Raw genomic sequence first — 111,092 nt, 5'->3', positions numbered from 1 at the left:
GCGTCCTGGTAGCCGTTCGACGGCCGGGGGACCTCGGTGACCGTGCGGGCGTCCAGCGCGACCGGTGCGGACTTGGTGCCGAGCCGCCCGCCGGGGTGCCAGGTCCCGGTGACCGTCACCCAGGTGTCGGCGGGCAGCCGGGGACCGCCGTGGACGCGCACCTTGACCGACTGGGCGTCCGCGGCGCAGCAGTTGAGGATGATCCGGGTCAGGTCCCACTCGCCGTCCCGCGTGCCTGGCAGGGGCGTGACGAACCCGGTCATCCGGATCGTGCGCCCCTTGATGGCCTGCCCGCGGTCCTCCCGGACCCGGCTGGTGAAGTCGGAGAGGGTCATGGGCAGGGGCGAGGTGGCGGGCAGCGGATCGAAGTCGCTGTCATGGACGACGATCTTCGCCGGCTGCCGGGCAGCGGTGTAGGCGCCGAGGGCGGGCGGGGCGTAGAAGAGCAGGCTGAGGGCGGGCAGGAGCAGCAGCCAGGAGACGCGGGGCAGGCCGGAGTGGTCGTGGGGTTCTTCGGTCCGCTCCGTCCTGTCGAGGGCGGCGCTCGCGATCCCCAGCAGGAGCAGGACGGCCCCGGAGGCGACGAGCGGGAGCCGCATGCCCTCCTTGACGTAGCGCAGGCAGAGGTCGGTGAAGAGGGAGACGTGCAGCAGCCCCAGCCCGCACAGGGCGAGCAGCCCCGCCCGGAGCGACCGCTTCCCGGGTCCCTTCACAGCAGCATCCCTCCGGTCAGCGCGCTGCACGTGACGGCGACGACGACGGTCGCGGCGGAGAACCGTACCGCGAAGGCCCGCCCGAAGGTCCCCGCCTGGAGGGCGATGAGCTTCAGGTCGACCATGGGCCCCACCACCATGAACGCCAGCCGCGCGACCGGCGGGAACCCGGTCAGCGAGGCGGCCAGGAAGGCGTCGGCCTCGGAGCACACCGCGAGCAGCACGGCGAGCCCGGCCAGGAAGAGCACCGACAGCCAGGGCGCGCCGGCGAAGGTGTCGAGCACGGAACGCGGGACGGCCACGTTGAAGGTGGCCGCGGCCATGGCGCCGAGCACCAGGAACCCGCCGGCGTGCAGGAAGTCGTGCTGGAACCCGCGCCGGAACTCGTCCCACCGGCTGTGCCCGTGCTGGTGCCCGGTGTGCCGTACGACGGGCCGCAGCCACTCGGCCCGCCCGAACCGGAGCCACAGCCAGCCCATGACGACGGCGGTGGCGAGGGAGGCGAGCAGCCGGGCGAGCACCATGGCGGGGTTCCCGGGGAACGCGATGGCGGTGGCGGTGAGGACGACGGGGTTGACGGCGGGCGCGGAGAGCAGGAACGCGAAGGCGGCGGCCGGGGTGACCCCACGGCCGATGAGGCTGCTCGCCACGGGTACGGAGGCGCACTCGCACCCCGGCAGGACGACGCCCGCGACCCCGGCCACGGGTACGGCGAGCGCGGGCCGCCGGGGCAGGATCCTGTTGAACACCCCCTCCGGCACGAAGGCGTTGATCGCGCCGGACAGGGCCGTGCCGAGCAGCAGGAACGGCAGGGCCTGCACGGTGACGGCCAGGCACACGGTCCGCCACGCCTGCACGGCCGGGGCGTCGCCCCAGCGCCCGAGGAGGAAGAGCGCGCCGCCGGGGACGACGGCGGCGCCGAGGAGCAGGACCGGCCAGTACCGGGGCGGTGCGGGGGTGCCCGCCTCGTCCCCGGCGGCGGCCGGACGGCCGTCCTCGACCAGCACACCCGTGTTCTGCATGCCGACTCCGCGTGTAGATGTCGGGACAGAAGATATCCAGATCTGCGTACCGGCCGGCCGGCCCCCTGCTCGGCAGCCCTCCGCGCCTCACTTTTGTCACGTCCCGGCAGTACGGTGTCCCCCATGCGCCCCGACACGCCTGCCGAGAACGTCGACCACACCGCCGAAGCGGCACGCCTGGAGCGGACCGCCGGCCTGTACCCCGAGGACGCCGAGACCCTTCTGCTGCGGGCGGCGGCCCACCTGGAGCTGTCCGGCGACCGCCCCGCGGCGACCGCTCTCTACGACCGCCTGCTGACGTCCGCCGACGGGCTGGACAACCCCGCCCTGGTCCGCGCCCTGAAGGCGTCGAACCTGTGGGAGTACGGCCACGAGGCCGAGGCGCGGGCGATCATCGAGGGCATCCGCACGACGGCGCCCCGGGACCCGGCCCCGTGGGTGATCGTGGCGGAGGCCCTGGAGTCGCACGACGAACTGGAGGCGGCGGCGGAGACGTTCGGCGAGGCCGCGGACCTCCTGCTGCCGGACTCCTCGGAGGAACCCCCTCCCGCCACCCACCCCCTCCTCTACGGCCGTCACCGCGTCCGCCGCATGCTGGGGCTGCCGCACGACGACCGGGACACCCTCGCGGACACCCTGCACACGTCCCCGGTCTCCCTGGACGAACTCCACGACCCCAAACGCGTGTGGTCCCTGGGCTCGGACAACCCGGCGGAACTGGCGGCGGAGATCTCCCGCCTGCGCGCCGAACTGGGCGCCTACCGCGAGGCCCTTTCCCGCCCGTTCCCGGTGGCGGTCCTGCACTGGCCGGCCCCGGAACTCTCCGAGCTCCTCGCGGCGTACCCGACGCTGAGCACGGAGTACCCGTCCCACACCGAGCACCTGTCGACCATAGAGTCCTCCCTCCGCGAACTGTCCGCCTCGGGCACGCCCAACCTGGGCATCGTCACGGGCACGGTCCCGTCGTACGAGGCGTTCGCGGCCTCGGAGGGCTCGTCCCCGTCGGACCCGACCCTGCTGCCCCAGTACGCGACGACGCTGGCCGCACGGGGGCGGGCGGTGGCTTGGCCGCCGCCGAGGGGGGCTGAGTGCTGGTGCGTGGCGGGGCGGCAGTATGGGGAGTGTCACGGCGCAGCAAACTGACCACGCGCCAAGAGTGCAGGCGCAGCGCGCTTGGACCATGGCAAAATCGTGCATCAGTTCGACAACAGGTGACCAGTCTGCCGTCGGCGCTCGGATGAACCTGGCGGGAAGTGCGAGACTCTTGGTGCTGGGGAGCAGTTGCTGATCACTGCTCCCGACCTGTACATGATCATCCAGGAGGAGCTGCATGCCCCGCAGCGGCCAGAAGCGACCGAAGTTCGCCTCGCCATTGACCTCGATCGAGATCTGCGCGGGCGCCGGTGGGCAAGCCGTCGGGCTGCACAACGCCGGTTTTGACCACCGCGCGCTCGTGGAGTGGGACCCGCACGCCGTGGCCACCCTGCAGGCCAATGTGGGCGACTGGCCCGGCTGGGACCAGGAGAAGGCTGAGGCTATTCGCCCGATGGACGTCAAGGACTTCCTGGAGTCGGACGTCCTGAAGGACCTCGGCTTGAAACGCGGAGACCTTGACCTGCTCGCCGGCGGCGTGCCGTGCCCTCCGTTCTCCTTGGCGGGCCACAGGCTCGGCCCTGACGATGAACGCGACCTCTTTCCCGCAGCGCTTGACATCATCGACGCTTTGCTCCCCAAGGCGGTGATGATTGAAAATGTGCGAGGAATCCTGGAACCTCCAGAGTTCTTCATTGATTACCGGATCTCAATCCTCGAAAGACTTCGCGGCCTCGGCTATCTGGTCCCCGAGATTGATCCAGGCCTTTCTGCGACCGAGCAGGACGTGATCATGCGTTCGGTCTGGCGGCGTCTCGACGCGAGCTACTTTGGCGTTCCGCAACTGCGGCCGCGCGCAATTTTGGTGGCCATTCACAAGAGTGCAGTAAGCCCGGGTGACCAGAAGTTCACGTGGCCCACAAAGCTGAAGGGCGATCCGGTAACGGTCCAAGGGGAACTCTACGAGAGCATGAAAGCGCGCTGCGAGGAGTTCTGGGACAAGAACCGCTACGGGCAGCCCGCAGGACCTGAAGAGAAAACTGGACAGAAGATCTTCAAGAGGTGGGAAGAAGCCACTTCAGGTAAGACGGTCGCCCCTACTCTCGTAGGCGGGTCAAAGAAACATGGCGGTGCCGACCTTGGTCCCACACGAGCCAAGCGTGCTTGGCGGGACCTGGGAGTTGACGGCATGGGAATCGCAAACGACCCCGAGAATTGCGTCCCGGAACGCGACCTTTTCCGTCCCGACGGCCCCATGCTCACCGTCGCTCAGGCCGCGATCATTCAGGGCTTCCCGGAGTACTGGAAGTTCCAGGGCCGCAAGACCGCCCGCTACCGCCAGGTCGGGAACGCGTTCCCGCCCCCGGTGGCGGAAGCCGTTGGCCGGGCCATCGCGGCCGTTCTGCGTCCTGAACACCGCGAGGAACTTCTCACCGAGTACGAGATGGAACCGGCGGGAGCGCTGCCCGCCGCAGACGTCCCGCGGCAGCTTGAGATTTCAGTCTCCGCCGCCCGCGCCACCCTTGCGTCGGCTCAGGACCGTGAGGGCGATTTTGTCGGCACAAGCGTCTGATGATTCATGCTCCCAGAAGCGGAGCACGCACCAGCCGGCTGCCTTCAGTTTCTGGTCCGTATCCCTGTCCCGTGTCATGTTCCGCAGGACTTTCTCGGACCAGTAACCGGAATTCGTCCTGGGCGGCACGTAATGCTCCGGGCAGCCATGCCAGTAGCAGCCGTCTATGAAGACAGCGACTTTCGCCGGACGGAAGACCAAGTCCGCCGTCCGGCGGAGGTCCGGCAGGGGCCGGGCCGCGACGCGGTAGCGGAGACCCTTCGCGTGGACCAGCCTTCGGATGAGCCACTCGGGCTTGGTGTCACGGCTGCGGATCGCCTGCATGTTGCGGCGGCGTGCTGCGGACGAAGCCCAGGAACCTTCCGGGGCCTCCCATTCGGCATCATGGGACACACCGCAGAGGGTAGTCCCGCGCGGTCCGCAGCACGCGGCCCGTCCTAGCGGCCTCCCATGTGACTGAGCAGTGCCTCTATGTCACTCGGCGCGAGCCCGGCGGCCACCGAGGGCTCCTCCTCCAGGTCAGCGAGCTGCTGCACGGTGGGGTCGTCCAGGATGCGCCCCATGAAGTCGAGCTTCCGCTCCAGGCGCTCGGCGACCACCTCGTCGATGGAGTTCCGCACCGCCAGGACAGTCACCCGGGTCTCCGTGTCGGGAGCCAGACCGAGGCGGTGGATCCGGTCGAGGCTCTGAAGGAAGCGGCCGGCCATGAAGTCGCGGTCCACGTAGACAGCGTCGTGGCACACATGGTGCAGGCTTATCCCTTCTCCCAGAGTCGCCGGGTTCGAGATCAGCACCATGCACGCCGGGTCCTCCCGGAACCGGCGGAGCTGCTCCTCACGGTCCGCGGTGCCGCCGTAGACGACAGCCGGACTGTACTTCTCCAGCAGGCGTTCCAGCGTGGTGAGGCTCCTGACGAAGGTCGTCCAGACCAGCGTCTTACGGCCCTGGGCGGCGTTCTCCGCGATGATCGCGATGGCTTCCTGGTACTTAGGCGACAGCTCGTAGTCGGGGAGGCTCTGCATGAGGGAGTACAGCGAGCTGCCCTCGGGGACGTCCAGCGGCGGCAGTTGGTACGCGAGCGGCTCGTACCGGCTGGCTCCTTCAAGGAGCAGGGCCGGGCTCGTAGCCGCCATGAGAAGACGCAGAGCCGTCTTGCCCAGGCTGCTCAGGTCCTCGCGCGCTGCGCCGGTCTTCTCGCCGCCCACCAAGGCCGTGTAGATCTCGTCGTGCAGGGGCGGCATGTCGACGAAGCGAAGCCCCAGCTGAACCGGTGGCAGACCGAGTTCCTGCTTGGTCGTGCGCGTGAACAGCGGCCGGAGGACCGAGCTGGCGTGTGCGAGATCACCGCCGGCCACCGCCTGCACGACCGTGCGCTGACCATGCCCCGGCCACACGAAGCCCAGCAGGTTTTCCAGGTCCCGGGATCCGTTGGGGGCCGGGGTACCGGTAAGGATCAGCCGGCGTGTGGCCAGCGGGCCCAGGGCCATGCAGGCTGCCCCGTACGTCCCCCGGGCGCCCAGCTTCATCCGGTGCGCCTCGTCCAGGATGATCATTGAGGGACCCGACTTGAGCCACCCGGCCAGCATGGGCAGCGACCGGTCGAGACGCTCGTAGTTCACCACGAGCACCTCGGCCCACTCGTCCCACGAGCCGTCCAGTACGTTGATGCGCAGCGGGTGAATGAGACACTCAGCGGTCTCGTAACGCCATGACTCGTAAGCCGACTTGGGACAGACGACCAGCAGGCGGCTTACCTTGCCGGCGGCCTTCTGCGCGGCGTACACGGCGAGAGCGACACGGGTCTTGCCGGCGCCGGGCACGCTGAAGTTCGCACCGTGCTGCAGCGAAAGAAGCTTCGCGATGTCGCGGCGCTGGAATTCGCTGAGTTCGCCCTTCCAGGTGTCGCCGAGGAGGGTGAGCACGTCATCGGGGGTAACCTCGCCGGGCGCGTCCTGCCCCGCGAGCCGCTGCTGCACGGTGTGCGCGTCCTGGACCACACCGGAGACCAGCTCCCGCAGGTCATCCGCCCACTCCACGCCGGCCGGGTCGGACCAGGTGCTGAGGAGGCCGAGGTCCGCGAGCAGCTCATCCAGGGAGACCGAGGCACTCAGGGGGCCGAGCTGGCCGCCGGTGCGAAACCGGGCGGCCAGCTGCACGAGTTCCTGCTGGAACGATTCCGTGGTCCGCAGGACCACCCGGGTCCGGGTCTCATCGAACCCGAGGCGCAGCGACTTCTCGCTGACGGAACTGGTCACCGGGAGCCCTCCGCCGCGACCGCCTCCAGCAGCCAGGCCACGCCGTCTCCCGGCTGCGGCAGCCCACGGCCGGCTTGCTGCGCGAGCTTGAGGAGGCTCTCCCGCAGCTTCACCAGCCCCTCATCGAACGCCTCCTCGTCCAGGCTCCGGGAGGTCCGTGCCTGTACCAGGTCACTTACGCACTGGTCGATGCTCGCGCAGGCTTCCGCCAGCCGGGCCGGGGCAAGCTGCTTGCGCTTGCGCAGCCGGGCATTGCGGCCCGCCGCCTCAATCGCCTCGTCGAACGCCTTCTTCGTGCTGTCCCAGGCGTTCTGCGCGGCGGCCTTCCGCTCGTCCCCGAGCTCCGAGGCCCCGTTCCTCATCAGGGCGGCAGTGCGGAGTATCTCGTCGTTCATCGCCCGGGCCTCCGCGACAGCGGAGGAAGCGGCCGGCACCTCCAGGCCCAGACCGGGGATGGACACCGACTGCGGCTGCGCGGCCGCCGTACCACCCATCGGCAACTGCCGCTCCAGCCCCGCCGCCAAGAAGTCCTCGTTGATGTGCCGGACGTCCGTCTTGGAGAAGTCCAGCAGGATCGCAGCCAGGCGCAGCTCCTTCAGAACCTCGGCCTGGTCGCGGTCCACCGTTTCCAGCTTCGCGTACAGCCGGTGGAGTTCCTTGAGCCGCTCCTGTGCCCCCTCCCAGTCCACCAAGCGCAGCCCACTGCCACCGCCCGTGCGACTGCGCTCGTTCAGTTCGCGGATCGTACTGAGGATCCACCGCTCCTGGTGGTAGGTGCGTACCTGGATCCGGAAGTCCTTGGCGATCTGCTCCGGTGTCCGGCCCAGCGCCGCCTGCTCCTCCATGGCGATGAGGCGGTTGATGTAGGAGTAGTCACGCCGGTGATCCCTGCGGAGCTGCAAGGCCAGCTCGACGGCGTTGATGTCGGCCCAAGTGAACGACGCGGGCAGCACGCCCACGCGCATGGACTGCGCGCCGAGCTCGCGCAGCGCGGCAGCCCGGGTGTTGCCGTTGACCAGCACCCCTTGCCGGGTCACTAGCCCAGGGTCGTTCTGCCCGAACTGGTCAAGGCTGTCCTTCAGGACATCGAAGTCCTTGTCCCGCACGTTCGTGTTCTCGGGGTCCGCCTTGAGCAGGAAGCCGAGGTAGTCCTGGCTCTCCGCGCACCAAGGGTCCTTGTCCAGCAGCGTGTCCCGCTCCGCGTCGTGGCTGCGCTGGGCCCGGATCCGGTGGGTGCCGGGGTTGTAGTAGAGGCTGCTCAGCGGCAGATCGATCACTTCGACGTGGGCCTGCTGCCCGTTCCAGTCGACAGTCACGGTCTCCCGCGTACCGCCGGCCGCCTTGACCTCCTCGACCTTCTTGCTGATCAGTTCGCTGAACTCGGCTGCCCTCGGCGGGGCCGGAAACTCGCGCATCATCGTCGTCCCGTCCTGTCTCAGTCGTCCGTGCCGTCGAGCTTGTCGGCCATGGCCTTGCGTGTGTCCGCAGGCAGCGTCCGGTACAGCGCCCACAACTTCTCCAGCGCGCTGGGGGACCGGCGGTCGGCGGCGATCCACCCGCGGAACACCCTCCGCTCTACCAGTGCCAGCGATTCGATCTCCGCCAGGACGTCCGCCATGTGCACGGTCCGGTCCACGTTGCCCCGGCCGCACCGCTGGCACTCCGTGACGAGCTGGTACTCGACGCTGCCGTCCGGCTGAACGACCGGCCGGCGTGCCACGTTGAGCACTGCCTGCTCCAGGCCCCCGTCGCCGTACGTCTCACCGCCCGTCACGCCGCAGGTCCGGCAGAGGTAGCCGTCATCGTGGAACACCTTGGCCCGCTGCGCGTTGGTGATGCTGCTCTTGTGCACGGGCGCCTTCGACTGCCCCGGAATCCAGACGTCAGCACCCCTGGTCCGGAATCGGTGCTCCTGCTGGCGCAACGTCGGGTCCTCGCGGCTCGTCGCGATCTCCCAGCCGCGGTCACGCAGGTCACGCATGCGCCGGTCGATCTGCGCCACGTCCGGGAAGGCGGCCCGCAGGTCGCCCTTGGTGAAGGTGCCGTCCTCCTGCACCTCCTGAATGAGCCACAGCGCGACGCGCGCCATGGTTCCGAGCTTGCGGCCCTCGTAAGTCGTGTCCCGCCAAGATGGCAGCGCGGTCATCCGTTCCCTCCCATGTGGCAATTACCTGAATCTGGCCTTAAGGCGCGAACTGCCGCATAGCGGCACAAGAACCGCTGCTCCTGCACAAGCTTTCGCCTCACGACCACCCCCCGCCCCAAGAGCGGCTGACGTCCAGTGAACACGACAGATGCCGAGATTCAATCCCCTTTTGAACACTTGCCGATACAAAGCAAGCCTTGCTCATCAAAAGCAAGCACAACTCCGCCACCACTACGGCAGAATGAGTCAGCAACCCAGCAACGGGCTCACTGACAGGCCTACTTGCTGGAGAACGGGGAGGTCTCAAGAACGTGCCGTACAGCAGGAGCAGTCGCCCTCCATACGCATGGGCGAAAAAGCCCATCAGCAGTGGCCTTTCTCCAGCCAGGCGTGAACTCGCTTCCGCCCTTCAGGACCTTTGCCCTCTCCTGCTCATCACGCCGGAGGGTGCCGACGCACCTACGCACAGCCCGACTCAGAGCGAGGTCGCCAACCGGCTCAAAATGAGCGAAAGTGCACTTTCTAGGGCGCTCAGCGGGAAGGCGCTGCCGCAGCGAAGATCGGTGGAGATCCTCTTCGAGGAGGCGAGTGCTGACGCCTCGAAGCGTGGCATCAAGGTCGGCGTAACCCTGGACCACTTGTGCCTGTTGCACGCGAGGGCGCAGAACGGCGCGATCACCCCGCACCTGAGCGCGGACCTGGAGTCGGCATCCAGAGAACTAAGCGCGCTTCGTGACGAGAATGATCAGCTCAGGAGGATGATCGAGGAACTGGGCGCGGAACATGACTCGCTGCGCCAGCAAGCCTCACTGAAGGACGCCAGCTTGCGGACTCTCCAGCGGAAGTACACGGTGCTGCGACGGAAAGCCGCCTCGCTGCGGGAACGGGTCAGTCTCCTCGAAGCCGGCTCACCGGCCCTTTCGCCCGACGCTCCGGCCGCCGCTCCGCTGCCGGTACCCCGTCGGGCGGGGTACCGGCAGCGGACTGAACTTGACACGGCGGCCGCCCGGAACGTCGCGAGGCGAGCGGAAGCTCTGGGCGGCGACGGCCGGCAAGCGGATGAGGTGCTGGCGCTCCTGCGGCATACGGCGGACGCCTACAGCCCGGCAGAGACAGCGTTGCTGGTCGTCCTGCTGACCCAGGAAGGCCAGGAGGATCTCGCCAGGGACCTTCTCCATATCTATGGACGGGACAAGCCCGACCGCGAAGTGCTGCGCACCGCGCTGGAACTCCTCAGTTCCGGCGCCCCAGGTAACGCTGAAGCCCTGCTGCTGACCGCTGCGCAAACGCGCAAACCACACGGTACCGCTTAGGCCACCCCTCCCAGCTCCGCCTCGTAGTGCATCTGAACACGGTCGAGGACATCGTCTGGATCCTGGCCCCGGGCAGCGGTCCAGTGGAGCAGGTCGGCAATCAATTCGACTACTGACTCGTCGAGTGCCGCGGCGCCACTACGTCCCGCCCACGCCACAGTCCGGGCCTTCACCTGATACCACTCCAGAACGGCCACCGCACGCTCGATGCGCCGGCAGTCCTTACCGGAGTCGACCGACACCTCGCACCACACCGCCTTGCCGGCGGCCGTCGGCACTGCGCCCCAGTCCAGTGCAAGTGCCGCGATCAAGTGAAGGCCTCGGCCGCACTCCTCCTCGCAGCTGCGCGCCTGAACCGAGGGCAGTGCCGGGCTCCTGTCGTGGACTTCAAGCCGGAGACGATCGAGCCTCCACTCCAGCACCAGCGTGGCCGACGTTCCCTCACCGACGTGCTTCACCACATTCGTCGCCAGTTCGGTGACGAGGAGTTCCGCCTCCTCAACGCAGGCGGGCATTCCCCAGCGGTGCATCTGAGAGGCCGCTGCTCTACGCAGCAGCCGCACCTCTGCCGGAACCGCTTCGAACGGCAGGACACAGCGGAAACGGGGGTCGGTGGGGTCGGGGCCGGGCATGGGTACTCCTCCTCGCGAAGCCACGCACCTGCCTGCGCCGACCGCGTTCATACGGTTGCAGTGCGTAGCGGCCTGCGAGTGAGCATGGCACAGGAGAACTCTCGCTGTGCAACTTCTCACGACAATCCATCGAGTGAATCTGATGGTCTCCGCCCACCACGCTGCCTAGCCTGGCCAGGAACCTCCGGGACGCTGCCCGGCACACGGCGAAGGAGCCGCATGTCCGAACGGACCACAACACGGCGTCGGCAACTGGGTGCCATGATGCGCAAGTTGCGTGCTCGCACCGGCCTCACCCTGGAGGAGGCAGGCCAGCTTGTGGGTGTCTCCAAGGCGACCATCAGCCGCTATGAGACCAAGGCGGGACCGGTCAAATGGATCGTCGTCGACGCGTTGTGCCGCGAGTACGGGGCAACCGAGGCTGAACGGCGTGCGGTTGTCACGCTGGCCAAGGACGCCCGGCAACAGGGGTGGTGGAGTTCCTTCGCCGACTCCATCCCGGAGGAGATGAACCTCCTCCTCACCTTGGAGGACGAGGCGGTTCGGGAGAGCCACTTCTGCTGTGTCTACGTGCCCGGGCTCCTCCAGACCCGCGCCTACAGCACCGCCCTGCAGAAGGCCAACGAAGTTCCGCTGGACGCCTCGGAGATCGAGCGGCTCGTGGACATCCGCATGAAGCGGCAGGAGATTCTCGGCCGGCCGAAGCCGCCGTACCTCTGGGCCATCTTGGACGAATCCGTGATCCGCCGGGTCGTGGGGTCACCTGACATCATGCGCGAGCAGCTTGACCGGCTGCTTGAGGCGAACGAGTCACCTCACGTCACGCTGCAAGTACTGCCGTTCTCCAAGGGTGCCCATGCAGCCGCGCTCGGCAGCTTCGTCGTCTTTGGTGGCCCAGAGCCAGGGCTCGACGTGGTCTATGTCGACTTCCATACCGGGTCCCTGTTCCTTGAAAAGGATGAGGAACTAGACAGATACAGACTTGCGTTCGAGTATCTGCAGGCGCAAGCGTTGGACATGGAGGCTTCCTCCGCTCTTATCCACCGCGCCCTCAAGGAGCTGTGAGTGTCCCGCAGTCAGCAGCCCGTCGCCGAGCCCGCATGGTTCAAGTCGTCGTACAGCGGTGGCAACGCCACCGAGTGTGTGGAGGCGGCTGTCGTGCCCGCCGGCGTGCTGCTGCGCGACTCGAAGCAGCCTGGTGGTACGCGTCTGGCCGTGTCTGCCGATGCCTGGAGAGAGTTCCTGGCCGTGGTCATCAAGGGCTGAACCGGGGCCGCCAGGTCGTCCCATTCGCCCGTGTGGCCTGCCAGGCCGTGGAGGAGGACGACCAAGGCCCGGCGAGGTGGCCGGACCCTGGTCGTCGTAGGCGTATCCGTGCCCTCCGGGGCCGCCAAGTAGCGCACACGGCAGTGTTGGCCGCAACGCCCGGTCGGTGCCGGTCCGTTTGTCGGCGCACGGGACTCAGCCAGAGCCTTGGACCCCTGCTTAGTGGTGCGGCGCCAGGGCCGCCCTGCCGAACAGCAGCGCGTACCCCGGAGGGAGTTGCTCCAGGACGCGGGTGGTCAGTGACTCGCCGACGTGGGTCGACAGGACGCTCAGGACCGAGCTGACGTCCCAGCGGGCCGTGGCGGGGGTCGAGCCCTCTATGCGGGTGGCCACCGACTCCACGAACTCGCGGGCCGTCAGCGGGTGGGTCGCCGGGATCTGGGAGGCGATGACGCGGCCCGCCTCCCGGGGGAGGGCCTGGGCCAGGGCCACGCGTTCGTCGCCGGTGACGTGGCCGCCGAGGGCCGACAGGACGATGCGGGTGACGCGTTCCGCCTCCGCCCTCGTCGGGTACTGGCCCGCGTCACGCACCGCCTCGGTCAGCTCCAGCCAGTCGGCGGCCTCCGGCTCCTCCTTGACGCGCGGGCGCAGGGACGGGGTGGCGATGGTGGTTCTGGGCTGCGGGGTCGTCACGGTCATCGTGCTGGCTCCTCTTCCGGGACGCTTCGGGGCACCGGAAGCCCGGTACCCCGTAATACGGCGGGCATGGGCGGGAGTTCGGCCAATGTGCGGCATGGGCCGCTTGGGCCGCTTGGGCCGCCTTGGGCCTCATAGGTGGTTTGGGCCGCGTGGGCCGCTGGGGAGCGTGGGCCGCTCGGGCCGCGTCGGCCGCCTGGACCGCGTCGGCCTCTCGGGCCGCAGGCGCCACTTGGGCCGCAGGCGCCACTTGGGCCGCAGGCGCCACTTGGGCCGCAGGCGCCACTTGGGCCGCAGGCGCCTCTTGGGCCGCAGGCGCCGCTCGGTCCTGCCGTGCGCTTGTGTGCCCCGCCTGCCGGCCCGGCATGCGGGGCACGTGGTTGTCACGCGTCGCGAGCGGCCGCGCACCCTGTCCGGCGCACGGCCTGGGCGGCGATTTTCAGCCGCTGGTCCGGCGGTGTCAGCCGCTGATCTCCTTGCGGTCGCCGCCCCCGCCGGTGATCTGGATGCGGCGCGGCTTGGCCTGTTCGGCCACCGGGATGCGCAGGGTCAGGACGCCGGCCTCGTACGAGGCGTCGATGCGGTCGGTGTCGAGTGTCTCGCCGAGGAAGAGCTGGCGGGTGAACGTACCCGTGGGCCGTTCGGCGACCAGCATCTCCGCGTCCTCGGGAGCGGGACTGCGGCGCTCCGCGCGGACGTTGAGGACGTTGCGCTCGACGTCGAGTTCGATCGTCTCCGGGTCGATCCCGGGAAGGTCGAAGTGGACGAGGAACTCGTCCCCGGAACGGTAGGCGTCCATCGGCATCACGGAGGGGCGGGTGTTCGCGCCGAACAGCTGCTGCGTGAGCCGGTCGAAATCCCGGAACGGGTCCGTACGCATGAGCATCACAGGTCACTCCTTCCATCAGGGGCCGGGGTGCGATGCCCTACGGCTTCTTATATAACTCTCCGCCGGAAACTTGACAAGCCTCGACTCAGGTTCAGCCCGGGCTGCGGATCGGCACGGCTCCGACACGGTTCGGGCGCACCTCCGGCTCCCCGCCCCGCCCGCGCGTCGCCCTCGGCCCGGCGTTAGCCTCGGGCCAGACCCAACGGCACTGAAAACGGACACGAGGAGGCCATCATGGCCGCAGTTCCCAGCGCGGTCGTCGCCGCCACCGGGCTCGTCGGCGGTTACGGCGTCGCCCGCTGGACCCGGAAGCGTCAGCTCGGCGGGGCCGTCCTGGCCGTCGCCGGCGCGGCGGCGGCCCAGCAGTGGCGCACCCGGGCGGGCGGGAAGGCCGCGGGCGCGCTGACCGCCGCCTACGTCGCCGCGTTCGCCGGGTCCCACCCCCTGGCCAAGAAGATCGGCGCCTGGCCGTCCGTCCTCGGCGTCGCCGGCGCCGTCGCCCTCGCCTCCTGGGCCGTCGCCGACCGCAAGCCCGCCTGAGCCCCCTCCGTTCAGGACACCCCCGCCCGGAACGCCCTCCGGTACGCCTGCGGGCTGGTCCCCACCACCCTCCGGAACCGTTCCCGGAACGCCGTCGGCGAGCCGAAGCCCGTCTGGACGGCGATGCGCTCCACCGGGTACGCGGTGGTCTCCAGCAGGTACTGGGCCCGTCGCACCCGCGCCCGGTGCAGCCACTGCAGGGGCGTCGTACCGGTCTGCTCCCGGAAGCGGCGGTTGAGGGTACGGGTGCTCATGCCGGCCTTCGCCGCGATCTCGGCCAGGGTCAGGTCCTGGTCGCAGTGGTCCTCCAGCCAGGCCAGCAGGGGCTCCAGGGTGGTACCGGCCGGGGCCGGGGGCAGGTCGTGGACGATGAACTGGGCCTGCCCGCCCTCCCGTTCCAGCGGCATCACGGACAGCCGGGCCGCGTGCGCGGCGACCGCCGAGCCGAAGTCCTTGCGGATCATGTGCAGGCACATGTCGAGTGCCGCCGCGGCGCCCGCCGACGTCAGGAACTGGCCGTTGTCGACGTACAGGACGTTCGGGTCGACCGTCACCGCCGGGTGGCGCCGGGCCAGGTCCGGGGCCGCGACCCAGTGCGTCGTCGCGCGCAGTCCGTCCAGCAGGCCCGTCGCCGCGAGGAGGAACGCCCCCACGCAGATCGAGGCGATCCGGGTGCCGTTCGCCGCCGCCGCGCGCAGGGCCTCGGCGACCCCGGGCGGCAGCGTCTCCGGAGGCGGCGCCACCCCGGGCAGGATGATCGTGTCGGCCTCCGCCAGGGCCTGGAGGCCGTACGGCGCCCGGACCGTGAAGGCTCCCGCGTCCGCCTCGTCCCGCGCCGAGCAGACCCTTACCCGGTACGGCTCCCGGCCATCGGGCAGCCGTGCCCGGCCGAAGGTGTCGATGGGTACGGACAGGTCGAACGGGATGACGCCGTCCAGCGCCAGTACGGCCACGGTGTGCATGGCAGGAAGGTAGCCGTACGACGGGTTGTCGCCAACCGGGCCGGCCTGTGACGGTCCGGGACCGGCAACACCGGAGGGCGCCGGTCAAGTGGACCGGCGCCCTCTGGCGGGATCTGGCGGGAATCCGTCGGGCACCGGCAATCCCGCCACTTCTGTCGGATTGCCGCGCCCTCTAGCGTCCCCCCGTGACCAAGTTCCTGCTCTCCGTCCACGTCATCGCCGCGATCCTCGCCGTCGGTCCCGTCGCCGTCGCCGCCAGCATGTTCCCGCCCGCCGCCCGCCGCGCCCTGGCCACCGGACCCGGCGACGGCGGCCACCCCGACCCCACCGGCACCCTGCGCCTGCTCCACCGCATCTGCCGCGTCTACGCCGCGGTCGGCGTCGTCGTCCCCGTCTTCGGGTTCGCCACCGCGAGCGAGATGGGCGTCCTCGGCAGCGCCTGGCTGATCGTGTCGATCGCCCTCACCGCCCTCGCGGCCCTCGTCCTCGCGGCACTGGTGCTGCCCGCCCAGTCCGCGCTCCTCGGGGGAAGCGCGGGCGCCGGGCGGGCCGCGCGGCTCGGCATGGTCACCGGGCTGTTCAACCTGCTGTGGGCCGCGGTGACCGTCCTGATGATCGTCCGGCCGGGCTCCACGACCGGCGCCTGACACTCACCGACCCGGCTCCACGGCAGGCGCCCGACGCTCACCGACCCGGCCCCCGGCCCCTGCCTCTCACGGCCTGCTGGCCGCCGGCGGTGCCGTGGGGCCGTGGCCCTGCGAACCCGGGGTGCCCCGGGACGGCCGGGTGCCCTGGGCCGCGGCCTTGGCCCGGCCGGCCACCGCCGTCAGCGGGCGGGCGATGTCCTCCAGGGAGCGGCGCTCGGCCCGTACCGCCAGGAACGCGGCGACCAGCCCGGCCGCGCACATCAGCGCCGCGCCGATGCAGAAGGCGAGGACGGTGTCGCCGACCCGGCCCGTGCCCGTCAGGTCGGCGAACAGCAGCGGGCCGCTGATGCCGCCGGCCGCGGTGCCGAGGGCGTAGAAGAACGCGATGGACATCGCCCGCGTCTCCATCGGGAAGATCTCCGACACCGTGAGGTAGGCGCTGGAGGCGCCCGCCGAGGCGAAGAACAGCACCGCGCACCAGCAGGCGGTCAGCGTGCCCGCGCTCAGCGAGCCCCGGTCGAACAGCCAGGCCGTGGCGAACAGCAGCACACCCGACAGCAGGTACGTCGAGGAGATCATCACGCGCCGGCCGACCGTGTCGAAGAGCTTGCCCAGCAGCAGCGGGCCGCAGAAGTTGCCGACCGCGATCACCGCGAAGTAGTAGCCGGTGTGACCGGAGGGCACGTCGAAGAACTTGGTCAGAATCGCGCCGAAGCCGAAGGTGATCGCGTTGTACAGGAACGCCTGGCCGATGAAGAGGGAGAAGCCGAGCACCGCCCGCCTGCGGTAACGGCCGAAGACCGTGCGGGCGATCTCCATGAAGGACACGCTCTTGCGCTGGTGGATCTCCAGCTCGCCCTCGGCCGCGGGGAGCGGCTCGCCCCGCTCCTCCTCCACCCGGCGTTCGATGCCGGAGACGATCTCCTCCGCCTCCCGGTCCCTGCCGTGGATCAGCAGCCACCGCGGGCTCTCCGGGACGTGCCGCCGTACGAGCAGGATGACCAGGGCGAGGACGGCACCGAGCGCGAACGTCAGACGCCAGCCGACGTCCTTCGCCAGCAGCCCCGTGTCGAGCGCGACGATCGACAGCAGGGAACCGCCGACCGCGCCCAGCCAGAAGCTGCCGTTGATGATCAGGTCGACCCGGCCGCGGTAGTTCGCCGGGATCAGCTCGTCGATCGCGGAGTTGATGGCCGCGTACTCACCGCCGATACCGAAACCGGTCAGGAAGCGGAAGAGGAAGAACCACCAGGCCTCCCACGAGACGGCCGTGAGCGCCGTCGCCGCCAGGTACACCGCCAGGGTGATCATGAAGAGGTTCTTGCGGCCGAACCGGTCGGTCAGCCGGCCCCAGAACAGGGCCCCCACGCAGGCACCCGCCACGTACAGCGCGGCGGCGACACCGGTGACCTGACCGGAACTGATCGCCAGGCCGCTGCCGGGCTCCGACAGCCGGCTGGCGATGTTGCCGACGACCGTGACCTCAAGGCCGTCCAGGATCCACACGGTTCCCAGGCCGATGACGATCGTCCAGTGCCAGCGGGACCAGGGCAGGCGGTCGAGTCTGGCGGGGATGTCGGTGGTGAGGGTCCGGCCGGTGCCGGCCTCGGCTGTGCTCATGGGCGCTACCTCCGCGTCGAAGGACGGGATACCGGGTGCCCTGGCCGCGGCCGAACACTCCGGTCAGGCCCCCAGCCAGCGCGAGAGGGTGTAGATGAGCAACCCGGCCAGGGAACCCACCACCGTGCCGTTGATCCGGATGAACTGCAGGTCCCGCCCGATGTGCGCCTCGATCTTGCGGGTCGTGTGCTCGGGGTCCCAGCCCGCCACCGTGTCCGTGATCAACGAGGTGATCTCCCCGCGGTACGTCGTCACGACGTGCACCGCGGCGCCCTCGACCCAGCTGTCGACCTTGTCCTGCACCTTCGGCTCGGTCGCCATCCGCGCGCCCAGCGACAGCAGCGCCGCCCGCACCCGCGTCCGCAGCTCGCTGCGCTCGTCCTCCGCCGCCGCCACGATCATCGACCGCACGGCCGTCCACACCGACGCGATCAGATCCTGCACCTCGCCCCGGCCCAGCACCTCGCCCTTGAGCCGCTCGACCCGCGCCCGGGTGTCCGTGTCGGACTGGAGGTCGGAGGCGAAGTCGGTGAGGAAACGGTCCAGCGCGCCACGCGCCGGATGCGAGGGCATGTCCCGCATCTCCGTCACGAACCGCAACAGCTCCTTGTAGACCCGCTCACCCACCTTCCGGTCCACGAACCGCGGCGTCCAGCCCGGCGCACCCCCCTCCACCGCCACCATCACGTCGTCCCGGTGCAGCACCAGCCAGTCGTGCGCCCGGACCACCACCAGGTCCACCACCCGCCGGTGCCCGCCGTCGGCGACGATCCGCTCCAGCGTCTTGCCGATGCCCGGCGCGATCTCCTGCGCGTTGGCCCGCCGGGTGATCGCCTCACCCACCACCGCCTGCACATCGGAGTCCCGCAGCACCGTCAGCGCGCCCCGCAACGCCGTCGCCAGCTCCGCCGTCACCCGGTCCGCGTGCTCCGGCTCGGCCAGCCAGGCCCCCAGCCGGCTGCCGATGCCCACCGCGCGCAGCCGCTGGCGCACCACGTCCCCGGAGAGGAAGTTCTCACCGACGAACTCCCCCAGCGACACGCCCAGCTGGTCCTTCTTCGTGGGGATGATCGCGGTGTGCGGGATGGGCAGCCCCAGCGGGTGCCGGAAGAGAGCCGTCACCGCGAACCAGTCGGCGAGCGCACCGACCATGCCCGCCTCGGCCGCCGCCGCCACGTAGTCCGTCCACGCACCGGCACCCGCGTTCCCGGCCGCCTTCGCCAGCACGTAGACCACCGCGACGAACAGCAGCATGCCCGTCGCCGTCGCCTTCATCCGGCGCACCCCGCGCCGCCGCTCCTCGTCGGCCGGGGTGAACGCCGTCATCGTCTTGTACGACGCGACCGGCCCCGGTGTTCCCGTCTCGGTAGGTTCCATCAGCTCCACCCGTTCGGTGATCCCGCACACAATTGTCCCTTCCTGACCGACTCCCGGAACGAAACAGGAGTTCCCGGCGTCTGTCTGAAGGGTTGTCGTGGCAGGGTCCTGTCACATCACCCCGGCCCATGACCCATCATGGGTGAGCGAGATCGGAGCCCCGGCTCCCATCTGTCGAGGAGAACAACACAAGCGTGACCAAGCGTCATGGTTATGCCGTCCTGAGCGCGCTCGTCGCGCTGGTCGTGGCCCTGTCCGCCGCCATATACGTCACCGTCGCCGCCGACGACGGCACCCCCCGCACCACCCTCGGCGACAACCGCCCGCACCGCGACTCCCACGCCGCCCCCGCCTCCACCGGCACCTGGGTCGGCGCCTGGGCCACCGCCCCCGTCGGCGGCGAACCCGGCACCGAGACGGCCGGCCTCGCGGGCCGCTCCGTCCGCAACGTCGTGCACACCAGCGCCGGCGGTACGAGCGCCCGCGTCACGCTGTCCAACCTGTACGGCCAGTCCGCCCTCACCATCAGCCACGCCTCCCTCGCCCTCTCCCCGGGCGACGGCAGCGCGGCCGCCACCGCGGAAACGATGCGGCGCCTCACCTTCAACGGCGCCCCCGGCGTCGTCATACCCGCAGGCGCACAGGCCGTCAGCGACGCCGTGCACCTCACCCTCCCGCACGACACCGACGTCCTGGTCACCACCTACTCCCCCACCCCCTCAGGACCGGTCACCTACCACCCGCGCGCCCGGCAGATCTCCTACGTCGCCACCGGCGACCGCACCGAGGACACCACCGGCACCCCCTACACCGGACGGACCCCGTACTGGCGGTACGTGACGGCCCTCGACGTCCTCAGCAACGAGGCCACCGGCACCGTCGTCGTCTTCGGCGACTCCATCACCGACGGCGTCACCTCCACCACCGGCGCCAACCACCGCTGGCCCGACATCCTCTCCGGCCGGCTGCGCACCGCCCTGCGCAACGGACGCGATCTCCCCCGCTACAGCGTCGTCAACGAAGGCATCAGCGGCAACCGGGTCCTCGCCGACGGCCTCGGCCGGCCCGCCGAGAACCAGAGCGGCCTCGCCCGCTTCGGCCGCGACGCCCTCGACCGCCCCAACGTCAAGGTCGTCGTCATCGACCTCGGCATCAACGACATCCTGCGCAACCCCCGGCTCGCCGACCCCGACCGCATCGTCACCGGCCTGCGCACCCTCGTCCGCCAGGCCCACGCCCGCGGCCTGAAGGTCATCGGCGCCACCCTCATGCCGTTCCAGGGCCACCACGGCTACACCCCCGCCCGGGAAGCCGTACGCCAACAGGTCAACGCGCGGATCCGCGCCGGCGGGGTCTACGACGCGGTCGTCGACTTCGACAAGACCCTCCGCGACCCCTACGACCCGCGCCGGCTGCGCCCCGAGTACGACTCCGGCGACCACCTGCACCCCAGCGACCTGGGCTACCGCACCATGGCCGAGGTCTTCGACCTCGGCACCCTGAAGGGCGCGGGGCAGGCGGAGCTGTGACCGGGCGGCGAGGAATACTGGCGGACATGACCCGCTTGATCCTCGCCACCCGCAACGCCGGAAAGATCACCGAACTGAGGGCGATCCTCGCCGAAGCCGGACTCTCCCACGAACTCGTCGGCGCGGACGCCTTCCCGGACGTCCCCGACGTCAAGGAGACCGGCGTCACCTTCGCCGCGAACGCCCTGCTCAAGGCGCACGCCCTCGCCCAGGCCACCGGCCTGCCCGCCGTCGCCGACGACTCCGGCCTGTGCGTCGACGTCCTGGGCGGCGCCCCCGGCATCTTCTCCGCCCGCTGGGCCGGCCGCCACGGCGACGACAGGGCCAACCTCGACCTGCTGCTGGCCCAGCTCTCGGACATCGCCGACGAGCACCGGGGCGCCTACTTCGCCTGCGCGGCGGCGCTCGCCCTGCCGGACGGCACGGAGCGGGTGGTGGAGGGACAGCTCCCCGGCATCCTGCGGCATGTCCCGGCCGGCACGAACGGCTTCGGCTACGACCCGGTCCTCCAGCCGGAGGGCGAGACGCGCACGTGCGCCGAGCTGAGCCCGGAGGAGAAGAACGCGATCAGCCACCGGGGGAAGGCGTTCCGGGCGCTGGTGCCGGTGGTGCGGGAGCTGTTGGGCTGAGAGAGAACGAGGGGCCGCCCGGGTGGACGGCCCCTCACCTGTGCGGCCGGTGGGACTCGAACCCACACGGGATTTCTCCCACGGGCACCTAAAACCCGCGCGTATCGCCTATTTCGCCACGGCCGCCCCAAAACGGACTATTTGTTTACAGGCCGTTTTGCCTCGCTCAGTGTACGGGGCCGCACATCTCGCCGTGCGCCCCCTCGGCACCAGGTGCCCGTGGCCGCGTGGCAGTTGGGACAGAGCAGCCGGAGATTCCCACGCCGATCGTCGCTCCAGTCACAGCCGTTCCTTCGTGTATGCGCCGGCCCCCATCGAGCCCCCTCCGTTCCGGGCGCGCGTTCGCTGCCCGTACGGAGTAACGAAGCGGTTATCGGACAGTCACGCCCGGGGGCACGGGAAACGGCCCGCGCCGGGGTTCCCCGGGGCGGGCCGTTCGCGCGGTGGGCCGGTCAGATGCCCAGGTCTTTGATGATCTTCGCCACGTGGCCGGTGGCGCGGACGTTGTACAGGGCCCGTTCGACCTTGCCCTCCTCGTCCACGACGACCGTGGAGCGGATGACGCCCAGGTAGGTCTTGCCGTAGTTCTTCTTCTCGCCGTAGGCGCCGTACGCCTCGGTGACCTTCTTGTCCGGGTCGGCGAGCAGGGTGACCCTCAGGGACTCCTTCTCGCGGAACTTCGCCAGCTTCTCCGGGCTGTCGGGGCTGATGCCGATGACGTCGTAGCCGGCGCCGGCCAGCAGCTCCAGGTTGTCCGTGAAGTCACAGGCCTGCTTGGTGCAGCCTGGGGTCAGCGCGGCCGGGTAGAAGTAGACGATGACCTTGCGGCCCTTGCGGTCCGAGAGGGACACCTCGGTGCCGTCGGCGTCGGGGAGGGTGAAGGCGGGGGCCACGTCCCCCGGCTGGAGTCGCTCGCTCATCGGGCCAGCCTAACCGGGGGGCCTTGCGGTGCGGCGCCACCCAGAGCTGACAAACTGTTCGGAACAGCATCAGCAGACTTCGGAGGCCGTACGGTGGCGGACACGTCGGACACCAGAACCCCGGCGCAGATCGAGGCGGACATCAAGCGCCGCCGTGAAGTGCTGGCCGAGACGCTCGACGAGATCGGGGTGCGGGTGCATCCGAAGACCATCGTCGGCGATGCGAAGGCCAAGGCCGTCGCCCATGTCGACCACACGGTCGGACGGGCGTACGTGCAGGTCAACCGGGTCGTGACTGAGGTACGGGCACAGTTCGTGAACGATCAGGGGGCGCCGCGCCTGGAGCGGGTGGTGCCCGTCGCGCTCGTCGTCGTGGGGGTCGTGGGGCTGCTCGCCCTCGGGGCCCGGCGGCGCAGTAACTGACCGGGACAGGTAGGTTCGAGCCGTGAGCGCCAACAGAAACCAGCACAGCACTCCCCACCACGACAAGCTGCCCATCCGGATGCTGCACGACCGGGTTCTCGTGCGGCAGGAGACCGGTGAGGGCGAGCGGCGGTCGGGGGGCGGCATTCTGATTCCCGCCACCGCGGCGGTGGGCCGGCGGCTGGCCTGGGCCGAGGTCGTCGCCGTCGGTCAGAACGTACGGACGGTGGAGCCCGGGGACCGTGTCCTGTTCGACCCGGAGGACCGGGCGGAGGTGGAGGTGCGGGGCGTGGCGTACGTCCTGATGCGCGAGCGTGACCTGCACGCCGTCGCCGCCGACCGGTTCGAGGGGTCGGAGGACTCCACGGGGCTGTACCTGTAGAGCGGGCCGTACCTGCGGAACGAGGTGCGAGAGGGCCGGTGACCATCGTCACCGGCCCTCTTTGCCGTGTCTTTGCTATGTTCGGAAGGAGCCCGACGAGACGCGCCGTACCGGGTCGAAGGCAAAGACGACGCACCCGGAGTGACCCGTAGGAAAGTCGCCGCGTCCCGGAGGTGCCGTCATGGCCTGGGTTCTGCTCGTCGTCGCCGGTCTGCTGGAAGTGGGCTGGTCGATCGGGATGAAGTACAGCGAGGGGTTCACCCGGCTGGTCCCGAGTCTGTTCACCGGCGCCGGCATCGTCGCGAGCATGGTCCTGCTGTCGTACGCCGCGAAGTCCCTGCCCATCGGTACGGCGTACGGGGTGTGGGTGGGCATCGGCGCGGCCGGTGCGGCGGTGCTCGGCATGGTGGTGCTGGGTGAGCCGGTCACCGCCGCCCGGATCTTCTTCGTGTGCCTGCTGCTGGTCGCCGTGGTGGGGCTGAAGGCGACCAGCGGTCACTGAGGCGTCAGGGGTTACGACGTCAGGCGTCAGGTGCCGGTGAAGCCTCCCGGGCCCCCGTCCGTCCCGGTGGTGCCGCCGCCCGGTGTGCCGCCCGCGGCAGTCCCGCCGCCGGTGGGCGTGCCTCCGCCGGTCGGGTCCCCGCCGCCGGTGGTGGCGCCGCCGTCCGTGGTGGTTCCGCCGCCGGTCGGGGTGCCGCCGCCGGTGGTGGCGCCGCCGTCCGTGGTGGTTCCGCCGTCGGTCGGGGTGCCGCCGCCGGTGGTGCCGCCGTTCGTCGGGGTGCCGCCGCCCGTGGTGCCGCCGTTCGTCGGGGTGGCCGCGCCGGTGGTACCGCCGTCCGTCGGCGTGGCCGTGGCGCCGCCGTCGTTCCCGCCGCCGTCGGTGCCGGGCTGGGCGGTGCTGGTGGCGGGGGGCTCCTGGACCTGGTCGGCGCCCTGCTGGAGCTCCAGGTCGAACTTGCCCACCGGCTTGCCCTTCAGCGCGTCGCGCGTGTACTGCGCCCAGATCTGGGTGGGCGGGCCGCCGCCGTTCATGCGCTGCTGGCCGAGCGCCCCGTACAGCGGCTGGTGCTTGGCCGTCACCGGGTCCTGGCCCATGACGGAGACCACCGTGGCCAGGTCCGGGGTGTAGCCGGCGAACCAGGCGGCGGTGTCCCTCTCGGCGGTACCGGTCTTGCCGGCCGCCGGACGGCCCGCGGCCTGGGCGGCCGTGGCGGTGCCGTTCTCGACCACGCTCTGCAGGACCGAGGTCGTGGTGTCGGCGGCCTCGCGGCTGACGGCCTGCTTGGCCGGCCGCTCGGGCAGCTTGACCTCGTCGGTGCCGTCCTTGGTGATCTTCTCGACCAGGGTGTACGTGCCGTGCTTGCCGTGGTTGGCGAGCGTGGCGTAGGCCTCCGCCATGTCCAGGACGCTGGCGGTGGCGGTGCCGAGGGCGATGGAGGGGTACGGCTGGAGGTCCGGGGTGTCGGAGGGGATGCCCAGGTCGACGGCGGTCTGCTTGACCTTGGCGGGGCCGACGTCGACGGCCATCTGCGCGTACACCGAGTTCACCGACGCGTCGGTGGCCTTGCGGACGGTGATCGGGCCGTACGACTTCTGGTCCTCGTTCTCGGGGGCGTAGGCGCCGCCGTTCCAGCCCTGGACGGGGCGCTGGTTGGTGCCGTCGTAGACGGTGTTCGGGGTGATGGCGCGGCCGTCCTGGGTGGTGGACCCGTTCTCCACGGCGGAGGTGAACACGAACGGCTTGAACGTGGAGCCGACCTGGAAGTCGCCGCGGGTGGCGCCGTTGGTGTACTGCTTCACGTAGTCGATGCCGCCGTACATCGCGACGACCTTGCCCGTCTTGGGGTCGACGGAGGCGCCGCCGGCCCGGACGAAGGTGTCCGCCTTGCGGTTCTTCTTGTCCAGCTTGGACATCAGCTGGTCGTCGACCGCCTTGACGAAGGCGTCCTGCCGGTCCTTCTGGATGGTGGTGGTGATGCGGTAGCCGCCGGCCGTGAGGTGGTCGGAGTCGATGATGTTGTTCGCGGTGAGGTACTGCTTGACCGCCTCGACGAGGTAGCCGCGCTGGCCGGACATGCCGGTGGAGACCGTCTGCTCCTTCGGCATGGGGAACTTCATGCCGGCGCGCTTGGACTCGCTGAGCCAGCCCTTGGTGACCATGCCGTCCAGGACGTAGTTCCAGCGGGCGACGGCCGCCTTGCGGTTCTCGGGGTGAGCGACGACGTCGTACTCGCTGGGCGCGTTGACGAGCGCGGCGAGGTAGGCGGCGCGGGCCGGGTCGAGGTCGGCGGCGTCGCGGCCGTAGTAGGCCTGGGACGCGGCCTGGATGCCGTAGGCGTTGCGGCCGAAGTAGCTGGTGTTGAGGTAGCCCTCCAGGATCTCGTCCTTGGACTTGTTCTGGTCGAGCTTGATCGCGATGAAGAACTCCTTGGCCTTGCGGGTGACCGTCTGTTCCTGGGCCAGGTAGTAGTTCTTCACGTACTGCTGGGTGATCGTCGAGCCGGACTGCTTTCCCTTGCCGGTCGCGGTGTTCCAGCCGGCGCGGAGCATCGCCTTGGGGTCGACGGCGGACTCGGTGTAGAAGTCCCGGTCCTCGGCGGCCAGTACGGCGTGCTGGGCGTCCTTGGAGACCTGGGCGAGGGTGACGTTCTCGCGGTTGACCTCGCCGTCGCGGGCCAGCTGTGAGCCGTCGGCGTACAGGAAGACGTTGCTCTGCTTGGTCGCGAACGCGTTGGCCGGGGGGATCTTCACCAGGGAGTACCCGACGAAGAAGAGCCCGACGAGCAGCAGCACGCCGACGAAGAAGGTGCCGAGCACCATGCGCCAGGTGGGGATGATCCGCCGCCAGCCGGTCCGCTTGGGCCGCTTGCCCTTCTTGTCCTTGCCCTTGCCCTTGCCGCCGGGGGTGTCACCGTCGGTGGCGGGGAGGGTGGTGGTGAGGGCGCCGGTGGCGTTCCGGGAATCGGTGCCGGGGCCGGCGGCCGAGGCGGCTGCGGCGCCGGTCGCCGACGCGGCGGCGGCCTTGGCGGCCTGGGCACCGGCTCCCGCCCCGGCACCGGCTCCCGCTGCGGCGGTGCCGGCCGCGCGGGCGGCGCGGGCGGCCCGGGCGGCGGCCGGGGAGGAGGGGGCGGCGGCACCGGGTGCCTGGGCGGCGCGGTTCTCCCCGCCGGGTCTGGGCACGGTGGGGGGAGGGGTACGGCGGGTGGGGTCCGGCTCACCGGCGCTCTCGCCGGAGCGGGGCGCGTTGACCCGCCGCAGCACCTGTGTGGTCTCGGGCGCGGCGGCGGAGCCGTCCTCCTGCCGGGCACCGGAACGCGGCCCGCGGGGCGGGGTGACACGGCGGAGCACCTGGGTGCTCTCGGCGGGCGGCTCCTGTCCGGAGCCGCCCGGCTTCCCGCCTCCACCGGGCGCACCGGCACGCGAGCCGTCCTTGGCGGCGGAGGCAGCGCTGTCACCGTCGGCAGCCGCGGCCCCGCCGGGCACCGGCCCGTCACCGGACGCCGATGCGCCACCGGACTCCGCGCGCCGGCCGGGCACCGAACCACGGCCGGACTCCGAACCGCGGCCGGATGCCGCGCCTGCACCACCTGCCGACGCTCCACCGGGCACCGGGCCACGGCCGGACTCCGAGCCGTCCCCGGACCCCGGGCCACGCTCGGCGGCCGGGCCGCCGGCGGCTTCCCGCCCACGTGCGGACGCCGCACCACGACCGGCGGCCGGGCCGCGGCCGGGCACCTGGGTGCCGCCGGAGGCCGTGTTTCCCGCGGTTCCCGCTGCCGCCGTCCCTTCCGTGCGGGCGCGGGCCGCCTGGCGGGCTCGCGCGATGGAAGCCGTCCGGTCCCGGTCCTGTTCGGCTGCGTCCCCGGGGCGGGGGCCGTCCTGGGCGGACGTGCCCGTCGAGCCGGGGCGGGACGGGGCGTCCGCCGGGCCGTCGCCGGTCCCGGCCGTCCGGCCCGTGCCACGTCCGGCCGCCTCCGGGACGCTCGCACCGGCGCCAGGGGTGCCGTCGGCCCCGCGCTCGCCGCGCCGCGGCTCCCCCGCGGTCCCGGTCCGGCCGGCACGCGGGAACCCCTCGGCACCGTCGGCGCGCCCGGCACCGCCACGGCTGCCGGTGCCCCCGGCGCCGCTCGACGCACCCTCGGCCCGCGGGCCACCCTCACCGTCGCGGGCGCCCCCGGCGCGCCGGCCACCGTCGCCCCTCCCGGCGCTCTCGGCACGGTCGCCGTCGCCGCGCCTCAGGGGACCCCCGGCGCGTGCGCTGGTGTCGTTCGTGGTGCCCCCTGCGGGATTCGGTGGTGCGCTGCTCGGTTGGCGGCGTCCCGGGTTTCCGGGCCCTTCAGCCGGCAGCGGCTTCTCAGGTGCCACGCCTTCGTTCGGCTGCTGCGGCTGCGGCTCGTCGCTCATGTCGTGCACGGACTCCTGTTTCGCGTCGTACGTTCCCGTACGCCTCGTACGCTTCTGCGCTCCCCCTGTTTGAAGACTCTCGCACCTGGCGTTCCGTTCCCGGATTCCGGCACGCTTCCGACCGGAAATCGCGTGGCCGGCCGCCGGGCCTCCGGACTAGGCTCCTGCGCTTCGGTGTCGAGCGGTCCGAGGAGGTCGACTGGCGTGGGCGCGGGACGGTTGTACGCGGCCGTGGCGACAGGGGGATTCAGACGGTACGCGACCTACCGGGCCGCCACTGCGGCAGGGGTGTTCACGAACACCGTCTTCGGTCTCATCCTCGTCTACACGTACCGGGCCCTGTGGGACGCGAGGCCGCATCTGGGCGGGTACGACCAGCCGCAGGCCGTGACGTACGTCTGGCTGGGGCAGGCGTTCCTGTCGACCCTGGCGATCGGGGGCGGCGGCGTCGAGGACGAGCTGATGGAACGCATCCGTACGGGGGACGTGGCGATCGACCTGTACCGGCCCGCCGACCTCCAGCTGTGGTGGCTGGCGGCGGACCTCGGCCGGGCGTTCTTCCAGCTGCTGGGCCGGGGCCTGGTCCCGTTCGTGTTCGGCGCGCTGTGCTTCCCGGTGTACCTGCCGGCCGACGCCGGCACCTGGGTGGCGTTCCTCGTCGCGGTGGTCCTGGCCATGCTGGTCGGTTTCGGCATCCGCTACCTGGTGGCGCTGAGCGCGTTCTGGCTGCTGGACGGCGCCGGTGTGGCGCAGATGGCGTGGCTGCTGGGCGTCTTCTGCTCGGGCATGCTGCTGCCGCTGAACGTGTTCCCGGGGGCGCTCGGTGACGTCGTGCGGGTGCTGCCCTGGTCGTCGCTGCTGCAGGGCCCGGCGGACATCCTGCTGGGGCACGCGGACCCGCTGCCCACCTATCTCTTCCAGGCCGCGTGGGCGGTGGCCCTGCTGGGGGCGGGGCGGCTGGTGCAGTCGGCGGCCACGCGCCGGGTGGTGGTGCAGGGTGGCTGAGATCCGGGTCCCCCGCCAGGACCGCGGCCGGGTGTCCGGTTCGGTCCGCCGGCTGGCCGAGGGCGTGCGGGCGTACCGGCTGATCGCGGGGATGTGGGTGCGCTCGACGATGGCCTACCGGGCGTCCTTCGCCATGACCACGTTCGGGAACTTCGCGGCGACCTTCCTCGACTTCGTCGCGATCATGCTGATGTTCTCCCGGGTGGACGCCCTGGGTGGCTACCCGCTGCCCGAAGTGGCGTTCCTGTACGGCCTGTCCGCGACCTCCTTCGGGCTGGCGGACCTGGTGATCGGGTCGATGGACCGGCTGGGCCGGCGGGTCAGGGACGGCACGCTGGACACCCTGCTGGTGCGCCCGGCGCCGGTGCTGGCGCAGGTGGCGGCCGACCGGTTCGCGCTCCGGCGGCTGGGCCGGGTGACGCAGGGGGCGCTGGTGCTGGGCTGGTCGCTGACGCGGGTGGACATCGACTGGACGGTGGACAGGCTGCTGCTGATGCCGGTGATGGTGGTGAGCGGCTGCGGCATCTTCTGCGCGGTGTTCGTGGCGGGCGCGGCGTTCCAGTTCGTGGCGCAGGACGCCTCGGAGGTGCAGAACGCCTTCACCTACGGCGGTACGACGCTGCTGCAGTACCCGCCGACCGTGTTCGCGAAGGAGCTGGTGCGCGGGGTGACCTTCGTGCTGCCGCTGGCCTTCGTCAACTGGCTGCCCGCGACCCATGTGCTCGGGCGGCCGTACCCGCTGGGCCTGCCGGAGTGGACCGCGTTCACGCCCCCGCTGGTGGCGGTCGCCTGCGGTGTGCTCGCGGGGCTGGCCTGGCGGGCGGGACTTCGTTCGTACCGCAGCACAGGGAGCTAGCGTGAGTGACGTGATCACAGGGGACGACGGCGTCGCGCGGGACGGCGTCCCGGGGGACGGCTTCATCGCGGTGGAGCGGGTCGAGAAGGTCTTCGAGGTGCGCCGCAGGACCGGGTTCCTGCGGCGGGAGCGGCACGAGGTGCGGGCCGTGGACTCGCTCTCGTTCACCGTGGGGCGCGGCGAGATGGTCGGGTACATCGGGCCGAACGGCGCCGGGAAGTCGACCACGATCAAGATGCTGACCGGGATCCTGACGCCGAGTGCCGGGCGGCTGCGGGTGGCGGGCATCGATCCGGCGCGGGAGCGGTCGCGGCTCGCGCACCGGATCGGGGTGGTGTTCGGTCAGCGGACCACGCTGTGGTGGGACCTGCCGCTGATCGACTCGTACCGGCTGGCGCACCGCATGTACCGCATCCCGGACGCCCGTTACCGCGAGAACCTGGACCGGCTGGTGGAACTGCTGGACCTGGGCGCCCTGTTGGACGTACCGGTGCGGCAGCTGTCCCTGGGGCAGCGGATGCGCGGTGACATCGCGGCGGCGCTGCTGCACGACCCGGACGTGCTGTACCTGGACGAGCCGACGATCGGTCTGGACGTCGTGTCGAAGGCCAGGGTGCGGGAGTTCCTGCGGGAGGTGAACGCCGAGCGCGGCACGACGGTGCTGCTCACCACGCACGACCTCCAGGACATCGAGCAGTTGTGCTCGCGGGTGATGGTGATCGACCACGGGCGGCTGGTGTACGACGGCGCGCTCGCGGGGCTGCACGAGGCCGGCGAGAGCGAGCGGACGCTGGTGGTGGACCTGGAACGGGAGCTGCCGCCGGTCCAGGTGCCGTCGGCCCGGGTGGTGCGGGTGGAGGGTCCACGGCAGTGGCTGGCGTTCCCGGCGGGGCAGTCGGCGGCGCCGGTCGTGGCGCATCTGGCCGCCCGGTACCCGCTGGTGGACCTGTCGGTGCGGGAGCCGGACATCGAGGCCGTCATCGCCAGGATGTACGCGGAGAAGGCGGTCTCGTAGGCTGCCGGCATGAGCGACGACGCAGTCCCGGACCTCCGAGCGTCCGACGCCGACCGCGACCGGGTCGCCGAGGTCCTGCGGGACGCCCTGGCCGAGGGCCGGCTCGACATGGCGGAGTTCGACGAGCGGCTGGAGGCGGCCTACCGGGCGCGGACGTACGGCGAGCTGGCGCCGCTGACCCGCGATCTGCCGGTGGCCGGCGCCGCCGCACCGGTCCTGCCCGTCTCCTTCGTCAAGGCCCCGGTGGCGGGCGGTGGCCGGGCGGGCCGGATCACCGGCGCGGAGGGCTCCTCGCGGGGCGCGGTGGCGGTCCTGTCGGGGTTCGAGCGCAAGGGCCGCTGGACGGTGCCGAGGCGGTACTCCTGCCTCACGTTCATGGGCGGTGGCGAACTCGACCTGCGGGAGGCCGACTTCGCCGCCGGTGAGGTCGAGATCCACTGCGTGGTGATCATGGGCGGGGTCCAGGTGATCGTGCCGCCGGGTGTCGAGGTCGTCGTGCGCGGTATCGGTGTGATGGGCGCCTTCGAGCACCCGAGGGACGACGGCCCGCCCGAGCCGGGCGCGCCCCGCGTGATCATCGGCGGGGTCGCTTTCTGGGGCGGGGTGGGCGTGGAGCGCAGGCTTCCGCGCGGGGAGCGCAAACGCCTGAAGAAGCCGCGCTGAGCGCGGCCCGCCGGGGCTGCGCCTACGACGTGCAGACCTTGGTCAGCTCCCCGGCCGCGTCCGTCACGGGGCTGACGTCGGGGGTCGCGTCCCCGTTCCTGATGGCCGTGCGTACGTTGCCGACCGCCTTCTGCAGGTCGTCCACGGCCTTGTTGACGTCGGCGTCGTCCGTCTGGTCGCCGATCTTCCGCAGGCTCTTGTCGATGGAGTCGAGCGACGCGTCGGCCTGGGAGGGGTCGTTCGCCGCGTTCTCCACGGCCTGCTGGAGTCCGGTGACGTTGTCGGCGATGGCGTCGGCGGTCTGCACGCAGTCCAGCGCCTTGTCCACGGCGTCGCAGCCGGTGGTGAGGCCGGCGGCGAGCGCGGCGGTCGCTACGGCGGCGACAACGGTGAGTCGGCGTCGGCTGGCGGCCATGGTGGTGTCCCTCCCCTGGTACGGCTGGCCGGGCGCACGCCGGTGAGCGGTGCGCCCGTACCCACAGGGACGTCACGGGGGTCCGCCGGGTTGCCCCGCGGACTTGGGGACTTCTTTACGCGCGCGTGGCCGTCAGTGCCGCCTGCTGGATGGCGGTGAGTTCCCGGCAGCCGGTGACGGCGAGGCCGAGCAGGGCGTCGAGTTCCTCGCGGGCGAACGGCGCGGCCTCGGCGGTGCCCTGGACCTCGACGAAGCGGCCGTCGCCGGTGCAGACGACGTTCATGTCGGTGTCGGCGCGCACGTCCTCCTCGTAGCAGAGGTCGAGCAGCGGGACCCCGCCGACGATGCCCACGGAGACGGCGCTCACGGTGCCGGTGAGCGGCTGCCGGCCGGCCTTGACCAGCTTCTTGCCCTGGGCCCAGGCGACGGCGTCGGCGAGCGCGACGTACGCGCCGGTGATGGCGGCCGTGCGCGTGCCGCCGTCGGCCTGGAGGACGTCGCAGTCGAGGACGACGGTGTTCTCGCCGAGCGCCTTGTAGTCGATGACGGCGCGCAGGGAGCGGCCGATGAGCCGGGAGATCTCGTGGGTGCGGCCGCCGATCCTGCCCTTGACGGACTCGCGGTCGCCGCGGGTGTTGGTGGCGCGGGGCAGCATGGCGTACTCCGCGGTGACCCAGCCCTCGCCGCTGCCCTTGCGCCAGCGCGGGACGCCCTCGGTGACGGAGGCGGTGCAGAAGACCTTGGTGTCGCCGAAGGAGACGAGGACGGAGCCCTCGGCGTGCTTGCTCCATCCGCGTTCGATGGTGACCGGGCGGAGCTGTTCGGGGGTACGACCGTCGATGCGAGACATGGCGACGAGCCTAGCCGTACACGGGGAAGGGGCTCCTCCGGTGGGGGGAAGAGCCCCTTCGGGGTGAGCCGGGAGGGCTCACATCATGTCTTCGATCTCCGCGGCGATCGGGTCGGCGTCGGTGCCGATGACGACCTGGATGGCCGTGCCCATCTTGACGACTCCGTGGGCGCCGGCGGCCTTCAGGGCGGCCTCGTCGACCAGAGCGGGGTCGGACACCTCGGTGCGCAGCCGGGTGATGCAGCCCTCGATCTCCTCGATGTTGTCGATGCCACCGAGTCCGGCGACGATCTTCTCAGCCTTGCTGGCCATGTTCCTTCTCCCTGCTCCGAACCGCTTTGTCGCAGTAACCCACAGTTGGCCCATCTTCGCGAGCGGTCTTGCCGTCCGTGCCGGATGATGGCGATCACGACAGCGGAACCGTCCGTCGACTGGTCTACACCACCGTGGGGAAGGTCGCCAAACCCATGAGTGCACCGAGTACGGCGGGTCCCGCCCGGGCCCGTCGGCACCGCGCCTTCCAGGGCCTGCAGAAGATGGGCCGCAGCCTGCAGCTCCCCATCGCGGTGCTGCCGGCGGCGGGCATCCTCAACCGGCTCGGCCAGCCCGACGTGTTCGGGGCCGGCGGTCTGGGCTGGACGGGCGTCTCGAAGGTGATGAGGGGCGCGGGCGGCGCGCTCCTCGACGGCTCGCTCGGCCTGCCCCTGCTGTTCTGCGTGGGGGTCGCGATCGGGATGGCGAGGAAGGCGGACGGCTCGACGGCGCTGGCGGCGGTGACCGGCTTCCTCGTCTACTACAGCGTGCTGCACCAGTTCCCGCAGCGGTGCCCGGGCGGCTCCACCGCGGTGCCGGACGTGGGCTGCCAGGTGAGTTCCGGCGCGGGGGTGGGGGCGGTGACGCCGTTCACGTTCCAGAATCCGGGGGTGTTCGGCGGCATCGTGATGGGGCTGCTGGCGGCCTTCTTCTGGGCGCGGTACCACCGCACGCGGCTGGTGGACTGGCTGGGCTTCTTCAACGGCCGCCGGCTGGTGCCGATCATCATGGCGTTCGTGGCCATCGTGTTCGCGGCGCTGTGCCTGTGGGTCTGGCCGCCGGTCGGCGACGCGCTGGAGAGCCTCGGCCGCTGGCTGCGGGACGCGGGCGCCTGGGGGGCCGGCGTCTTCGGTGTCGCCAACCGCGCGCTCCTCGTGATCGGCCTGCACCAGTTCCTGAACGTGCCCGTCTGGTTCCAGTTCGGCACGTACACGCCGCCGGGCGGCAGGCCCGTGCACGGCGACATCAACATGTTCCTCGCCGGGGACCCGCACGCCGGCCAGTTCACCTCGGGCTTCTTCCCGATCATGATGTTCGCGCTGCCGGCCGCCGCGCTGGCCATCACGCACTGCGCGCGGCCGGAGCGCCGCAAGGAGGTCGGCGGCCTGATGCTGTCGGTCGCGCTGACGTCGTTCGTGACCGGCATCACCGAGCCGCTGGAGTACTCGTTCCTGTTCGTCGCGCCCGCCCTGTACGCCGTGCACGCGGTGCTCACCGGAGTGTCGATGGCGGTGACCTGGGCGCTCGGGGTGCACGACGGTTTCAGCTTCTCGGCCGGCCTGATCGACTACGTGATCAACTGGAACCTGGCGACGAGACCGTGGGCGATCATCCCGATCGGCCTGTGCTTCGCGGCCGTGTACTACCTGGTGTTCCGCGTCGCGATCACGCGGTTCGACCTCAGGACGCCGGGGCGGGAGCCGGCGGAGCAGGTCGAGGACGTCACCAAGGCCTGACGGCGCACAGCGCGTAGTGCCGCGGTAGCGGATTCGCGGGTTCCTTACGCCGCCTTCATCGTGCTACAACAGGTCTACACCACAGGTGGTGTAGACCAGAGACGCTGCCGTCCCCTTCCATGGTTCCCGGGCGGCGCCTTGCCCGATGGAGGAACTTGTGACCACGGCCAGCACCGCACCCGCGGCCGAGAAGAAGAAGGGCGCCGGAGCGATGGCAGTGCTCCAGCGCATCGGCCGCAGCCTGATGCTGCCGGTCGCCGTGCTGCCCGCCGCCGCCCTCCTGGTGCGCCTCGGCAACACCGACATGCTGGGCCGCGCGTCCTTCCCGGCCTTCCTGACCAAGATAGCGTCGTTCATGGCGGCCGGCGGCAACGCCATCCTCGACAACATGGCGCTGCTGTTCGCCGTCGGCATCGCGATCGGCTTCGCGAAGAAGTCGGACGGCTCCACCGCACTCGCCGCCGTCGTCGGCTACCTGGTCTTCAAGAACGTGCTCGCCACGTTCACCGACAAGAACCTGCCGAAGGTGGCCGCCGTCGTCGACGGCAAGGTCGTCATGCAGAACGCCCCGGTGGACGCCAAGGTCCTCGGCGGCGTGGTGATGGGCATCGTGGTGGCCCTGCTGTACCAGCGCTTCTACCGCACCAAGCTGCCCGACTGGGCGGGCTTCTTCGGCGGCCGCCGGCTCGTACCGATCCTGTCGGCCTTCGCGGGCCTCGTCATCGGCATCGTCTTCGGCTACATCTGGCCAGTCCTCGGTACGGGCCTGCACAACTTCGGCGAGTGGCTGGTGAAGTCGGGCGCGGTCGGCGCGGGCATCTTCGGTGTCGCCAACCGTGCGCTGATCCCCATCGGCATGCACCACCTGCTGAACTCGTTCCCGTGGTTCCAGGCGGGCGAGTACCACGGCAAGAGCGGTGACATCGCGCGCTTCCTGGCCGGCGACCCGCACGCGGGCCAGTTCATGACCGGCTTCTTCCCGATCATGATGTTCGCCCTGCCGGCCGCGTGCCTGGCGATCGTCCACTGCGCCCGGCCGGAGCGCCGCAAGGTCGTCGGCGGCATGATGTTCTCGCTGGCGCTGACGTCCTTCGTCACCGGCGTCACCGAGCCCATCGAGTTCACCTTCATGTTCATCGCGCCGGTCCTGTACGCGATCCACGCGGTCCTCACCGGTGTCTCGATGGCGCTGACCTGGTCGCTGGGCATGAAGGACGGCTTCGGCTTCTCGGCGGGCGCGGTCGACTTCGGCCTCAACCTGGGCATCGCGAGCAATCCGTGGGGCCTGGTCCTGGTCGGCCTGTGCTTCGCGGTGGTCTACTACGTGATCTTCCGCTTCGCGATCACCAAGTTCGACCTGCCGACCCCGGGCCGCGAGTCGGACGAGGAACTGGCGGAACTGCAGAAGGCAGAGGCCAAGTAACCACGCGAACGGAAGGCCCCGGAACCTCCTCGGTTCCGGGGCCTTCCGTCTGCGCAGAACGTCAGATCTCGTACGTCTGTCTCGGCGCAGCCAGATGCACCGGGCCGTCGAACACCTCACGGGCGTCCCGCAGGTTCACCTCGGGGTCGGTCCACGGCGGGATGTGGGTGAGGACGAGCCGCCGCGCGCCCGCGCGGGCCGCCGTCTCCCCCGCCTCGCGGCCGTTGAGGTGCAGGTCGGGAATGCTCTCCTTGCCGTGCGTGAACGCGGCCTCGCACAGGAACAGATCGGTGTCCCGGGCCAGCTCGTCCAGCACCGCGGTGACGCCGGTGTCGCCGGAGTACGTCAGGGACCTGCCGCCGTGCTCGATCCGGATGGCGTAGGCCTCCACGGGGTGGCGGACCCGCTCGGTGTGCACGGTGAACGGGCCGATCTCGAACGTGGACGGCTTGACCGTGTGGAAGTCGAAGACCTCGCTCATCGAGGAGGCGGAGGGGGTGTCCGCGTAGGCCGTGGTCAGGCGGTGCTCGGTGCCTTCGGGACCGTGGACCGGGAGGGGGTCGCACCGGCCGCCCTCATGGCGGTAGTAGCGCGCCACGAAGTACGCGCACATGTCGATGCAGTGATCGGCGTGCAGATGGCTGAGGAAGATCGCGTCGAGGTCGTAGAGACCGCAGTGGCGCTGCAGCTCGCCGAGGGCGCCGTTGCCCATGTCGAGGAGCAGCCGGAAGCCGTCGGCCTCGACGAGATAGCTCGAACAGGCCGATTCCGCGGACGGGAACGACCCCGAGCAGCCGACGACGGTGAGCTTCATGAAGCAGAAACCTCCGTAGGCGGGTAACCGGTGGGCGGGACGTAAACCCCGTGCGGGGCGGGGGCTGTCGGGGGTCGTGCGGTGCGTCGAGCGTAAGGCGCGAAAGCGCGGGTCGCTCCTCCGCCAGGGGCCGTTGTGGGCGAACTCACCTGTGCTGTCACCGGTTCGGCTGGAAGCGGGGCGCACCAGGATCGGAAGAGGGCGCGCGATGTCCGGCGCGCGCCGGTAACGTCGTCGTATGGACACGTCCTGGTGGCTGGCGCTCGCGGCGGTGGTACTGCTCGCGCTGGTCGCCACGCTCGTCGACGGCTGGGGCCGCGGTCACCGGCCCCGTGGCCGGCGCCTGCGGACCCCGGGGCGCCCGGCCCGGGGGACGGCACACGACGTGCGGCCCTGCCCCGGGGACATCTGGTGGGCGGAGGTCCCCTACGAGGACCGGGCCGGGGCGAAGGACCGGCCCTGTCTGGTACTGGCCGTGCGCGGCGACCGGGCCACCGTCGCGAAGATCACCAGCAAGTACCACGACGAGCGCTGCGGGGTGATCCCGCTGCCGCCCGGCGCGGTCGGCGACACCCAGGGGCGGCCCAGCTTCCTGCGGACCGACGAGCTGCGCGAGGTCCCGGTGGACGGCTTCCGCCGCCGGGTGGGCGTGGTCGACCCGGTCCTGTGGGACCAGGTACGGCACCTGGCCGGTTAGCTCCGCGGGCTCGCCCCCCGAGGGCTCCGCCTCACCTCACGCGCACGGTGACCGTCCAGTCCTCGATGCCCTTGCAGGAGACCTGGCCCGGTGCGGTCGGCTCGGCGCACAGCGGGCGGGACGACGTCAGCTCCACCGTGCCGGCGGCCACCGCCCGGTACGCGGCCGTGGCGTCACCCGGCTGGAGTACGAAGCCCGCGTTGACGGCCTCCAGTCCCGCTCCGCGCGCGGCCACCGGCCGCCAGGGGCGGGCCCTGGTGCCGTCCAGGGTCAGCCGGACCTCGCCGCCCTCGGTCACGCAGACGGTACGGCCGTGATCGGCGGCCGTCAGCTCGACGTGACCGGTGCAGTCGCGGGCGGACGGGGCGGGCGACGGCGTGCCCGTGCGGGCCGGCGCCGACACCTTGTCACTGCTCCCGGTGTCCTGCTGGGAGCCGCAGCCCGCGAGGAGCAGCGCTGCCGCCGCGGGGGCGAGGAGCGTCGTACGGCGCATGGGGTCCGCCTTTCTGCCGGTGTCCTGGTACGGATGTGACGTACCACCGGAGCGAGCGGATCCGCCGCCGGGGCCTTCCGTTCGGACCAGGCCGGATCAGGCACCCCGCGAGCCCGGCGTGGTCCGGACGGAGGACCCTAGGCCCAGAGCTGGCCGTGGAGGGTCGCGATGGCCTCTTCCGTGGTGGCCGCGGTGTAGACGCCGGTGGAGAGGTACTTCCAGCCGCCGTCGGCCACGATGAAGACGATGTCGGCGTTCTCGCCCGCCTTGACGGCCTTCCGGCCGACGCCGATCGCCGCGTGCAGGGCGGCGCCGGTGGAGACGCCCGCGAAGATGCCCTCCTGCTGGAGGAGTTCACGGGTGCGGGTGACCGCGTCGGCCGAGCCGACCGAGAACCGGGTGGTCAGGACGGACGCGTCGTACAGCTCGGGGACGAAGCCCTCGTCGAGGTTGCGCAGGCCGTAGACCAGGTCGTCGTAGCGCGGCTCGGCGGCGACGATCCGGACGTCCGGCTTGTGCTCGCGCAGGTAGCGGCCGACGCCCATGAGGGTGCCGGTGGTGCCGAGGCCCGCCACGAAGTGGGTGACCGAGGGCAGGTCGGCGAGGATCTCGGGGCCGGTCGTGGCGTAGTGGGCGCCCGCGTTGTCCGGGTTGCCGTACTGGTAGAGCATCACCCAGTCGGGGTGCTCGGCGGCCAGTTCCTTGGCGACGCGCACGGCGGTGTTGGAGCCGCCGGCGGCCGGGGAGGAGATGATCTCGGCGCCCCACATGCCGAGCAGGTCACGGCGCTCCTGCGAGGTGTTCTCGGGCATCACGCACACCATCCGGTAGCCCTTGAGCTTGGCCGCCATGGCGAGGGAGATGCCGGTGTTGCCCGAGGTGGGTTCGAGGATCGTGCAGCCCGGGGTCAGCCGGCCGTCCTTCTCCGCCTGCTCGATCATGTGCAGGGCGGGGCGGTCCTTGACCGAGCCGGTGGGGTTGCGGTCCTCCAGCTTGGCCCAGATCCGCACGTCCGGGGACGGCGACAGCCGCGGCAGGCGCACCAGGGGGGTGTTGCCCACCGCGGCCAGCGGGGAGTCGTAGCGCATCGCTGCTCGGTGACCGATCAGCGCATGCCGCCGGCGACGGCCGGCAGGATCGTGACGTTGTCGCCGTCGGACAGCTTGGTGTTGATGCCGTCCAGGAAGCGGACGTCCTCGTCGTTGAGGTACACGTTGACGAAGCGGCGCAGCTGGTCGCCGTCCACGATGCGGGCCTGGATGCCCGCGTGCCGCGACTCCAGGTCGGCGAACAGCTCGGCGAGGGTGCTCCCGTTGCCCTCCACCGCCTTCTGACCGTCGGTGTACTGGCGGAGGATGGTGGGGATGCGGACCTCGATGGCCATGGTTGCGGGCTCCTGTCGGGAAGTGTCGGAAGGTGTGGGCACGCGGCGGGGCACGCCGCGGCTCACGGCCGTACGGCGGCGGGGAACGTCAACAGATGGCGCTGTTCAGCCTGCACAGGTCGACGTGCAGCCGCGCCACGAGCAGCGTGCCCGGCGCCTTCTCGCTCACGTCGTTCAGAACCATGGGCTCATCGTATCGATTCCCGGTCCGGGTTCCGGAGTGTGATTCCACATCCCGGACTTCAACCGACCGCGTACTGAGATCAGTACGCCTCGACGACCTTGACCTCCTCCTCGGTGACCTCCCCTTCCAGGATGCGGAAGGAGCGGAACTGGAACTCTCCGGCGCCGTCGGTGTCGGCGGTGGACACCAGGACGTAGTGCGCGCCGGGCTCGTTGGCGTAGCTGATGTCCGTCCGGGAGGGGTACGCCTCGGTCGCGGTGTGGGAGTGGTAGATGATCACCGGCTCCTCGTCGCGGTCGTCCAGCTCGCGGTAGAGCTTGAGCAGGTCCTGGGAGTCGAACTCGTAGAAGGTGGGCGAGCGGGCCGCGTTGAGCATCGGGACGAAACGCTCGGGGCGGCCGGAGCCCACCGGTCCGGCGACCACCCCGCACGCCTCGTCGGGGTGGTCCGCGCGCGCGTGGGCGACGATCTGGTCGTGGAGCGCCTGGGTGATGGTCAGCATGGGGGTCAGGATAAGCAAAGGGGCCGTCCCGTACCGAGGGGTGGTACGGGACGGCCCACATGGCGGACGTCCTGAGCGGCGGCCGCCGGGGGCGCCACGAGAGCTCCCGACGACCGGACGTCCTTTCCGGAGGGTCTTGCGGGGGTCCGCCCCGGGGTTTGCGGGGGTTTCCCCTGGTTCCTTCCGGGGGTCAGCCCACCTGCTCGAACTCCGGCTCGCGGCGGTCCGCGATGGACGGCGTCCGGGACTTCAGGACCAGCCAGCCGATACCGAGGGCGACCGCCCAGACCGCCATGACGTACAGGCAGACGCGGGAGTCGGCGTCGTAGGCGATGAGGCCGGTGACGAAGAGGAGGAAGGCGATGGCGATGTACGAGCACACCGCGCCGCCGGGCGCCGGGAAGGAGCTGGTGGGCAGCCGGCCCGCGTCGACCGCGCGGCGGTACAGGACGTGGCTGATCAGGATCATCAGCCAGGTCCAGATGCCGGCCGCGGTGGCGACGGAGGTGACGTAGCCGAAGGCCTTCTCCGGGACGACGTAGTTCAGGACGACGCCGATGCCCATGAACAGCACCGAGACGGTGATGCCGAGCGCGGGGGTCTTGGTGGCCGACAGCTTCGAGAAGACCCGCGGGGCCTCGCCGTTGTCGGCGAGGGTGCGCAGCATGCGGCCGGTGGAGTACATGCCGGAGTTGCAGGACGACAGGGCGGCGGTGAGCACCACGAAGTTGACGATGCCGGCGCCGGCCGGGATGCCGATGACCGCGAACGCCTTCACGAAGGGGCTGACGCCCGGCGCGAACTCGGTCCACTTCACCACGCACAGGATGACGGTGAGGGCACCGACGTAGAAGAGCGCGATGCGCCAGGGCAGGGTGTTGATGGCCTTCGGAAGGGTCTTCTCCGGGTTCTCGGACTCGCCGGCGGTGACGCCGACCAGCTCGACCGCGAGGTAGGCGAACATCACGCCCTGGAGGGTCATCAGCGAGGAGCCGATGCCCTTGGGGAAGAAGCCGTCGAACTGCCACAGGTTGGCCACGTGCGCGGTGTCGCCCGCGGCGCTGAAGCCGAAGGTGAGCACGCCGAGGCCGATCACGATCATGCCGATCAGGGCCGTGACCTTGACCATGGAGAACCAGAACTCGATCTCGCCGAACAGCTTCACCGAGATCAGGTTGGCCACGAACAGGACCACGAGGAAGACCAGTGCCGTCACCCACTGCGGGATGCCGGGGAACCAGTAGTGGACGTAGATCGCGGCGGCCGTCAGCTCGGCCATGCCGGTCACGACCCACATCAGCCAGTACGTCCAGCCGGTGAAGTAGCCGAAGAACGGGCCGAGGAACTCGCGGGAGTACTCGGCGAAGGAGCCGGAGACCGGGCGGTAGAGCAGCAGTTCGCCCAGGGCCCGCATGATGAAGAAGATGATCACGCCGGCGAGGGCGTACATGAGAATGAGGCTGGGACCGGCCTTGGCGATGTTCGCGCCGGCTCCCAGGAAGAGCCCGACGCCGATCGCGCCGCCGATCGCGATCATCTGGACCTGGCGGCTGCCGAGCCCTCGCTCGTACCCCTCCTCAGGGGTGGTGGTGACCTTCTCAGAGGTCATGTGTGGTGCGCCTTTCTCCATGCCGACCCGGGCCTTTCGTCGGCCTCGGATCGGGTCTCGATCCCCCCGGATGATGGAGTTGTCTGCCTGGCCGACGGTCGTCGGCTCGGTGGCGCACCCGGCCGGACATGGGTGGTGTCGGCCGGGCGGTCGTGAAGATTTATCACGGCCGCAATACTGATCACAGGGGTGCGGTGTGGCGCATCACACAGGGAAAAGCGGACAAAGAGCGCCCGAATGCGGCAAAACCGGCTGCGAAGGTGACGGGATCGTTATCCGGATTTGAGCGTCCTCTGAGCGAACGCGCCCGAGGGGGCGAAACCGTACGAACTACGGCATCAAGGTCGTCACCAGGGTCTCCTGAAGCCCGCCGAGCCACAGGTACGCCATGACCATCGGCTTGCGCGGGTCCTCGTCCGGAAGCCGGTAGAGCAGATCGGTGTCGTCCTCGTCGGTGATCTCCAGCCGGGAGCCGATCGCCAGCCGCAGGTCGTTGAGGGCGCCGAGCCACTGCCGGGACTCGCCGGGCGACAGCTTGAGCACCGCCCCGCCCTCGTCCACCGGGGCGAGCGCGTCGAGGCTGCGGATCACCCCGAGGGCGTTCTCCCGCTTGCCGGCGCGCAGGTCGTTCTCCGTGAAGCGGCGGAACTCGGCGGAGTGCGCCCGCCGCTCCTCGGCCTCGGCCGACGACGCCGGGGCCTCCTCCGGGTCGCTGTAGGCGTCCGGGAAGAGCCTGCGCAGCACCGGGTCGGCGGGGGGCTCGCTCGGCCCCTGCGCGAACAGCTCGGCGAGCGGGTCGTCCGGGGCGTCGGCGCCGGGTCCGGGACCGACGAGCTCCAGGAGCTGGACGGCCAGCGACCGGATGATGGAGATCTCGACGTCGTCGAGGGCGACGGCCGCGCCGCCGCCGGGGAGCGGTTCGAAGTGTCCGGGCATCTGGGTGCGTTTACTTCCGGTCCTGCTGGAGGGTGGCCCACAGACCGTAACCGTGCATCGCCTGCACGTCGCGTTCCATCTCCTCGCGGGTCCCGCTGGAGACGACCGCCCGGCCCTTGTGGTGGACGTCGAGCATGAGCTTGGTGGCCTTGTCCTTGGTGTACCCGAAGTACGTCTGGAAGACGTAGGTCACATAGCTCATGAGGTTGACCGGGTCGTTGTGCACGATGGTGACCCAGGGGACGTCGGGCTCGGGTACGGCGAAGACCTCCTCCGCCGACTCGGTGCGTTCGATCTCTACGGGCGCGGGTGACGTCACACAGCCCATGCTGCCACGGCCCGCATAAATCGTCACACCGACGAAAAGGGAGTACGATTCCTCGTCATGAACACAGCGGACCTTGGGCTGCCGGTGGACGTCCCCTCGACAGCGCTCTTCACGGACCAGTACGAGCTGACGATGCTGCGCGCCGCCCTGAAGGCCGGTACGGCCGAACGACGGAGCGTGTTCGAGGTCTTCACCCGGCGGCTGCCGGACGGGCGGCGGTACGGAGTGGTGGCCGGCACCGGCCGTGTCCTGGACGCGGTGGAGAACTTCCGCTTCGACTCCGGCGTCCTCCACTTCCTGCGCGAGCGGGACATCGTCGACGAGGAGACCCTGCGCTGGCTCGCCGACTACCGCTTCAGCGGGGACATCTGGGGCTACCCGGAGGGCGAGGTCTACTTCCCCGGCTCGCCGGTCATGCGCGTCGAGGGCAGCTTCGCCGAGTGCGTGCTGCTGGAGACCGTGATCCTGTCCATCCTCAACCACGACTCCGCCATCGCCGCCGCCGCCTCCCGGATGGCCTCCGCCGCCGGCGGCCGCCCGCTGATCGAGATGGGCGCCCGCCGCACCCACGAGCTGGCCGCGGTGGCCGCCGCCCGCGCCGCCTACGTCGGCGGCTTCGCGACCACCTCCGACCTGGCCGCCGGCTTCCGCTACGGCATCCCGACCGTCGGCACCTCCGCCCACGCCTTCACCCTGCTGCACGACCGCGAGCGCGACGCCTTCCAGGCCCAGGTCGACACCCTCGGCCGGGGCACGACCCTCCTGGTGGACACCTACGACGTCGCCGAGGCCGTCCGTACGGCGGTCGAGGTGGCCGGCCCCGAGCTGGGCGCGGTCCGCATCGACTCCGGCGACCTGCTGCTGGTGGCCCACCGGGTGCGGCAGCAGCTGGACGAGCTGGGCGCCACCGGCACGAAGATCGTCGTGACCTCCGACCTGGACGAGTACGCCATCGCCTCGCTGGCCGCCGCGCCGGTGGACGCGTACGGCGTCGGCACCCAGCTGGTGACCGGCTCCGGGCACCCGACCTCCTCCATGGTCTACAAGCTGGTCGCCCGCGCCGGGTCCGCCGACCCGAAGGCGCCGCTGCTGCCGGTCGCGAAGAAGTCCAGCGGCGGCAAGACGTCCATCGGGGGCCGCAAGTGGGCGGCGCGGCGGCTGGACGCGGAAGGGGTCGCGGAGGCCGAGGTCGTCGGCACCGGGGCGGTCCCGGCCGAGCTGGCCGACCGGCAGCTGCTGGTGGAGCTGGTCAAGGGCGGCGAGGTGGTCGCCCGGGAGCCGCTGGACGTGGCCCGGGACCGGCACATCGCGGCCCGAGCGAACCTGCCGCTCTCCGCCATCCAGCTGTCCAGGGGGGAACCCGTCATTCCGACGGAGTACGTCCAAGGGCGCTCGGGTAGCTAGAGCGGGACCCCCTTCCGCCCCTCGACGCCCCCTCCCGCAGGAGCCCGGAATTCTCTAGGCTCAGTTACTTCACTCTCAGTCGAAGGACACCCACCATGCGCCGCGCCTTGATCGTCGTAGACGTGCAGAACGACTTCTGCGAGGGGGGCAGCCTCGCGGTGTCCGGCGGTGCCGACGTGGCCGCCGCCATCACCGAGCTGATCGGCCAGGCGGCGGGTACCGGATACCGGCACGTCGTGGCCACCCGCGACCACCACATCGCGCCCGGGGGGCACTTCGCGGACAACCCCGACTACGTCCGCTCCTGGCCCGCGCACTGCGTCGCGGGCACGGAGGGGGTGGGCTTCCACCCGAACTTCGCCCCGGCCGTCGCCTCCGGCGCGGTGGACGCCGTGTTCGACAAGGGCGCCTACGCGGCCGCGTACAGCGGCTTCGAGGGCAGGGACGAGAACGGCGTCCCCCTGGCCGACTGGCTGCGTGCCCGGGAGATCACGGAGGTGGACGTGGTGGGCATCGCCACGGACCACTGCGTACGGGCCACCGCCCTGGACGCCGCGCGGGAGGGCTTCCGCACGCAGGTCCTGCTGGACCTGACGGCCGGGGTGGCGGGCGAGACCACCGAGCGGGCCCTGGAGCAGCTGCGGGAAGCGGGCGTGGAGCTCACCGGCAAGCCCGTGGTGAGCGGCTAGGACAGCGCCCGGGGCTCACCGCGCCACCGCCGGCCCGCGCAGCAGCGCCCGGATCGGATGCCACAGCTCCGTGACCATGACACCGTTGTCGGCCGGGGCCGTGCGCCATATCAGGCCGTCGGGGTGGTGCAGGACCGCCGTGATCTCGTCCGGTGTCGGAGGCTCGGCGTTCCCCCGCAGGTAGATCGCCCGCAGGCCCAGGTTCCGGAGCCTGGTCAGAGCTCGGGCCCGGTTCTGTGCGTGCACGAGAACCCGCACCCCGGCGGAGCCGTACGGCAGGTTCAGCGCCACCACCACCGTGCCGTTCGGCAGCTTGCAGAAGCCTCCAGCGGCCATGCGGTCACATCCCCGTTCCGGTCGGTGTCAATAAGCGGTCCACAGGACGCACCTAAACACGACCGGCGGCAACCCGCCAAGGGGTTGCCGCCGATACGCCTGTGACCTGCGGTGATGCGGACTACTTCACCGCGGGGCCGACCTTGAGCTGGATCGTGGAGCCGTCCTTGGCCTCCTTGACGATCGTGATCTTGGTGTTGGTGTCAGTGACCTTCACCCCGCCCGTCGGGTTCGACGGGTCGTAGTAGGTGCTGGTGTGGTCGTTGAAGACCCGGACACCCTTCGAACCCTTGATCTTCAGCGCGACGTCGGCCTTGTGCAGCGTGATGCCGTCCGTGGCGTAGAGGCTGAACGGCGAGTCGTAGGCCTGGATGCGGTTGCGCAGCAGCGTGCCGTCGGTCCACTTCAGCGCCTTGGGGTGCGAGTCGACCGGCAGGATCAGACCGGAGCCCGGGTGGCCGTTCGCGGCGTTCGTGTTGTTGTCCGCCTGGGAGGTGTCCCACTTCCAGATCAGCAGGCCGTTCTGGTACGGGTAGTGCTCCACCCAGTCCGGGCGCGACGCGAAGCCGAAGTTGTACGGGCCGGTCTTCAGCGTCTTGTCGTACGACACGTACTGCCGGTTCTCGGCGATGTAGTACTGCTTGTAGTCCTGGGTGAAGGACGCGCCGATGCGGGAGAAACCGTCCGCGGTCCAGCCGGCGTCCGCGCTCTCGGCGTCGTCCGAGAACAGCGGGGTGCCGTCGGCGGTCACGGCGATCTCGTCGGCCGTGAAGCCGTTCTCCGCGACACCGCCGTCGGTGGCGTAGCGGAAGCGCAGGTCGATCTTCTTGCCCGCGTAGGCGTCGAGCGGGAACACCAGCTTCTTGTGCGTCTGCGAGAAGCCGCTGAGCGCCGGCTTGCCGCTGGCGTCGACCGGCAGCGCCTGGCCGTCGGCCGTGCCGTCCAGGGCGGTCCAGTTGGCGCCGCCGTCGGTCGAGACCTCGGTGTAGACGTAGTCGTAGCCGGCCTCGGTGGCCCACCAGCCGTCCAGGGTGAGGCTCGCCGAGGACTTGCCGGTCAGGTCCACGGAACGGGTCAGCGTGTTCTTCAGGTTGTTGCCGCTGCCGCTCCACCACTGGGTGGCGCCCTGCGCCGGCTCGGTGATGGTGGTGGTGACCGCCTTGTCCGGCAGGGTCACCACGAGGGCCTGCTTGTCCCAGGTGTTGTATTCGGCGACGCCCAGCTTGTGCGTGGACTGCTTGCCGGCCTTGGCGGTGTCGTAGTTCAGCCAGCCCAGCTGGAGCTTGTCCCAGGCGTTCATGTCGCCCGGCAGGTCGCCGATGGACTCCTTGCCGGTGCCGAGCCAGGAACCGGAGGACATCAGCGTCCAGAAGCCGGTGGAGTTGTCGCCGCCGGCGGTGTCGTACTCGTCCGGCAGACCGAGGTCGTGGCCGTACTCGTGGGCGAAGACACCGAGGCCGCCGTTCTCCGGCTGGATGGTGTAGTCGCCGACCCAGACGCCGGTGTCGCCGACCTGCGCGCCGCCGAGCTTGTTGTTCTCGGGGCCGGTGGCGCCGGCGTCGGTGCCGAAGGCGTACCAGCGGTGGGCCCAGATCGCGTCCGTGCCCTGGGCGCCGCCGCCCGCGGACTCGTCCTCGCCGGCGTGCACGATCTGGAAGTGGTCGACGTAGCCGTCCGGCTCGTTGAAGTTGCCGTCGCCGTCGTAGTCGTACCGGTCCCACTGGTCGTACTGGGCGAGGTCCTTCTTGATGTCGGCGTCGGTGCGGCCGGCCTTCTTCTGCTGGGCGACCCAGGCGTTCAGGCCGTCGCTGACGACGTTCCACACGCTCGGGCAGTTGGTGGAACCGCAGGCGTTGTTGCCGTAACGGGCCTCGTTGTAGGGGACCTTGACCCAGTCGGAGACCTCGCCGGAGACCGAGTAGCGGCCCGAGGACTGCTTCTCGTAGTACTTCTTCAGCGACTCGGTCTTCTTGCCGGTGCCGAAGTAGAGATCCTGGAAGTGCTTCTGGTTGTAGTCCTTCTGCCAGGCCGTCGAGTTGTCCTTCTTGCGGTCCGGCGCGGCGATCGTGTTGTGCAGCGGGCCCGCGGTGCCGCCGAACTTGGGGTCGGTCTTGTCACCGAACTCCACCAGGATCGTGAAGATCTTGTCGGTCTTCTCGCGGCCCAGTTCGACGTACTTGCTCCGGCCCTTGCGGCTCTTGAGCTCGACGACCTTGGAGCCGTTGCGCTCCTTCGCGGTGGCCTTGCCCGATATGAGCTGGTTCAGAGCCTCCTTGCGCTGCGCCTCCTGGGTCTTGCTCAGGGGGCCGTCCAAATCGTGCGTGCGCTGCTTCACCGGAGCCGGGTCGTGCCGGTTGGCGACGGCGCTCCGGGCCTGGGTGCTCGCCTCCGCGACGGCGAAGGTGGCGAACGTGGCGGAGGCCGCCGCGAGCGTCACACCGATGGCCGCCGCTCTGAACGTCCAGGATCTGCTGGTCACTTGAGTTCCTCCCCCGCGCCGCGCACACGGACAGAGGGTTCCGGGTTATGGAGGAATCCGTGCGCGCACGATCAACGCGTGTAGTCAAGTGACGACATTTGACTAGAGGTTTAGCTGAAAAAACAGACCTTGACTTGAGCAGGACAAGTGCACTATGCGGAGGTGGCGTTCGCTTTACGGACGCGTGTCGCCGACGCCAACGGGCGCGGACGAACGCCCGTTTGGCCGGGACGGTGACTCCGTGCGCCCCCTGTGCACCGGTACCGTGGGTTAGGTCACGCTTACCAGGCGTCCCGCTCGGGCATGCAGGCCAACAGAGTGGCACCCCCGACTTCCGATGACTGCCGAGGACACGATTGCCATGCCTCGTCCGACCGCCGCACAGCTCGCCTACGGTTCCTGCACCGTGATCTTCTCGACGCTCGCCATGCTGCTGCTGTCCCAGACGAGTTCGGGTGTCGGGGTCGCCGTCATCGCCCTCGCGGCACTCGCGCTGGGCCTGCTGGTCGCCCTGACGGTCCCCGCCCCCGGGGTGCGCGCGGAGCGGGCGTCCGCCGAGCCCGTCGCGGAGGAGGAACGCGTGCCCACGACGCTGTGACGGCTCCCGGCAGGCGGCTCAACCGGTGCTGACCACCACCGTCTTGGCCGCCTTGTCGTGCAGGCCCTGTTTGTACGGCTTGTCGAAGAAGCTCCAGCCTCCCGAGATGGCCGTCCAGACGCAGGCGCAGCAGAAGGCGAACGGCACCCACAGCACCAGGGAGCGGATCAGCATGGTCTGCACGGAGGGGGTGGCGCCGTTGTCCAGGTTGGCCACCCGCAGGCCGAGCCACTTCTTGCCGAGGGTCTGCCCCGACCTGGCCATCATGAAGGTGTCGTACGCGATGTAGAGCACGGCCGCGATGACGGACTGGGCGAGGGACCTGCCGACCTCCGCGCGCTCGCTGTCGATGGTGTACGCGCTCACCCCGAACGCCCAGGTGAGCAGCAGCACGACGATGCCGACCAGGATCATGTCGATGATGCGCGCGAGGGTCCGCTTGCCGCTGTCGGCCAGTGGGGGCATGCCGGCCAGCGGGTCGGCCGGGTAGCCGCCGGGACCGTAGGGGCCGCCGCCCGGACCGCCGCCGTAAGGACCGCCCGGACCACCGCCGTAGGGGCCGCCGCCGTAAGGACCGCCCGCGCCGCCGCCGGGCGGAGGGGGCTGGGCGCCGCCGTACGGGGCGCCGTACGGCGAGCCGGAGCCCTGGTCCGAGGGGGGCCGCTTCCTGAAGGGGTCGTCCTCGGGGGGCTGCTCTCCGGAGCCGGGGGGCGGTTCACTGCTCATGGCCCGAGTGGAACCCGAAGATCGCCGCCGCGCATCCGGCAGACGGCCGGACGGAGTACGCGCGCTCAGCCGGCCACGAAGGTGTGGGCCGCCTTGTCGTGCCAGCACTGGTGCCAGGGCCGGTCGAACAGGCACCACAGCACGCCCACGATGCCGACGGCCAGCAGGCCCGGCACGCTGAAGACCAGCCAGCGGCGTAGTGCCGCGCCGAACGCCGGGGGCTCGTGCCCCTCGATGTCGCGGACCTCGAGCCCGCACAGCTTCTTGCCGAGGGTGCGGCCCCACCTGGCCGTGGGGAGCACCTCGTACAGGACACCGGCGAGGAGCAGTACGGCGAGGACGATGCCGAGGCTGGTACCGGTCGTGCCGTCCACCAGCCAGACCGTGACCTCGTGGCCGGAGAGCCGGGCCGCGTCGATCTTCCGCTGGACGTGGTCCACGGCCCGGACGCCGAGCGGGACCGCGGCGGCGGCCGTCACGGCACCGATGACGACCAGGTCGATCAGGCGTGCGGCGAACCGCTTGCCGAGTCCGGCGGGGCGGGCGGCGGCCTGCCGGCGCGCGGCGGCCTGGAAGAGGTCCTCCACCGGCGGCTTCCACGGCGCCACGGGCTGGTCGTCCCCGCCCCCGGCCAGCCGGTGCACCTGCTGCGCCCAGGAGGTCTGCCCGCCACCGGGTCCGCTGGTCAGCGGGGTGGCGGGGGCACCGGCCTGACCCGGACCCGCCTGATGCGGCACCGACGGCGCCGCGGGGGCCGGGGCGGGCGGGGGGACGGCCGGGGAGGGCTGGGGCGCGGCGGCCGGCTGCGGGATCGACGGCGCCTGCGGGCCCTGGGCCGCCGGGGGTGTCTGTGCGGCGGCGGCGCGGGCCGCGGCGGCCTTTCCGGCGCCGAAGCCGGAGTGCGCGGGCGCGCCGGCCGGGCCCTGCGCGCCGGAGCCGGCCGGGCCGCTGTCGGTGCCGGACGGGCCCGGCGGGGCGGGCGGGACCGGGCGGAAGGTCATCGTGCCGTCGTCGGTGCGGTCGGCTGCCGCCGGGCCGGGAATCGGGCGGCGGAAGATGAAGGTGCCGGGGTCGTGGGGGTCGTCCCGCGCGGGCGGAATGGCCGCGGTGCCGTCGGTCCGGGCGGTGGCACGGCCGTCGGAGGACTCGGCCGGCAGCCGCGGGTCGACGCCCCGGGGTTCACCGGGCCGGCCCCACTGCGCGCCCGGCGCGCCCTGCGCACCCTGGACGGGCCGACCGCCCTGCCGGTCCGGCGCGCCGCCCGGCTGCTCCCCGTCCGGCGGGTCCTCGTCGAAGAAGTGAGGGCCCGTCTCCTCCACGGAAGGGGGCGCCGGGCGGGCGCCGGGGGGCGGGGTGAGCGGCTCACCGTTCTCCGGCGCCGGGCGGCTCGTGCCGGGCACCCAGGAGGCGCCGTTCCAGTACCGGACGTAGCCGGGGATGGACGGGTCCGGGTAGTAGCCCTCGCGGGGCCGGTCGTCGCCTGGGGCCGGGGTTGGGGCGCTCATGTCCGTCGTCCCGTATCTGCTCGTGGGATGGGGGCCTCCACATCTATCAGACCCGGGCATCCGCCACCGCCAGTCCCGCCGGACCCACCCCTTTGTGGGCAACGCCGTACGAGGCTTCCCGGGGGCCGCCGGAAAGAATTTCCCCCGACCCGCGTAATGCTCCGGCCCCTGCCCCCTCTCCCCCGGTACGGGCCCGTCCTGGCGGCCCCGACACGAAAGGAGACGCCGGTCATGCAGCACACCGTGGTGGAGCGCGAACTGGAGCTGAGGCTCGTCCTGTCGCCGGAGCGGAGCGTCCCGGTGCCGGCCCGGCTCGGCTACCGCTCCGACGACCCCTACGCCGTCCACATCGCCTTCCACATCGACTCCGCGCACCCCGTCGACTGGACGTTCGCCCGTGACCTGCTGGTGGAGGGGGTGTTCAGGCCGTGCGGGCACGGGGACGTGCGGGTGTGGCCGACGAAGGCGGACGGGCGCAGTGTCGTGCTGCTGGCGCTGAGTTCACCGGACGGCGAGGCGCTGCTTCAGGCGCCGGCCCCACAGGTGTCGGCCTGGCTGGAGCGGACGCTCCTGGCGGTGCCGCCGGGCGCGGAGGGCGGGCGGCTGGGCATCGACGACGCGCTCGACCACCTGCTCGCCCGGTGAACGGCGCCGGGAGGTCAGAAGAGCTTGCCCGGGTTGAGGATGCCCAGCGGGTCGAAGACCTGCTTCACCGCCCGCTGCATCTCCACCCCGACCGGGCCGATCTCCCGGGCCAGCCACTCCTTCTTCAGCACGCCGACGCCGTGTTCGCCGGTGATGGTGCCGCCCAGCTCCAGGCCGAGGGCCATGATCTCGTCGAAGGACTCGCGGGCCCGGCGCGACTCCTCGGGGTCGCGGGCGTCGAAGCAGACGGTGGGGTGCGTGTTGCCGTCGCCGGCGTGGGCGCAGACCCCGATCGTGAGGCCGTACGCGGCGGCGATGCGCTCCACGCCCTCCAGCATGGCGCCGAGCCGTGAGCGGGGCACGCACACGTCGTCGATCATCGTCGTGCCCTTCACCGCCTCCAGCGCGGTCAGCGAGAGCCGCCGGGCCTGCAACAGCATCTCGGACTCGGCGGCGTCCTCGGCCGGGACGACCTGTGTGGCGCCGGCCGCCTCGCACACGGCGGCGACGGCGGCCAGGTCGGCGGCCGGGTCCGGGGTGTCGAACGCGGCCAGCAGCAGCGCCTCGGTGGTCTCGGGCAGCCCCATGTGGGCGAGGTCGTTGACCGCCTTGACCGTCGTACGGTCCATCAGTTCGAGGAGGGACGGCACGTGTCCGCCCTCCATGATCCGGCAGACGGCGTCGCAGGCGTCCGCCGCGGAGGCGAACTCGGCGGCGAGCACGAGCTGCCGGGGCGGCTTGGGCCTCAGCGCGAGGACCGCCCGGACGACGATGCCGAGGGAGCCCTCGGAGCCGACGAAGAGCCGGGTCAGGTCGTAGCCCGCGACGCCCTTCGCGGTGCGCCGGCCGGTGGACAGCAGACGGCCGTCGGCGAGGACGACGTCGAGGCCGAGGACGTACTCGGCGGTCACGCCGTACTTGACGCAGCACAGGCCGCCGGAGGCCGTGCCGATGTTGCCGCCGATGGTGCACATCTCCCAGCTGGAGGGGTCCGGCGGGTAATACAGGCCGTGTTCCTCGACCGCGCGGGACAGGGTCGCGTTGACCACGCCCGGTTCGACCACGGCGATCCGGTCGACGGGGCTGATCTCCAGGATGCGGTCCATCCGGGTGAGGGACAGCACGACACAGCCCTCGGTGGCGTTGGCGCCGCCGGACAGGCCGGTGCGGGCGCCCTGCGGGACGACGGGGACGCGCAGTTCGGTGGCCGTGCGCAGGACGTGCTGGACCTGCTCGACGGTGCGCGGCAGGACGACGACGGCGGGGCTGCCCGCCGGGCAGAAGCTCGCCATGTCGTGGGCGTAGGAGGCCGTGACGTCGGGGTCGGTGAGGACGGCCTCGGGCGGCAGGCCGGCCAGGAGCCGGTCGGTGAGGTTACCGGTGTGCTCGTCGCGGGGTGCTTCGATACGGCTCATGATCACAGCGTGTCACTCGCGGCCATCGGTGTGAACCCCGCCCGTGCCGCTCCGGGGCCACACCGGTGTGCTCGTCGTATTGACGCACAGTGAACGCCATGGACAACCGACAGTGGGTGGGTACGTCCCCGGTCCCGGCACCGCCGGCACCGCGCCGGCGGGCGCTGCGGCGGGCGCTGGTCGCCTCGCTGGCGGGCGGTGTCCTGGCGGGCACGGTCCTGATGCTGCTGCCGCACGAACGGCGGCACGGGCCGGCCGCGCCGCCCGCCGCCGGTCCGCAGGCGCGGTCACGGGCGCAGGCGGCGCTGACGACGGTCACCTACGGGGTGCCGGCCGCGCTGCCCGGGCTGACGGCGCTCATCGGGCGGCAGGAGCGGCTGGTGCGGGCGCAGCCGGGGGACGCCCGGGCGTGGGCGGTGCTGGGGTCGGCGTACGTGGAGCGGGGGCGGCGGGCCGGGGACGCGGCGGACTATCCGAAGGCCGAGCGGGCGCTGCGGTCCTCGCTGGAGGTGCGGGGCGGCCGGAACACCGAGGCGCTGGACGGCCTGGCCGCGCTGGCGCTGGCCCGCCGGGACTTCCCGGCGGCGAAGGACTACGGCGAGCAGGCGCTGAAGGCGGCGCCGAAGCGGTGGCAGGCGTATCCGCCGCTGATCGACGCGTACACCGGGCTCGGCGACTACGAGAAGGCCCGCTCCAGCCTCGACAAGCTGCTGGCGCTGCGCACCGACGCGGCGGCACGGCCGGCCGTGATGGCCCGGGCCTCGGCGGTGTACCGGGACCGGGGCTGGCGCGAGGACGCGGTGGCCCAGCTGACCGACGCGGCGGCGGCCGCCCGCACCCCGGCGGAGCAGGCCGCGTGGCTGACCGGGCTGGGACAGCTGGCGTGGGAGCGCGGGGACCTCGCGGACGCGCTGCGGCACTTCGAGGCCGCGCTGCGGCTCGATCCCGACCAGCGGGCGGCATCGGTCGGGCGGGCGCGGACCCTGGCGGCGCTGGGGCGCACGCCGCAGGCGCTGGCCGCGTACCGGGCCGCCGTCGCCAGGCAGCCGGACCCGGCGGACCTGCTGGAGCTGGGCGAGCTGTACGAGTCGCTGGGGCAGCCGGGAGTCGCCGAGGAGCAGTACACGCGGATGAAGGCGGCGGTGCGGCGGGCCGTGTCCGGCGGGGTGGACGAGGATCTGCTGATCGGGCGGTACGAGGCGGACCACGGGGACCCGCGCGACGGTGTGGAGCGGTTGCGGGAGGAGTGGCGGCGGCAGCCGGGGATCGAGGTGGCCGACGCGCTGGGCTGGGCGCTGCACCGGGCCGGCGAGGACGAGGAGGCGCTGGCCTACGCGACCACCGCGACGGACAAGGCGAAGGGCGGCGGGGTGCGCAGCGCGCTGTACGCGTTCCACCGGGGCGTGATCGAGGCGGAGCTGGAGCGGTACGGCCCCGCGCGGCGGCACCTGGAGGAGGCGCTGCGCATCAACCCGTACTTCTCGCCGCTGAAGGCGCCGATGGCACGGGAGGCACTGCGGGAGCTGGGCGACGTACCCGACGAGCCGCCGCCCAGCGAGTAGGGCCCGCCGTTACAGGTTGCCCCGCTTCTCCTGCTCACGTTCGATCGCTTCGAACAGTGCCTTGAAGTTGCCCTTGCCGAAGCCCATGGAGCCGTGCCGCTCGATGAGCTCGAAGAACACGGTCGGACGGTCCTGGACCGGCTTGGTGAAGATCTGCAGCAGGTAGCCGTCCTCGTCGCGGTCGGCCAGGATCTTCAGTTCGCGCAGGGTCTCGACCGGCACCCGGGTGTCGCCGACCCACTCGCCGAGGGTGTCGTAGTAGGAGTCGGGGGTGTCGAGGAACTCCACGCCGGCCGCCCGCATGGTGCGCACGGTCTGCACGATGTCGTTGGTGTTGAGCGCGATGTGCTGGACGCCCGCGCCGCCGTAGAACTCCAGGTACTCGTCGATCTGGGACTTCTTCTTGGCGATGGCGGGCTCGTTGATCGGGAACTTGACCTTGAGGGTGCCGTCCGCGACCACCTTCGACATCAGCGCGCTGTACTCGGTGGCGATGTCGTCGCCCACGAACTCCTTCATGTTCGTGAAGCCCATGACCTTGTTGTAGAAGGCCACCCACTCGTTCATCCGGCCGAGTTCGACGTTGCCGACGCAGTGGTCGACGGCCTGGAAGACGCGCTGGGCGGGCGGCTCGACGATCGGCTGGGCGGCGGTGTAGCCGGGCAGGTAGGGGCCGTCGTAGCCGGTGCGCTCGACCAGGGTGTGCCGGGTCTCGCCGTAGGTGGCGATGGCGGCGAGGACGACCGTGCCGTGCTCGTCCTTCAGCTCGTACGGCTCGACGACGCTCCTCGCGCCCTGCTCGACGGCGTACGCGTACGCGGCGCGCGCGTCCGGGACCTCGATGGCCAGGTCGACGACGCCGTCGCCGTGCGCGGCCACGTGCTCGGCGAGGAAGCGGCCCCAGGCGCTGCTCGGCTTGATCACGGAGGTGAACACGAAGCGGGCGGAGCCGCTCTCCAGCACGTAACTGGCGGTCTCACGGCTGCCGTTCTCCGGTCCGGAGTAGGCGACCAGCCGCATGCCGAAGGCGGTGGAGTAGTAGTGCGCCGCCTGCTTGGCGTTGCCCACGGCGAAGACGACCGCGTCCATTCCCTTGACCGGGAAGGGATCGTCCTGCCGGGCGGCCGTACCGGGAGTGAGGTCTGTGGTCTGCGTCATAGCCGAAGGGTGGCTCCGCTCTGCAAGGTGCGCAATAGTTCGCACAATCGCTGGGCAGCCTGACCAGTGGTACGGCCGTCTCGGCGGTCTTTCTGTACAGGATGACCATCTCTGGGGGTCCCGTGGCGATCGATCATCTGGACGGCCGCATCATCGTGCTGCTGGCCCGGGAGCCGCGCATCGGGGTGCTGGAGATGTCCCGGCGGCTGGGCGTGGCGCGCGGGACCGTGCAGGCGCGGCTGGACCGCCTCCAGTCGAACGGGGTCATCCGGGGTTTCGGACCCCAGGTGGATCCGGCGGCCCTCGGCTACCCGGTCACCGCGTTCGCCACCCTGCAGATCCGGCAGGGCCAGGGCGCCGACGTGCGGGCGTACCTGGCGACCGTGCCGGAGGTGCTGGAGCTGCTGACCACCACCGGCAGCGGGGACATGCTGTGCCGGCTGGTGGCCCGCTCTAACGCCGATCTCCAGCGGGTGATCGACCGGGTCGTCGGCTTCGACGGCATCGTCCGGGCCTCCACGGCGATCGTCATGGAGAACCCCGTTCCGCTGCGGATCATCCCGCTGGTGGAGCAGGCGGCCGGCGTCGAACGGTCGTAGGCGGTCCCGCACCCGTGGATCAGCAGCTGGGGACCCGGCCCTTGCCCTTCTCCAGCGCCACCAGGGAGTCCACCGCGCCCCCCAGCGTGGTCACCGGGACCAGTCGCAGCCCCTTCGGCAGCTCCGCCCTGGCGTCGGCGCACTCCGCCTTCGGCACCAGGAAGACGGTGGCCCCGTCGCGTCGCGCGGCCTGGGTCTTCAGGGCCACCCCGCCGACCGCGCCGACCCTGCCGGCCGCGTCGATCGTGCCCGTGCCGGCGATGACGCGGCCCCCCGTGAGGTCGCCGCCGCTGCCGTCGCCGTCCAGCTTGTCGACGATCCCCAGGGAGAACAGCAGCCCCGCGCTGGGGCCGCCCACGTCGGCGAGCTTCAGCGTGACCTTGACCTGGCCGGCGCGCAGACCGAGGTACTTCAGTGCCGCCTGGGTCGCCGCGTCCTGGGACTGCCGCATCTGGGCCTCGTTGTGCCGCTCGATCTCCTTGACGGTGTCGCCGCTCGGGTAGACCGAGTCGCGCGGCAGCACCGCGCGGTCGGTGCGGAACCAGCTGTCGACCACGTCGCCGAGCCCGACCCGGGCGTCCGGGCCGGTCGCCTCGATCGTGGTCATCCGCAGCTGCCCGCTGGTCCTGCGGGTCTCCGCCCCGGACACCGTGATCACCGGGGTGCCCTGGTTCCGCCCGAGCACGTTCGCCGTCATGCCGGGCTGCGCCACCGAGAACGGCAGCGGCGCGAACGCGGCCGTGGCGAACAGGGCCACGACGGGCAGCGCGCAGACGGCGAGGGCCTGGGGGCGTGTGAGACGTGAGAGCACGAGCTCAATCTAACGCGACGACCAGGTACGCCTTCCGCCGCGTACGGGTCTCCTCCGGGCCGGGCGCGGGTTCCGGCGGGCCCGGCGGGAGCCGGCCCCGTCCGCGTGGGGCCCCGTGCGTACAAGCGCCCACCCGCGGGGGGGTCGGTCACGAAAGCTACCGGCCCCGCCGTGCCACGGGCCCGTCCCTCCGGGGCGCCCGCCGGCCTCCGCGTCGCGTGCGGAGCCGTCAGCGCGTGGGGCCGTTCAGGCTCGGTAGAGGTCCCGGCGGGCTCGCGTGAAGCGGCGCAGGGCGTCCGGGAGGGGGGTGACGCCGATGCCGGGGCCGTCCGGGACGGGCAGGTGGCCGTCCGCGTCCAGGACGAACGGCTCGGTGATGTCCTCCGCGAAGTAGCGGCTGGACGCCGAGGTGTCACCGGGCAGGGTGAAGCCGGGCAGCGCGGCCAGGGCGAGGTTGGGCGCGCGGCCGATGCCGGTCTCGAGCATGCCGCCGCACCACGCCGGGACCCCGTGCGCGTGGGCCACGTCGTGGACCCGGCGGGCCTCCAGGTAGCCGCCGACCCGGGCGGGCTTGACGTTGACCACCCGGCAGGCGTCCAGGGCGATGGCGGACGCGGTGTCCCGGGCGTGGTGCAGGGACTCGTCGAGGCAGACCGGGGTGCGCAGCCGCTGCTGGAGCCGCGCGTGGGCGTACAGGTTGTCCTCCTCCAGCGGCTCCTCGATGAGCAGCAGCCCGAACGCGTCGAGCCGCCGCAGGTGCTCGGCGTCGGCGAGCGTGTAGGCGGTGTTGGCGTCGACCTGGAGGGGGAGGTCGTCGCCGAAGCGCTCGCGGACCGCCCGCACCGGCTCCACGTCCCAGCCGGGCTCGATCTTCAGCTTGATGCGGACGTACCCCTCGGCGAGGTAGCGCTCGACGTCGTCCAGCAGTTCGGGCACCGAGTCCTTGATCCCGACGGAGACCCCGGCGGGCACCCGGTCGCGCACCGCGCCCAGGTAGGTGGCGAGCGGCATGCCGTGACCGCGCAGCTCGGCGTCGAGGACGGCCGTCTCCAGGGCCGCCTTCGCCAGCTCGTGGCCCTTGGTCCTCGCCAGGGCGGGGGCCAGCGCGGCCGTGGTGAGCCGCGGGAGCGCGGCCGCGCGGGGCAGCAGGAAGTCGCGCAGCACGATCTCGGCGCCGGCGACGAACTCCGAGCAGTACAGCGGCTCGGGGTCGGCGGCGAACTCCGACCAGCCCTCGGCCGTGTCGGTGACCACGCGCAGCAGGAAGGTGTCCTTCGCCGTCATGGTCCCGAAGGAGGTACGGAACGGGGTGACCAGCGGGATCGCCACATGGACGATCTCCACGCGCTCCAGCTTCACGCGGCCTCCCGGGTCCCGGTCAGCGTGTACCAGCCGTCGCGGGACATCCCGGTGGCCCGGAACCCCTCCACGAAGGCCTCCAGGAACACCTCGCGCACGGCGTGCCGCCAGCGCAGCGCCAGGGCGGGGTCGGCCGCGCGCAGCGTGACGACGTCCCGCGGGACCCGGCACCAGACGTGCCGTCCGGCGCGCCGGACGAGCGGCCCGCCGTCGGGGGCGGTGCGCAGGACGGGTCCGTGCGGCTCGGTGTCGTACGGCGTTTCCCGCGCCGTCAGGTCCCAGGTGACCGTCAGCCGGTCGCTCTCGTCGCCGTCGTTCACGCCGTCGGACATGGGGCCGTAGAAGTCGACGAGGTACTCGGTGCCGACGGCACCGAGCTTGACCAGGTTGAAGCGGGCGTTGCGCCCGACCAGCGGATCGAAGGTCCAGCGCATGGTGCGGGCGCCGGTGGCGAGCGCCCAGTCACGCTGGGCCAGCTTCAGGCGGTGCCCGAGACCGCGCTCGGCGGCGGCCACCAGCGAGTAGGTGCTCCGGTCCGGGCCGGGCACGGCGACGGACGCCCCGGCGAGCCGCGGCCCGTCGTGGGCGGCGTGCACGGCGCCGCCGGCGTGCACCAGGCTGTGCAGGACCTCGGCCGGGTAGGGCGGGGCGGTGCGGGGCGTCCGCCACACGTCGCTGAAGTGGGCGGCGACGGCCGCGAGCCCGGCGACGTCGTGGACGGTGCGGATGGTGGCTCCTGCGGTCATGGGACGAGTCTCGAGGGCACCGGCGGCGCACGGGTTGTACGGGCGGCCAAGACGTGCGTACGTTCGTTGCACCATCCGCCAACCGGCAAGCTGAGGACGCCATGGACGCCTGCACCCTCGGCGACCTCCTGGACGTCGTCGGCACCGCCGCGCTGCGGCTGCACACCGCCCCCGCGGGTCTGACCGCACCGGTCACCGAGACGGTGCTGTACGACGGCCGGACCCCGCTGCCGCGGCTGCCCGGCGGGCTGCTGCTGGCGGTCGGGGTGCCGGCGGCGGACGCGGGGCCGCTGCTGCGGGCGGCGGCTCGGGCCGGGCTGACCGGTGTGGTGGTGCGCGGCGCGGACGGGCCGGTCGGCGCGGCGCGGGAGCACGGCGTGGCCCTGCTGTCGGTCGCCGAGGACGCGGCCTGGCACCGGGTCCACCTGCTGCTGGCGTCGGCCGTCGCCGCCCGGCCCGCCGCCCTCGCCGCCGACGCGGGGGCCGGCGACAGCGGGCTCGGCGATCTGTTCGCGCTGGCCGACGCCATCGCCACGGCGACCGGCGGGGCCACCGCCATCGAGGACCCGCGCCAGCGGATCCTCGCCTACTCCACGGTCCCCGGCCAGCCCGTGGACGAGGACCGCCGGCAGGGCATCCTCGGCCGGCAGGTGCCGGCCAGCGCCGAGAACACCGAGCAGTACCGGCGGCTGTTCGCCGCCGACCGGCCGGTGCGGCTGCCCGCGCTGACCGGTGCCGGCCTGCCCCGGCTGGCGATGCCGGTACGGGCCGGCGGGGAGACCCTCGGCTCGGTGTGGGTGGTCGACGGAGGCTCGCTCGCCCCGGACGCCGAGGACACCCTCGCCCAGGGCGCGTCCACCGCCGCACTGCTCCTGCTGCGCGCCCGGGCGGCCCGGGAGCTGGCCCTGCACCGGGGCGGTGACCTGCTGCGCCGGCTGCTGGACGGCACGGCGGACGACCCGGCGACGGCCGCCGCCCGCCTCGGCGTCGACGGCCCGGCCCGGGTGGCGGCCTTCGTCCTGGACTCGGCCGCGAGCGTCCCGGACGCCGAACGCACCGCGCTGCGCCTGCTGGACGTCGTGCGCCTGCAGTGCGAGGCCCGCTACGGCCGGCACGCGTGCGTGCTGCTGGACGGGGTGGTGTACGCGGTGCTGCCCGGGCCGGGCGAACGGCACCGGGGGCTCGCCGAGGACATCGTGGCGCGGGCCGGTCGGGCGCTGCGGGTGCCGGTGCGGGCGGCGCTCGGCGAGCTGGTGCCGGACGCGGACGGGCTGACGGACTCGCGGGCGGACGCCGACCTGGTGCTGCGGGTGCTGGACGCGGACCTGCCGGTGGCCGTGGTGGACGAGGTCCGGGCCCGGGTGACGCTGCTGCGGCTGGCCGAAGTGATGGAGGAGCGCCGCGAGTTGAGCGCGGGCGCGTGGCGGCGGGTGCTGGCCTACGACGCCGGGCACGGCACCGCGTACGCGCGCACGCTCGTCTGCTGGTTCGACGCGGGCTGCGACATGGCCGGCGCGGCCAGGCTGCTGGCCGTGCACCCCAACACCTGCCGCTACCGCCTCAGACAGCTCCAGCAGCACGCCGGGATCGACCTGGACGACCCCGACGAACGACTGGTGCTGTGGCTCCAGTTGCGCACGCTGGCCGGGCTCAGCGCAGCCACGCCCTGAGCCGGGCCTCGCAGCGCTCCAGGTGCGCCACGGGGACGTACTCCCCCGCCGTGTGCGCGAGCGAGGGGTCGCCGGGGCCGTAGTTGAGCGCGGGCACCCCGAGCGCGGCGAACCGGGCGACGTCGGTCCACCCCAGCTTGGCCCGGGGCTCGGCCCCGAGGGCGGCCACCAGCGGACCCACCCGGTCCAGGTGCGGCAGCGCCCCGCCGACGGCCTCGGTGACCCGCACCTCGTACTCCGGGAAGAGCCCCCGCACGTACGCCTCCGCCTCCTCGGGCGAACGGCTCGGAGCGAAACGGTAGTTGACGGTCACGACGCACTCGTCGGGCACCACGTTCCCGGCGACCCCGGCGCGTACGGCGACCGCGCTGAGCCCCTCCCGGTACTCCAGCCCGTCGATCACGACCCGCTGCGGGACGTGGGCGTCGAGCCGCTGGAGCACCTGCCCGGCCTTGTGCGCGGCGTTGGTGCCCTGCCAGGCGCGTGCGGTGTGCGCGCGGACGCCCTCGACCACGATGTCCGCGGTCAGGATGCCCTGGCAGCCGGCCTCGACACCGGCGTCGGAGGGTTCCATGAGGATCGCGAGGCCGGCCTCCTCCAGCAGCCCCGGCCGGGCGGCGGCGATCCGGCCGAGCCCGTTGCGCTCCCCTTCGACCTCCTCGCACTCGTAGAAGACGTAGGTGAGGTCGCGGGCGGGCTCCGGCACGGTGGCCGCGAGCCGCAGCGCCACGGCCACCCCGCCCTTCATGTCGCAGGCGCCGAGCCCGTGGACCCGCCCGCCGACGAGCCGGGAGGGCAGGTTCCCGGCGGCCGGCACGGTGTCCAGGTGCCCCGCGACCAGGGCGCGTTCACCGCGTCCGAGGCCGGTACGGGCGACGACGGAGTTGCCCACCCGGTCCACGGTGAGGTGCGGCAGGCCGCGCAGGGCCTGTTCGACGGCGTCCGCGATCCGCTCCTCCTCCCCGCTCTCGGAGGGCAGGTCGACCAGGGCGCGGGTGAGGGTGACGACGTCGGCGGCGGGGTCGAGCGCGGTCATGCGGGGCGTTCCTGGGTGCGGGCGAGCCCGGAGTGCCGGGTGCCGTGGACGCCGAGCCCGATCGCCGTACGTCCTGTGCGCCGGCCTGGTGCGGCGACCGTCCCCACTGTGTCCACCGTGCCGTTTCCCTCCGCCTCGGGGTTGCCTGACCCTGATGATGCGCAGGGGCGGGCGCCGGGGGGTGTGCGGATCGGCCAAAGGTCGGGGAACGGGCTTGGAGGGACGGCCAAGGGGCCCTCACGCCCGCACTCGGTCGGGCTCAGCGCAACGCTTCCGCGACCTCCCGCGCGGCCTCCATCACGCGTGCGCCCACCCGTTCCGGCACGGCGTCCGCGAGCATCACCACGCCGACACTGCCCTCGACGCCGGTCACCCCGACCAGGGGCGCCGCCGCCCCGCTCGCCCCCGCCTCCAGCTCCCCGTGCGTGAGCGTGTACCCGGGATCGGAGGACGGCGACTGCCGTGCGGAGAGGATCGCCTTGCCGGCCGCGCCCCGGTCCAGCGGATGCCGGAACCCGGCCCGGTAGGCCACGTGGTAGTCCGTCCAGGTGGGCTCCACCACCGCGACGGCCAGCGCCTCGGACCCGTCCACGAGCGTGAGGTGCGCCGTCGCCCCGATGTCCTCGGCGAGCGACCGCAACGCGGGCAGGGCGGCCTCCCGTACGAGCGGGTGCACCTGCCGTCCGAGCCGCAGCACGCCGAGTCCGACCCGGGCTCGCCCGCCCAGGTCACGTCGTACGAGCGCGTGCTGCTCCAGCGTCGCGAGCAACCGGTACACCACGGTCCGGTTCACGCCCAGTTTGGTGGACAACTCGGTGACGGTCAGCCCGTGGTCGGTGTCGGCCAGCAGCTTGAGGACGCGCAGTCCCCGGTCGAGCGTCTGAGAGGTCTCCGCGGTCACGACGCCCACTCCTTCGGCGGTGAGGTCGGCGGCCCTTGTTCGGCGGATGCGTCACCGAGTCCCGTCGGCGACGCGCTTCAGAGGCCGCCGATCGGCAGGACGGCCCGGCGGCTCCCGGACCTAGTCGCTTCACGGCTGCGCTCCGCGGCGGCGCTGCCACGGGGCGTGTGCGTAGCGGGACAGTAGCGAAGCCGGTTCGCTGAGCGGAAGTCTTCGTCCAGAATCCGGGCAAGCCCAGATCCGGCCTGCCTGCATTCGTCCGGATACGCACACACGAAGATCCGCGCGACACCCTCTCGACGAACCGAGCCACCCACCCACCCCGGGGTCCGGGGCGAAGCCCCCGGACGGCACCCTCTCGGCGAACCGAGCCACCCACCCACCCGGAGTCCGGAGCGAAGCCCCTGGACGGCACCCCCTCACCGCCCCGAGCCACCCACCCGGGATCGGAACCGACCCCCCCGGACGGCACCCTCTCGGCGAACCGAGTCACCCACCCACCCGTGGTCCGGGGCGGAGCCCCTGGGCGGTGCCTTCTCGGCGGACCGAGTCGGGTGGGCGGGTGGGCGAATCCCCCCAAGCCCAGCGCAGCGTCACCGCATGCGCGTAGCCCACTCCCGCACCTTCTCGATCCGCTGCCGCAACTGCCCCGCCGTGGCCTCCGCGCTCGGCGGCCCCCCGCACACCCGCCGCAGTTCGGTGTGGATCACCCCGTGCGGCTTCCCGCTCTGGTGGACGTACGCGCCGACCAGCGTGTTCAGCTGCTTGCGCAGCTCCATCAGCTCCTTGTGCGTGACCACCGGCCGCCGCTCGGCCGGCAGCTCCAGCAGGTCGGCCTCGGTGTCCGGCTTCTTGCGGCTGTGCGCGATCTGCCGGGCCTGCCGCTTCTGCAGCAGCAACTGCACCTGCTCGGGCTCCAGCAGCCCCGGAATCCCCAGGTAGTCCTGCTCCTCCTCGCTGCCGGGATGCGCCTGCATGCCGAACTCGGCGCCGTCGTACAGCACCCGGTCGAACACGGCGTCGGACTCCAGCGCCTCGAAGGGCAGCATGTCCTGTTCGCCGGTGTCCTCGTCCTGCTGCTTGTTCGCCTCCTCCATCTCCTTCTCGGATTCGGCGTACGGGTCCTCCTCGCCCTCCTTCCTCGGCTTGTCGAGGGCGTGGTCCCGCTCCTTCTCCATCTCGTTGGCGAAGGTCAGCAGGTCGGGCACGGTCGGCAGGAACACGGACGCGGTCTCGCCGCGCCGCCGGGACCGTACGAAGCGCCCGACGGCCTGCGCGAAGAACAACGGCGTCGAAATGGTCGTCGCGTACACGCCCACCGCGAGCCGCGGTACGTCGACCCCCTCGGACACCATCCGCACGGCGACCATCCACCGCTCGTCGCTCGCGCTGAACTCGTCGATCCGCTTCGAGGCGCCGGCGTCGTCCGAGAGGACGAGCGTCGCCTTCGTCCCGGTGATCTCCCGGATGAGCTTGGCGTACGCGCGCGCGGAGTCCTGGTCGGAGGCGATGACGAGGGCGCCCGCGTCCGGGATGGCCTTGCGGACCTCGGTCAGCCGCTGGTCGGCGGCGCGCAGCACGCTCGGCATCCAGTCGCCGCGCGGGTCGAGGGCCGTACGCCAGGCCTGGCTGATCGCGTCCTTGGTCATCGGCTCGCCGAGCCGCGCGGCGACCTCGTCGCCGGCCTTGGTCCGCCAGCGCATGTTGCCGCTGTAGGAGAGGAAGATCACCGGCCGGACGACCCCGTCCGAGAGCGCCGAACCGTAGCCGTACGTGTAGTCGGCGGCGGACCGCCGGATGCCGTCCGCCCCCTCCTCGTAGGTCACGAAGGGGATGGGGTTAGTGTCGGACCGGAACGGCGTACCGGTCAGCGCGAGGCGCCGCGTGGCCGGTTCGAACGCCTCCAGACAGGCCTCGCCCCAGGACTTGGAGTCGCCGGCGTGGTGGATCTCGTCCAGGATCACCAGGGTCTTGCGCTGTTCGACCCGGTTGCGGTGCAGCATCGGGCGCACTCCGACACCGGCGTACGTCACGGCCACGCCGTCGTACTCCCTGCCGAGCGGGCCCGCGCTGTACTCGGGGTCGAGCTTGATCCCTATCCGGCCCGCGGCCTCGGCCCACTGCTTCTTCAGGTGCTCGGTCGGCGCGACCACGGTCACCTGCTGTACGACGTGGTGGTGCAGCAGCCAGGAGGCGAGCGTCAGCGCGAAGGTCGTCTTGCCGGCGCCGGGCGTGGCGACGGCGAGGAAGTCACGCGGCTGCTCCTGGACGTACTTCTCCATCGCCCCCTGCTGCCAGGCGCGCAGCTTGCTGGCGGTACCCCAGGGGGCCCGGCCCGGGAAGGCGGGCGAGAGGTGGTGGGAGGAAGCGGACGAGGCGGCGGTGGTAGTCACGGTCTCCGAGCGGGGTAGGGCGGCTACGTATGACAACCGGGCCACCCTACCGGCGCCGCCCCGCGCTCGACGCGCGGACGACCCCGCCTCGCCCGCGGGTGGGAGCGACGTCACAGCAGTCCCGTCGGCCCCACGCCCGCGCCCCACCGCGGTCACCGCGGGCCGCCGCGCTCACCCTCCGGCACTCGCCCGATCGGCGCTCCACCCGCCGCGCTCACCGCCCACCACCGTCCCCCCACCACGATCCCCCGCCTCCGTCACCGCGTCGGCGCCGGCCGCTCCCGCAGCCGCGTGGTCACCCAGGCTCCCGCCACCGCCACCGCCGCCATCGGCAGGAAGACGGCGGCGAAGGCGGCGGGATGCCCGCCACCGGACCCCGTGGTGGCCGCGGTGCTCCCGCCGCCCAGGGCCGCGAAGGCCGCGCCGGTGGCGGCCAGGAGGACGACGTTGGACAGGGCGTCGGAGATCTGGAGCGCGGCGGAGTTCGCGCCGGCCTCCTCCGGGGCGGACAGCTGGAGCAGCAGCACGCTGGTGGAGGAGATCACCAGGCCCATCCCGAAGCAGCCGATCCCCCAGGCGACGGCCACGGTCCACACGGGCACGGAGTGCAGGAGCACGCTCGGCGCGGTGACGATCGCGACGGCGACCAGCACCATGCCGACGGTCATCAGCCGCTCCCGGTACGGCGCCAGACGCGGCCGGGACTGCACGAACGAGCCCAGCGCCCACGTCCCGCCGCCGGCCGCCAGCGAGAACCCGGCGAGCGTCGGGGACAGCCCGCGCTGGGTGACCAGCATCAGCGGCACGAAGGACTCGGCGGCGATGAAGGACCCCGCGGCCAGCCCGCGCAGCAGCACGACGCAGGGCAGGCCGCGGGCGGCCCGGTAGGTGCCGTGGGGCAGCAGCCCGAGCACGGCTGGCACCAGCAGGGCCGCTCCGGCCAGTCCCGGGAGCAGGGCGAGGGGCCGCAGGTCCTGGGCGGCGTACTGGAGGAGCCCGGCGCCCAGGGAGATCCCGAACGCGAGCCGGATCCGCCGCCGGTCGAAGGAGCCGGCGCCGGCCTCCGCGTCCACCGGGCCGGCCGCCCGCCGCCGTATCTGGGGCAGGGCGAGGGCGAGCGGGAACACGACGAGGACCGGGATGCCGAGGAAGACCCAGCGCCAGCCGAGGTGCTCGGTGACGGCACCGGAGGCGAGGGGGCCGACGATCGAGGGGACGACCCAGCCGGCGGCGAAGGAGGCCATGATCGCGGGCCGCAGCCGCTCCGGATAGGCGCGTCCCACGACGACGTACAACGCGACAATGACCAGCCCGCCGCCGAGCCCCTGCACGGCCCGTCCCAGGATGAAGATCCACATGACCTGCGCGGTCCCGGCGACGACGAGCCCCACCGCGAAGGCCGCGATGCCGGTCGTCAGCGCCCCCAGCGGACCGCGCCGGTCGGACCACTGTCCCGCGAGCACCATTCCGAACAGGCTGGTGGTGAAGTACCCGGAGAAGGCGAACGCGTACAGCGCCAGTCCGTCCAGCTCCCGCGCGGCGACCGGCATGGCGGTCCCCACGGCCGTCGCCTCGAACGCGATGAGCACCACGACGGACACGATCCCGACACTCAGCGCCCGGTACGCCCTGCTCAGCACACCGCCGTCCTGTTCGGCGGGGGGATCGAGGACATCGGACTCACGGGATCCAAGGGCACTCATGTGCGACAGAGTAAGGCCCACAACCGAGTTTGGCCCCTGTCAGGAGACCGACCGGCGGTAGGCCCTTGGTCGTACGTCCCGCCCCGCTTCGTGAACGGCACATGGCAGTCCCGTTGCAGCGCCCCCGCCGCCCTTGAGCCCCTCACGGCCCGCCCCGTACGTTCTTCTCACGAACACGGCCGTGTGCCCGAGTGGTTCAGGGACTCGCCCGCGCTGCATCCGTCAGCGAGCTCCGCTCGCGGGGAGTCACGCGGGTCCGATTCCCACCACGGCCGAGTACGACAACAGAACACGGCCGTGTGCCCGAGTGGTTCAGGGACTCGCCTGCAAAGCGAGTTACGCGGGTTCGATTCCCGCCACGGCCTCTGATGCCTTGGCCAGTCCGGAGGGGCGGCACTCTGACGGGTGCCGCCCCTCCGGACGTGCTTTCGGCTCGTGCCGTCGGTCGGCCGTCGCCGCTTTCCGATGCGGTCCGTCTGCCCGACCTGGAACCGGAACGAGATCGATCATTTCGAACATCTCCGGCCACGTGCGCCGCCGGTTCCCTACGCTGTGGCCCACTCAGTCGTCTGCGTGCCCCGGCACGAGCTTCGAGGGGGGTCCATGGAACTCGACACGTTCATGCAACTGGCCGGCCCGACCATCGGCGCCGCGATGTCCGCCTACGGCGTGGCGGTACTGACTCAGGCCGAGGACGCGGCGGCGGGGGCGACCGTGAACCTGGGGAGGCGCATCCTCCAGCGTGTGTGGCAGCGGCGCGACGAGCGGCAGCGTGCGGCGCTGGAGGCGGACGTCCGCGAGGCGGCCGAGGAGAGCGAGGACGCCGACGCCCAGGCCGCTCTGCGGCAAGCCGTCAAGCGCACCCTGCGGCAGCACCCGGAGCTGCTGGCGGAGCTGGCAGAGCTGCTGCCTCGGCCGGAGCCGCGGCCGGCCCACTTCACGGTGTCGGGCCCGGGCTCCGTGGTCAACCCAGGCATCAACTACGGATCGATGACCTCCACCACGACGATCCACGGCGGCAACTCCCAGTGACATCGGCGCCGCTCGATCTCAGCGGTACCGGGCAGGTCCTCAACTTCGGCATCAACACCGGCGTGATGAGCAGCACGGTCACGACGGTCGTGCTGTCGGCCGAGGCGCTGCGATCGGCTTCCGACGCTCGGGCCGAAGGGGTCGTCCACCTGGACCAGCCGCCGAGCCACCGCTTCACCGGACGACAGCACGAACTCGCCTCGATCCGCGACATGCTGACCGCCGAGCGCGCCGGTCCGGGTGTGTCTGCCGTGGTCGTCCACGGGCTGGGCGGGGTCGGCAAGAGCACACTGGCGCGGCAGTACGTCCACACCTTCCGGGAGACGTACGACCTGGTCTGGTGGATCGACGCCTCCTCCCCGGGGAAGATCGAGGAGGCTCTGGCCGGCATCGCCCGGCTCCTGAGCCCCGTCTGGGCCGGAACGGCGCAACAGCCCGAGCTCACCTCATGGGCCCTCGCCTGGCTCCAGTGCCACACCTCCTGGCTGCTGGTGTACGACAACGTCGAGGATCCCGCGCTCCTCGGACCCTTCCTGGGCAGTCTCGGCAGCGGACACCACCTGATCACCAGCAGGCTGGCCGACGATTGGGACGACCTCGGCGCCGTCGGCAGCGCACTGCTCCCGCTCGGCGTTCTCCCACAGGGCGAGGCGGCGGACCTCCTGTGGTCCTGGGTGTCCGAAGTGGACCCGTCCGACGCGTCGCGGTGGCAGACCGGGCAGCTGGCCCGGGAGCTCGACGGCCTCCCGCTCGCCTTGGACCAGGCCGGCGCCTATGTGAAGCGGACCCGCACCACGGTCGCGGCCTACCGGCTCCGCCTCGGACTCCACGTCTCCAGAACCCCTGCGCGCAGGGACCCGCGACAGACCGTCGCCCGGATCTGGCAGGTGACCTTGGCGGCGATCGCCGACGACGACCCGTCGGCGGTCGACCTCCTCTACGCCGTGGCCTGGCTGGACCCCGACGAGTGCCCACGCGACCTGGTCACCCGACTGGCGCCGGACGAGATCGCGGCCGACGACGCCCTGGGTGTCCTGCACGCCTACAGCATGATCACCTTCACCGGGCGGGACGTAGCCGTCCACCGCCTGGTGCAGAGCGTGCTGCGCACCGACGCCGTCACCGCGGCACAGCGCGCGCACCCGGGCGAGTCCGCGCCCGGCCGGCCCCGCGGGCGGCACGAGGCCGAGCAGGCAGTGCTGCAGATGGTCCACCCGAGGGGAGTGGACCAAGCGCATGACGCCCAGGAACTCGCGCGCCTCGCCGGACAGGTGTGCGCGCTGGCGGCGACCGACCCGAAGGACTGCTACAGCACGCCGGTGTCCGCGCTCTACGTGAACACCGCCGTGCATCTGGAGGAGCGGGGCCAGAGCGTCCGGGCGCTGCCGTTGTACGAGGCGTACAGCGCTCAGACCGAGCGCGGATTCGGCCACGACCATCCGTACGCGCTGGTGGCCCGCTGCGCTGTGGGGCGGGTGTACGAGACGGCGGGTCGCCCGCAGGACGCCGTCGAGGTCCTGGAGCCGACCCTTGAGCAGAGCCTGCGGCTCCACGGCCCCGGACATCTCACCACGCTGAATCTCCGCCACGGCCTCGCTTCCGCCCACAGGTCGGCCGGTCGAGTGGACCGGGCGATCGACGAGTACGAGACGGCGACGGCCGCGAGCAGGGAGGCCCTCGGCCCCGACCACCTCAGAACCCTGACCCTGCAAGGTGATCTGGCGGGTGCCTACGAGTCGGCCGGCCGTGTCGAGCAGGCGATCGCGCTCTACGAGGACATCGTCCAGCGGGATGCCGACGCGTCCGACCGCTACGAGGACCTGGTGCCCTCGCTGAGACTCAACGGGTTGCGGCTGCGCAACAACCTCGCCGGGGCGTACGAGAGCGCCGGCCGCCTCCCAGAGGCGATCGCCCTGTACAAGGAGGTCCTGGCCGGCCTGGAGGATGTCTGCGGCTCCGACCACCCGGACACCCTCAGCTGCCTGGGCAATCTCGGATACGCCTACGAGTCGGCCGGAGACCTGGGCCGGGCGCGTGAGGTGTACCAGGAGGTCCTGAGACGACGCGAGCAGGCTCTCGGCGAGGAACACCCCGACACCCTGCTGAGCCGCAGCAACCTCGCCTACCTCTGCCTGACGACGGGTGACGTCCCGACCGGGCTCGACCTGTGCCGGACGACCCTGGCGCAGCGCAGGGGCGTCCTCGGCCCGGAACACCCCGACACCCTGATCAGCCTCAGCATGCTCGCCTCGGCCCACTCCGCGGCCGGGGAGCCGGAGCACGCGGTCCCCCTCTTCGAGGAAACCCTCCGCCTGCGCCGGAAGGTGCTCGGCGATGCTCACCCCGACACGTTGCGCAGCCTGATGAACCTCGCCACCTACTTCAACAAGCTGGGGGACGCCGCCCGTGCCGTCCCCCTCCTCGAAACCGTGCTGGCCGAACAGGAACGGCTGCTCGGAGCAGAGAGCCGGGACGCCCTGCTCAGCCGCAACAACCTCGCGGCAGCCTGCCGGGCGGTAGGTGACCTGGATCGGGCACGAGCGCTGTTCACCACCGTCCTGGAGCAGCGCACACGGATTCTGGGCCCGGACCACCTGGACACCCTCAGCAGCCGCGCCGGCCTGGCCCGGGTGTACGAGGCGTCAGGCGAACTCGACCGAGCGGTCCCGCTGTACGAATCCGCACTCACCCGTCTCACCGAGCTGGTCGGCGCGGACCATCCCGTCACCAGTCTGGTGGCAGGCCTCCTGACGGAGGCGTTGCGCAAGAGGGAGCAGGCCTCTGATGCCTGACCCAGGCGGTACGAGAGGGCGGCACCCCGTGCGGGGTGCCGCCCTCTCCTTCTGTCGCCTCAGCCGCGGGACGCGTACGAGACGAAGTCCGTCCAAGCGTCCGACGCGACAGCGAACTGCGGACCACCAAGGGACTTCGAGTCACGGACGTGCACCCTGGGGGGAGTGACGGCCACCTCGACGCAGGACTCGCCGTTGGTGCCGCCGCTGTAGCTGCTCTTGAACCATGCCAGTTCGGAGGGGTGCCCGGCGGAGGCCTTGCGCATCATGTCTCTCCCAGCAGTTTCTGGATGAAGGCGAGCGACTCCCGCGGTGGGAGGGCCTGCGCCCGAATGGTGCCGTACTGCAACTCCAGGATGCGGAGCTGCTTCGGGTCGGAGACGGGCCGGCCGTTGAACAGGCCGTCGGATCGGCCCACCGCCTTGCCGTCCGAGAACTTCAGCAGCTCGATCCTGCCGTCCAGCCCCGGGTGGGCGTCGGTGTTCGTCGGCATGACCTGGAGCGAGACACTGTTCAACTGTCCCACCTCCAGCAGATGTTCGAGCTGCCGACGCCACACCATTGTGCCTCCGACTTGCCGGCGCAGCGGCGCTTCCTCCAGCACGAAGTGGATCGATGGGGCCGGTACACGTTCGAAGACCGACCTCCGGGCCAAGCGGGCGGCCACCATGCGTTCCACGTCATCCGGCGAGTACGGTGGCTGCGCTGCCCCGATCACGGCTCGTGCGTGCTCGGCCGTCTGCAGAAGTCCGGCGATGATGTTGCACTCGTACAGGCCGATCTCCACCGCCTTGGCCTCCATCTCCGCCAGGGCGCACACCTTCTTCGGGTACCGGACCTTCTGCACGTCCTCCTTCATCGCCGAGAGCAGGCCGCCGGCTCCCAGGACGTCATCGGCCTTGTCCAGGTACTCGGGCCGGGGAATCCGCTTTCCGCTCTCGATCTTGTAGACCATGTCCTCGCCGTAGCCGACGGCCTTGGCGAAGTCACCGGCCCTCATGCCCACCGCTTCCCGGCGCAGCTTCAACTGCCGTCCGACGGTGGTGATGACAGCGATGCCCCACTCGTCGTCCGGGTCGACCTGCCAACCCTGCCCACTCATCTCGCCCTTGAGTGTCTCCGCAGCCGCGTCGACCGCCATGCACACCCCTACATCACCGTGTGTGTCCGCATCGTCACGGACCACGGTAGGGATGTGCAACCACGCCAAGTGACCGGAACCGGGAAAATCGCTGCGGTCGGATGTCAGAACACCCCGCCCGCCTCGTCCTGGAACACGTTCGTCCAGTAGTGCCAGGCCGTGTCCGGGGCGGTGCCCGTCGGGTCGACCGAGTGCAGGGTGCGGATCATGAGGGCGACCAGGTGGTCGTAGGCCCGCGTGGACAGTTCGTGGCCCAGGTGGGCGTCGATCGTGCGCTCGTGATGGATGAGCCACAGGGTGCAGGCCAGGGTGGAGACGTCGCTGTTGAGGGGGTGGAGGGCCGCCTCGGGCTCGCTGAAGGTGAGGACCGCGCCCGTTCGGCCGTCGACCACCAGGCTGGTGTCCTCCAGGAGGTGGCCGAGGCGGATCAGGTGGTCGCAGTGGGCCGGGAGCTCGGCGAGGGGGTACTCGGGGCGTTCCTGGGTGAAGTACTCGCGGAGCGTGGGGAGCGGGACGTCCGTGTCGGCGTGGAAGAGGACCGCCTCCTCGGGCAGGCCCGTCTCGCGCAGGAAACGGCGGGTCGGCTCGTGGGTGAGCGTCTTCGGGAAGTCGACCTCCTCGAAGCGGGCCACCCTGCCGTGCCCGAACTGCTGGTCCAGGACGCGTGCCGGGACGTCCAGGGTGAGGCCCGATGCCGTGCCGGGGCCGGCGATGAGGGAGAGCGGGCGGATCAGCGCCGCCGCCTTCCAGTACGGCGGGACCTCGCCGCCCGTGCCCTCCTCGAAGAGGGTGAGCAGACGGCGGGAGGCCTCGGTCACGGTCCTGGGGCCGTACTGGCCCGCCAGCGAGGCGAACCGGCCACGCAGGCCCGCCAGTTCCTCGGTGACCGCGGCGAAGCGCAGCAGCGTGTTCAGGGAGGGCGCGAAGGGGCTCGGGTGGGACGGGTCGAAGAGGTAGGCCGTCGTCAGCTCGCCGGTGGTGCCGTCGAGCAGGATCGACTGGCGTTCCATGCCGGCCGGGGTGAGCAGTTCGCCTATGACCAGGCGGCCGCGCAGCTCCTCCGCCAGGTGGAAGGGGCCGTCGGCGGCGTCGGCGAGGGTGCGCAGGCCGTGCGTGCGCAGCGGGGAGAAGGTCAGCAGGGCGGTCTCCGCGGGCAGTCCGGCGCCCGTGAGGAGGCCGCGCGTCGGCGCATGGGTCACGTAGCGGTCCAGTTCCGCCTCGGTCAGCGTGATCGCCGGAACTCCGGCGTCCGTCGTGCTCATCGCTCCCCCGCGATCTCCCGGTGCGTGGCAGGTCCGCGTACCCCGTCGTACGCCGCCCGCGGGCAGGTGCCCCCCACTGCCGAGCACACTACGCCGCCCCACTGACAACGGCCCTCACGAGGGAGGACGCCTGACGGCCCGGGACCGTTGCGCGTCCGCGGGAAACGAGCGGGAGGACTCCGCTCGCCGGCCTGGTGTCTCAGGTGAAGTAGACGCCGCCCAGGACAACGGCCAGTGCCGCGAGCGCGAACAGCAGGATCCACAGGAACAACTTGCCCACGCCGGGCGCGGGTTCGTAGCGCGGCTCCTCGGGCGGCGGTGTGCTCACCGGTCCGTCACCACCGCCGCCTGCGGGCGGATCGGGAGGCGGTTGACCGGGCGGCCGGTGGCGGCGCGGACGGCGGAGGCGATGGCCGCCGGGGCCGCCACCACCGGAACCGCGCTGACGGACTTGGCGCCGAAGGGGGCCACCACGTCCCGTTCCTCCACCAGTTTCACGATCCGGATGTCGGGGGCGTCCAGGGCGGTCGGCAGGGCGTAACCGGTCAGGTCGGGATGGCGGACGAGGCCACGGGGCGTGCGGAGGTTCTCGGTGAGGGCGATGCCCACGCCCTGGGTGACGCCCGCCTCGATGCGCGCGGCCAGCTGCGCCGGGTTGAGCACCCGGCCCACGTCCTGGGCAACCGCCAGCTCCACGACCCGGACCGAGCCCAGCTCGACGTCGACGTCCACCACCGCGCGGATCGCGCAGAAGGCGAGGCCGACGAAGGCGTCGCCCTGGCCGGAGGCGTTCAGGGGTTCGGTCGGATGCGGGCGGCACTGGGCGGTGGCCCACAGCTCCTTGCCCTCCATCGCCTCCGCGACGGTGGTCGACAGCACGCCGTCGTACGAGGTGATCTTGCCGTCCGTGATCTGGAGCAGTTCGGTGGACATGCCGAACTTGTGCGCCAGGGGCTGGAGGAGTTGCGCGCGGACCATCTTCGCCGCCCGCTCCACCGCGCCGCCGGACACCCAGGTGTGCCGGCCCCGGCAGCCCGCGCCGGCCGGCGGCTGGTCGGTGTCGACGGGGGCGACGTGGACCTCCTCCACGCCGAGGGTCTCCTGGACGATCTGCCGGGCCAGGGTGGTGAAGCCCTGGCCGGTCTCCACGGCCGCGCACAGCACGGTCGCGATGCCGTCGTGGACCTTGACCGTCGCGGTCGACACCTCGTCGGCGCCCTCCGCGCCGAGCATGTGCACCATGCCCAGGCCGTAGCCGACGCCCCGGCGCACCGCGCCGGGCTCGCCCGCGCCCTCGGGACCGCCGGGCAGCAGCCACTCCTCCTCGGGGGTGTCCTTGGGCAGCGCCGGGAGCGGGAAGTCCCGGACCGCCTGGAGGAGTTCGGCGACCGGGGCCGGGCAGGTCACGGTCTGGCCGATCGGGAGGACGTCACCGGTGGCGAGGACGTTGCGCAGGCGCAGTTCGGCCGGGTCCAGGCCCAGCTTCTTCGCCAGCTTGTCCATCTGCGCCTCGTAGGCGGCGCACACCTGCATGGCGCCCTCGCCGCGCACGTGGCCGGAGGGCGGGTTGTTGGTGCGCACGGCCCAGCCCTCGATGAAGGCGTTGGGGACGACGTACGGGCCGCACGCGAAGGACACGGCGGCGGCCAGGGCGTCGGAGGACGTGTCGGCGTACGCGCCCGCGTCCAGCAGGATCTGCGCCTCGACCTTCACCAGCCTGCCCTCGGCGTCGGCGTGGTGGCGGTAGCGCAGCAGCGTCGGGTGCCGGTGGGCGTGGCCGAGGAAGGACTCCTCGCGGGTCGCCGTCAGCTTCACCGGGCAGCCGGTCTTCAGGGCGAGCAGGCCGAGCGGGAGCTGGAAGCCCTGGTCCTCGCGGTCGGCCGTGGCACCGGGCACCCCGGTGACGACGATCTTCACCCGGTCGGGGGACAGGCCGTAGCAGGCGGCGGCGGCGTTGCGGTCGGTGTGCGGGTCGGTGGAGGCCAGGTACAGCTCCACCCCGCCGTCCGGACGCGGTACGGCGAGACCGGCCTCGGCGCCGATCGGGGCCGGGTCCTGGCGGCCGATGCGGTACAGGCCCTCGACGACCACCTCGCCGGCCGCCTCCGGGTCGCCGTGGTGCAGCGGGATGTGCCGGATCAGGTTGCCGTCGGGGTGCAACGGCTCGGCCTCGAAGGCCTGTTCCGGGTCGGTGACCGGGTCCAGCACCTCGTACTCGACGATGACGGCGGCCGCGGCCATCCGTGCGGTGTCCGGGTGGTCGGCGGCCACGGCGGCGATGGGCTCGCCGTGGTGGCGCACGATCTCGGAGGCGAACACCGGCCGGTCGGGCGTGCCCCGGCCGTGGCGCGGGGTGCCGGGCACGTCCTCGTGGGTGACGACCGCGCGGACGCCGGGCATCTCGCGCGCGTGGGTGGTGTCGATGGAGACGATGCGCGCGTGCGCGTGCGGGGAGCGCAGCACGGCCGCCCACAGCAGGCCCTCGGCCCACAGGTCGGCCGCGTACGGGAAGGTGCCCTCGGTCTTGGCGCGGGCGTCGGCGTGCGGCAGGGAGGCGCCGAGGCCGTGCGACGGCTCCTCGGCCACGGGGGCGGGTTCCGCGGCGGTGGTCGCGGTGCCGGCTTCGTTGCTCACGCCTGGCCTCCGTCCTGGCCGTAGTGCTGGTCGTGCGGTCCCGGCGGCGTGCCGTACGGGTCGGGTGCGTCGTACCGGTCCGCTCCGCCGTACGCGTCGGGCGTGTCGTACGGGACGGGCGTCCCGTGCGTGTCCTGCCGGCGCGGGGGGTCGAACGCGCCGGGCGCCTCGAAGGCCGACGGGTGGACGCCGCCGGAGCCGGGGCCCGCCTGGTGCGGGATGCGGGCCTCGTCCGTGTCCGTCGCGGGGCCGGCGTGGGCCGCCTCCCGCTCGGCGACGACCTCCTTGACGGCCTCCAGGACGCCCCGGTAGCCCGAGCACCGGCACAGGTTGCCGCACAGGGCCTGCCGGGTCTCCAGCTCGGTCGGCGCGGGGTTGCCCTCCAGCAGGTCGTGCACGGTCATCGCCATGCCGGGCACGCAGAAACCGCACTGGACGGCTCCGCAGCGGGCGAGCGCGCGCTGTACGTCGGAGGGCCGGCCGTCCTCGGCCAGGCCCTCGACCGTGCGCACCTCGCTGCCGGCCGCGGTGACCGCCGGGACCAGGCAGGAGGCCACCAGGCGGCCGTCGACCTGCACGTTGCAGGCGCCGCACTCGCCCTGCGAGCAGCCGTCCTTGGCGCCCGCGAGGCCGAGCCGCTCGCGCAGCACGTACAGCAGGGACTCGCCGATCCAGGCGTCGGTGACCGGGCGGTCGGTGCCGTTGACGCGCAGGACGTAGGAGGCGAGCGGGTGGTCGTCGTTCGGCGGGAGCGGTACGGCGGCCCCCTCGGAGTCCTCCGCGGCCGCGGCGCCTTCGCCGGGGGTGTCCGGCGCGGGCGCGTCGACGGCATCCTCGGGTCCGGCCGCCGGCGGGGAGCCGGGGATGCCGGGGTCCGCGGAGCCGGCCGGCTCCGCCGGGTCCTCCGGGTCGCCCGTGTCCGGCGCCGTGGCGGGCTCGGCCGCGGTCGGCGGGCCCGCGGGGCCCTCTGGGTCCGCCGGGGCGTCAGCGGGGCGTTCAGGGGCCTCGGCGGCGCCCTGGGCGTCGTCTTCCGGCGCGGTGGCGTGCTCGGCCGGCTCGTGCGCCGACGAAGCCGGTTCGGCGGGCGCAGGGGCGGCGTCCGTGGCGCCGGGCGTGCCGGCGTCGTGGGCACCGGCGTGACCGGCGTCCGGGTGACCGGCTCCCTCGTGGCCGCCCTCGTCGTGACCGGCGTGCACGTGACCGGCGTCCGGGTGACCGGCTCCGTCGTGGCCGCCCTCGTCGTGACCGGCTCCGGCCTCGCCGCCCCGCGCCTGACCGCCGGGACCGTGCCCGTACCCGTCCTGCGGAACGTACGCCTCGGCGGCGCCGTACCCGTTCCGCGAGCCGTACGCGCCCCCGGTGCCGTACGCCTGTTCCGTCCCGTGTCCGTCGTCCACGCCGTACGCGTCCGGCGCGCCCGCTGGCTCGCCCCCGGAGGGGTACGCGTGGCCCGTGCCGTCCGTCGCCCAGGGCGCCGGCGCGCCGCCGGGCAGCGTGGCGGGCGGTGCGGCGCCCCACTGCTCGACCAGCGAGGACGTGGTGAACTCGCCCGACTCGTCGGGGAGTTCACCCCCGGCGACGGGGATGGACCACTGCCCGGTGACGTCGTGCCCCGGGGCGGCCGGTGCCGCGGGCTCCTCGAAGGTCCAGTGCTGGGTGGCGGCGGGCTGGTAGGTGAACCGGTCGTCCGCGGCGTGCGGCGGGGCCGGGGTGGCGTTCGGGTCGGGCCACGGGCCGCCGCCGTCCGGCGCGGGCCAGGTGCCCGGGGCGCCGTCGGTGTGCGTGCCGTCGGTGTGCGTGGCGGTGATCCGCGGCGGCACGTAGCCGTGTCCGGGCGCGGCCAGCGGGCTGTCGCCGGACAGCAGGGCGTCGATGCCGCCCTCGGGGAGTTTGACGAAGGCGGTGGCGCCGTCGTCGTAGTCGCCCTGGGGCAGCGGGTCCCAGCGTCCGCCGCCCTGGGGCGTGCCCTCTCCGTGCTGGTCGTCGGTCACGACAGCGCCCTCCCCAGTGCTCGTCGGGCCAGTGCGGCGACGGTGCGCCGCAGGTGCAGTACGGCGGGCGGAAGCGGGGTCACCGAGCCGTCGGGCTCGGGGGCCGGGTCCGGGATGCAGGCCGCGGCGACGTACTCGCCGAAGGCGTGCAGGGCCTCCGGTACGAGCGCGCGGTCGTTGTCCCAGTCGATCAGCTGGGCGACCCACTGCTCGGCCTCCAGCGGCCGGAGCGGCATCGGCGCTATGGCTCCGACGGCGCAGCGCACACCGCGCCGGGCCGGGTCGAGGACGAGCGCCACGGAGGCGAGCGCGCGGCCCGGGCCGGTGCGTCCGGTCGCCTTCAGGAAGACCTGCGGGGCGTGCAGCAGCGGTACGCGCACGTAGCCGATGAGTTCACCGCCGCGCAGCATCTCCACGCCGGCCAGCAGGTGCGACACCGGGATCTCCCGGCGGGCTCCGCCCGGGCCCGCGATGATCAGGGTCGCTTCCAGGGCGGCCAGCACCGGCAGCGCGTCCCCGGTGGGGGCGGCGGAGGCGATGTTGCCGCCCAGGGTGCCCGCGTTGCGGATGTGCGGCGGGCCCGCGGCGCGCGCGGCGGCGGCGAGCGCCGGGATCAGGGCCGCGAAGTCGGGGCGGCCCATGCGCGCGTGCGTGAGGCCCGTGCCGAGCAGCGCGTGGCCGTCCTGGTACTGCCAGCCGCGGATCTCGCTGATCCGGCCGAGGCCCACCAGCGCGGCGGGCCTGAGCTGGCCGGAGTTGACGGCGGCCATCAGGTCGGTGCCGCCCGCCACGGGGACGGCGGTGGGCATGGCGGCCAGGGCCGCCACGGCCTCGTCCAGTGTCGTGGGCAAGGTGACGGCCTGCGCCGCCTGCGGTGCGTGCGTGGTCAAACCGGCTGCCCCTTCCCGCTGCCCCACCTGGTCCCGCCTGTGTTGCCGTACGGTACGTGCTGACAAGGCGGACGACGCAACTCTGGCACATCTTCGCGACGCCCGGACGCAGGGGTCCGCTAGGAGGCATTCGCCCACCCCACCAGGGAGGTGGCCGTTTTCGCACGGCATCACCGGTGTGTACGGATTGCCACTCTTCGGTGATGCTGCCGGGGTTTTTCCGTTGCCCGTCCGGGGCCGGGCCGGCCCCGCGCTGTCACCTGTTCGGGGGCGGCCCCTCGATCGGGCGGCCGGGCACGCCGGGGCGCTTCTGCCACGGGCGGGGTCCGGCCGGCGGGCGGTAGGCGACGCCGAGGGCGTCAAGTCGCCGGTAGTGGGCGGCCATCCGGCGTTCGAAGCCGGCGTAGTCCCGGTCCGCGGGGGCCGGCAGCGGGCTCCAGGCGACCTCGGCGAAGGCGGCGAGCCGGGGGAAGGCCTGGTAGTCCACGCGCGCGGTGTCCTCCAGCACCTCGGTCCAGACGTTGGCCTGGGTGCCCAGCACGTGCCGGGCCTCCTCGCCGGTGAGCCCGTCCGGCACGGGCTCGAAGCGGTAGACGTCCTCCAGGGTGCGCACGAAGCCGATCGGCACGGGCTCGTCCTCGCCCGGGGCCTGACGGTGGTCCAGGTACACGTACTGCTCGGGGCACATGACCACGTCGTGGCCGGCCCGCGCGGCGGCGACACCGCCGCCGTAGCCGCGCCAGGAGGAGACGGCGGCGCCGGGCGCGAGGCCGCCCTCCAGGATCTCGTCCCAGCCGATGAGGCGGCGCCCGCGCGCGGCGAGCCAGGCGTCGAAGTGCCCGATGAACCAGGACTGCAACTCGTTCTCGTCGGCCAGGCCGAGGTCCGTGATCCGCGTCTTGGCGGTGACGGACTCGGTCCACTGCTCCTTGCGGCACTCGTCGCCGCCGACGTGGACGAACTCCGAGAACGCGGCCGCGTCCGCCGGGAACAGCTCCAGGACCTCCTCGAACACCCCCTCGTAGAACCGCAGGGTGGCGTCGGTCGGGGCCAGGACGTTGGACGAGATGCCCCAGTTGTCCCAGACGGTGAGGGCGGTGGTGTCGACGACGTCGGTGTTGCCGAGTTCGGGGTACGCGGCGATGGCGGCCTGCGAGTGGCCCGGCACGTCGATCTCGGGGACGACGGCGATGTGCCGCTCGGCGGCGTAGGCGACGATCTCGCGGATGTCGTCCTGGGTGTAGTAGCCGCCGTGGGGCTTCTCCTCCCACAGCGGTGAGGCCCGGTGGCCGAACTTCGTCCGCGTGCGCCAGGAGGCGATCTCGGTCAGCCGCGGGTAGCGCTCGATCTCGATGCGCCAGCCCTGGTCGTCCGTCAGGTGCAGGTGCAGGACGTTGAGTTTGTGCGCGGCCATCAGGTCCAGGTAGCGCAGCACGCCGTCCTTGGGCATGAAGTGCCGGGCGACGTCGAGGAGCAGCCCGCGCCAGCGGAACCGGGGGGCGTCCTCGATGACCTGGTACGGGACAGCGGGGGCGGTGTCCGGGCGCACCGGGGCGCGCCGGAAGGCGTCGGGGCCGAGCAGCTGGCGCAGGGTCTGGGCGCCCCAGAACACGCCGGCGGGCCCGCCGCCGCGGATCTCCACGCCCCCGTCGGCGGCGGTGAGCCGGTACGCCTCCGGTTCCAGCGTGTCGTCCACCAGCAGCCGTACGCCGTCGCGGGCGTCCCGGGGCCCGGGGCGCAGCGGCAGGCCCAGGGCCGCGCCGAGGGTGGCGCGCAGCCAGCGTTCGGTGCGTTCGGTGCCCTCGCCGGCCCACAGCGTGGTGCCGGGCCCGAAGGGTACGGCGGGCCCCTGCCGCTCCTGGATCGCGCGCGGCGCCGGAATCAGTTCCACGACATCAGCCCCTCCCGGCGTCGCGCCTCACGCAACGCTCCCGCCGCCCCGCTCCACGCTTACGCCCGTCGCCCCGAAGGCTAGGCACTGCGCGAGGAGCCCACAAGAGGTCTGGACCAGTTGACGGCCCGGGAACGCGAAGATCCCCGGGACGCGCCGCACGCGCGCCCCGGGGATCTCACCGTCCGCGGGCGGGAAGGGGCGCGACCTACTTGTCGCCGCCCTTGCCCTCGTCGCCGCCGCTGCCCATGGACTCGTAGATCTCCTTGCACATGGGACAGACGGGGTACTTCTTCGGGTCGCGGCCCGGCACCCAGACCTTGCCGCACAGCGCCACGACGGGGGTGCCGTCGAGGGCGCTCGCCATGATCTTGTCCTTCTGGACGTAGTGGGCGAAGCGCTCGTGGTCGCCGTCGCCGTGGGACACCTGTGGCGTCGGCTCTACGAGGGTCCCCGTACCAGTCCCGCGCTCGGGCTCAAGAGTGCTCATACCAGCAAGGGTACTGAAACCGGCGGGCATCAGTTGAGCGACGGGTCGTCCGGGTACGTGGCCACCATCGCCAGCTCGTTGCGCTGGCGGCGCAGCACTTCACGCCAGAGTCTCTCGGGGGCCGGGGAGGACACGTCGCCCGGCTCGGACTCCACGACGTACCAGGCGCCCTCCACCAGCTCGTCCTCCAGCTGGCCCGGGCCCCAGCCGGCGTACCCGGCGAAGATCCGCAGGGAGCCGACGGCGGAGGCGAGCAGCTCCGGCGGTGCCTCCAGGTCGACCAGTCCGATCGCGCCGTGCACCCGCCGCCAGCCGAGTGGCGCGCCGTCCCCGTCCGCGCCGCCGGGGATCACGGCGACGCCGAGCGCGGAGTCCAGCGAGACGGGGCCGCCCTGGAAGACGACGCCGGGTTCACCGGCGAGGTCGGCCCAGTCCTCCAGGATGTCGCCGACGCCCACCGGGGTGGGCCGGTTGAGGACGACACCGAGGGAGCCCTCCTCGTCGTGGTCGAGGAGGAGCACCACCGCGCGGTCGAAGTTCGGGTCCGCCAGGGCGGGGGTGGCCACGAGCAGCCGCCCTGTGAGCGAGGACACCTCGGTCATGCCAGACATGATCCCGCATCTTCCCCCGGTGTGGGGAGCCAATCGGGGGCACGGGAGTGAAGGCAGCTCAGGGCGTACGGGAGCGACCCCGGCGCACGTCCCCGCGGCGGTGACCCCATGTGCCCGGCAGGGAACGGTTCGTGTTGTGACACAGCTATGACGCCTCTGGGCGGTCCGTGGACTTACGGACGGGGGGTGATCGGCGATTACCCTGTCTTCCCGGCCCGTGCGCACAGTGATCGGCCGGCCCCTGACCAACTCATCGGAACGCGAGATTCATGACCGTCAACGACGATGTCCTGCTTGTCCACGGCGGAACCCCGCTGGAGGGCGAGATCCGTGTCCGCGGTGCGAAGAACCTCGTGCCGAAGGCCATGGTCGCCGCCCTGCTGGGCAGCGAACCGAGCAGACTGCGCAACGTTCCGGACATCCGTGACGTGCGGGTCGTCCGCGGCCTGCTCCAGCTGCACGGGGTGACGGTCCGCCCGGGCGAGGAGCCCGGCGAGCTGGTGCTCGACCCGACGCGGGTCGAGAGCGCCAACGTGGCTGACATCGATGCCCACGCGGGTTCCAGCCGCATCCCGATCCTCTTCTGCGGCCCGCTGCTGCACCGCCTCGGCCACGCCTTCATCCCGGGCCTCGGCGGCTGTGACATCGGCGGCCGGCCCATCGACTTCCACTTCGACGTGCTGCGGCAGTTCGGCGCGACCATCGAGAAGCGGGCCGACGGGCAGTACCTGGAGGCTCCGCAGCGGCTGCGCGGCACGAAGATCCGGCTGCCGTACCCGTCCGTGGGCGCCACCGAGCAGGTGCTGCTGACGGCCGTACTGGCCGAAGGCGTCACGGAGTTGTCCAACGCGGCCGTCGAGCCGGAGATCGAGGACCTCATCTGCGTGCTGCAGAAGATGGGCGCGATCATCGCGATGGACACCGACCGCACGATCCGCATCACCGGTGTGGACAAGCTCGGCGGGTACACCCACCGCGCCCTCCCGGACCGCCTCGAGGCCGCGTCCTGGGCCTCCGCGGCGCTCGCGACCAACGGCAACATCTACGTGCGCGGCGCCCAGCAGCGCTCGATGATGACGTTCCTGAACACCTACCGGAAGGTGGGCGGTGCCTTCGAGATCGACGACGAGGGCATCCGGTTCTGGCACCCGGGCGGCCAGTTGAAGTCCATCGCGCTGGAGACGGACGTGCACCCCGGCTTCCAGACCGACTGGCAGCAGCCGCTGGTGGTGGCCCTGACCCAGGCCACGGGCCTGTCCATCATCCACGAGACGGTCTACGAGTCCCGCCTCGGCTTCACCTCCGCGCTGAACCAGATGGGCGCCCACATCCAGCTCTACCGCGAGTGCCTGGGCGGCTCCGCCTGCCGCTTCGGCGCGCGCAACTTCCTGCACTCCGCCGTCGTCTCGGGTCCCACCAAGCTGCAGGGCGCCGACCTGGTCATCCCCGACCTGCGCGGCGGCTTCTCGTACCTCATCGCGGCGCTGGCGGCCGAGGGCACGTCCCGCGTCCACGGCATCGACCTGATCAACCGCGGCTACGAGAACTTCATGGAGAAGCTCATGGAACTCGGCGCGAAGGTCGAGCTGCCGGGCAAGGCGCTCGGCTAGGCGCACGCACGCCGAAGGGCGGCCCCCCGGCCGGGGGGCCGCCCTTTGACGTCTGCGGCGTCGCGCCCCCGGTAAGGGGCGCGGGGAACTGCGTGGCCGGCCACAGCGGGCCCGCAGTCACCCACGGCGCTCCGTGCCACGGCGCTCCAGTGGACCGGCGCCGAAGCGGGGCGCTTACTTGCCCTTGGCGGCTTCCTTGAGCTTGGAGCCCGCGGTGACCTTCACGCTGAAGCCGGCCGGGATGTTGATGGGCTCGCCGGTCTGCGGGTTGCGCGCGGTGCGAGCGGCACGGTGGGTGCGCTCGAAGGTCAGGAAGCCGGGGATGGTGACCTTCTCGTCGCCCTTGGCGACGATCTCGCCGACGGTCTCGGCGAACGCGGCCAGCACGGCGTCGGCGTCCTTGCGGGTCACCTCGGCACGGTCGGCCAGCGCGGCCACCAGCTCACTGCGGTTCATGTTGTTACTCCCGTATTTTTCTTGCCGTTGGGGTGTGCCACGCGGCGGAGCCGCCCGAGGCACTGCGATGCCGATGCGCTCGCGCCCTTGGGGGTGCCCCCTGGGACTAAGTCCCTGGGGGAGCATCCTGCCCCTACCTGCGGCGGGAAAGCCAATCCGGCACCCGTAGGAGTCGTGAGAACACCCTGGGGAGTCGCACGAAAAGCGCCTGCTCGGCCGTCACCCTAGAGCGCAGCCGGCATCGCGGGGTTCCACGACGCGCCGGTGCGGGGGGCCGCCGTGGTGATGCTCACAGCCCCCTGCACATTACGGCACGCCCTGATCAGACGGTCGCCCCGGCCGCCTTGGCGGCCTCGCGGACCGCCCCGGCCACGGCGCCCGCGACCTTGTCGTTGAAGACGCTCGGGATGATGTAGTTCGGGTTCAGCTCGTCCTCGGTCACCACGTCGGCGAGGGCCTTCGCGGCGGCGAGCATCATCTCGGTGTTGACCGTGCGGGACTGGGCGTCCAGCAGGCCGCGGAAGACGCCCGGGAAGACGAGGACGTTGTTGATCTGGTTCGGGAAGTCGGAGCGGCCGGTGGCCACGACGGCCGCGGTCTGCCGGGCGACCGCCGGGTCGACCTCGGGGTCCGGGTTCGCGAGCGCGAACACGATGGCACCCTCGGCCATGGCGGCCACGTCGGCGCCGTCCAGGAGGTTCGGGGCGGAGACGCCGATGAAGACGTCGGCGTCGCGCACGGCCTCCTTCAGGGTGCCGGTGAGGCCCTCGGGGTTGGTGTTGTCGGCGATCCAGCGCAGCGGCGAGTCGGCCGGGGCGTTCACCAGGTCCTCGCGGCCGGCGTGCACGACCCCGTGGATGTCGGCGACGACGGCGTTCTTCACACCGGCGGCGATCAGCAGCTTGAGGATGGCCGTGCCGGCCGCGCCGGCGCCGGACATGACGACCCGGATGTTCTCGATCGCCTTGCTGGTGACACGCAGGGCGTTGGTGAGCGCGGCGAGCACGACGATGGCGGTGCCGTGCTGGTCGTCGTGGAAGACGGGGATGTCGAGGGCCTCGCGCAGCCGGGCCTCGATCTCGAAGCAGCGCGGCGCGGAGATGTCCTCCAGGTTGATGCCGGCGAAGCCGGGGGCGATCGCCTTGACGATCTCCACGATGGCGTCGGTGTCCTGGGTGTCCAGGCAGATCGGCCAGGCGTCGATGCCGGCGAAGCGCTTGAACAGGGCCGCCTTGCCCTCCATGACCGGCAGCGCGGCCTTGGGGCCGATGTTGCCGAGGCCGAGCACGGCGGAGCCGTCCGTCACGACCGCAACGGAGTTGCGCTTGATGGTGAGGCGGCGGGCGTCCTCGGGGTTCTCGGCGATGGCCATGCAGACCCGGGCCACGCCGGGCGTGTAGACCATGGAGAGGTCGTCACGGTTGCGGATGGGGTGCTTCGACGCCATCTCGATCTTGCCGCCGAGGTGCATGAGGAACGTACGGTCCGAGACCTTGCCCAGCGTGACGCCCTCGATGCCGCGCAGCTTCTCGACGATCTCCTCGGCGTGGGCCGTCGAGGTGGCCGCGATGGTGACGTCGATGCGGAGCTTCTCGTGGCCGGACGCGGTGACGTCGAGGCCGGTCACCGAGCCTCCGGAGGACTCCACGGCGGTGGTGAGCTGCGAGACGGCGGTTCCGCTCGCGGGCACCTCCAGCCGGATCGTCATCGAGTAGGAGACGCTGGGCGCCGTTGCCATGGCCGACTTCCTCTGCTTTCACCGTGTAGCGAGTTGTGCCGTCCGATCGTCGCACCTACCGCCGAGTACGTGGTACTCGCCCCGGGTTGCGGACGTTGTGTTCACGCGGGGTTCGCCGGCGGGCGCTGTTTTCGGAAAACGACTTCCACCATACGAGAATCGATCAGCCGGGGAAAGAGGCGCGCGAGGCAAAGAAAGAGACCCACGTCACTGTGGTGACGTGGGTCTCTCACACGCTATGACACCGACCCGCCATGCTCGCCTCGCGGCAAGTGGTCCCTCTGAGGGACGAAGGTTGGGCCCGGGGGCTTGGATCGGGCCGGTGCCACACCAAGGCTAACAAACGGATGCCGCAAGGCCATTCCCGGACCGCGGGTTCAGTCCCTGAGCAGATCCGGGACGCCCGCCGCGTCCGGCACGTCCCGCTCCCCCGACACCACCGTCAGCTGCTGGGTGGCCCGGGTCAGCGCCACGTAGAGCACGCGCAGGCCGGCCGGCGACTCGTCGGCGATCTCCGCGGGCGAGACGACGACCGTCGCGTCGTACTCCAGGCCCTTGGCCTCCAGGCTGCCGAGGGCCACCACCCGGTCGCCGAGCCCGGCCAGCCAGCGCCGGGCCTCCTCGCGCCGGTTCATCGCGACGACCACGCCGACCGTGCCGTCCACGAGGGCGAGCAGCCGCTCCGCCTCCGCGCGCGCGGTCTTCTCCAGCGAGTCGCGCACGACCGTGAAGCGCGGCTCGACGCCGGTGGACCGGACGGCCGACGGGGCCTCGGAGCCGGGCATGGCGAGCGCCAGCACCTTGGCGGCCAGCTCGGCGATCTCGGCCGGGTTGCGGTAGTTCACGGTGAGCTGGAAGCGGCGCCGGGGCCGGGTGCCGAGGGCCTCGTCACGGGCCTCGGCCGCCTCGTCCGGGTCGGACCAGGAGGACTGCGCCGGGTCGCCGACGACCGTCCAGGTGGCGTGCCGGCCGCGACGGCCGACCATGCGCCACTGCATCGGCGTGAGGTCCTGCGCCTCGTCCACGATGACGTGCGCGTACTCGGTGCGCTCCTGCGCCAGCCGCTCGGCCCGCTCCCGCTGCGACTCCTCGCGCACCGGCATCAGCTCCTCCAGGCCGGTGAGCTGGTCCAGCGGGTCCAGCTCCCGCTTCCTGCGCGGCCGGGCCGGGGCGCCGAGGACCGCCTGGAGCTCGTCGAGCATGGCGATGTCGTGCACCGAGTACCCGTCCCGCCTGAGCGAACGGGCGACCTTGCGGACCTCCCCGGGGTTCAGGATCCGCCGGGCCCAGCGGCCGAGCCGCTTCTCGTCGGCCATGGCGGCGAGCACGGCCCTCGGGGTCAGCTCGGGCCACCAGGCGTCGAGGAACGCGATGAAGGAGTCCTCGCCGGTGACGTCCTCGTCGAAGGAGGAGCGCAGTTCGGCGGCCAGCTCGGGGTCGGTGTGGCGGGTGGCGGCGCCGGAGCGCTCCCACAGGGCGTCCAGGAGCAGTTTGCGGGCGCGTGGGCGGAGCAGGTTGACGGGCGCGGTGCCGCCGAGGGCGGTACGGCGGACGCGTCCCAGCTCGTCGGCCTCCAGTTCGAGCCGGCGCCCGAAGGCGACGACCCGGAGCCGGGCGGGCGGGCCGGTGACGGTGTCGCCCTCCGCGGCGGCCGGCCCCAGTTCCAGCGCGCCCCGGGCGGCCTTCCGCAGCACCTTCAGCATCCGGTACGAGCCCTTGGCGCGGGCCACGGCCGGGGAGTCGTACAGCGTGGCCTCCGCGCCGTCGACCAGCGAGCCGATCGCGCGGATCGCGACCTGGCCCTCCTCGCCGAGCGAGGGCAGCACGCCCTCGGTGTAGGCGACGAGCAGCGGGGTCGGGGAGACGATGAGGATGCCGCCGGCGTAGCGTCTGCGGTCCTGGTAGAGCAGGTAGGCCGCGCGGTGCAGGGCGACGGCGGTCTTGCCGGTGCCCGGGCCGCCCTCCACGTAGGTGACGGAGGCGGCGGGGGCCCGGATGACCATGTCCTGCTCGGCCTGGATGGACGAGACGATGTCCCGCATGGTGTGGCCGCGGGCCTGGCCGAGCGCGGCCATCAGGGCGCCGTCGCCGATGACGGGCAGCGCGTCGCCGTCGAGGAAGGCCGTCAGCTCGGGCCGCATCAGGTCGTCTTCCACGCCGAGGACCCGGCGGCCCTTGGAGCGGATGACCCGGCGCCGCACCACCCGTCCCGGCTCCACGGGGGTGGCCCGGTAGAAGGGGGCGGCGGCGGGGGCGCGCCAGTCGATGACCAGCGGCGAGTAGTCCTCGTCCAGGACGCCGATACGGCCGATGTGCAGCGTCTCGGCGATGTCGGCGGTGTTGTCCGGCCGCACGGCCCCCTCGGCCGGCTCGACCGCGGTGTAGGCCCCGTCGGGCCCCTTCTTGCCGTCCTTGCCGGGCAGCAGGTCGATGCGTCCGAAGAGGAAGTCCTCGAACTCGTTGTTGAGCCGGTTGAGGTGGATGCCGGCCCTGAAGACCTGGGCGTCCCGTTCGGCGAGCGCGCCCGGGGTGCCCACCTGGCCGCGTTGGGCCGCGTCGTGCATCAGGAACTCGGCCTCGTGGATCTTCTCCTCCAGGCGCTGGTACACCCGGTCCAGGTGTTCCTGCTCGACGCTGATCTCCCGGTCGCGGACGGAATCGGGTGCGTCCTGTACCGAGCCGACCGCGGACTGCTGAACCTGAGCGGCCACCGGGCCCCCTTCTGACGTGCTGGGCAGCCGTCAACCGTACGCGAAGGGGGCCCGTCGAAGCTACGTCGGCTACGCGTCCACCTGGACGAGCTTCTTGCCCTCGAACGTGACCACCTCGAAGTGGTCGATCTCGTTGGGCTGGAAGGCCGCGGCCCCGCCGATGTACAGCGGTTGCTTCGACTGCTCGGTCTTGGCGCCCGGAACGCCGTACCCCCAGTCGGGCACGGACCACGACGACATGGTCACGCGCTGCCCGTTCTTGGCGACGAGCACCAGGGAGCACTTCAGCGGGCCCTTGACGTTCTTCAGCTCCAGCACCGCCTGGGTGCCCCAGTCCTTCCCCGCCATGGCGACGGTGGCGCTGACGTGGGTCGACGCGTCCGTCGCGGACTTCTTGTCGGACAGGGTCCGGAAGGTCGCCTGGGCCGGCGTGGCGGTGACCTGCCCGCCGTTGTCCGAGCCGCCGTCGACCGCCACCGCCGCCAGCGGCCCGGCGATGATCAGCGCCGCCGCCGCAGCGATCATGTAGAAGCCGCGCCGGCGCTTCTGGGCGCGCTTCTCGGCGACCTCGTCGACCAGCTTCTCCACCAGCCGCGGGCTGGGTTTCGCGGACAGCGACTCGCCGATCGCGGGCGTGCTGCCGGAGCCCGGCAGGTCCGCGAGCGCGGCCAGCATCGGCTCCATCCCGGCCAGCTCGTCAAGCTGCTGGGCGCACCACTCGCAGCCGGCGAGATGCGCCTCGAAAGCGGTTGCCTCGGCGTCGTCGAGGATGCCGAGGGCGTAGGCGCCGACGGTCTCGTGCTCGCTCGGCACCGAAGATCCCTGACTGGGGCTCATGGGCCCAGACATACCCGGACCACCCGGTCCGAATCCCTGCATCCCCCCGTACCCGCTGCTCATCACGCCGTCACCCCCCGCTCCTCCAGTGCCAGCTTCATCGACCGCAGGGCGTAGAACACCCGGGAACGGACCGTTCCGCTCGGTATGCCCAGTGTTTCGGCCGCCTCATTGACGGTACGCCCCTTGAAGTACGTCTCGACGAGCACCTCCCGGTGGGCCGGGGTCAGGTCGTCGAGCGCGTCCGACAGCGTCATCAGCCACAGCGCCTTGTCGATCTCGTCCTCCGCGGGGATGACCTCCAGCGGCGACGGATCGACCTCCTGCGGCCGGGCCTGCCGGCTGCGGTGGCCGTCGATGACGATGCGGCGCGCGACCGTCACCAGCCAGGGGCGTACCGAACCGGTCGCCCGATTGAGCTGACCGGCGTTCTTCCAGGCACGGATGAGCGTTTCCTGTACGACGTCCTCGGCGCGCTGCCGGTCACCGGCGACCAGCCGCAGGACGTACGCGAGCAGGGGTCCGGCGTGCTCCCGGTACAGCGCACGCATCAGCTCCTCATCCGGCTCCGAGGGCTGTGAGGACATGCGATGTCGGGCCCTCGCTCCACGTTCATTGGCCACGGCCGCATCCTTGCGCACGCCCACCTCCGGTGTCCGGGGGTTCCCCCAGTCGGTCGCTCGCCCACCCGTACGGACGGGGGCGGCCCGGTGTTCAAACCGGAGTGACAGATTTCTTGAGGTCGACGTGACGAGCGGGACATGCGCGCACATTCCCACCGCTCGATCTTCACATCTCCGACACGTGGACGGGGTCGCCGGAAGATCCCCGTGTACGGGGCACCCGAACCCGGTGTAGCGGAAATCACTCCGCCCTCAGGCCCGCGTCGGCGCCGCCCGCCGCCGGTGCCGGGCGACCCGCTCCCGGTTCCCGCACACCTCGCTGGAACACCAGCGCCGGCGCCGGCCCCGGGAGGTGTCCAGGTACAGCAGGGGGCAGTCGTCCCCCTCGCACTCACGGACGGCGGCCCGCGCGACGGGGTCGGTGAGCAACTCGACGGCGTCCCGGGCGACGAGCGCGAGCAGTGCGGCGGAGCCGGGCGGCCCGGCCAGCTCCCGCACCAGCCCGCCCCCTTGCGCGGGTACGGCGACGGGCGCGGGGGTCGCGCCGCGGGCGAGCTCGTTCACGCGCCCGAGCGCCCGCCCGTACGACGCCCCGCTCCCGGCTCCCGGCCCGCGCACCAGCACCCGTACGCAGCCGCGCAGTTCCCGGAACCCGGTCAGCCAGGAGGCGTCGGCGTGACCGAGCGCCGTACCGTCGGGCACGAGCCCGGCGCCCCCGATCCACGCGCACAACGCGCCGACGCCGTCCAGCCGTTCGCCCGGATGCGTGGTGGCGAGGAGATCCAGGCACACCCGCCCGGCGTCGAACCGCGGCGCGGACGCGGAGGGGGCGCTACCGAGTGCCATGGGCCAGTCACCGCCTGGGCAGAACCGTGCGGGGTCTCCCCCACAGTGCCCGCGCGGAGGGGACACCGGAACCCCCCGCGCCACGCTCGCGGTGGGCTCTTCGGGACACCCCGGGCCGGAGTCGTGCCTCACCGGCTCCTCCCCCGCCGAGTGAGAGCAACGTTCCCTCGCGGTGACCCACAGCCACAGGCCGGAAACGCGTCCTGCCTACCTTCGGGCTGAGTCAGCGGTCGGCAGACCGAGCAGCCGGAGCACCGTGGAGGCGTGATGACAGGCCCAGCCCCAACCCGTCGCAGTGGCCGCTGGATCGAGCGCTGGGATCCGGAGGACGAGGCGTTCTGGCGGGCGACCGGCGAGCGGATCGCCCGCCGCAACCTGTGGTTCTCCGTCCTGTCCGAGCACATCGGCTTCTCCGTGTGGACCCTGTGGTCGGTCCTGGTCCTGTTCATGGGCCCGGAGTACGGCCTCACGCCCGCCGACAAGTTCCTGCTGACGTCGGTGGTCACGCTGGTCGGCGCGGTCGTCCGGGTGCCGTACACCTTCGCCGTGGCCGTCTTCGGCGGCCGCAACTGGACGATCATCTCGGCGAGCCTGCTGCTGATCCCGACCGTCGCCGCGTTCGTGGTGATGGAGCCGGGGACGTCGTACTCCGCCTTCCTCCTGGTGGGTCTGCTGGCCGGCATCGGCGGCGGCAACTTCGCCTCCTCCATGACCAACATCAACGCCTTCTTCCCGCTCCGGAAGAAGGGCTGGGCGCTCGGTCTCAACGCGGGCGGCGGCAACATCGGCGTCCCCGTCATCCAGCTCGTCGCCCTCGCGATCATCGGCGCGAGCGGCGGCCCGCGCGTACTGCTCGGCATCTACATCCCGCTGATCGTCGTGGCCGCCGTGCTCGCCGCGCTGTTCATGGACAACCTGGCCTCGGTGAGGAACGACACCGGCGCGGCCAGGGACGCCGCCCGGGACCCCCACACCTGGATCATGTCCGTGCTCTACATCGGCACCTTCGGCTCCTTCATCGGCTACAGCTTCGCCTTCGGCCAGGTGCTGACGAACGGCTTCGGCCGCACGCCCCTCCAGGCCGCGTACCTCACCTTCATCGGCCCGCTGCTCGGCTCCCTGGTCCGCCCCCTCGGCGGCCGGCTCGCCGACCGCTACGGCGGCGCCCGCATCACCCTGTGGAACTACGTCGGCATGGCCGCCGCCACCGCCGTCCTCATCGTGGCCGGCATGCAGAAGTCGCTGCCGCTGTTCGTGTCCGTCTTCGTCGTCCTGTTCGTGCTCAGCGGGCTCGGCAACGGCTCGACGTTCAAGATGATCCCCGGCATCTTCCAGGCCAAGGCGCTGGCCGAGGGCCTGGAGGGCGAGGCGGCCGTCGCCCACGCCCGGCGGCTGTCCGGCGCGTCCATGGGCCTGATCGGCGCGGTCGGCGCGCTCGGCGGCGTCGGCATCAACCTGGCCTTCCGCCAGTCCTTCCTCTCCTACGGCTCCGGCACGGGCGCCTTCGTCGCCTTCCTCGCCTACTACGGCGTCTGCTTCGTGGTCACCTGGGCCGTATACCTTCGTCGTACGGCGGCGCGGGTCCCGGCCACGACCACCGCGTCGGAGGCGGAGGCCCGGCTCAGCTACGCCGAGGTGTGACGTAACACCGGTGACATCGGGCCGAACCGAGCCTGTCACGCATCGTTGACAGGCTCGATCGGCGCGCCGGTCAGCTAGGAGAGCCCATGTACGACGAAGAGCAGCACCCCGAGCACGGCCCCCTCGCCGGGTTCACCGTGGGCGTGACCGCCGCGCGCCGGGCCGAGGAACTGGGCGCCCTGCTCCAGCGGCGCGGCGCCACCGTCGTGCACGCCCCCGCCCTGCGGATCGTGCCGCTCGCGGACGACGGCGAACTGCTCGCCGCCACGAAGGAGATCATCGACCAGGCGCCGGACGTCGTGGTCGCCACCACGGCGATCGGCTTCCGGGGCTGGATCGAGGCCGCGGACGGCTGGGGCCTCGGCGAACAGCTGCTGGGCCGGCTGCGCGGGGTCCGCCTGCTGGCCCGCGGCCCCAAGGTGAAGGGCGCGATCCGCGCGGCGGGTCTCACCGAGGAATGGTCGCCGTCCTCGGAGTCCCTGGCCGAGGTGCTGGACCGCCTCCTGGAGGACGGCGTCGACGGCGACCGTGTCGCCGTACAGCTCCACGGCGAGCCCCTCCCCGGCTTCGTGGAGTCGCTGCGGGCGGCCGGGGCGGACGTGGTGCCCGTCCCGGTGTACCGGTGGATGCCGCCCGAGGACCTCAGCCCGCTCGACCGCCTCCTGGACGCGGCCGTCACCCGTGGCGTGGACGCCCTCACCTTCACCAGCGCCCCCGCCGCGGCCTCCCTCCTCTCCCGCGCGGAGGACCGCGGTCTGCTGGACGACCTGCTGTCCGCGCTGGCCCACGACGTCCTCCCGGCCTGCGTCGGCCCGGTCACCGCGATCCCCCTCCAGGCCCGCGGGGTGGACACGGTCCAGCCGGAACGCTTCCGCCTCGGCCCCCTGGTCCAGCTCCTGTGCCAGGAACTCCCGGCCCGCGCCCGGTCCCTGCCCGTCGCCGGGCACCGGGTGGAGATCCGCGGCCACGCGGTCCTCGTGGACGGCGACCTCAGGCCGGTCCCCCCGGCCGGCATGTCCCTGTTGCGCGCCCTGGCCCGCCGCCCCGGCTGGGTCGTCCCCCGCGCCGACCTCCTGCGCGCCCTTCCCGGCGCGGGCCGCGACGAACACGCCGTCGAGACGGCGATGGCCCGCCTCCGCACGGCCCTCGGCGCGCCGAAGCTGATCCAGACGGTGGTGAAGCGGGGCTACCGCCTGGCCCTGGACCCGGCGGCGGACGCGAAGTACGCGGACGCGTGAGCCGACGTCCGGGCCCTGTTCACAAGTAGGTGGCCTGGTGGACGTAGAGGCACTCGTGCCGCGGCACGATCAAATAGAGGAAGAACCCGCCGGGCACATGCGACACGTTCCCTTTCGGGCCCGCCTCCTGGTACGAGGTGCCGTCGAGGTAGAACGCGGCTGCCGCGCGGACCAGCTCGTCGGCCTGCTTCTCGACCTCGGCCACGAAGGCGGGTGGAGCGCCGCCGATGACGTACGCCTCGTCCGGGTCGTACTCCCACCGCCACGTCACGCGGACACCGCCTGCCGGGCCTCGGTCTCGATGGTGCGGAGCTCTGCCATCGCCGTGCGGAACCCGGGGTCCTCCCGGCTGCCGGCGTTGTGCACGGCGACAAGGGCGGCCTGGTAGCGGGAACGCAGGTCGGGTCGCCGCTCGATCTCCACCTGTGCCTGCCAGTAGCTGAGCCAGTACTGGAGGTGGCCGATCTTGCCATCCTGGAGGGCGGCCCCCAGAGCCTGCTCCTTGTGCTGCTCCATTTCGCCCAGGCGATGCGGGGCAATGCGCGCCAGCGCGATGCGAACCGCCGCCGGGGTGCCCTCGGGGCGCGGGATCAGCTCGTGACTGTGGTCCGGTTGTGTGGTCACACCGCGGCTCCTCCGTGCGCACGTGCTCGGCTTCCTGCACCCCACCGTACTGGGCATCACGGACAGCGACGTGGCATCCGGCGCGGCGGCGCCCCGCCCACCTCGAACCACAGCGGCTTCCCGGCGCCCTGGTCCAGCGGGCTGTCCGCCAGGACAGCCCGCCCCAGGAGTCGGCGTACTCCTGCACGAGGTGCAGCCCGCGCCCCGCTTCGGCGTCCACCGAAGCGGCCGTGACACGGTCCCAGGGCGGATCCCCGAACGGCGCCGGGACACGCGGGTGGCTGTCCCGGACGCCGACCCGCAGCCGGCCGTCCGCGAGAGCGGTGAGCCGGAGGGAGGCGGGGCCAGTGGTGTGCCGGTAGGCGTTGCCGACCAGCTCGGACGTCAGCAGTTCGACCGCGTCGAGGACTTCGCGTCTGCCGTGCCCGTTCAGCACGGCCCGTACGGTCATACGTGCGACGCGTGCCGCGCGGGGATCATGCGGCACACTCGTGTGAGGGAGGGCAACGCCGCGTCGCGGCCGGGAAGGGGACGTCGTGCCGCCCACCAACAGCCCTACGCTGCGGCAGCGAAGGCTGGGTGCGGAGCTGCGAAAACTTCGGGAGCGGGCGGGACTCACCGCCACTGGTGCCGCCGAACTGCTCGGCGTCAACCAGTCGCGTGTCAGCATGATCGAGACCGGCCGCACGCCCATCAGCGCGGACCGGCTGCGCTCCATGGCGCACGTCTACGACTGCTCGGACGAAGCGCTCATCGACGCCCTTGCCGCGATGACCGGACGACGCGCCCGTGGCTGGTGGGAGGGGTACCGCGAACACCTCCCGGCCGCGCTGGTCGACCTCGCGGAACTGGAGCACTACGCGACCGGCTTGCGAGTCACCCTCGCCCTGCGCATCCCGGCACTGCTGCAGACCACCGACCACGCGCGAGCCCTGTTCCAAGCGGTGGTGCCGTCGATGCGGCAGTACGAGATCGAGCACCGCCTCACGCACCGGATCAAGCGGCAGGGCATCCTGCACCGGGAGCAGCCGCCTCGGTACGCGGCGATCATCCACGAGTCGGCACTGCGGATGCGCTTCGGCGGCCCCGACGTCAGACGCGGCCGGCTCCAGCACCTGCTCGACATGAGCGAACTCCCCCACGTCAGCGTGCGGGTGATCCCCTTCGACACGGAGTCCTACCCGAGCACCGGGCAGTCCTTCGACTACGTCGAGGGCCAGGTGCCGCAGCTCGACACCGTCCAGTTGGACACTCAACCGCAGTACGACGACGGTCGGCCTCACCCTCGCTTCCTCGACCTGGGCGGACTTCCTTCTGTACGCGGCGCGAGCCGACTCCTCGGCCGCTTCGCGTTGACGGTTGCCGGGATCGGCAGCCACGGACGCTCACCGAACGCGTCACGCCGCGGGGAGGACCAGTCCGGACAGCCGGAAGGCCGTCTGTGACCACGTCACCCAGCCGTTCGTCGGCGGATTCCCGTCCGCTGACGGACTACCTCCGATACCAACTGCAACAACCCGATCCTTGACGCGCCAGACGGAGGACCCTCCTGGCAGACAGGTCGATCTCGGTCGACAACCCATCTGCCAGGAGCATCACTCCTTCCCGAACACCACCCCCGACGTCGCTAGCCCGTCGCTCCGTGTTTTGTCCGAACGTCGCGGCTGAAGGAGCAGACCCACTTCTGCCGACGGCTGTCCCACTCCATGCTGATGGACACCACGGTCGCGTCGCAGTCCTTCAGCCTCTCGATGGCCGCAGGCAGCGCCCGCAGTGCCTCATCGGGCAAATTGAGTTCGCACACGAGACTCAGCTTGCCGTCTCCCGACCGCAGTACGACGACGGTCGGCCTTGCACCCCTCCTCCCCCTTTTACGTTGCGGCATTACGAAGGAACCGAGCCATGCGCGGACCGTTTGGTATGCCCCGTCCGCAGCTTTGGAGGCCATCGACTGAATGAACGGCGCCAAGGCCCACGTGGCGGCCGTGGCACTCACGGTCACAAACACCTCGCCCGCGTCCGACTTCCTTCGAGCCATGCTTTCCGCTCGTGGGATGGGATCGCATTCCGGATCTTCGGTGCACGGATTCGCCTTACCCTGCCGCATTTGCACCTTTTGCACTCCCAGTGCTCCTCAGGGCTACGCCAGCAGAATGTTCCATACCCCCGGCAGGGTGTTATGAACTGCCTGACGGTGCGTCCGTCTGTGCGCCGTTCAGCAGGTGCGAGCCGACTGCGCTCCGGACATGGATCACCGCGTCCCGTGCGGGGCCGAGATGCGAGCTAGGCGTGTCATCACCCTGGTCGCTTCCGCCGATCTACTGGAGCGCCCCTCCTCCCTGTCGCCGGCCGTCGTGACCTGTTTCCCGGACCTCGGTCTCGGCCGCCTCCTCTGCCCCGCGTCGCCGGGAGCGGCTCAAGGCTCTGGAACTGCTCAAGTGGTTTGATGACGGCGGCCCGTGGCCTTCACCCTGGTCGTATGAAGGGATTCGCGGGGTTCGGCAGGAAGCAGGATCTGGTGCTGGTGATCCGGGACTCGGACCTGGTCGGGGCGGCGCTGCGGGAGGCGTTGGACGGGGCCCCGGAGGAGGAGCGCGCGGGGCTGGAGCGGGCCGTCGCGCTCGTCGGGGCCACCGCCGGCACCAGCGAGGCACGACTCCGAGCCGACTGGGTCCGCGCCCGGCTGGCCGACGTCGGCTTCACCGGGGACATCGCCTCCGTCGCCGCCGTCAAGGCGCTGCGCCAGGCCGAGCCGGGCCTGAGCCTGCTGGCGGCGGTGCAGTTGCAGAAGGACGCCGTGACCCATCGGGAGTAGGGAGCCGCGGCTTCAGCCGACCGGTGTCGCCTCCGGCACCGGCGGGCGCTCCGTCGGCGGCGCCGCCACCCCGCCCGTGCGGCGGAGTTTCTGCCAGCGCAGCCGGCCGCCGGTGAGGGCGGTGATCCAGGACTGGAGCAGGACGACGTACATCAGCTGGCGGTACAGGAGCTGCTGGAGGGGGAGGGAGAGGAGCGGGGTGAGGCGCTCGCGGTCCAGGTGGAAGGCGTACCCCGCGCAGAGCGCCTGGACGGCCAGGACCGCGCACCAGGCCAGGACCGTCCTGGCCGTCGGGCCGAAGACCAGGCCGTAGACCAGGAAGAGGTCGATCAGGGGGGCCAGGAGCGGGGCCACGACCATGAAGAGGGAGACGAGGGGCAGGCCCACCCGGCCGAAGCGGCCCGACGGGCCCCGGTCGAACAGCGCGCGGCGGTGCTTCCAGATGGCCTGCATGGTGCCGTACGACCAGCGGTAGCGCTGTGACCACAGCTGCTGGACCGACTCGGGCGCCTCCGTCCAGGCGCGGGCCTTCTCGGCGTACACCACGCGCCAGCCGTCGCGGTGCAGGGCCATCGTGACGTCGGTGTCCTCGGCGAGCGTGTCGTCGCTCATGCCGCCGACCCGTTGCAGGGCCGAGCGGCGGAACGCCCCGACCGCACCCGGGATCGTCGGCATGCAGCGCAGGACGTCGTACATGCGGCGGTCGAGGTTGAAGCCCATCACGTACTCGATGTGCTGCCACGCGCCGATCAGCCGGTTCTTGTTGCCGACCTTGGCGTTGCCGGCGACGGCGCCGACGCGCGGGTCGGCGAAGGGCTGGACGAGTTCGCGGACGGTCGCCGGTTCGAAGACGGTGTCGCCGTCCATCATCACGACCAGCTCGTGACGGGCGTGCGCCAGGCCCCGGTTGAGCGCGGCCGGCTTGCCCGCGTTGGCCTGGCGGATCACCCGTACGTCCGGCAGGTCCAGCGCCTCGACGATGTCGGCCGTGCCGTCCGCCGAACCGTCGTCGATGACCAGCACCTCGATGGGGTGTTCGCTGCGCATGAGCGAACGGACCGTGTTCTCGATGCACTTGGCCTCGTTGTACGCCGGCACCAGCACCGACACCGGCTCGGTGACCGGCTCCTCGCCCCAGCGGAAACCGGGGCGCCGGGTGCGGCGGGCGTGCGCGCCGGACAGCAGCAGCATCAGGCCGAAGCGGGCGAGGACGAGGCAGCCGACGAGGGCGAGACCGGCGACGAGGACCGTGGTGATGCCGTCGGACGCCTTCACCAGGAGGATCCAGGCCTTCCCCTTCCACAGCCCGAGGCCGGTGACCGGGGTGTCGGCGCTCGGGGCCCGCAGCGCTCCGGTGAGGGTCTGGAAGGTGTACCCCTGGTGCTGGAGCCGGGGCAGGAGCCGGTCGAGCGCCTGGACGGTCTGGTGCCGGTCGCCGCCCGAGTCGTGCATGAGGACGACCGCGCCCCGGCCGCCGTGGGGCGTGGCGTTGCGGATGATCCGCTCGACGCCCGGCTTGCGCCAGTCCTCGCTGTCGGTGTCGTCCACGACCGTGAGGTAGCCGCGGCTGCCGATGTACCGCGTCACCGGCCAGGACCGGTTGTCGATCGCGTTCGCGGAGGAGGAGTACGGCGGCCGGAACAGCGAGCTGCGGATCCCGGCCGCGCCGGCGAGCGCCAGCTGGTTCTGCGACAGCTCCCAGTCGATGCGCTTGGTGGAGTGGTACGACAGGTCGGGGTGGCCGAAGGTGTGCAGGCCGACCTCGTGGCCCTCGGCGACCATGCGCCGGACCAGCTCGGGGTGGCGGGAGGTCATGGTGCCGGTGACGAAGAAGACCGCGTGCGCGTGGTGCTTCTTCAGCACGTCGAGCACCTTCGGGGTCCAGGTCGGGTCGGGGCCGTCGTCGAAGGTGAGGACGATGCGGTGGTCGGGTATGCGCAGGCTGTCGCTGCGGCCGTCGCGCGTGTCGATGACCGGGCCGCCCTCCAGGACGCGCCGCGGGACCTTGTCGTTCGCCGCGGCGGGCCGGACGCGGTGGTCGGCGAGGATCTCGTTGTGCACGTAGCCGCGCAGCATGAGCATCGCCAGGGTCGCCGCCAGGACCAGGAGGGGAAGCAGGTAGCGCAGCGGCAGCCGGGTACGGCGGCGGGGGTGTGAGGCCATCGGTGGGTGTTCCGCCCGGTCGTCAGAGGGAGAGCTTGGGGTGCGGGCGCCGGGTGTGACCGGGCGGGGTGTGGGTCCGGCCCGGCGGGGTCGGCGTGGCCGCCGGAGCGGTGGCCGTGGCGGTGGCTGTGGCGGTGGCGGACGGTGCCGGGGACGCGTCGGTGGCCGGGGCCGACGGAGCCGGGGAACCGGTGGTCCCGGCGTCGGCGGCGGGCGCGGAGGCGGTGGAACCGTCCGGACCGGTGGACGCGGAGGCGCGGGCGCCGGCGGGCGCTCCGCCGGCCGGTACGGCGGTGCCGCCCGCCCCGGCGCCGACGACGGGTGCGGTCACCGCGCCGGCTCCCGGCGCGGTCGGGGTCGTGGAGACGCTGGGCAGCGGTGAGGTGTCCGCCTTGCCGGCCGGCTTGTCCGCGTGCTGGCCCGGTACCGGCAGCCAGGGCGCGGCGGAGTCGCCGGACAGCAGGGTGGCGACGATGACGGCGGCGTAACCGGCACAGGCGACGGCCACGGCCACGCCGAGCCGGCGGAAACGACGGCTGCGACGGCCCGACTCGTCCACGAAGACGGGCCCGTCCGAGCCACGGGAGTCCCGCGCGGCCGACTCCGCACCCGCGGCGCCGAGTTGCACGTCGCCCAGCCGGACGGTCTGGTCCAGCGGGGTGGAAGCGGGGGCGGGAGCGGGGGTGGGGCTGGGGGCAGGGCCAGATGCCGGGGCCTCGGCGGTGCCGGTCGCGGCCCCGGGGGGCGCCTGTTCGCCGGGGTCGACGCGCTCGCCGGGCTCGGCGGCCACCGCGGGCTCGGCAGACTCGGCGGGCATGCTCGGCTCGCCGGGACCAGTGGACGCGGCGGGCTCGCCGGGTTCGGCGGGTTCGCCGGGTTCGCCGGGCTCGGCGGCCACCGGGGGCTCGCCGGTCTCAACGGCAGCCGCGGGCCCGGCCGATGCACCGGGCCGCTCCGACGCGGCGGACGCCCCGGACGCACCCTGCGCCTCAGCTCCGGCCGGCTGCGGGGAGTCGCCCGGCTCACCCGGACCAGGGGACCCGGCTGCGGTCCCCGCCACCCGCGATGTCTCACGCGTATCGGCCTCGGAGTCGCCGAAGGCCCCCGCGCCGACACCGGAGTCCGCGACCCGCGTGACCCGCGCGTCCGATTTCATCCCCTCGTCGCCCCCGCCCACCGCTTCACCACGCCCTTCGGACGCCATCTCTCGCCCCTCGGGTTGGGCGCCTTCAGGACACTTTTCCACGCGCGTTCATCCCCCCACGGGACAGTTGCGGGCGCGCTCACGATCCCGGGCGCCCGTCGACCGGACCGGACACCCACCCGGCCCGAGCGGCCGACTACCACCCTGGGCCCGGGCCAAGAATGTAACGCACGCGGAGGAGTGCCATGCGCCGGGCGGGGTAGGAGCGGAGGCCCGGCCTCCGGGTCACCCGCCGTTCATGACGTCCTCGTCCATGGCCGGAATCCATCCGTCGACGGGCCGCCGCAGCCACCCCTCCACCCGAGCGATCTCGGCCACCGCGTTCCGCAGCGCGGTCAGTCCGGGATGTACCAACCCCTTCCGCCAGACCAGGGAGACCGGCGACAGCGGGACGGGGTCGACCAGGGGCCGTCGTACCGTCCCGGGCAGGGGCGGGAAGTCCACGACGGCCAGCACCGGATTGCGGGTCTTCGCCATGATGCGGCCGAACTCCTCGTCACCGACGGCCAGCGGGAGCGGCGGGGCGAGCCGGACGGCGTGGTCCTGGAAGAGGCGCAGGGCCAGGTCTGTCCACTCCCGGGTGCGCGGGTTGCCGGCACCGGCGTACACCGTCTCGCCGGCCAGCGCGGACAGCGGCACCCGCGCCGACGCGGCCAGCGGGTGGTCGTCGGGCAGCACGACGGCCATCGGCTCGTACCGCACCGGCTCCTGCTCCAGGCCGGAGCGGAGCGCCGGGTCCAGTCCGGCGAACCGGCCGAAGGAGACGTCCAGACGGCCGGCGAGCACCTCGGCGGCGGCTCCGGTGAGGCCGCTCTCGTAGCGGGCCATCAGCTCGCAGTCGGGGGCGAGTTCGCGGGCCCGGTGCAGTACGCGGCGACCGGTGGCCAGGCCCGGTGAGTTGAGGTCGACCAGCAGCGGACGGGCCTGGCCGGCGGCGAACGCGGCGAGCAGGTCGTCCTGGGCGGCGAGGACCCGGCGCGCGTGCGGCAGCAGACGTTCGCCGTCCGGGGTCAGCGTGACCTGCCGGGTGGTCCGGACGAACAGCTCGGCACCCAGCTCCCGTTCCAGCCGCCGTACGTCCCGGCTGAGCGCCTGCTGGGCGACGTACAGCCGGGCCGCCGCCCGCGTGAAGTGCAGTTCCTCGGCGACGGCGACGAAGGAACGCAGCAGGCGGGGGTCTATGTGGGCGGGGGCGGACATGGCGGCGAATTTACAACGCGGGCGCGTGGATCGGGGCGCAGAAGGTGTTGGACCCGGTGATCCGCCGCGGGCGACTGTGGGGCCATGCCCCAGGAGACCACCCAAGACGTCCGAGAGAGCCGAACAGACGGCAGGAGCGGCCAGGCCGGCGGGTACCGCGGCCTGTTCCGTCTCCCCGGCGCCCGCGCCTTCACCACCGGCAACCTCCTCGCCCGTCTGCCGATGGGCATGTTCAGCGTGAGCGCGGTCGTGATGATCGCCGGTGCCCGTGGCTCGTACGCCCTCGCCGGTGCCGTCACCGCCACGGGGCTCGCGGCGACCGCGCTCGCCGGGCCCTGGCTCGCCCGGCTGGTCGACCGGCACGGGCAGGCCCGGGTCGCCCTGCCGGCCACGGTCGTGTCCGTGCTGGCCAGCCTCGCGCTGCTGCTCTGCGTCCGCCACGACACCCCGGACTGGGCCCTGTTCGCCGCCTACGCCGGCACCGCCGCCACCCCCAACATCGGCGGCCTGTCCCGCGCCCGCTGGGCCCATCTGCTGCGGGACGAGCCCGGCGCGCTGCACACGGCGAACGCGTTCGAGCAGGCCGCGGACGAACTGTGCTTCATGCTCGGGCCGGTGCTCGCGTCCTTCCTGACCGGCACGTTCTTCCCGGAGGCGGGGACCCTCACCGGGGCGGTGTTGCTGCTCGCCGGCATGCTGCTGTTCCTCGCGCAGCGGACGACCGAGCCGCCGCCGTCGCCCCGCTCACAGGGGCCCTCGCCGCTGCGCAGCCCGGGCATCCCGTCCCTGCTGGCCTGCTTCACGGCGACCGGCGCGGTGTTCGGCTCCATGGAGGTCGTCACGATCGCCTACGCCGACGCGCAGGGGCACCGCGCGGCGGCCGGGGCCGTGCTCGCGCTCCAGGCGGCGGGCTCGTGCGCGGCGGGGCTGGTGTACGGGGCGCGGAAGCCGGCCGGGGCGCGCCTGTCCTGGTGTCTGGCGGCGATGGCCGGCCTCATGACCCTGCCCTGGCTCGCGGCCGGCACCCGGTCCCTGCCGGTGCTGGCGGGTGCGCTGCTGGTGGCGGGGATGGCGACGGCGCCGACGATGGTGACGGCGATGACGCTGGTACAGCGGCGGACCCCGGCCGACCGGCTCAACGAGGGGATGAGTCTGATGGTGACGGGCCTGCTCACCGGCATCGCGTGCGGTTCGGCGACGGGCGGCTGGGCGGCGGAGCACCTCTCCCCCACCACCGCGTACACCACACCGGTGGCCGCCGCCGCCCTCGCCCTCGCCCTGGCCGCGCTCACCGGCGCAGGCCGGGCGCGGAAGAGCTGCGAAGGGGCGCGGAGAGCTGCGCGACCAGCCACGACGCACCCGCAGCCGGGAGCGGACCCGCACCCCCAGGGCACCACCCCATGACACAGGCCCCGCCGCTGGAAGCGACGGGGCCTGTGCCCACATGGGGTCGGCCCCCGGAGGGGCCTCGTGGAGATGGCGGGAATCGAACCCGCGTCCAACGGTGCGGAATCAGGGCTTCTCCGTGTGCAGTCCGCTGCGATTTTCTCGGCCCCGGAGATCACGCGGACAAGTCTCCGACGGGCTCAGTCACTGTTTGGTTTCCCTCTACACCCCGTGACCGGGTCTAGAGGTTTAGTTCCCTAGCTGATGCCAGGATCCGGGTCGGGAACAGCCCCGGGCTGACACTTCGCAAGTCGCTACTTAGGCAGCGAGGGCGAAGGAATCGCGCTTGGTGTTGGCGATTATTTTTTGCGACATATGGTTTACGAGATCATTGCCGCTTCCTCGACACGCTTCCCCTGCTTCGACATCCGCTGTCGAAACCGATCATCCCCATGTTGATTTTTCAATCCCTCCGAGGAGGGTGAGCGCACCCTCTGTGGAGTGCACCGCCATCGTACGTGACCAACGCCCGACGATGCCAGCCTATTCCCGTCGGCCCGTCGGCCCGTCGGCCGGCTAGAGGCCGCGCTGCCTGCGCTTCGCCGCCGCGATCGCCCGGTCCGCCTCCCGCCGGTCCTGCTGCTCCCGCAGGGTCTGCCGCTTGTCGTACTCCTTCTTGCCCCGTGCGAGGGCGATCTCGGCCTTCGCCCGGCCGTCCTTGAAGTAGATGGCGAGGGGCACGATCGTGTGTCCCGTCTCCTGCGCCTTCGACTCCAGCTTGGCGATCTCCTCGCGGTGCAGGAGCAGCTTGCGCTTGCGGCGCGCGGAGTGGTTGGTCCAGCTGCCCTGGTGGTACTCGGGGATGTGGGCGTTGTACAGCCACGCCTCGCCCCGGTCGATCTGGACGAAGCCGTCGGTCAGCGAGGTCCGCCCCTCGCGCAGCGACTTGACCTCCGTGCCCATGAGCACGAGCCCGGCCTCGTAGGTGTCGATGATCGCGTAGTCGTGCCGGGCCTTCTTGTTCTGGGCGACGATCTTGCGCTTGCCGCCCTTCTCGCCGTCCCTGGCCTTGGCGGCCCCGCCGCCCTGCTTGGGCTGGGACTCCTTCGGTACGTACATTCCCTTGCTCATAGTGCCCACCATTTTCGCACCACACAGGGGGTGTGCGTACAGCCGATTACGCGTGGCTACGACGGGTCGCCCAGCCCGGTGAGGACCGTCTCGGCCCGTGGCAGCGCCTGCTCGGGCCCCGCGTCCAGGTCGGGGGTGATGCCCCTGCCGTCCACGGTGCGGCCGGAAGGGGTGCGGTAGTGGCCGACGGTCAGCTCGGCCACCGAGCCGTCGGGCAGCTCGGTCGGCATCTGGATCGAGCCCTTGCCGAAGGTGCGGGAGCCGATCACCACCGCGCGGCCCCGGTCCTGGAGGGCCCCGGTGAGCAGCTCGGCCGCGCTCATGGTGCCGCCGTCGACCAGGACGACCAGGGGGCGGGTGGTGTCACCGCCGGAGGCGGCGTGCAGGGCGCGCTGGGCGCCGTCGACGTCGTAGGTGGCGACCAGGCCGCCGTCCAGGAAGGCGGAGGCGGTGGCCACGGCCTCGGTGACCAGGCCGCCGGAGTTGCCCCGCAGGTCCAGGACGGTGCGGCCGTCGGCGGGGGCGGCGCGCAGCGCCTCGCGGACCGCGTCGGCGGAGCCCTTGGTGAACGCGCCGACCTTGAGCACGGTGACGCCGTCGGGCAGCCGGCGCACGGTCACGGAGTCGGTGGACAGCCGGGCCCGGTGCAGGGTCTCGGCCCACGCGCGCGTGCCGCGCGCCAGGCCGAGGGTGACCGTCGTACCGGCCGGGGCGTCATCGCCGTCCCCGCGCAGGGCGTCACCGCGGAGCAGGGCGACCACCTCGGTGACCGGGCGCCCGTCGACCTTCCTGCCGTCGATGCTGCGCAACCGGTCGCCCGCCCGGATCCCGGCGTCGGCGGCGGGCGAGCCGGACTGCACCCGGGTCACCTCGATCCCGCCGTCCGCCTCCTGCCGCGCCCACAGGCCGACACCGGTGTACCGGCCGTCGAGCGCGTCCTGGAACTCCTCGTACTCGCCCTCGGAGTAGACCGCGGCCCAGCGGTCCCCGCTGCGGCTGACGGCCCTTTCCGCCGCCTCCATCGGGGACTTGCCGTCGGCCATCGCCTCCGCGGCGGCCCTCTCGACGGCCTCGTGCCGCGCGGCCGGGTCCGCGGGGCCGGCGGCGGACTTGCCTGCCGGTACGTCGGATTCCGGGAAGGAACCGGTGGCGGCGCCGGCGATCAGCACACCGGCGAAGACCAATGTCAGGGTGGCCCCGCGGCGGACGCGGCGGGGCTGACAGAACAGGTCACGGCCTGACATGGCGGCGAGTCTAGGGCAACGCGAAGGGGCCGTACGGCCGGAAGCCCGTACGACCCCGTTGGCATGCGTCACACCTTCAGATACTTGCGCAACGCGAAGAACGCGGCGAGCGACGGCATCAGGACGCTGGTGGCGAGAATCAGCGGCAGCTTGGTCAACACCGCGTCCCAGCCGACGAAGTTGATGAGCGTGAGCTTGTGGGACAGCTCCATGCCGTGGTCGATGGTGAAGTACCGGCCGACCACGAGCGCGATGCAGGCGAGGCCGCCGCCGATGAGTCCGGCGACCGCGGCCTCGGCGATGAACGGCGCCTGGATGTAGAAGCCCGAGGCACCGACCAGGCGCATGATCCCGGTTTCCCGCCGTCGGCTGAACGCCGAGACGCGCACGGTGTTGACGATCAGCAGAAGCGCGACGATCAGCATCATCGCCATCACGCCGAGCGCGCCCCGGTTCATCAGGTTCAGCAACTGGAAGAGGTTGTCCAGGATGCCCTTCTGGTCCTGCACCGACTGCACGCCGTCCCGCCCGTTGAACGCGGACGCGATCACCTGGTACTTCTGCGGGTCCTTGAGCTTGATCCGGTACGACTCCTGCATCTGGTCCGGCGTCAGCGATCCGGCCAGCGGCGAGTTGCCGAACTGCTCCTTGTAGTGCTTGTACGCCTCGTCCTGCGACTCGTAGGTCACCTTCTCGACGACCGGCATCTTGTCGAGGTCCGCGAGGATCTGCTTCTTCTGGTCCTCGGTGACCGCGCCCTTGGCGCAGTGGACGTCGTTCTCCGCGTCGTGCTTGTTGCACAGGAAGATCGAGACGTTGACCTTGTCGTACCAGTAGCCCTTCATGGTGCTCACCTGGTCGCTCATCAGCAGCGAGCCGCCGAACAGGGCCAGGGACAGGGCGACGGAGACGATGACGGCGAAGGTCATCGTCAGATTGCGGCGGAGACCGACACCGATCTCCGACAGGACGAACTGGGCGCGCATGGCGGGTTCTTCAGGCCTTTCCGGAACTGGGTTCTGGTGCGGTCAGTGCTGGTAGCCGTAGACGCCGCGGGCCTGGTCGCGGACGAGGCGGCCCTTCTCCAGCTCGATGACGCGCTTGCGCATCTGGTCCACGATGTTCTGGTCGTGCGTCGCCATGATGACGGTGGTGCCCGTCCGGTTGATGCGGTCGAGCAGCTTCATGATGCCGACGGAGGTCTGCGGGTCGAGGTTGCCGGTGGGCTCGTCGGCGATGAGCAGCTTCGGCCGGTTGACGAACGCGCGGGCGATGGCGACGCGCTGCTGCTCACCACCGGACAGCTCGCCGGGCCTGCGGTCCTCCTTGCCGCCGAGCCCGACGAGGTCGAGCACCTGCGGCACGGACTTGCGGATCTCGCCGCGGGACTTGCCGATGACCTCCTGGGCGAAGGCCACGTTCTCCGCGACCGTCTTGTTCGGCAGCAGCCGGAAGTCCTGGAAGACCGTGCCCAGCTGGCGGCGCATCTGCGGCACCTTCCAGTTGGACAGCCGCGCGAGGTCCTTGCCCAGCACGTGCACCTGGCCGTGGCTGCACCGCTCCTCGCGGAGGATGAGCCGCAGGAAGGTGGACTTTCCGGAGCCGGAGGACCCCACGAGGAAGACGAACTCGCCCTTTTCCACCTCCAGGGAGACATCCCTGAGTGCGGGGCGGGTCTGCTTGGGGTAGACCTTGGAGACATTGTCGAATCGGATCACGGATGCACCACGGGTCGCCGGGGGTAGATGAGCGTGACCATACGCGAACCGGGCGTGCGAGCGCAGTCGCGGGTTGAGGTTGGGCAAGACTTGTACGTTTTTGTACCGGCCGCTTCCCGCGCCCCGTTCCCCAAGGCCCCGCGCACGCGCCACGGGAACCTGGCACAGTGGAAGGGAAACGAAGGACGACGGGAACGCGGGGGAACGTTCTCGTCCCCGTGAGCGTTGTGCATGTGATGGCCGGTGCAAGGAGGGCGAGCGCATGACGTACGACCGGTTGGTGTGCGCGAACTGCGCGGCGCCCGTGAGCGAGGGCCGGTGCCCGGTGTGCCGTGCCAACCGCGAGCGACTGCAGCAGGAGGGCTTCTTCTCAGGCCTGGGCGGGTTGAACCCGATGGCGCTGATCGCGCTGCTGGCGGTGCTGATCGCCGCGGTGGCGCTGCTGGCGCACCAGACGGCCTGACGGAAGCGTCACAAGGGCCCGGAGCCGAGGCTCCGGGCCCTTACGCGTGTGCCGTGCGTGACCTCGTGGTCACGGTCAGGCGGCGGCGCCTCGGCCGCTCACCAGGCGCGGCAGGACGCGGAAGCCGATGCCGCCGGCGATCATCGTCGCGGCGCCGACGAGCAGGAACGCGGTCTGGCCGGCACCGGTCTCGGCGAGCTGCTTGTCGCCGCCCTGGGCCGAGGTGTCGGAGCCGGTGTCGGTCAGCGCCGAGGAGCCCTCGTCCTGCGGGACGTTGTTGTTGCCGCCGTCGGGGCCGGTGTGGTTGCCGCCGGTGGTGGAACCGCCGCCCGTGGAACCGCTGGTGCCGCTGTCGCCACCGGAGGTGCCGTTGCCACCGCTGGTGCCGTTGCCACCCGAGTTGCCGTTGCCGCCGTCGGTGCCGTTACCGCCACCGTTGCCATTGCCACCCGAGTTGCCGTTACCGCCGTCGGCGCTGTTGCCGCCACCGTTGCCATTGCCACCCGAGTTGCCATTGCCACCCGAGTTGCCATTGCCGCCGGAGTTGCCGTTGTCGCCGCCGATGGAAGCGTCACCGCCGTTGCCGTTGCCGCCGGAGGTGCTGTCGCCACCACCGATGGAAGCGTCACCACCAATGGAGGCGTCACCGCCGATGGAAGCGTCACCGCCGATGGAAGCGTCACCGCCGATCGAGGCGTCGCCACCGATCGAGGCGTCGCCACCGATGGAAGCGTCACCGCCCGAGGCCGCGTCACCACCCGTGGAGGCGTCACCACCGCTGGCAGCCGCGCCGCCCGAGCCGTCGGTGCCGGCCGAGCCGGTGGTGGTGCCGCCGTCGGTGCAGATGCCGACCGGGCAGCCGCCACCGTCCGTGTTGCCGCCGTCGGCGCCGACACCGCTCACGCCGAGGCTGATCGGCCCCGCCTGGACACCGAGGTCCAGGGCGGAGGCCGCGCCGGCCGCCGTCAGCGACGCACCGGCCGCGATCACGGCGCCGGCGGCTATCCGCGCGACCCGGATCCGCGTCTTCTTCGTCATATGGTTGCTACCCCCAGTAGCTGTTCGTCAATGAGGCGGCGCGTGGGGCGTGCCGTGATCGACGGAGGCAGCTGGTGACGAAGTGGCGTCAACTCGATCCCCCGGTTCACATGCGCCCCAAGAGTACGCATGCCGCGCTTCACCCTTCCGAGTTTTCACAGCAACGTCAAGGGCGTTGCGGGCGCAATGTCCGGTGGGGTGGCCTTTGCGGGGAGTCGAAGCCTGTAAGTGTGACGTGAAACCCAGGAAAAAGAACAACTGCCGCCTGCGGGGCGGCAGTTGTCATGTCGACAAAGTTACTTCTCCTGCTGCTTGCGCCAGCGAATTCCGGCCTCCAGGAACCCGTCGATCTCGCCGTTGAACACGGCCTCGGGGTTGCCCACCTCGTGCTCGGTGCGCAGGTCCTTGACCATCTGGTACGGGTGCAGCACGTACGAACGCATCTGGTTGCCCCAGGAGTTGCCGCCGTCGCCCTTGAGGGCGTCCATCTTGGCCTGCTCCTCCTGCCGGCGCCGCTCCAGCAGCTTGGCCTGGAGGACGTTCATCGCGGTGGCCTTGTTCTGGATCTGCGACCGCTCGTTCTGGCAGGAGACCACGATGCCGGTGGGCAGGTGCGTGATGCGGACCGCGGAGTCGGTCGTGTTGACGCCCTGGCCGCCGGGGCCGGAGGACCGGTAGACGTCGATGCGCAGCTCGGACTCGTCGATCTCGACGTGGTCGGACTGCTCGACCACGGGCAGCACCTCGACACCGGCGAAGGAGGTCTGCCGGCGCCCCTGGTTGTCGAAGGGCGAGATGCGCACGAGGCGGTGCGTGCCCTGCTCGACGGAGAGGGTGCCGTAGGCGTACGGCGAGTGCACGGCGAAGGTGGTCGACTTGATGCCGGCCTCTTCGGCGTACGACGTCTCGATCAGCTCCGTCTTGTAGCCGTGCTGCTCGGCCCAGCGCAGGTACATGCGCTGGAGCTTCTCGGCGAAGTCGGCGGCGTCCACGCCACCGGCCTCGGCGCGGATGTTGACGAGCGCCTCACGGGCGTCGTACTCGCCGGACAGGAGGGTGCGGACCTCCATCTCGTCCAGCGCCTTCTTCACCGAGACCAGCTCGGACTCGGCCTCGGCGCGGGTGTCCGGGTCGTCCTCCTCCTCGGCCATCTCGAAGAGGACCGCGAGGTCGTCGATCCGGCCGCGCAGCGCCTCGGCCTTCCTGACCTCGGCCTGGAGGTGGGAGAGCTTGCTGGTGATCTTCTGCGCCTCGTCCGGGTTGTCCCACAGGGACGGGGCCGCCGCCTGCTCCTCAAGCACGGCGATATCTGCCCTCATCTTGTCGAGGTCCAGGACGGCCTCGATCGACTCCATGGTCGAGGAGAGGGACTTCAGCTCTTCGGATACATCGACGACTGCCACGCCTTCCAGCGTAACGGCTGTGGCAAGCGACCCTGCCCGCCTCCCGGCCGACGGGGTCGGGCGGGAGGCGGGCAGGGTCCGGGTCAGGGGGCCGACGTGCTGTGGGTGGCCGGGCCCGGCTGGTCGTCGTCCCCGCCGGAGGAGGCGAGCCAGGCGCCGGCGGCCACGACGGCGGCCACCACCACCCCGGCCACCGAGAGAGTCACCCGGCGCCGCCGCACCGCGGCCCGGTGGCGGGCCGAGCCCGGCCGGGGCGCGCCGGCGGGCCGGGGCACGCGAGCGGTCCCGTGCGCGCCCCCCGCCAGCTCGTCCGGCCCCGGCACCCGCATCGAGGTGTGCGTGTCGCGGTTGGAGTCGGGCTTGGCCCCGGGGACCAGGGACACCGCCCCCCGCCGCCGTACCGGCTCGCCCTGCGGGGCCGACGGCACGGACTCCTCCGCGGTGTCCTCGGAGGGGTCGGGCTCGTCCACGTCCAGCGGCGGCATCCCGGCCAGCGTGGGCAGCTGCTCACGCAGCCGCGCCGCGAGCTCGGAGGCGCGCAGCCGGGAGGCCGGGGCCTTGGCCAGGCACTGCACCAGCAGCTGCCACAGCTCCTCGGGGATGCCGGGCAGCGGTACGACGGTCTCGGTGACGTGCCGCCGCAGGACCGCGCCCGGATGGCCGCCGCCGAAGGGCGTGAAGCCGGCCAGCAGCTCGTACAGGACCGTGGCGAGCGCGTAGATGTCCACGGCGGCCCGGGGCGGCAGGCCCTCGACGATCTCCGGTGCCAGGTAGTCGGGCGTGCCGATGATCTTGGTGGCGCGGGTCCGCCGGGGCGAGTCGATCAGCTTGGCGACGCCGAAGTCGGTGAGCAGGGCGGGGTGGGAGCCGCCCGGCCCGATGGGGCCCCGCATGTCGAGCAGGACGTTCTCGGGCTTGACGTCCCGGTGGACGACCCCGGCCGCGTGGGCCGCCGCCAGGGCGTCGGCGACGTCGGCGACGATCGCCACGGCCGCCTCGGGGGCGAGCCGCCGCTCCCGCTCCAGCCGGGTGCGCAGGTCGGTGCCGCGCACGAGGTCCATGACCAGGGCCAGGTCGTTGCCGTCGACCACGAGGTCGCGCACGGTGACGATGTGCGGGTGCTCCAGACCGAGCAGCGCGGTGCGCTCCTGCACGAAGCGCCCGACGAGCTCCTGGTCGGAGGCGAGGTCCTCGCGCAGCAGCTTGATGGCGACGGGGCCGTCCGGCCCCTCGCCGAGCCACACCGTGCCGGCGCTCCCCCGCCCCAGGATCTGGTTCGCGGTGTACCGGCTGCCGATCTTCCGTGCCAAGACTGCTCCTACAGACGCGTGTTGTCGCCAAAACTACGCGTCCGACGAACCAACCTTCACCGCGGAGACGGAAATCACCCGGCAGATGTCGACAAATCTCCGAACCAGCGGTCTACTGGCCGCTGCCGGAACCGCCGAGGTCCTTGATCCAGCCGCCGGCCTTGCCGATCCAGTCGGACATCTGGTCCCAGTAGCCCTTGCCGGTGCCGATCCAGTCCTGCAGCGGGGTCAGCTCCCAGATCAGCCAGCTCGCCACGATCAGGATGACGATCGTGAACAGGCAGCCCTTCAGGCAGCCGAGCCCGGGGATCTTCATCCGGTTGGCACTGCGCTGCCGGGGTTCTCGGGGCTCGCGCGCGGGGCGCTGCGGCGCCGGCGGGGCGGGGGGCGCGTACCGCTGCGGCTGCTGGGCCTGCCGGGGCTGCTGGGGCGGGGCGTACTGCTGGGGCTGCTGCTGGGGATAGCCGTACCCGGCGCCCTGCTGCCGGCCGCGCGGCTGCGGCTGCTGCGGACGGCCCTGCGGGGCCGGGCGCGGCTGCTGCTGGGGGCGGGCGACCTGCCGCTGGGGGCGGCGGCGCAGCGGGTCCTCGTCCGGGTCCAGGTACTGGATCTGCGTCTGCTCGTTGCGGTCGCGGGCGGCCCGCAGCTGGGTCTGCCAGGGATGCGGCTGCTCGCCCTGCCCCTGCTGCCCCTGCTGGCCGTACTGCCCCTGCTGGCCCTGCTGGCCGTACTGCCCCTGCGGAACGGGCGGCAGGACCGCCGTCGGGTCCGCCGCGCCCGTGTTCGGGAGTACGGCGGTGGGGTCGGCGGCGCCGGCCGGGCCGCCGGTGTGCGGCAGCACGCTGGTGGCGGCGTTCGGGTCGTACGCCCCCTGCGGCGCGTTCGTCGGCAGGACCTGGGTGGGGTCGGCGGCACCGGGCACGCCCGGGACGGCGGCGGGGGCCGGGTCGGGGGCGAGCAGCGCGCCGACACCCTCGGCGGCGGCGATCTGCGCGGCGTTCGCGTGCACCCCGACGCCCTCGGCGACGACCCGCAGCCCGCGCGCGAGGTTCTCCGCGCTCGGCCGCTCCTCCGGGTTCTTGCGCAAGCAGCGCTCTATGACCGTCCACAGCGGCTCGGGGACGGTGGAGGGGCGTCGCGGTTCGGCGCTCAGGTGCTGGTGCAGGACCTCGAGGGCGGAGCCGCCGGAGAACGGCGGACGGCCGGTGACCAGCTCGTACAGCAGGATGCCGGCGCCGTAGACGTCGACGG

General features: G+C 71.9%; 103 protein-coding genes, 3 tRNA genes, 1 other RNA gene, 2 pseudogenes and 1 riboswitch (2 of these 110 cut by a window edge). Of the genes and pseudogenes, 37 read left to right on the top strand and 72 right to left on the bottom strand.

Going from position 1 to position 111,092, the window contains the following annotated elements; all coding sequences use genetic code 11:
• Both LG395_RS16990 and LG395_RS16985 read right to left on the bottom strand, forming a co-directional pair.
• On the bottom strand, positions 1 to 713 hold the 5' portion of the coding sequence (locus tag LG395_RS16990) for a TIGR03943 family putative permease subunit (RefSeq protein ID WP_225810316.1). Its footprint begins 16 nt before the window's first position; the window shows 713 of its 729 coding nt (coding positions 1-713); it begins with the start codon at positions 711 to 713; the stop codon falls past the left edge of the window.
• Entirely contained in the window at positions 710 to 1,735 is a 1,026-nt protein-coding gene (locus LG395_RS16985; RefSeq protein ID WP_225810315.1) for a permease, read from the bottom strand. Before LG395_RS16985 ends, LG395_RS16990 begins: the two co-directional genes overlap by 4 nt.
• Positions 1,736 to 1,858: 123 nt before the next feature.
• On the opposite strand from LG395_RS16985, the gene LG395_RS16980 reads away from it, so the two are divergent.
• Complete coding sequence (locus tag LG395_RS16980; protein WP_225810314.1) at positions 1,859 to 2,878, top strand: tetratricopeptide repeat protein; 1,020 nt, start codon at positions 1,859 to 1,861, stop codon at positions 2,876 to 2,878.
• A gap of 187 nt (positions 2,879 to 3,065) precedes the next feature.
• A complete protein-coding gene (locus LG395_RS16975; RefSeq protein ID WP_225810313.1) occupies positions 3,066 to 4,400 on the top strand; it encodes a DNA cytosine methyltransferase in 1,335 nt (444 codons plus the stop codon).
• Here LG395_RS16975 and LG395_RS16970 read toward each other — a convergent pair.
• The 4 genes from LG395_RS16970 to LG395_RS16955 are packed head-to-tail and all read right to left on the bottom strand — an operon-like array spanning position 4,326 to position 8,801.
• A complete protein-coding gene (locus tag LG395_RS16970) occupies positions 4,326 to 4,793 on the bottom strand; it encodes a very short patch repair endonuclease (RefSeq protein ID WP_171155861.1) in 468 nt (155 codons plus the stop codon). The genes LG395_RS16975 and LG395_RS16970 overlap by 75 nt on opposite strands.
• 44 nt (positions 4,794 to 4,837) lie before the next feature.
• A complete protein-coding gene (locus tag LG395_RS16965) occupies positions 4,838 to 6,655 on the bottom strand; it encodes a DEAD/DEAH box helicase (protein WP_225810312.1) in 1,818 nt (605 codons plus the stop codon).
• Positions 6,652 to 8,073: a ParB N-terminal domain-containing protein gene (locus LG395_RS16960; RefSeq protein WP_171155857.1), complete on the bottom strand. Its 1,422-nt coding sequence runs from the start codon at positions 8,071 to 8,073 to the stop codon at positions 6,652 to 6,654. Before LG395_RS16960 ends, LG395_RS16965 begins: the two co-directional genes overlap by 4 nt.
• 17 nt (positions 8,074 to 8,090) lie before the next feature.
• Entirely contained in the window at positions 8,091 to 8,801 is a 711-nt protein-coding gene (locus LG395_RS16955; protein ID WP_171155855.1) for a KpnI family restriction enzyme N-terminal domain-containing protein, read from the bottom strand.
• 503 nt (positions 8,802 to 9,304) lie between these two features.
• On the opposite strand from LG395_RS16955, the gene LG395_RS16950 reads away from it, so the two are divergent.
• Entirely contained in the window at positions 9,305 to 10,114 is an 810-nt protein-coding gene (locus tag LG395_RS16950; protein WP_225810311.1) for a hypothetical protein, read from the top strand.
• On the opposite strand, the gene LG395_RS16945 is transcribed toward LG395_RS16950, so the two are convergent.
• Positions 10,111 to 10,746, bottom strand: coding sequence for an ATP-binding protein (locus LG395_RS16945; RefSeq protein ID WP_171155851.1), 636 nt, complete (start codon positions 10,744 to 10,746; stop codon positions 10,111 to 10,113). The genes LG395_RS16950 and LG395_RS16945 overlap by 4 nt on opposite strands.
• Positions 10,747 to 10,965: 219 nt before the next feature.
• Between LG395_RS16945 and LG395_RS16940 the strand changes: the two genes are divergently transcribed.
• A complete protein-coding gene (locus tag LG395_RS16940; RefSeq protein ID WP_225810310.1) occupies positions 10,966 to 11,811 on the top strand; it encodes a helix-turn-helix domain-containing protein in 846 nt (281 codons plus the stop codon).
• Entirely contained in the window at positions 11,812 to 12,012 is a 201-nt protein-coding gene (locus tag LG395_RS16935; protein WP_225810309.1) for a DUF397 domain-containing protein, read from the top strand.
• A 219-nt stretch (positions 12,013 to 12,231) separates the two neighbouring features.
• Here LG395_RS16935 and LG395_RS16930 read toward each other — a convergent pair whose 3' ends face one another.
• Both LG395_RS16930 and LG395_RS16925 read right to left on the bottom strand, forming a co-directional pair.
• A complete protein-coding gene (locus LG395_RS16930; protein ID WP_171155845.1) occupies positions 12,232 to 12,711 on the bottom strand; it encodes a DUF2267 domain-containing protein in 480 nt (159 codons plus the stop codon).
• 457 nt (positions 12,712 to 13,168) lie between these two features.
• The gene (locus LG395_RS16925; protein ID WP_171155844.1) at positions 13,169 to 13,594 is read right to left on the bottom strand and encodes an Hsp20/alpha crystallin family protein; all 426 of its coding nucleotides are present in this window, start codon (positions 13,592 to 13,594) and stop codon (positions 13,169 to 13,171) included.
• A gap of 237 nt (positions 13,595 to 13,831) precedes the next feature.
• On the opposite strand from LG395_RS16925, the gene LG395_RS16920 reads away from it, so the two are divergent.
• Positions 13,832 to 14,137: a hypothetical protein gene (locus LG395_RS16920; protein ID WP_225810308.1), complete on the top strand. Its 306-nt coding sequence runs from the start codon at positions 13,832 to 13,834 to the stop codon at positions 14,135 to 14,137.
• Between the two features lie 11 nt (positions 14,138 to 14,148).
• Here LG395_RS16920 and LG395_RS16915 read toward each other — a convergent pair whose 3' ends face one another.
• Positions 14,149 to 15,099, bottom strand: a complete 951-nt coding sequence (locus LG395_RS16915) for a GlxA family transcriptional regulator (RefSeq protein ID WP_225810307.1) — start codon at positions 15,097 to 15,099, stop codon at positions 14,149 to 14,151.
• 185 nt (positions 15,100 to 15,284) lie between these two features.
• Here LG395_RS16915 and LG395_RS16910 point away from each other — a divergent pair, with 185 nt between their 5' ends.
• Entirely contained in the window at positions 15,285 to 15,746 is a 462-nt protein-coding gene (locus LG395_RS16910) for a hypothetical protein (protein ID WP_225810306.1), read from the top strand.
• A 66-nt stretch (positions 15,747 to 15,812) separates the two neighbouring features.
• Here LG395_RS16910 and LG395_RS16905 read toward each other — a convergent pair whose 3' ends face one another.
• Both LG395_RS16905 and LG395_RS16900 read right to left on the bottom strand, forming a co-directional pair.
• Entirely contained in the window at positions 15,813 to 17,366 is a 1,554-nt protein-coding gene (locus LG395_RS16905) for an MFS transporter (protein ID WP_171155836.1), read from the bottom strand.
• A 63-nt stretch (positions 17,367 to 17,429) separates the two neighbouring features.
• Positions 17,430 to 18,743 (bottom strand): DUF445 domain-containing protein, encoded by a 1,314-nt coding sequence (locus LG395_RS16900; protein ID WP_225810305.1) that lies wholly within the window; start codon positions 18,741 to 18,743, stop codon positions 17,430 to 17,432.
• Between the two features lie 194 nt (positions 18,744 to 18,937).
• Here LG395_RS16900 and LG395_RS16895 point away from each other — a divergent pair, with 194 nt between their 5' ends.
• Positions 18,938 to 20,272, top strand: coding sequence for an SGNH/GDSL hydrolase family protein (locus tag LG395_RS16895; RefSeq protein ID WP_225810304.1), 1,335 nt, complete (start codon positions 18,938 to 18,940; stop codon positions 20,270 to 20,272).
• A 26-nt stretch (positions 20,273 to 20,298) separates the two neighbouring features.
• Positions 20,299 to 20,901 (top strand): RdgB/HAM1 family non-canonical purine NTP pyrophosphatase, encoded by a 603-nt coding sequence (gene rdgB / locus LG395_RS16890; RefSeq protein WP_225810303.1) that lies wholly within the window; start codon positions 20,299 to 20,301, stop codon positions 20,899 to 20,901.
• Positions 20,902 to 20,942: 41 nt separating this feature from the next.
• Here the strand turns inward: rdgB and LG395_RS16885 are convergent.
• The 3 genes and pseudogenes from LG395_RS16885 to bcp form a co-directional block, all read right to left on the bottom strand.
• Positions 20,943 to 21,027 (bottom strand) — tRNA-Leu (locus tag LG395_RS16885).
• An 11-nt stretch (positions 21,028 to 21,038) separates the two neighbouring features.
• Positions 21,039 to 21,182 (bottom strand): annotated as a pseudogene (locus tag LG395_RS41895) (zinc finger domain-containing protein); the annotation flags it as partial.
• A gap of 171 nt (positions 21,183 to 21,353) precedes the next feature.
• Positions 21,354 to 21,821 carry a thioredoxin-dependent thiol peroxidase gene (gene bcp, locus LG395_RS16880; protein WP_171155830.1) on the bottom strand — a complete coding sequence of 156 codons (468 nt, stop codon included), beginning with the start codon at positions 21,819 to 21,821 and terminating at the stop codon, positions 21,354 to 21,356.
• A 93-nt stretch (positions 21,822 to 21,914) separates the two neighbouring features.
• Between bcp and LG395_RS16875 the strand changes: the two genes are divergently transcribed.
• The 3 genes from LG395_RS16875 (at position 21,915) to LG395_RS16865 (ending at position 23,128) form a co-directional block, all read left to right on the top strand.
• The gene (locus LG395_RS16875) at positions 21,915 to 22,244 is read left to right on the top strand and encodes a DUF3618 domain-containing protein (RefSeq protein ID WP_225810302.1); all 330 of its coding nucleotides are present in this window, start codon (positions 21,915 to 21,917) and stop codon (positions 22,242 to 22,244) included.
• A 22-nt stretch (positions 22,245 to 22,266) separates the two neighbouring features.
• The gene (locus LG395_RS16870) at positions 22,267 to 22,626 is read left to right on the top strand and encodes a GroES family chaperonin (RefSeq protein WP_171155827.1); all 360 of its coding nucleotides are present in this window, start codon (positions 22,267 to 22,269) and stop codon (positions 22,624 to 22,626) included.
• Between the two features lie 69 nt (positions 22,627 to 22,695).
• Positions 22,696 to 22,763, top strand: a riboswitch (guanidine-III (ykkC-III) riboswitch).
• A gap of 44 nt (positions 22,764 to 22,807) precedes the next feature.
• Positions 22,808 to 23,128 carry a DMT family transporter gene (locus LG395_RS16865; protein WP_225810301.1) on the top strand — a complete coding sequence of 107 codons (321 nt, stop codon included), beginning with the start codon at positions 22,808 to 22,810 and terminating at the stop codon, positions 23,126 to 23,128.
• Positions 23,129 to 23,154: 26 nt separating this feature from the next.
• Here the strand turns inward: LG395_RS16865 and LG395_RS16860 are convergent, their stop codons facing one another.
• Positions 23,155 to 25,974, bottom strand: coding sequence for a transglycosylase domain-containing protein (locus LG395_RS16860; RefSeq protein ID WP_225810431.1), 2,820 nt, complete (start codon positions 25,972 to 25,974; stop codon positions 23,155 to 23,157).
• Between the two features lie 1,260 nt (positions 25,975 to 27,234).
• Here LG395_RS16860 and LG395_RS16855 point away from each other — a divergent pair.
• From LG395_RS16855 to LG395_RS16840, 4 genes are read left to right on the top strand one after another with little or no spacing between them, the layout of a single operon-like run.
• Positions 27,235 to 28,035 carry an ABC transporter permease gene (locus tag LG395_RS16855; RefSeq protein WP_171155823.1) on the top strand — a complete coding sequence of 267 codons (801 nt, stop codon included), beginning with the start codon at positions 27,235 to 27,237 and terminating at the stop codon, positions 28,033 to 28,035.
• Between the two features lies 1 nt (position 28,036).
• Positions 28,037 to 28,891: an ABC transporter permease gene (locus LG395_RS16850; RefSeq protein WP_225810430.1), complete on the top strand. Its 855-nt coding sequence runs from the start codon at positions 28,037 to 28,039 to the stop codon at positions 28,889 to 28,891.
• Between the two features lie 10 nt (positions 28,892 to 28,901).
• The gene (locus LG395_RS16845) at positions 28,902 to 29,906 is read left to right on the top strand and encodes an ABC transporter ATP-binding protein (RefSeq protein WP_372463378.1); all 1,005 of its coding nucleotides are present in this window, start codon (positions 28,902 to 28,904) and stop codon (positions 29,904 to 29,906) included.
• A gap of 9 nt (positions 29,907 to 29,915) precedes the next feature.
• Complete coding sequence (locus LG395_RS16840; RefSeq protein ID WP_225810300.1) at positions 29,916 to 30,569, top strand: DUF1707 SHOCT-like domain-containing protein; 654 nt, start codon at positions 29,916 to 29,918, stop codon at positions 30,567 to 30,569.
• A gap of 22 nt (positions 30,570 to 30,591) precedes the next feature.
• Here LG395_RS16840 and LG395_RS16835 read toward each other — a convergent pair whose 3' ends face one another.
• From LG395_RS16835 to LG395_RS16825, 3 genes are all read right to left on the bottom strand, one after another.
• Positions 30,592 to 30,984, bottom strand: coding sequence for a DUF8711 family protein (locus tag LG395_RS16835; RefSeq protein ID WP_171155816.1), 393 nt, complete (start codon positions 30,982 to 30,984; stop codon positions 30,592 to 30,594).
• 115 nt (positions 30,985 to 31,099) lie between these two features.
• Positions 31,100 to 31,834 (bottom strand): ribonuclease PH, encoded by a 735-nt coding sequence (gene rph / locus LG395_RS16830; protein ID WP_225810299.1) that lies wholly within the window; start codon positions 31,832 to 31,834, stop codon positions 31,100 to 31,102.
• A gap of 78 nt (positions 31,835 to 31,912) precedes the next feature.
• Positions 31,913 to 32,146 (bottom strand): PTS sugar transporter subunit IIB, encoded by a 234-nt coding sequence (locus tag LG395_RS16825; RefSeq protein WP_014672981.1) that lies wholly within the window; start codon positions 32,144 to 32,146, stop codon positions 31,913 to 31,915.
• A 155-nt stretch (positions 32,147 to 32,301) separates the two neighbouring features.
• Between LG395_RS16825 and LG395_RS16820 the strand changes: the two genes are divergently transcribed.
• Complete coding sequence (locus LG395_RS16820; RefSeq protein WP_225810298.1) at positions 32,302 to 33,603, top strand: PTS transporter subunit EIIC; 1,302 nt, start codon at positions 32,302 to 32,304, stop codon at positions 33,601 to 33,603.
• A 157-nt stretch (positions 33,604 to 33,760) separates the two neighbouring features.
• Positions 33,761 to 35,026, top strand: coding sequence for a PTS transporter subunit EIIC (locus tag LG395_RS16815; RefSeq protein ID WP_171155811.1), 1,266 nt, complete (start codon positions 33,761 to 33,763; stop codon positions 35,024 to 35,026).
• Positions 35,027 to 35,087: 61 nt separating this feature from the next.
• Here LG395_RS16815 and LG395_RS16810 read toward each other — a convergent pair whose 3' ends face one another.
• The gene (locus tag LG395_RS16810) at positions 35,088 to 35,840 is read right to left on the bottom strand and encodes an MBL fold metallo-hydrolase (RefSeq protein ID WP_171155810.1); all 753 of its coding nucleotides are present in this window, start codon (positions 35,838 to 35,840) and stop codon (positions 35,088 to 35,090) included.
• Between the two features lie 238 nt (positions 35,841 to 36,078).
• Here LG395_RS16810 and LG395_RS16805 point away from each other — a divergent pair, with 238 nt between their 5' ends.
• On the top strand, positions 36,079 to 36,537 hold the full coding sequence (locus LG395_RS16805; RefSeq protein ID WP_171155808.1) for a type II toxin-antitoxin system PemK/MazF family toxin: 459 nt from the start codon (positions 36,079 to 36,081) through the stop codon (positions 36,535 to 36,537).
• A 31-nt stretch (positions 36,538 to 36,568) separates the two neighbouring features.
• On the opposite strand, the gene LG395_RS16800 is transcribed toward LG395_RS16805, so the two are convergent.
• The 8 genes from LG395_RS16800 to clpS all read right to left on the bottom strand — a co-directional run bounded on the left by LG395_RS16800 (position 36,569) and on the right by clpS (position 41,973).
• On the bottom strand, positions 36,569 to 37,030 hold the full coding sequence (locus LG395_RS16800) for a hypothetical protein (RefSeq protein ID WP_171155806.1): 462 nt from the start codon (positions 37,028 to 37,030) through the stop codon (positions 36,569 to 36,571).
• A gap of 137 nt (positions 37,031 to 37,167) precedes the next feature.
• Positions 37,168 to 38,118, bottom strand: coding sequence for a PLP-dependent cysteine synthase family protein (locus LG395_RS16795; RefSeq protein ID WP_171155804.1), 951 nt, complete (start codon positions 38,116 to 38,118; stop codon positions 37,168 to 37,170).
• Between the two features lie 17 nt (positions 38,119 to 38,135).
• Positions 38,136 to 38,414: a MoaD/ThiS family protein gene (locus LG395_RS16790; RefSeq protein WP_014672988.1), complete on the bottom strand. Its 279-nt coding sequence runs from the start codon at positions 38,412 to 38,414 to the stop codon at positions 38,136 to 38,138.
• Positions 38,415 to 38,502: 88 nt separating this feature from the next.
• On the bottom strand, positions 38,503 to 38,598 hold the full coding sequence (locus tag LG395_RS41675; protein ID WP_309550412.1) for a putative leader peptide: 96 nt from the start codon (positions 38,596 to 38,598) through the stop codon (positions 38,503 to 38,505).
• 79 nt (positions 38,599 to 38,677) lie between these two features.
• Positions 38,678 to 39,100 (bottom strand): M67 family metallopeptidase, encoded by a 423-nt coding sequence (locus LG395_RS16785; protein WP_171155802.1) that lies wholly within the window; start codon positions 39,098 to 39,100, stop codon positions 38,678 to 38,680.
• Between the two features lie 190 nt (positions 39,101 to 39,290).
• Positions 39,291 to 40,709, bottom strand: coding sequence for an amino acid permease (locus LG395_RS16780; RefSeq protein WP_225810297.1), 1,419 nt, complete (start codon positions 40,707 to 40,709; stop codon positions 39,291 to 39,293).
• A gap of 330 nt (positions 40,710 to 41,039) precedes the next feature.
• Complete coding sequence (locus LG395_RS16775) at positions 41,040 to 41,645, bottom strand: DUF2017 domain-containing protein (protein WP_225810296.1); 606 nt, start codon at positions 41,643 to 41,645, stop codon at positions 41,040 to 41,042.
• 10 nt (positions 41,646 to 41,655) lie between these two features.
• The gene (gene clpS, locus LG395_RS16770; protein WP_171155799.1) at positions 41,656 to 41,973 is read right to left on the bottom strand and encodes an ATP-dependent Clp protease adapter ClpS; all 318 of its coding nucleotides are present in this window, start codon (positions 41,971 to 41,973) and stop codon (positions 41,656 to 41,658) included.
• A 57-nt stretch (positions 41,974 to 42,030) separates the two neighbouring features.
• On the opposite strand from clpS, the gene LG395_RS16765 reads away from it, so the two are divergent.
• Both LG395_RS16765 and LG395_RS16760 read left to right on the top strand, forming a co-directional pair.
• A complete protein-coding gene (locus tag LG395_RS16765; protein ID WP_171155798.1) occupies positions 42,031 to 43,377 on the top strand; it encodes a nicotinate phosphoribosyltransferase in 1,347 nt (448 codons plus the stop codon).
• Positions 43,378 to 43,472: 95 nt separating this feature from the next.
• Complete coding sequence (locus tag LG395_RS16760; RefSeq protein WP_171155797.1) at positions 43,473 to 44,066, top strand: nicotinamidase; 594 nt, start codon at positions 43,473 to 43,475, stop codon at positions 44,064 to 44,066.
• A 15-nt stretch (positions 44,067 to 44,081) separates the two neighbouring features.
• On the opposite strand, the gene LG395_RS16755 is transcribed toward LG395_RS16760, so the two are convergent.
• Entirely contained in the window at positions 44,082 to 44,402 is a 321-nt protein-coding gene (locus LG395_RS16755) for a hypothetical protein (RefSeq protein ID WP_171155796.1), read from the bottom strand.
• 121 nt (positions 44,403 to 44,523) lie between these two features.
• Complete coding sequence (locus LG395_RS16750; RefSeq protein ID WP_225810295.1) at positions 44,524 to 46,881, bottom strand: immune inhibitor A domain-containing protein; 2,358 nt, start codon at positions 46,879 to 46,881, stop codon at positions 44,524 to 44,526.
• A gap of 361 nt (positions 46,882 to 47,242) precedes the next feature.
• On the opposite strand from LG395_RS16750, the gene LG395_RS16745 reads away from it, so the two are divergent.
• The gene (locus LG395_RS16745; RefSeq protein ID WP_171155794.1) at positions 47,243 to 47,479 is read left to right on the top strand and encodes a hypothetical protein; all 237 of its coding nucleotides are present in this window, start codon (positions 47,243 to 47,245) and stop codon (positions 47,477 to 47,479) included.
• Positions 47,480 to 47,497: 18 nt separating this feature from the next.
• Here LG395_RS16745 and LG395_RS16740 read toward each other — a convergent pair whose 3' ends face one another.
• Positions 47,498 to 48,205, bottom strand: coding sequence for an RDD family protein (locus LG395_RS16740; RefSeq protein ID WP_171155792.1), 708 nt, complete (start codon positions 48,203 to 48,205; stop codon positions 47,498 to 47,500).
• 65 nt (positions 48,206 to 48,270) lie between these two features.
• On the bottom strand, positions 48,271 to 49,710 hold the full coding sequence (locus LG395_RS16735; RefSeq protein WP_225810294.1) for an RDD family protein: 1,440 nt from the start codon (positions 49,708 to 49,710) through the stop codon (positions 48,271 to 48,273).
• Between the two features lie 231 nt (positions 49,711 to 49,941).
• On the opposite strand from LG395_RS16735, the gene LG395_RS16730 reads away from it, so the two are divergent.
• Positions 49,942 to 50,355, top strand: coding sequence for an SsgA family sporulation/cell division regulator (locus LG395_RS16730; RefSeq protein ID WP_225810293.1), 414 nt, complete (start codon positions 49,942 to 49,944; stop codon positions 50,353 to 50,355).
• Between the two features lie 14 nt (positions 50,356 to 50,369).
• Here the strand turns inward: LG395_RS16730 and LG395_RS16725 are convergent, their stop codons facing one another.
• A complete protein-coding gene (locus LG395_RS16725; RefSeq protein WP_171155788.1) occupies positions 50,370 to 51,776 on the bottom strand; it encodes an FAD-binding oxidoreductase in 1,407 nt (468 codons plus the stop codon).
• A gap of 92 nt (positions 51,777 to 51,868) precedes the next feature.
• Here LG395_RS16725 and LG395_RS16720 point away from each other — a divergent pair, with 92 nt between their 5' ends.
• Positions 51,869 to 53,332, top strand: coding sequence for a tetratricopeptide repeat protein (locus LG395_RS16720; RefSeq protein WP_225810292.1), 1,464 nt, complete (start codon positions 51,869 to 51,871; stop codon positions 53,330 to 53,332).
• Positions 53,333 to 53,341: 9 nt separating this feature from the next.
• On the opposite strand, the gene hppD is transcribed toward LG395_RS16720, so the two are convergent.
• Positions 53,342 to 54,490 (bottom strand): 4-hydroxyphenylpyruvate dioxygenase, encoded by a 1,149-nt coding sequence (hppD, locus tag LG395_RS16715; RefSeq protein ID WP_171155786.1) that lies wholly within the window; start codon positions 54,488 to 54,490, stop codon positions 53,342 to 53,344.
• A 122-nt stretch (positions 54,491 to 54,612) separates the two neighbouring features.
• Here hppD and LG395_RS16710 point away from each other — a divergent pair, with 122 nt between their 5' ends.
• The gene (locus LG395_RS16710; protein WP_171155785.1) at positions 54,613 to 55,089 is read left to right on the top strand and encodes an Lrp/AsnC family transcriptional regulator; all 477 of its coding nucleotides are present in this window, start codon (positions 54,613 to 54,615) and stop codon (positions 55,087 to 55,089) included.
• A gap of 19 nt (positions 55,090 to 55,108) precedes the next feature.
• Here the strand turns inward: LG395_RS16710 and LG395_RS16705 are convergent, their stop codons facing one another.
• The 3 genes from LG395_RS16705 to LG395_RS16695 all read right to left on the bottom strand — a co-directional run bounded on the left by LG395_RS16705 (position 55,109) and on the right by LG395_RS16695 (position 58,005).
• Positions 55,109 to 55,900 (bottom strand): S16 family serine protease, encoded by a 792-nt coding sequence (locus tag LG395_RS16705; protein WP_225810291.1) that lies wholly within the window; start codon positions 55,898 to 55,900, stop codon positions 55,109 to 55,111.
• Positions 55,901 to 56,146: 246 nt separating this feature from the next.
• Positions 56,147 to 57,259: an o-succinylbenzoate synthase gene (menC, locus tag LG395_RS16700; protein WP_225810290.1), complete on the bottom strand. Its 1,113-nt coding sequence runs from the start codon at positions 57,257 to 57,259 to the stop codon at positions 56,147 to 56,149.
• Positions 57,256 to 58,005, bottom strand: a complete 750-nt coding sequence (locus LG395_RS16695) for a chorismate synthase (protein WP_171155781.1) — start codon at positions 58,003 to 58,005, stop codon at positions 57,256 to 57,258. Before LG395_RS16695 ends, menC begins: the two co-directional genes overlap by 4 nt.
• A gap of 101 nt (positions 58,006 to 58,106) precedes the next feature.
• Between LG395_RS16695 and LG395_RS16690 the strand changes: the two genes are divergently transcribed.
• Positions 58,107 to 59,675 carry a PucR family transcriptional regulator gene (locus LG395_RS16690; RefSeq protein ID WP_225810289.1) on the top strand — a complete coding sequence of 523 codons (1,569 nt, stop codon included), beginning with the start codon at positions 58,107 to 58,109 and terminating at the stop codon, positions 59,673 to 59,675.
• Here LG395_RS16690 and dapE read toward each other — a convergent pair.
• The 4 genes from dapE to LG395_RS16670 all read right to left on the bottom strand — a co-directional run bounded on the left by dapE (position 59,656) and on the right by LG395_RS16670 (position 65,708).
• Entirely contained in the window at positions 59,656 to 60,711 is a 1,056-nt protein-coding gene (gene dapE / locus LG395_RS16685; RefSeq protein ID WP_225810288.1) for a succinyl-diaminopimelate desuccinylase, read from the bottom strand. The two genes, LG395_RS16690 and dapE, sit on opposite strands and share 20 nt — an antisense overlap.
• A 259-nt stretch (positions 60,712 to 60,970) precedes the next feature.
• Entirely contained in the window at positions 60,971 to 61,612 is a 642-nt protein-coding gene (locus tag LG395_RS16680; RefSeq protein WP_171155776.1) for an IclR family transcriptional regulator, read from the bottom strand.
• Positions 61,613 to 62,205: 593 nt separating this feature from the next.
• Entirely contained in the window at positions 62,206 to 64,005 is a 1,800-nt protein-coding gene (locus LG395_RS16675) for a DEAD/DEAH box helicase (RefSeq protein ID WP_225810287.1), read from the bottom strand.
• Positions 64,006 to 64,262: 257 nt separating this feature from the next.
• Positions 64,263 to 65,708 (bottom strand): MFS transporter, encoded by a 1,446-nt coding sequence (locus tag LG395_RS16670; RefSeq protein WP_225810286.1) that lies wholly within the window; start codon positions 65,706 to 65,708, stop codon positions 64,263 to 64,265.
• Between the two features lie 177 nt (positions 65,709 to 65,885).
• Here LG395_RS16670 and LG395_RS16665 point away from each other — a divergent pair.
• The 4 genes from LG395_RS16665 to LG395_RS16650 all read left to right on the top strand — a co-directional run bounded on the left by LG395_RS16665 (position 65,886) and on the right by LG395_RS16650 (position 69,532).
• Positions 65,886 to 65,983: transfer RNA gene (locus tag LG395_RS16665), tRNA-OTHER, on the top strand.
• 18 nt (positions 65,984 to 66,001) lie between these two features.
• A tRNA-Cys gene (locus LG395_RS16660) sits at positions 66,002 to 66,073 on the top strand.
• 238 nt (positions 66,074 to 66,311) lie between these two features.
• Positions 66,312 to 66,740: a hypothetical protein gene (locus LG395_RS16655; protein WP_171155772.1), complete on the top strand. Its 429-nt coding sequence runs from the start codon at positions 66,312 to 66,314 to the stop codon at positions 66,738 to 66,740.
• Positions 66,737 to 69,532 (top strand): tetratricopeptide repeat protein, encoded by a 2,796-nt coding sequence (locus LG395_RS16650; RefSeq protein ID WP_225810285.1) that lies wholly within the window; start codon positions 66,737 to 66,739, stop codon positions 69,530 to 69,532. Before LG395_RS16655 ends, LG395_RS16650 begins: the two co-directional genes overlap by 4 nt.
• Before the next feature lie 59 nt (positions 69,533 to 69,591).
• On the opposite strand, the gene LG395_RS16645 is transcribed toward LG395_RS16650, so the two are convergent.
• The 10 genes from LG395_RS16645 to LG395_RS16605 form a co-directional block, all read right to left on the bottom strand.
• Positions 69,592 to 69,801 carry a DUF397 domain-containing protein gene (locus LG395_RS16645; RefSeq protein ID WP_225810284.1) on the bottom strand — a complete coding sequence of 70 codons (210 nt, stop codon included), beginning with the start codon at positions 69,799 to 69,801 and terminating at the stop codon, positions 69,592 to 69,594.
• Positions 69,798 to 70,673 (bottom strand): helix-turn-helix domain-containing protein, encoded by an 876-nt coding sequence (locus tag LG395_RS16640; protein WP_225810283.1) that lies wholly within the window; start codon positions 70,671 to 70,673, stop codon positions 69,798 to 69,800. Before LG395_RS16640 ends, LG395_RS16645 begins: the two co-directional genes overlap by 4 nt.
• 104 nt (positions 70,674 to 70,777) lie before the next feature.
• Entirely contained in the window at positions 70,778 to 71,935 is a 1,158-nt protein-coding gene (locus LG395_RS16635) for an SUKH-4 family immunity protein (RefSeq protein WP_225810282.1), read from the bottom strand.
• A 199-nt stretch (positions 71,936 to 72,134) separates the two neighbouring features.
• Positions 72,135 to 72,263 carry a hypothetical protein gene (locus tag LG395_RS41180; protein WP_263982651.1) on the bottom strand — a complete coding sequence of 43 codons (129 nt, stop codon included), beginning with the start codon at positions 72,261 to 72,263 and terminating at the stop codon, positions 72,135 to 72,137.
• Positions 72,260 to 74,569: a xanthine dehydrogenase family protein molybdopterin-binding subunit gene (locus tag LG395_RS16630; protein ID WP_225810281.1), complete on the bottom strand. Its 2,310-nt coding sequence runs from the start codon at positions 74,567 to 74,569 to the stop codon at positions 72,260 to 72,262. The genes LG395_RS41180 and LG395_RS16630 overlap by 4 nt, the downstream gene beginning before the upstream one ends.
• Complete coding sequence (locus LG395_RS16625; RefSeq protein ID WP_225810280.1) at positions 74,566 to 76,560, bottom strand: 2Fe-2S iron-sulfur cluster-binding protein; 1,995 nt, start codon at positions 76,558 to 76,560, stop codon at positions 74,566 to 74,568. Before LG395_RS16625 ends, LG395_RS16630 begins: the two co-directional genes overlap by 4 nt.
• Complete coding sequence (locus LG395_RS16620) at positions 76,557 to 77,450, bottom strand: FAD binding domain-containing protein (RefSeq protein WP_225810279.1); 894 nt, start codon at positions 77,448 to 77,450, stop codon at positions 76,557 to 76,559. Before LG395_RS16620 ends, LG395_RS16625 begins: the two co-directional genes overlap by 4 nt.
• 256 nt (positions 77,451 to 77,706) lie before the next feature.
• Positions 77,707 to 79,341, bottom strand: a complete 1,635-nt coding sequence (locus LG395_RS16615; RefSeq protein WP_372463317.1) for a beta-N-acetylhexosaminidase — start codon at positions 79,339 to 79,341, stop codon at positions 77,707 to 77,709.
• 208 nt (positions 79,342 to 79,549) lie between these two features.
• Positions 79,550 to 79,831: a DUF3039 domain-containing protein gene (locus LG395_RS16610; RefSeq protein ID WP_030651613.1), complete on the bottom strand. Its 282-nt coding sequence runs from the start codon at positions 79,829 to 79,831 to the stop codon at positions 79,550 to 79,552.
• Positions 79,832 to 79,860: 29 nt separating this feature from the next.
• Positions 79,861 to 80,433, bottom strand: coding sequence for a YqgE/AlgH family protein (locus tag LG395_RS16605; protein WP_171155759.1), 573 nt, complete (start codon positions 80,431 to 80,433; stop codon positions 79,861 to 79,863).
• A 278-nt stretch (positions 80,434 to 80,711) separates the two neighbouring features.
• Here LG395_RS16605 and murA point away from each other — a divergent pair, with 278 nt between their 5' ends.
• Entirely contained in the window at positions 80,712 to 82,052 is a 1,341-nt protein-coding gene (gene murA / locus LG395_RS16600) for a UDP-N-acetylglucosamine 1-carboxyvinyltransferase (protein WP_171155758.1), read from the top strand.
• Positions 82,053 to 82,226: 174 nt separating this feature from the next.
• Here the strand turns inward: murA and LG395_RS16595 are convergent, their stop codons facing one another.
• The 6 genes from LG395_RS16595 to LG395_RS16570 all read right to left on the bottom strand — a co-directional run bounded on the left by LG395_RS16595 (position 82,227) and on the right by LG395_RS16570 (position 89,263).
• On the bottom strand, positions 82,227 to 82,508 hold the full coding sequence (locus LG395_RS16595) for an HU family DNA-binding protein (protein ID WP_014673024.1): 282 nt from the start codon (positions 82,506 to 82,508) through the stop codon (positions 82,227 to 82,229).
• A gap of 322 nt (positions 82,509 to 82,830) precedes the next feature.
• Positions 82,831 to 84,246, bottom strand: a complete 1,416-nt coding sequence (locus LG395_RS16590) for an NAD-dependent malic enzyme (RefSeq protein WP_171155757.1) — start codon at positions 84,244 to 84,246, stop codon at positions 82,831 to 82,833.
• A 377-nt stretch (positions 84,247 to 84,623) separates the two neighbouring features.
• Positions 84,624 to 86,957, bottom strand: coding sequence for a HelD family protein (locus LG395_RS16585; RefSeq protein WP_225810278.1), 2,334 nt, complete (start codon positions 86,955 to 86,957; stop codon positions 84,624 to 84,626).
• A 69-nt stretch (positions 86,958 to 87,026) separates the two neighbouring features.
• Positions 87,027 to 87,794, bottom strand: a complete 768-nt coding sequence (locus tag LG395_RS16580; protein WP_171155755.1) for an anti-sigma factor family protein — start codon at positions 87,792 to 87,794, stop codon at positions 87,027 to 87,029.
• Positions 87,795 to 87,856: 62 nt separating this feature from the next.
• On the bottom strand, positions 87,857 to 88,441 hold the full coding sequence (locus tag LG395_RS16575) for a sigma-70 family RNA polymerase sigma factor (RefSeq protein WP_009188888.1): 585 nt from the start codon (positions 88,439 to 88,441) through the stop codon (positions 87,857 to 87,859).
• 228 nt (positions 88,442 to 88,669) lie between these two features.
• Entirely contained in the window at positions 88,670 to 89,263 is a 594-nt protein-coding gene (locus LG395_RS16570) for a CGNR zinc finger domain-containing protein (RefSeq protein ID WP_225810277.1), read from the bottom strand.
• Positions 89,264 to 89,530: 267 nt separating this feature from the next.
• Here LG395_RS16570 and LG395_RS16565 point away from each other — a divergent pair, with 267 nt between their 5' ends.
• Together LG395_RS16565 and LG395_RS16560 are read left to right on the top strand one after the other, a co-directional pair.
• Positions 89,531 to 90,904, top strand: coding sequence for a nitrate/nitrite transporter (locus LG395_RS16565; RefSeq protein ID WP_225810276.1), 1,374 nt, complete (start codon positions 89,531 to 89,533; stop codon positions 90,902 to 90,904).
• 86 nt (positions 90,905 to 90,990) lie between these two features.
• Positions 90,991 to 92,142, top strand: coding sequence for a uroporphyrinogen-III synthase (locus LG395_RS16560; RefSeq protein WP_171155752.1), 1,152 nt, complete (start codon positions 90,991 to 90,993; stop codon positions 92,140 to 92,142).
• 19 nt (positions 92,143 to 92,161) lie between these two features.
• Here LG395_RS16560 and LG395_RS16555 read toward each other — a convergent pair whose 3' ends face one another.
• The 3 genes and pseudogenes from LG395_RS16555 to LG395_RS41455 form a co-directional block, all read right to left on the bottom strand.
• Positions 92,162 to 92,413, bottom strand: a complete 252-nt coding sequence (locus tag LG395_RS16555) for a hypothetical protein (RefSeq protein WP_171155751.1) — start codon at positions 92,411 to 92,413, stop codon at positions 92,162 to 92,164.
• A complete protein-coding gene (locus tag LG395_RS16550; protein ID WP_171155750.1) occupies positions 92,410 to 92,766 on the bottom strand; it encodes a hypothetical protein in 357 nt (118 codons plus the stop codon). Before LG395_RS16550 ends, LG395_RS16555 begins: the two co-directional genes overlap by 4 nt.
• Before the next feature lie 226 nt (positions 92,767 to 92,992).
• Positions 92,993 to 93,217 (bottom strand): annotated as a pseudogene (locus tag LG395_RS41455) (ATP-binding protein); the annotation flags it as partial.
• 85 nt (positions 93,218 to 93,302) lie between these two features.
• Here LG395_RS41455 and LG395_RS16540 point away from each other — a divergent pair.
• On the top strand, positions 93,303 to 94,211 hold the full coding sequence (locus tag LG395_RS16540; protein WP_225810275.1) for a helix-turn-helix domain-containing protein: 909 nt from the start codon (positions 93,303 to 93,305) through the stop codon (positions 94,209 to 94,211).
• Between the two features lie 1,034 nt (positions 94,212 to 95,245).
• Entirely contained in the window at positions 95,246 to 95,581 is a 336-nt protein-coding gene (locus LG395_RS16535; protein ID WP_225810274.1) for a hypothetical protein, read from the top strand.
• Between the two features lie 12 nt (positions 95,582 to 95,593).
• On the opposite strand, the gene LG395_RS16530 is transcribed toward LG395_RS16535, so the two are convergent.
• From LG395_RS16530 to LG395_RS16520, 3 genes are all read right to left on the bottom strand, one after another.
• Positions 95,594 to 97,744, bottom strand: coding sequence for a bifunctional polysaccharide deacetylase/glycosyltransferase family 2 protein (locus LG395_RS16530; RefSeq protein WP_225810273.1), 2,151 nt, complete (start codon positions 97,742 to 97,744; stop codon positions 95,594 to 95,596).
• Between the two features lie 22 nt (positions 97,745 to 97,766).
• Positions 97,767 to 98,561 carry a hypothetical protein gene (locus tag LG395_RS16525; RefSeq protein WP_225810272.1) on the bottom strand — a complete coding sequence of 265 codons (795 nt, stop codon included), beginning with the start codon at positions 98,559 to 98,561 and terminating at the stop codon, positions 97,767 to 97,769.
• Positions 98,562 to 99,173: 612 nt separating this feature from the next.
• Positions 99,174 to 100,148 carry a LysR family transcriptional regulator gene (locus LG395_RS16520; RefSeq protein ID WP_225810271.1) on the bottom strand — a complete coding sequence of 325 codons (975 nt, stop codon included), beginning with the start codon at positions 100,146 to 100,148 and terminating at the stop codon, positions 99,174 to 99,176.
• A gap of 84 nt (positions 100,149 to 100,232) precedes the next feature.
• Here LG395_RS16520 and LG395_RS16515 point away from each other — a divergent pair, with 84 nt between their 5' ends.
• Positions 100,233 to 101,552, top strand: a complete 1,320-nt coding sequence (locus LG395_RS16515) for an MFS transporter (protein WP_225810270.1) — start codon at positions 100,233 to 100,235, stop codon at positions 101,550 to 101,552.
• Positions 101,553 to 101,616: 64 nt separating this feature from the next.
• Here LG395_RS16515 and ssrA read toward each other — a convergent pair.
• From ssrA to ftsE, 5 genes are all read right to left on the bottom strand, one after another.
• Positions 101,617 to 101,986: a transfer-messenger RNA gene (ssrA, locus tag LG395_RS16510) on the bottom strand.
• Positions 101,987 to 102,110: 124 nt separating this feature from the next.
• Positions 102,111 to 102,653, bottom strand: a complete 543-nt coding sequence (gene smpB, locus LG395_RS16505) for an SsrA-binding protein SmpB (protein WP_225810428.1) — start codon at positions 102,651 to 102,653, stop codon at positions 102,111 to 102,113.
• A gap of 68 nt (positions 102,654 to 102,721) precedes the next feature.
• Entirely contained in the window at positions 102,722 to 103,909 is a 1,188-nt protein-coding gene (locus LG395_RS16500) for a S41 family peptidase (RefSeq protein ID WP_225810269.1), read from the bottom strand.
• Between the two features lie 68 nt (positions 103,910 to 103,977).
• Positions 103,978 to 104,895, bottom strand: a complete 918-nt coding sequence (gene ftsX, locus LG395_RS16495; RefSeq protein WP_171155745.1) for a permease-like cell division protein FtsX — start codon at positions 104,893 to 104,895, stop codon at positions 103,978 to 103,980.
• A gap of 42 nt (positions 104,896 to 104,937) precedes the next feature.
• A complete protein-coding gene (gene ftsE, locus LG395_RS16490; RefSeq protein ID WP_030610589.1) occupies positions 104,938 to 105,627 on the bottom strand; it encodes a cell division ATP-binding protein FtsE in 690 nt (229 codons plus the stop codon).
• A gap of 262 nt (positions 105,628 to 105,889) precedes the next feature.
• Between ftsE and LG395_RS16485 the strand changes: the two genes are divergently transcribed.
• Positions 105,890 to 106,090 (top strand): hypothetical protein, encoded by a 201-nt coding sequence (locus LG395_RS16485; RefSeq protein ID WP_225810268.1) that lies wholly within the window; start codon positions 105,890 to 105,892, stop codon positions 106,088 to 106,090.
• A gap of 75 nt (positions 106,091 to 106,165) precedes the next feature.
• Here LG395_RS16485 and LG395_RS16480 read toward each other — a convergent pair whose 3' ends face one another.
• The 4 genes from LG395_RS16480 to LG395_RS16465 all read right to left on the bottom strand — a co-directional run.
• Positions 106,166 to 107,128: a hypothetical protein gene (locus LG395_RS16480; RefSeq protein ID WP_225810267.1), complete on the bottom strand. Its 963-nt coding sequence runs from the start codon at positions 107,126 to 107,128 to the stop codon at positions 106,166 to 106,168.
• Between the two features lie 296 nt (positions 107,129 to 107,424).
• Positions 107,425 to 108,531 carry a peptide chain release factor 2 gene (prfB, locus tag LG395_RS16475; protein WP_171155742.1) on the bottom strand — a complete coding sequence of 369 codons (1,107 nt, stop codon included), beginning with the start codon at positions 108,529 to 108,531 and terminating at the stop codon, positions 107,425 to 107,427.
• 83 nt (positions 108,532 to 108,614) lie between these two features.
• A complete protein-coding gene (locus LG395_RS16470) occupies positions 108,615 to 109,841 on the bottom strand; it encodes a serine/threonine-protein kinase (RefSeq protein WP_171155741.1) in 1,227 nt (408 codons plus the stop codon).
• 112 nt (positions 109,842 to 109,953) lie between these two features.
• Positions 109,954 to 111,092, bottom strand: partial view of a serine/threonine-protein kinase gene (locus LG395_RS16465; protein ID WP_225810266.1) — the 3' portion only. Its footprint extends 601 nt past the window's final position; the window shows 1,139 of its 1,740 coding nt (coding positions 602-1,740); its start codon lies beyond the right edge, outside the window; the stop codon is at positions 109,954 to 109,956.

The sequence above is a fragment of the Streptomyces spinosus genome, from assembly GCF_020400655.1.
Lineage (GTDB): Bacteria > Actinomycetota > Actinomycetes > Streptomycetales > Streptomycetaceae > Streptomyces > Streptomyces argyrophylli.
This window is presented reverse-complemented; position numbering and strand designations above follow the sequence as displayed.

What these genes read in the sequence shown, in the direction of transcription:
- LG395_RS16810 (WP_171155810.1), bottom strand. Translation starts at nt 35,840, where the DNA reads ATGAAGCTCACCGTCGTCGGCTGCTCGGGGTCGTTCCCGTCCGCGGAA.
- LG395_RS16695 (WP_171155781.1), bottom strand. Translation starts at nt 58,005, where the DNA reads ATGACCGCAGGAGCCACCATCCGCACCGTCCACGACGTCGCCGGGCTC.
- LG395_RS16745 (WP_171155794.1), top strand. Translation starts at nt 47,243, where the DNA reads ATGCCTCGTCCGACCGCCGCACAGCTCGCCTACGGTTCCTGCACCGTG.
- LG395_RS16645 (WP_225810284.1), bottom strand. Translation starts at nt 69,801, where the DNA reads ATGATGCGCAAGGCCTCCGCCGGGCACCCCTCCGAACTGGCATGGTTC.
- LG395_RS16900 (WP_225810305.1), bottom strand. Translation starts at nt 18,743, where the DNA reads ATGGAACCTACCGAGACGGGAACACCGGGGCCGGTCGCGTCGTACAAG.
- LG395_RS16635 (WP_225810282.1), bottom strand. Translation starts at nt 71,935, where the DNA reads ATGAGCACGACGGACGCCGGAGTTCCGGCGATCACGCTGACCGAGGCG.
- LG395_RS16690 (WP_225810289.1), top strand. Translation starts at nt 58,107, where the DNA reads ATGGACGCCTGCACCCTCGGCGACCTCCTGGACGTCGTCGGCACCGCC.
- LG395_RS16980 (WP_225810314.1), top strand. Translation starts at nt 1,859, where the DNA reads ATGCGCCCCGACACGCCTGCCGAGAACGTCGACCACACCGCCGAAGCG.
- LG395_RS16800 (WP_171155806.1), bottom strand. Translation starts at nt 37,030, where the DNA reads ATGCGCCGTACGACGCTCCTCGCCCCCGCGGCGGCAGCGCTGCTCCTC.
- LG395_RS16975 (WP_225810313.1), top strand. Translation starts at nt 3,066, where the DNA reads ATGCCCCGCAGCGGCCAGAAGCGACCGAAGTTCGCCTCGCCATTGACC.
- LG395_RS16565 (WP_225810276.1), top strand. Translation starts at nt 89,531, where the DNA reads ATGACAGGCCCAGCCCCAACCCGTCGCAGTGGCCGCTGGATCGAGCGC.
- LG395_RS16765 (WP_171155798.1), top strand. Translation starts at nt 42,031, where the DNA reads ATGAACACAGCGGACCTTGGGCTGCCGGTGGACGTCCCCTCGACAGCG.
- LG395_RS16670 (WP_225810286.1), bottom strand. Translation starts at nt 65,708, where the DNA reads ATGAGTGCCCTTGGATCCCGTGAGTCCGATGTCCTCGATCCCCCCGCC.
- LG395_RS16785 (WP_171155802.1), bottom strand. Translation starts at nt 39,100, where the DNA reads ATGCTGACCATCACCCAGGCGCTCCACGACCAGATCGTCGCCCACGCG.
- LG395_RS16655 (WP_171155772.1), top strand. Translation starts at nt 66,312, where the DNA reads ATGGAACTCGACACGTTCATGCAACTGGCCGGCCCGACCATCGGCGCC.
- LG395_RS16485 (WP_225810268.1), top strand. Translation starts at nt 105,890, where the DNA reads ATGACGTACGACCGGTTGGTGTGCGCGAACTGCGCGGCGCCCGTGAGC.
- LG395_RS16955 (WP_171155855.1), bottom strand. Translation starts at nt 8,801, where the DNA reads ATGACCGCGCTGCCATCTTGGCGGGACACGACTTACGAGGGCCGCAAG.
- LG395_RS16820 (WP_225810298.1), top strand. Translation starts at nt 32,302, where the DNA reads ATGAGTGCACCGAGTACGGCGGGTCCCGCCCGGGCCCGTCGGCACCGC.
- ftsX (WP_171155745.1), bottom strand. Translation starts at nt 104,895, where the DNA reads ATGCGCGCCCAGTTCGTCCTGTCGGAGATCGGTGTCGGTCTCCGCCGC.
- LG395_RS16790 (WP_014672988.1), bottom strand. Translation starts at nt 38,414, where the DNA reads ATGGCCATCGAGGTCCGCATCCCCACCATCCTCCGCCAGTACACCGAC.
- LG395_RS16835 (WP_171155816.1), bottom strand. Translation starts at nt 30,984, where the DNA reads ATGGCCGCCAGCCGACGCCGACTCACCGTTGTCGCCGCCGTAGCGACC.
- LG395_RS16805 (WP_171155808.1), top strand. Translation starts at nt 36,079, where the DNA reads ATGGACACGTCCTGGTGGCTGGCGCTCGCGGCGGTGGTACTGCTCGCG.
- LG395_RS41675 (WP_309550412.1), bottom strand. Translation starts at nt 38,598, where the DNA reads ATGGTTCTGAACGACGTGAGCGAGAAGGCGCCGGGCACGCTGCTCGTG.
- LG395_RS16480 (WP_225810267.1), bottom strand. Translation starts at nt 107,128, where the DNA reads ATGACGAAGAAGACGCGGATCCGGGTCGCGCGGATAGCCGCCGGCGCC.
- LG395_RS16605 (WP_171155759.1), bottom strand. Translation starts at nt 80,433, where the DNA reads ATGACCGAGGTGTCCTCGCTCACAGGGCGGCTGCTCGTGGCCACCCCC.
- LG395_RS16520 (WP_225810271.1), bottom strand. Translation starts at nt 100,148, where the DNA reads ATGTCCGCCCCCGCCCACATAGACCCCCGCCTGCTGCGTTCCTTCGTC.
- LG395_RS16570 (WP_225810277.1), bottom strand. Translation starts at nt 89,263, where the DNA reads ATGGCACTCGGTAGCGCCCCCTCCGCGTCCGCGCCGCGGTTCGACGCC.
- LG395_RS16755 (WP_171155796.1), bottom strand. Translation starts at nt 44,402, where the DNA reads ATGGCCGCTGGAGGCTTCTGCAAGCTGCCGAACGGCACGGTGGTGGTG.
- LG395_RS16560 (WP_171155752.1), top strand. Translation starts at nt 90,991, where the DNA reads ATGTACGACGAAGAGCAGCACCCCGAGCACGGCCCCCTCGCCGGGTTC.
- bcp (WP_171155830.1), bottom strand. Translation starts at nt 21,821, where the DNA reads ATGAGCGAGCGACTCCAGCCGGGGGACGTGGCCCCCGCCTTCACCCTC.
- LG395_RS16840 (WP_225810300.1), top strand. Translation starts at nt 29,916, where the DNA reads ATGAGCGACGACGCAGTCCCGGACCTCCGAGCGTCCGACGCCGACCGC.
- LG395_RS16595 (WP_014673024.1), bottom strand. Translation starts at nt 82,508, where the DNA reads ATGAACCGCAGTGAGCTGGTGGCCGCGCTGGCCGACCGTGCCGAGGTG.
- LG395_RS16795 (WP_171155804.1), bottom strand. Translation starts at nt 38,118, where the DNA reads ATGCGCTACGACTCCCCGCTGGCCGCGGTGGGCAACACCCCCCTGGTG.
- dapE (WP_225810288.1), bottom strand. Translation starts at nt 60,711, where the DNA reads ATGACCGCGCTCGACCCCGCCGCCGACGTCGTCACCCTCACCCGCGCC.
- LG395_RS16925 (WP_171155844.1), bottom strand. Translation starts at nt 13,594, where the DNA reads ATGCTCATGCGTACGGACCCGTTCCGGGATTTCGACCGGCTCACGCAG.
- LG395_RS16960 (WP_171155857.1), bottom strand. Translation starts at nt 8,073, where the DNA reads ATGATGCGCGAGTTTCCGGCCCCGCCGAGGGCAGCCGAGTTCAGCGAA.
- LG395_RS16735 (WP_225810294.1), bottom strand. Translation starts at nt 49,710, where the DNA reads ATGAGCGCCCCAACCCCGGCCCCAGGCGACGACCGGCCCCGCGAGGGC.
- LG395_RS16515 (WP_225810270.1), top strand. Translation starts at nt 100,233, where the DNA reads ATGCCCCAGGAGACCACCCAAGACGTCCGAGAGAGCCGAACAGACGGC.
- LG395_RS16825 (WP_014672981.1), bottom strand. Translation starts at nt 32,146, where the DNA reads ATGGCCAGCAAGGCTGAGAAGATCGTCGCCGGACTCGGTGGCATCGAC.
- LG395_RS16865 (WP_225810301.1), top strand. Translation starts at nt 22,808, where the DNA reads ATGGCCTGGGTTCTGCTCGTCGTCGCCGGTCTGCTGGAAGTGGGCTGG.
- LG395_RS16640 (WP_225810283.1), bottom strand. Translation starts at nt 70,673, where the DNA reads ATGGCGGTCGACGCGGCTGCGGAGACACTCAAGGGCGAGATGAGTGGG.
- LG395_RS16920 (WP_225810308.1), top strand. Translation starts at nt 13,832, where the DNA reads ATGGCCGCAGTTCCCAGCGCGGTCGTCGCCGCCACCGGGCTCGTCGGC.
- LG395_RS16760 (WP_171155797.1), top strand. Translation starts at nt 43,473, where the DNA reads ATGCGCCGCGCCTTGATCGTCGTAGACGTGCAGAACGACTTCTGCGAG.
- LG395_RS16525 (WP_225810272.1), bottom strand. Translation starts at nt 98,561, where the DNA reads ATGCCCGCCGAGTCTGCCGAGCCCGCGGTGGCCGCCGAGCCCGGCGAG.
- LG395_RS16940 (WP_225810310.1), top strand. Translation starts at nt 10,966, where the DNA reads ATGTCCGAACGGACCACAACACGGCGTCGGCAACTGGGTGCCATGATG.
- LG395_RS16535 (WP_225810274.1), top strand. Translation starts at nt 95,246, where the DNA reads ATGAAGGGATTCGCGGGGTTCGGCAGGAAGCAGGATCTGGTGCTGGTG.
- smpB (WP_225810428.1), bottom strand. Translation starts at nt 102,653, where the DNA reads ATGTACGTACCGAAGGAGTCCCAGCCCAAGCAGGGCGGCGGGGCCGCC.
- LG395_RS16530 (WP_225810273.1), bottom strand. Translation starts at nt 97,744, where the DNA reads ATGGCCTCACACCCCCGCCGCCGTACCCGGCTGCCGCTGCGCTACCTG.
- LG395_RS16720 (WP_225810292.1), top strand. Translation starts at nt 51,869, where the DNA reads ATGGACAACCGACAGTGGGTGGGTACGTCCCCGGTCCCGGCACCGCCG.
- clpS (WP_171155799.1), bottom strand. Translation starts at nt 41,973, where the DNA reads ATGGGCTGTGTGACGTCACCCGCGCCCGTAGAGATCGAACGCACCGAG.
- LG395_RS16500 (WP_225810269.1), bottom strand. Translation starts at nt 103,909, where the DNA reads ATGTCAGGCCGTGACCTGTTCTGTCAGCCCCGCCGCGTCCGCCGCGGG.
- LG395_RS16775 (WP_225810296.1), bottom strand. Translation starts at nt 41,645, where the DNA reads ATGCCCGGACACTTCGAACCGCTCCCCGGCGGCGGCGCGGCCGTCGCC.
- LG395_RS16930 (WP_171155845.1), bottom strand. Translation starts at nt 12,711, where the DNA reads ATGACCGTGACGACCCCGCAGCCCAGAACCACCATCGCCACCCCGTCC.
- LG395_RS16590 (WP_171155757.1), bottom strand. Translation starts at nt 84,246, where the DNA reads ATGGCAACGGCGCCCAGCGTCTCCTACTCGATGACGATCCGGCTGGAG.
- LG395_RS16780 (WP_225810297.1), bottom strand. Translation starts at nt 40,709, where the DNA reads ATGACCTCTGAGAAGGTCACCACCACCCCTGAGGAGGGGTACGAGCGA.
- LG395_RS16985 (WP_225810315.1), bottom strand. Translation starts at nt 1,735, where the DNA reads ATGCAGAACACGGGTGTGCTGGTCGAGGACGGCCGTCCGGCCGCCGCC.
- rdgB (WP_225810303.1), top strand. Translation starts at nt 20,299, where the DNA reads ATGACCCGCTTGATCCTCGCCACCCGCAACGCCGGAAAGATCACCGAA.
- rph (WP_225810299.1), bottom strand. Translation starts at nt 31,834, where the DNA reads ATGTCTCGCATCGACGGTCGTACCCCCGAACAGCTCCGCCCGGTCACC.
- LG395_RS16915 (WP_225810307.1), bottom strand. Translation starts at nt 15,099, where the DNA reads ATGCACACCGTGGCCGTACTGGCGCTGGACGGCGTCATCCCGTTCGAC.
- LG395_RS16945 (WP_171155851.1), bottom strand. Translation starts at nt 10,746, where the DNA reads ATGCCCGGCCCCGACCCCACCGACCCCCGTTTCCGCTGTGTCCTGCCG.
- LG395_RS16950 (WP_225810311.1), top strand. Translation starts at nt 9,305, where the DNA reads ATGAGCGAAAGTGCACTTTCTAGGGCGCTCAGCGGGAAGGCGCTGCCG.
- LG395_RS16740 (WP_171155792.1), bottom strand. Translation starts at nt 48,205, where the DNA reads ATGAGCAGTGAACCGCCCCCCGGCTCCGGAGAGCAGCCCCCCGAGGAC.
- LG395_RS16730 (WP_225810293.1), top strand. Translation starts at nt 49,942, where the DNA reads ATGCAGCACACCGTGGTGGAGCGCGAACTGGAGCTGAGGCTCGTCCTG.
- LG395_RS16580 (WP_171155755.1), bottom strand. Translation starts at nt 87,794, where the DNA reads ATGAGCCCCAGTCAGGGATCTTCGGTGCCGAGCGAGCACGAGACCGTC.
- LG395_RS16905 (WP_171155836.1), bottom strand. Translation starts at nt 17,366, where the DNA reads ATGAGCACAGCCGAGGCCGGCACCGGCCGGACCCTCACCACCGACATC.
- hppD (WP_171155786.1), bottom strand. Translation starts at nt 54,490, where the DNA reads ATGACGCAGACCACAGACCTCACTCCCGGTACGGCCGCCCGGCAGGAC.
- LG395_RS16610 (WP_030651613.1), bottom strand. Translation starts at nt 79,831, where the DNA reads ATGAGCACTCTTGAGCCCGAGCGCGGGACTGGTACGGGGACCCTCGTA.
- murA (WP_171155758.1), top strand. Translation starts at nt 80,712, where the DNA reads ATGACCGTCAACGACGATGTCCTGCTTGTCCACGGCGGAACCCCGCTG.